Source organism: Aneurinibacillus sp. XH2 (genome assembly GCF_001439585.2).
Classification (GTDB): Bacteria; Bacillota; Bacilli; order Aneurinibacillales; family Aneurinibacillaceae; genus Aneurinibacillus; species Aneurinibacillus thermoaerophilus.
This window is the reverse complement of record NZ_CP014140.1, coordinates 576,200-691,542: the sequence shown is the minus strand read 5'-3', so window position 1 is coordinate 691,542 and position 115,343 is coordinate 576,200. Positions and strand designations below refer to the sequence as shown.

At 45.3% G+C, this 115,343-nt stretch carries 121 protein-coding genes, 1 tRNA gene, 2 pseudogenes, 2 riboswitches and 1 other annotated feature (2 of these 127 running past the window's edge); of the genes and pseudogenes, 24 read left to right on the top strand and 100 right to left on the bottom strand.

Annotated features, from left to right (window positions below; genetic code table 11):
* Positions 1-124, top strand: partial view of a L,D-transpeptidase gene (locus ACH33_RS03345; RefSeq protein ID WP_057897740.1) — the 3' portion only. Its footprint begins 353 nt before the window's first position; the window shows 124 of its 477 coding nt (coding positions 354-477); its start codon lies beyond the left edge, outside the window; its stop codon occupies positions 122-124.
* 49 nt (positions 125-173) lie between these two features.
* On the opposite strand, the gene ACH33_RS03340 is transcribed toward ACH33_RS03345, so the two are convergent.
* The 9 genes from ACH33_RS03340 to ACH33_RS03300 form a co-directional block, all read right to left on the bottom strand.
* Positions 174-722, bottom strand: coding sequence for a class I SAM-dependent methyltransferase (locus ACH33_RS03340; RefSeq protein ID WP_057897739.1), 549 nt, complete (start codon positions 720-722; stop codon positions 174-176).
* 67 nt (positions 723-789) lie between these two features.
* Positions 790-2,310, bottom strand: a complete 1,521-nt coding sequence (locus ACH33_RS03335; RefSeq protein WP_057897738.1) for a carboxypeptidase M32 — start codon at positions 2,308-2,310, stop codon at positions 790-792.
* An 87-nt stretch (positions 2,311-2,397) separates the two neighbouring features.
* Positions 2,398-4,356 (bottom strand): methyl-accepting chemotaxis protein, encoded by a 1,959-nt coding sequence (locus ACH33_RS03330; protein ID WP_057897737.1) that lies wholly within the window; start codon positions 4,354-4,356, stop codon positions 2,398-2,400.
* Positions 4,357-4,609: 253 nt separating this feature from the next.
* Positions 4,610-5,923, bottom strand: coding sequence for a phytoene desaturase family protein (locus ACH33_RS03325; protein WP_057897736.1), 1,314 nt, complete (start codon positions 5,921-5,923; stop codon positions 4,610-4,612).
* A gap of 226 nt (positions 5,924-6,149) precedes the next feature.
* Positions 6,150-7,454, bottom strand: a complete 1,305-nt coding sequence (locus tag ACH33_RS03320) for a pyrimidine-nucleoside phosphorylase (RefSeq protein ID WP_057897735.1) — start codon at positions 7,452-7,454, stop codon at positions 6,150-6,152.
* Positions 7,455-7,479: 25 nt separating this feature from the next.
* Positions 7,480-8,709, bottom strand: a complete 1,230-nt coding sequence (locus ACH33_RS03315) for a NupC/NupG family nucleoside CNT transporter (RefSeq protein WP_057897734.1) — start codon at positions 8,707-8,709, stop codon at positions 7,480-7,482.
* A gap of 398 nt (positions 8,710-9,107) precedes the next feature.
* Positions 9,108-9,851 carry a sporulation protein YunB gene (gene yunB, locus ACH33_RS03310; RefSeq protein WP_057897733.1) on the bottom strand — a complete coding sequence of 248 codons (744 nt, stop codon included), beginning with the start codon at positions 9,849-9,851 and terminating at the stop codon, positions 9,108-9,110.
* 190 nt (positions 9,852-10,041) lie between these two features.
* The gene (locus ACH33_RS03305; protein WP_057897732.1) at positions 10,042-10,662 is read right to left on the bottom strand and encodes an S-layer homology domain-containing protein; all 621 of its coding nucleotides are present in this window, start codon (positions 10,660-10,662) and stop codon (positions 10,042-10,044) included.
* Positions 10,663-10,942: 280 nt separating this feature from the next.
* Positions 10,943-11,407, bottom strand: coding sequence for a C40 family peptidase (locus tag ACH33_RS03300; protein ID WP_057897731.1), 465 nt, complete (start codon positions 11,405-11,407; stop codon positions 10,943-10,945).
* A 7-nt stretch (positions 11,408-11,414) separates the two neighbouring features.
* A riboswitch (cyclic di-AMP (ydaO/yuaA leader) is annotated at positions 11,415-11,546 on the bottom strand.
* 484 nt (positions 11,547-12,030) lie between these two features.
* Between ACH33_RS03300 and ACH33_RS03295 the strand changes: the two genes are divergently transcribed.
* Positions 12,031-13,224 carry an MFS transporter gene (locus tag ACH33_RS03295; RefSeq protein WP_057897730.1) on the top strand — a complete coding sequence of 398 codons (1,194 nt, stop codon included), beginning with the start codon at positions 12,031-12,033 and terminating at the stop codon, positions 13,222-13,224.
* 277 nt (positions 13,225-13,501) lie between these two features.
* Here ACH33_RS03295 and ACH33_RS03290 read toward each other — a convergent pair whose 3' ends face one another.
* From ACH33_RS03290 to ACH33_RS03250, 10 genes and pseudogenes are all read right to left on the bottom strand, one after another.
* Positions 13,502-14,899 carry an FAD-dependent thymidylate synthase gene (locus tag ACH33_RS03290; RefSeq protein ID WP_057897729.1) on the bottom strand — a complete coding sequence of 466 codons (1,398 nt, stop codon included), beginning with the start codon at positions 14,897-14,899 and terminating at the stop codon, positions 13,502-13,504.
* A 24-nt stretch (positions 14,900-14,923) separates the two neighbouring features.
* Complete coding sequence (locus ACH33_RS03285; RefSeq protein WP_057897728.1) at positions 14,924-16,015, bottom strand: HD-GYP domain-containing protein; 1,092 nt, start codon at positions 16,013-16,015, stop codon at positions 14,924-14,926.
* 112 nt (positions 16,016-16,127) lie between these two features.
* Complete coding sequence (locus ACH33_RS03280; protein ID WP_057897727.1) at positions 16,128-16,430, bottom strand: YunC family protein; 303 nt, start codon at positions 16,428-16,430, stop codon at positions 16,128-16,130.
* A gap of 73 nt (positions 16,431-16,503) precedes the next feature.
* The gene (locus tag ACH33_RS03275) at positions 16,504-16,761 is read right to left on the bottom strand and encodes a DUF6154 family protein (RefSeq protein WP_057897726.1); all 258 of its coding nucleotides are present in this window, start codon (positions 16,759-16,761) and stop codon (positions 16,504-16,506) included.
* 156 nt (positions 16,762-16,917) lie between these two features.
* Positions 16,918-18,360: a bifunctional metallophosphatase/5'-nucleotidase gene (locus tag ACH33_RS03270; RefSeq protein WP_057897725.1), complete on the bottom strand. Its 1,443-nt coding sequence runs from the start codon at positions 18,358-18,360 to the stop codon at positions 16,918-16,920.
* Positions 18,361-18,371: 11 nt separating this feature from the next.
* The gene (locus ACH33_RS03265; RefSeq protein WP_057897724.1) at positions 18,372-19,187 is read right to left on the bottom strand and encodes a sulfite exporter TauE/SafE family protein; all 816 of its coding nucleotides are present in this window, start codon (positions 19,185-19,187) and stop codon (positions 18,372-18,374) included.
* 385 nt (positions 19,188-19,572) lie between these two features.
* Positions 19,573-19,965 (bottom strand): hypothetical protein, encoded by a 393-nt coding sequence (locus ACH33_RS03260; protein WP_057897723.1) that lies wholly within the window; start codon positions 19,963-19,965, stop codon positions 19,573-19,575.
* Positions 19,966-20,346: 381 nt separating this feature from the next.
* Positions 20,347-20,501: pseudogene (locus ACH33_RS18515) on the bottom strand (small, acid-soluble spore protein, alpha/beta type).
* A gap of 629 nt (positions 20,502-21,130) precedes the next feature.
* A complete protein-coding gene (locus ACH33_RS19050) occupies positions 21,131-21,361 on the bottom strand; it encodes a hypothetical protein (RefSeq protein WP_139184966.1) in 231 nt (76 codons plus the stop codon).
* A gap of 6 nt (positions 21,362-21,367) precedes the next feature.
* Positions 21,368-21,700, bottom strand: a complete 333-nt coding sequence (locus ACH33_RS03250) for a hypothetical protein (RefSeq protein WP_057897721.1) — start codon at positions 21,698-21,700, stop codon at positions 21,368-21,370.
* Positions 21,701-21,938: 238 nt separating this feature from the next.
* On the opposite strand from ACH33_RS03250, the gene ACH33_RS03245 reads away from it, so the two are divergent.
* On the top strand, positions 21,939-22,403 hold the full coding sequence (locus ACH33_RS03245) for a LysR family transcriptional regulator substrate-binding protein (protein ID WP_257721584.1): 465 nt from the start codon (positions 21,939-21,941) through the stop codon (positions 22,401-22,403).
* A gap of 106 nt (positions 22,404-22,509) precedes the next feature.
* Here the strand turns inward: ACH33_RS03245 and ACH33_RS03240 are convergent, their stop codons facing one another.
* From ACH33_RS03240 to mobL (ACH33_RS03225), 4 genes are all read right to left on the bottom strand, one after another.
* A complete protein-coding gene (locus ACH33_RS03240; protein WP_057897719.1) occupies positions 22,510-23,706 on the bottom strand; it encodes an MFS transporter in 1,197 nt (398 codons plus the stop codon).
* Between the two features lie 14 nt (positions 23,707-23,720).
* Positions 23,721-24,185, bottom strand: coding sequence for a MarR family transcriptional regulator (locus ACH33_RS03235; protein ID WP_057897718.1), 465 nt, complete (start codon positions 24,183-24,185; stop codon positions 23,721-23,723).
* A gap of 301 nt (positions 24,186-24,486) precedes the next feature.
* On the bottom strand, positions 24,487-24,849 hold the full coding sequence (locus tag ACH33_RS19790; protein ID WP_429638001.1) for a DUF7695 domain-containing protein: 363 nt from the start codon (positions 24,847-24,849) through the stop codon (positions 24,487-24,489).
* 50 nt (positions 24,850-24,899) lie between these two features.
* Positions 24,900-25,502, bottom strand: coding sequence for a relaxase MobL (gene mobL, locus ACH33_RS03225; RefSeq protein ID WP_257721597.1), 603 nt, complete (start codon positions 25,500-25,502; stop codon positions 24,900-24,902).
* An 89-nt stretch (positions 25,503-25,591) separates the two neighbouring features.
* On the opposite strand from mobL (ACH33_RS03225), the gene ACH33_RS03220 reads away from it, so the two are divergent.
* On the top strand, positions 25,592-26,881 hold the full coding sequence (locus ACH33_RS03220; RefSeq protein ID WP_057897715.1) for an IS110 family RNA-guided transposase: 1,290 nt from the start codon (positions 25,592-25,594) through the stop codon (positions 26,879-26,881).
* 446 nt (positions 26,882-27,327) lie between these two features.
* Here ACH33_RS03220 and mobL (ACH33_RS03215) read toward each other — a convergent pair whose 3' ends face one another.
* The 8 genes from mobL (ACH33_RS03215) to ACH33_RS03180 all read right to left on the bottom strand — a co-directional run bounded on the left by mobL (ACH33_RS03215) (position 27,328) and on the right by ACH33_RS03180 (position 34,096).
* Positions 27,328-27,720: a relaxase MobL gene (gene mobL, locus ACH33_RS03215; protein WP_322787669.1), complete on the bottom strand. Its 393-nt coding sequence runs from the start codon at positions 27,718-27,720 to the stop codon at positions 27,328-27,330.
* A 90-nt stretch (positions 27,721-27,810) separates the two neighbouring features.
* Positions 27,811-28,206, bottom strand: coding sequence for a hypothetical protein (locus ACH33_RS20015; protein ID WP_236781959.1), 396 nt, complete (start codon positions 28,204-28,206; stop codon positions 27,811-27,813).
* Positions 28,181-29,581 carry a Fe-S cluster assembly protein SufB gene (gene sufB / locus ACH33_RS03205; protein WP_057897713.1) on the bottom strand — a complete coding sequence of 467 codons (1,401 nt, stop codon included), beginning with the start codon at positions 29,579-29,581 and terminating at the stop codon, positions 28,181-28,183. The genes ACH33_RS20015 and sufB overlap by 26 nt, the downstream gene beginning before the upstream one ends.
* Before the next feature lie 38 nt (positions 29,582-29,619).
* Entirely contained in the window at positions 29,620-30,060 is a 441-nt protein-coding gene (gene sufU, locus ACH33_RS03200; protein WP_057897712.1) for a Fe-S cluster assembly sulfur transfer protein SufU, read from the bottom strand.
* Positions 30,044-31,270: a cysteine desulfurase gene (locus ACH33_RS03195; protein ID WP_057897711.1), complete on the bottom strand. Its 1,227-nt coding sequence runs from the start codon at positions 31,268-31,270 to the stop codon at positions 30,044-30,046. The genes sufU and ACH33_RS03195 overlap by 17 nt, the downstream gene beginning before the upstream one ends.
* Positions 31,267-32,556 carry a Fe-S cluster assembly protein SufD gene (gene sufD / locus ACH33_RS03190; protein ID WP_057897710.1) on the bottom strand — a complete coding sequence of 430 codons (1,290 nt, stop codon included), beginning with the start codon at positions 32,554-32,556 and terminating at the stop codon, positions 31,267-31,269. The genes ACH33_RS03195 and sufD overlap by 4 nt, the downstream gene beginning before the upstream one ends.
* A gap of 19 nt (positions 32,557-32,575) precedes the next feature.
* Complete coding sequence (gene sufC, locus ACH33_RS03185; protein WP_057897709.1) at positions 32,576-33,364, bottom strand: Fe-S cluster assembly ATPase SufC; 789 nt, start codon at positions 33,362-33,364, stop codon at positions 32,576-32,578.
* Between the two features lie 273 nt (positions 33,365-33,637).
* Entirely contained in the window at positions 33,638-34,096 is a 459-nt protein-coding gene (locus ACH33_RS03180) for a hypothetical protein (RefSeq protein WP_162264994.1), read from the bottom strand.
* Positions 34,097-34,303: 207 nt separating this feature from the next.
* Here ACH33_RS03180 and ACH33_RS19045 point away from each other — a divergent pair, with 207 nt between their 5' ends.
* Entirely contained in the window at positions 34,304-34,582 is a 279-nt protein-coding gene (locus tag ACH33_RS19045; protein ID WP_139184975.1) for a hypothetical protein, read from the top strand.
* An 80-nt stretch (positions 34,583-34,662) separates the two neighbouring features.
* Here the strand turns inward: ACH33_RS19045 and ACH33_RS03175 are convergent, their stop codons facing one another.
* The 4 genes from ACH33_RS03175 to ACH33_RS03160 form a co-directional block, all read right to left on the bottom strand.
* On the bottom strand, positions 34,663-35,955 hold the full coding sequence (locus ACH33_RS03175; protein WP_162264993.1) for an anti-sigma factor domain-containing protein: 1,293 nt from the start codon (positions 35,953-35,955) through the stop codon (positions 34,663-34,665).
* Positions 35,879-36,667, bottom strand: a complete 789-nt coding sequence (gene sigI / locus ACH33_RS03170) for an RNA polymerase sigma-I factor (RefSeq protein WP_162264992.1) — start codon at positions 36,665-36,667, stop codon at positions 35,879-35,881. The genes ACH33_RS03175 and sigI overlap by 77 nt, the downstream gene beginning before the upstream one ends.
* Positions 36,668-36,927: 260 nt before the next feature.
* Entirely contained in the window at positions 36,928-37,353 is a 426-nt protein-coding gene (locus ACH33_RS03165; protein WP_057897705.1) for a hypothetical protein, read from the bottom strand.
* Positions 37,354-37,738: 385 nt separating this feature from the next.
* Positions 37,739-37,981 carry a DUF2553 family protein gene (locus ACH33_RS03160; protein ID WP_057897704.1) on the bottom strand — a complete coding sequence of 81 codons (243 nt, stop codon included), beginning with the start codon at positions 37,979-37,981 and terminating at the stop codon, positions 37,739-37,741.
* 355 nt (positions 37,982-38,336) lie between these two features.
* Here ACH33_RS03160 and ACH33_RS03155 point away from each other — a divergent pair.
* A pseudogene (locus ACH33_RS03155) lies at positions 38,337-38,941 on the top strand (MBL fold metallo-hydrolase); the annotation flags it as partial.
* Positions 38,942-39,149: 208 nt separating this feature from the next.
* On the opposite strand, the gene gcvH reads toward ACH33_RS03155, so the two are convergent.
* From gcvH to ACH33_RS03075, 16 genes are all read right to left on the bottom strand, one after another.
* On the bottom strand, positions 39,150-39,530 hold the full coding sequence (gene gcvH, locus ACH33_RS03150) for a glycine cleavage system protein GcvH (protein ID WP_057897703.1): 381 nt from the start codon (positions 39,528-39,530) through the stop codon (positions 39,150-39,152).
* 33 nt (positions 39,531-39,563) lie between these two features.
* Positions 39,564-40,019: a redoxin domain-containing protein gene (locus ACH33_RS03145; RefSeq protein ID WP_057897702.1), complete on the bottom strand. Its 456-nt coding sequence runs from the start codon at positions 40,017-40,019 to the stop codon at positions 39,564-39,566.
* A gap of 140 nt (positions 40,020-40,159) precedes the next feature.
* A complete protein-coding gene (locus ACH33_RS03140; RefSeq protein ID WP_057897701.1) occupies positions 40,160-40,708 on the bottom strand; it encodes a peroxiredoxin in 549 nt (182 codons plus the stop codon).
* A 192-nt stretch (positions 40,709-40,900) separates the two neighbouring features.
* On the bottom strand, positions 40,901-42,094 hold the full coding sequence (locus tag ACH33_RS03135) for an LL-diaminopimelate aminotransferase (RefSeq protein WP_057897700.1): 1,194 nt from the start codon (positions 42,092-42,094) through the stop codon (positions 40,901-40,903).
* 11 nt (positions 42,095-42,105) lie between these two features.
* Positions 42,106-42,465: an arsenate reductase family protein gene (locus ACH33_RS03130; RefSeq protein WP_057897699.1), complete on the bottom strand. Its 360-nt coding sequence runs from the start codon at positions 42,463-42,465 to the stop codon at positions 42,106-42,108.
* A gap of 72 nt (positions 42,466-42,537) precedes the next feature.
* On the bottom strand, positions 42,538-43,314 hold the full coding sequence (locus ACH33_RS03125; RefSeq protein ID WP_057900228.1) for an ABC transporter ATP-binding protein: 777 nt from the start codon (positions 43,312-43,314) through the stop codon (positions 42,538-42,540).
* Between the two features lie 27 nt (positions 43,315-43,341).
* Positions 43,342-44,409, bottom strand: a complete 1,068-nt coding sequence (locus tag ACH33_RS03120) for a FecCD family ABC transporter permease (protein WP_057897698.1) — start codon at positions 44,407-44,409, stop codon at positions 43,342-43,344.
* A gap of 6 nt (positions 44,410-44,415) precedes the next feature.
* Positions 44,416-45,369, bottom strand: coding sequence for an ABC transporter substrate-binding protein (locus tag ACH33_RS03115; protein ID WP_057897697.1), 954 nt, complete (start codon positions 45,367-45,369; stop codon positions 44,416-44,418).
* A gap of 112 nt (positions 45,370-45,481) precedes the next feature.
* Positions 45,482-46,705: a sensor domain-containing diguanylate cyclase gene (locus ACH33_RS03110; RefSeq protein WP_057897696.1), complete on the bottom strand. Its 1,224-nt coding sequence runs from the start codon at positions 46,703-46,705 to the stop codon at positions 45,482-45,484.
* Positions 46,706-46,807: 102 nt separating this feature from the next.
* The gene (locus ACH33_RS03105; RefSeq protein ID WP_057897695.1) at positions 46,808-47,599 is read right to left on the bottom strand and encodes a DUF2797 domain-containing protein; all 792 of its coding nucleotides are present in this window, start codon (positions 47,597-47,599) and stop codon (positions 46,808-46,810) included.
* A gap of 19 nt (positions 47,600-47,618) precedes the next feature.
* Positions 47,619-48,365, bottom strand: coding sequence for an amino acid ABC transporter ATP-binding protein (locus tag ACH33_RS03100; RefSeq protein ID WP_057897694.1), 747 nt, complete (start codon positions 48,363-48,365; stop codon positions 47,619-47,621).
* Between the two features lie 54 nt (positions 48,366-48,419).
* On the bottom strand, positions 48,420-49,613 hold the full coding sequence (locus ACH33_RS03095) for an MFS transporter (RefSeq protein ID WP_236781958.1): 1,194 nt from the start codon (positions 49,611-49,613) through the stop codon (positions 48,420-48,422).
* Positions 49,614-49,726: 113 nt separating this feature from the next.
* A complete protein-coding gene (locus tag ACH33_RS03090) occupies positions 49,727-50,845 on the bottom strand; it encodes a GerAB/ArcD/ProY family transporter (RefSeq protein WP_057897693.1) in 1,119 nt (372 codons plus the stop codon).
* Between the two features lie 15 nt (positions 50,846-50,860).
* Positions 50,861-51,097: a DUF3810 domain-containing protein gene (locus ACH33_RS03085; protein ID WP_162264991.1), complete on the bottom strand. Its 237-nt coding sequence runs from the start codon at positions 51,095-51,097 to the stop codon at positions 50,861-50,863.
* Positions 51,098-51,099: 2 nt separating this feature from the next.
* Entirely contained in the window at positions 51,100-52,299 is a 1,200-nt protein-coding gene (locus ACH33_RS03080) for a Ger(x)C family spore germination protein (RefSeq protein ID WP_057897691.1), read from the bottom strand.
* The gene (locus ACH33_RS03075; RefSeq protein WP_057897690.1) at positions 52,296-53,897 is read right to left on the bottom strand and encodes a spore germination protein; all 1,602 of its coding nucleotides are present in this window, start codon (positions 53,895-53,897) and stop codon (positions 52,296-52,298) included. The genes ACH33_RS03080 and ACH33_RS03075 overlap by 4 nt, the downstream gene beginning before the upstream one ends.
* A 143-nt stretch (positions 53,898-54,040) precedes the next feature.
* Positions 54,041-54,265, top strand: a binding site (T-box leader).
* A 98-nt stretch (positions 54,266-54,363) separates the two neighbouring features.
* Between ACH33_RS03075 and proB the strand changes: the two genes are divergently transcribed.
* From proB to ACH33_RS03040, 7 genes are all read left to right on the top strand, one after another.
* A complete protein-coding gene (proB, locus tag ACH33_RS03070; RefSeq protein ID WP_057897689.1) occupies positions 54,364-55,521 on the top strand; it encodes a glutamate 5-kinase in 1,158 nt (385 codons plus the stop codon).
* Positions 55,518-56,765 carry a glutamate-5-semialdehyde dehydrogenase gene (locus tag ACH33_RS03065; RefSeq protein ID WP_057897688.1) on the top strand — a complete coding sequence of 416 codons (1,248 nt, stop codon included), beginning with the start codon at positions 55,518-55,520 and terminating at the stop codon, positions 56,763-56,765. The genes proB and ACH33_RS03065 overlap by 4 nt, the downstream gene beginning before the upstream one ends.
* 13 nt (positions 56,766-56,778) lie before the next feature.
* On the top strand, positions 56,779-57,615 hold the full coding sequence (gene proC / locus ACH33_RS03060; protein WP_057897687.1) for a pyrroline-5-carboxylate reductase: 837 nt from the start codon (positions 56,779-56,781) through the stop codon (positions 57,613-57,615).
* Positions 57,616-57,650: 35 nt separating this feature from the next.
* Complete coding sequence (locus ACH33_RS03055; protein WP_057897686.1) at positions 57,651-58,463, top strand: isopentenyl transferase family protein; 813 nt, start codon at positions 57,651-57,653, stop codon at positions 58,461-58,463.
* A gap of 95 nt (positions 58,464-58,558) precedes the next feature.
* Positions 58,559-58,822: a hypothetical protein gene (locus ACH33_RS03050; protein WP_057900226.1), complete on the top strand. Its 264-nt coding sequence runs from the start codon at positions 58,559-58,561 to the stop codon at positions 58,820-58,822.
* Positions 58,823-58,834: 12 nt separating this feature from the next.
* Positions 58,835-59,185: a spore coat protein gene (locus ACH33_RS03045; protein ID WP_091260846.1), complete on the top strand. Its 351-nt coding sequence runs from the start codon at positions 58,835-58,837 to the stop codon at positions 59,183-59,185.
* A gap of 172 nt (positions 59,186-59,357) precedes the next feature.
* On the top strand, positions 59,358-59,696 hold the full coding sequence (locus ACH33_RS03040) for a YfhH family protein (RefSeq protein WP_057897684.1): 339 nt from the start codon (positions 59,358-59,360) through the stop codon (positions 59,694-59,696).
* On the opposite strand, the gene ACH33_RS03035 is transcribed toward ACH33_RS03040, so the two are convergent.
* Positions 59,693-60,238 carry a GNAT family N-acetyltransferase gene (locus ACH33_RS03035; RefSeq protein ID WP_057897683.1) on the bottom strand — a complete coding sequence of 182 codons (546 nt, stop codon included), beginning with the start codon at positions 60,236-60,238 and terminating at the stop codon, positions 59,693-59,695. The genes ACH33_RS03040 and ACH33_RS03035 overlap by 4 nt on opposite strands.
* 126 nt (positions 60,239-60,364) lie before the next feature.
* Here ACH33_RS03035 and ACH33_RS03030 point away from each other — a divergent pair, with 126 nt between their 5' ends.
* A complete protein-coding gene (locus ACH33_RS03030; protein WP_057897682.1) occupies positions 60,365-60,823 on the top strand; it encodes a cupredoxin domain-containing protein in 459 nt (152 codons plus the stop codon).
* A gap of 80 nt (positions 60,824-60,903) precedes the next feature.
* Here ACH33_RS03030 and ACH33_RS03025 read toward each other — a convergent pair whose 3' ends face one another.
* The 5 genes from ACH33_RS03025 to ACH33_RS03010 all read right to left on the bottom strand — a co-directional run bounded on the left by ACH33_RS03025 (position 60,904) and on the right by ACH33_RS03010 (position 63,840).
* Positions 60,904-61,272: a hypothetical protein gene (locus ACH33_RS03025; protein WP_057897681.1), complete on the bottom strand. Its 369-nt coding sequence runs from the start codon at positions 61,270-61,272 to the stop codon at positions 60,904-60,906.
* 233 nt (positions 61,273-61,505) lie between these two features.
* Positions 61,506-62,444, bottom strand: coding sequence for a 4-hydroxy-3-methylbut-2-enyl diphosphate reductase (locus ACH33_RS03020; protein ID WP_057897680.1), 939 nt, complete (start codon positions 62,442-62,444; stop codon positions 61,506-61,508).
* A gap of 59 nt (positions 62,445-62,503) precedes the next feature.
* On the bottom strand, positions 62,504-62,776 hold the full coding sequence (locus ACH33_RS03015; RefSeq protein WP_057897679.1) for a YciI family protein: 273 nt from the start codon (positions 62,774-62,776) through the stop codon (positions 62,504-62,506).
* A 93-nt stretch (positions 62,777-62,869) separates the two neighbouring features.
* Positions 62,870-63,037, bottom strand: coding sequence for a DUF2759 domain-containing protein (locus tag ACH33_RS19040; RefSeq protein WP_236781957.1), 168 nt, complete (start codon positions 63,035-63,037; stop codon positions 62,870-62,872).
* A 140-nt stretch (positions 63,038-63,177) separates the two neighbouring features.
* On the bottom strand, positions 63,178-63,840 hold the full coding sequence (locus ACH33_RS03010) for a YigZ family protein (protein WP_057897678.1): 663 nt from the start codon (positions 63,838-63,840) through the stop codon (positions 63,178-63,180).
* A gap of 151 nt (positions 63,841-63,991) precedes the next feature.
* On the opposite strand from ACH33_RS03010, the gene cls reads away from it, so the two are divergent.
* On the top strand, positions 63,992-65,518 hold the full coding sequence (gene cls / locus ACH33_RS03005) for a cardiolipin synthase (protein WP_082705864.1): 1,527 nt from the start codon (positions 63,992-63,994) through the stop codon (positions 65,516-65,518).
* A 44-nt stretch (positions 65,519-65,562) separates the two neighbouring features.
* Here the strand turns inward: cls and ACH33_RS03000 are convergent, their stop codons facing one another.
* From ACH33_RS03000 to pruA, 17 genes are all read right to left on the bottom strand, one after another.
* Entirely contained in the window at positions 65,563-65,874 is a 312-nt protein-coding gene (locus ACH33_RS03000; protein ID WP_057897677.1) for a helix-turn-helix domain-containing protein, read from the bottom strand.
* Positions 65,875-66,083: 209 nt separating this feature from the next.
* A complete protein-coding gene (locus ACH33_RS02995) occupies positions 66,084-66,821 on the bottom strand; it encodes a DUF4230 domain-containing protein (protein ID WP_057897676.1) in 738 nt (245 codons plus the stop codon).
* A gap of 320 nt (positions 66,822-67,141) precedes the next feature.
* On the bottom strand, positions 67,142-68,110 hold the full coding sequence (gene cbiB, locus ACH33_RS02990; RefSeq protein ID WP_412674554.1) for an adenosylcobinamide-phosphate synthase CbiB: 969 nt from the start codon (positions 68,108-68,110) through the stop codon (positions 67,142-67,144).
* Positions 68,111-68,112: 2 nt separating this feature from the next.
* Positions 68,113-68,820: an adenosylcobinamide amidohydrolase gene (locus tag ACH33_RS02985; protein ID WP_057897674.1), complete on the bottom strand. Its 708-nt coding sequence runs from the start codon at positions 68,818-68,820 to the stop codon at positions 68,113-68,115.
* Complete coding sequence (locus tag ACH33_RS02980) at positions 68,817-69,686, bottom strand: GHMP family kinase ATP-binding protein (protein WP_057897673.1); 870 nt, start codon at positions 69,684-69,686, stop codon at positions 68,817-68,819. The genes ACH33_RS02985 and ACH33_RS02980 overlap by 4 nt, the downstream gene beginning before the upstream one ends.
* Before the next feature lie 45 nt (positions 69,687-69,731).
* Positions 69,732-70,319, bottom strand: a complete 588-nt coding sequence (locus tag ACH33_RS02975) for a histidine phosphatase family protein (RefSeq protein WP_057897672.1) — start codon at positions 70,317-70,319, stop codon at positions 69,732-69,734.
* Complete coding sequence (cobS, locus tag ACH33_RS02970) at positions 70,316-71,059, bottom strand: adenosylcobinamide-GDP ribazoletransferase (protein WP_057897671.1); 744 nt, start codon at positions 71,057-71,059, stop codon at positions 70,316-70,318. Before cobS ends, ACH33_RS02975 begins: the two co-directional genes overlap by 4 nt.
* Positions 71,056-71,604 (bottom strand): bifunctional adenosylcobinamide kinase/adenosylcobinamide-phosphate guanylyltransferase, encoded by a 549-nt coding sequence (gene cobU, locus ACH33_RS02965; protein ID WP_057897670.1) that lies wholly within the window; start codon positions 71,602-71,604, stop codon positions 71,056-71,058. The genes cobS and cobU overlap by 4 nt, the downstream gene beginning before the upstream one ends.
* On the bottom strand, positions 71,601-72,707 hold the full coding sequence (gene cobD, locus ACH33_RS02960) for a threonine-phosphate decarboxylase CobD (protein ID WP_057897669.1): 1,107 nt from the start codon (positions 72,705-72,707) through the stop codon (positions 71,601-71,603). Before cobD ends, cobU begins: the two co-directional genes overlap by 4 nt.
* Positions 72,707-73,255, bottom strand: a complete 549-nt coding sequence (gene cobO / locus ACH33_RS02955; protein ID WP_057897668.1) for a cob(I)yrinic acid a,c-diamide adenosyltransferase — start codon at positions 73,253-73,255, stop codon at positions 72,707-72,709. The genes cobD and cobO overlap by 1 nt, the downstream gene beginning before the upstream one ends.
* Positions 73,255-73,896 (bottom strand): 5,6-dimethylbenzimidazole synthase, encoded by a 642-nt coding sequence (gene bluB / locus ACH33_RS02950; protein ID WP_057897667.1) that lies wholly within the window; start codon positions 73,894-73,896, stop codon positions 73,255-73,257. Before bluB ends, cobO begins: the two co-directional genes overlap by 1 nt.
* Before the next feature lie 21 nt (positions 73,897-73,917).
* Positions 73,918-74,565: a precorrin-2 dehydrogenase/sirohydrochlorin ferrochelatase family protein gene (locus ACH33_RS02945; RefSeq protein WP_057897666.1), complete on the bottom strand. Its 648-nt coding sequence runs from the start codon at positions 74,563-74,565 to the stop codon at positions 73,918-73,920.
* A 22-nt stretch (positions 74,566-74,587) separates the two neighbouring features.
* Positions 74,588-76,099 (bottom strand): cobyric acid synthase, encoded by a 1,512-nt coding sequence (locus ACH33_RS02940; protein ID WP_057897665.1) that lies wholly within the window; start codon positions 76,097-76,099, stop codon positions 74,588-74,590.
* Between the two features lie 13 nt (positions 76,100-76,112).
* Positions 76,113-77,594, bottom strand: a complete 1,482-nt coding sequence (locus ACH33_RS02935; protein WP_057897664.1) for an MDR family MFS transporter — start codon at positions 77,592-77,594, stop codon at positions 76,113-76,115.
* A 164-nt stretch (positions 77,595-77,758) separates the two neighbouring features.
* Positions 77,759-78,826, bottom strand: a complete 1,068-nt coding sequence (gene cobT, locus ACH33_RS02930; RefSeq protein ID WP_236781956.1) for a nicotinate-nucleotide--dimethylbenzimidazole phosphoribosyltransferase — start codon at positions 78,824-78,826, stop codon at positions 77,759-77,761.
* A gap of 147 nt (positions 78,827-78,973) precedes the next feature.
* Positions 78,974-79,148, bottom strand: a riboswitch (cobalamin riboswitch).
* Between the two features lie 26 nt (positions 79,149-79,174).
* Positions 79,175-80,368 carry an ornithine--oxo-acid transaminase gene (locus ACH33_RS02925; protein WP_057900223.1) on the bottom strand — a complete coding sequence of 398 codons (1,194 nt, stop codon included), beginning with the start codon at positions 80,366-80,368 and terminating at the stop codon, positions 79,175-79,177.
* 44 nt (positions 80,369-80,412) lie between these two features.
* Positions 80,413-81,963, bottom strand: a complete 1,551-nt coding sequence (pruA, locus tag ACH33_RS02920; protein ID WP_057897662.1) for an L-glutamate gamma-semialdehyde dehydrogenase — start codon at positions 81,961-81,963, stop codon at positions 80,413-80,415.
* Between the two features lie 277 nt (positions 81,964-82,240).
* Here pruA and ACH33_RS02915 point away from each other — a divergent pair, with 277 nt between their 5' ends.
* Positions 82,241-82,720, top strand: a complete 480-nt coding sequence (locus ACH33_RS02915; RefSeq protein WP_057897661.1) for a GAF domain-containing protein — start codon at positions 82,241-82,243, stop codon at positions 82,718-82,720.
* 37 nt (positions 82,721-82,757) lie between these two features.
* On the opposite strand, the gene ACH33_RS02910 is transcribed toward ACH33_RS02915, so the two are convergent.
* Together ACH33_RS02910 and ACH33_RS02905 are read right to left on the bottom strand one after the other, a co-directional pair.
* Positions 82,758-83,030 (bottom strand): hypothetical protein, encoded by a 273-nt coding sequence (locus tag ACH33_RS02910; RefSeq protein WP_057897660.1) that lies wholly within the window; start codon positions 83,028-83,030, stop codon positions 82,758-82,760.
* Between the two features lie 70 nt (positions 83,031-83,100).
* Positions 83,101-83,448 carry a carboxymuconolactone decarboxylase family protein gene (locus ACH33_RS02905; RefSeq protein ID WP_057897659.1) on the bottom strand — a complete coding sequence of 116 codons (348 nt, stop codon included), beginning with the start codon at positions 83,446-83,448 and terminating at the stop codon, positions 83,101-83,103.
* Between the two features lie 138 nt (positions 83,449-83,586).
* On the opposite strand from ACH33_RS02905, the gene ACH33_RS19035 reads away from it, so the two are divergent.
* Together ACH33_RS19035 and nhaC are read left to right on the top strand one after the other, a co-directional pair.
* Positions 83,587-83,724 (top strand): hypothetical protein, encoded by a 138-nt coding sequence (locus ACH33_RS19035; protein ID WP_156423993.1) that lies wholly within the window; start codon positions 83,587-83,589, stop codon positions 83,722-83,724.
* Positions 83,725-83,819: 95 nt separating this feature from the next.
* Complete coding sequence (nhaC, locus tag ACH33_RS02900) at positions 83,820-85,250, top strand: Na+/H+ antiporter NhaC (RefSeq protein WP_057900222.1); 1,431 nt, start codon at positions 83,820-83,822, stop codon at positions 85,248-85,250.
* 119 nt (positions 85,251-85,369) lie between these two features.
* Here the strand turns inward: nhaC and lldP are convergent, their stop codons facing one another.
* From lldP to ACH33_RS02875, 5 genes are all read right to left on the bottom strand, one after another.
* Positions 85,370-87,031: an L-lactate permease gene (gene lldP / locus ACH33_RS02895; RefSeq protein ID WP_057897658.1), complete on the bottom strand. Its 1,662-nt coding sequence runs from the start codon at positions 87,029-87,031 to the stop codon at positions 85,370-85,372.
* 155 nt (positions 87,032-87,186) lie between these two features.
* The gene (locus ACH33_RS02890) at positions 87,187-87,879 is read right to left on the bottom strand and encodes a FadR/GntR family transcriptional regulator (RefSeq protein ID WP_057897657.1); all 693 of its coding nucleotides are present in this window, start codon (positions 87,877-87,879) and stop codon (positions 87,187-87,189) included.
* 175 nt (positions 87,880-88,054) lie between these two features.
* A complete protein-coding gene (locus tag ACH33_RS02885) occupies positions 88,055-89,449 on the bottom strand; it encodes an amino acid permease (RefSeq protein ID WP_236781955.1) in 1,395 nt (464 codons plus the stop codon).
* A 508-nt stretch (positions 89,450-89,957) separates the two neighbouring features.
* Positions 89,958-90,434, bottom strand: a complete 477-nt coding sequence (locus ACH33_RS02880; protein WP_236781954.1) for a CcdC family protein — start codon at positions 90,432-90,434, stop codon at positions 89,958-89,960.
* 162 nt (positions 90,435-90,596) lie between these two features.
* Complete coding sequence (locus ACH33_RS02875; RefSeq protein ID WP_057897654.1) at positions 90,597-90,788, bottom strand: hypothetical protein; 192 nt, start codon at positions 90,786-90,788, stop codon at positions 90,597-90,599.
* 150 nt (positions 90,789-90,938) lie between these two features.
* On the opposite strand from ACH33_RS02875, the gene acnA reads away from it, so the two are divergent.
* Positions 90,939-93,680: an aconitate hydratase AcnA gene (gene acnA / locus ACH33_RS02870; protein WP_082705862.1), complete on the top strand. Its 2,742-nt coding sequence runs from the start codon at positions 90,939-90,941 to the stop codon at positions 93,678-93,680.
* Between the two features lie 46 nt (positions 93,681-93,726).
* On the opposite strand, the gene ACH33_RS02865 is transcribed toward acnA, so the two are convergent.
* From ACH33_RS02865 to ACH33_RS20440, 3 genes are all read right to left on the bottom strand, one after another.
* On the bottom strand, positions 93,727-93,909 hold the full coding sequence (locus ACH33_RS02865) for a PDDEXK family nuclease (protein ID WP_236781953.1): 183 nt from the start codon (positions 93,907-93,909) through the stop codon (positions 93,727-93,729).
* Positions 93,910-94,087: 178 nt separating this feature from the next.
* The gene (gene mnmA, locus ACH33_RS02860; protein WP_057897652.1) at positions 94,088-95,197 is read right to left on the bottom strand and encodes a tRNA 2-thiouridine(34) synthase MnmA; all 1,110 of its coding nucleotides are present in this window, start codon (positions 95,195-95,197) and stop codon (positions 94,088-94,090) included.
* A gap of 107 nt (positions 95,198-95,304) precedes the next feature.
* Complete coding sequence (locus ACH33_RS20440) at positions 95,305-96,105, bottom strand: N-acetylmuramoyl-L-alanine amidase (protein WP_091260797.1); 801 nt, start codon at positions 96,103-96,105, stop codon at positions 95,305-95,307.
* 588 nt (positions 96,106-96,693) lie between these two features.
* Here ACH33_RS20440 and ytvI point away from each other — a divergent pair.
* Positions 96,694-97,728, top strand: coding sequence for a sporulation integral membrane protein YtvI (gene ytvI, locus ACH33_RS02850; RefSeq protein ID WP_057897651.1), 1,035 nt, complete (start codon positions 96,694-96,696; stop codon positions 97,726-97,728).
* Between the two features lie 46 nt (positions 97,729-97,774).
* Here the strand turns inward: ytvI and ACH33_RS02845 are convergent, their stop codons facing one another.
* From ACH33_RS02845 to ACH33_RS02835, 3 genes are all read right to left on the bottom strand, one after another.
* Entirely contained in the window at positions 97,775-98,827 is a 1,053-nt protein-coding gene (locus tag ACH33_RS02845) for an ABC transporter substrate-binding protein (protein ID WP_057897650.1), read from the bottom strand.
* Positions 98,828-98,896: 69 nt separating this feature from the next.
* Complete coding sequence (locus ACH33_RS02840; RefSeq protein ID WP_057897649.1) at positions 98,897-100,261, bottom strand: FAD-binding oxidoreductase; 1,365 nt, start codon at positions 100,259-100,261, stop codon at positions 98,897-98,899.
* 23 nt (positions 100,262-100,284) lie between these two features.
* Positions 100,285-101,061 carry an ABC transporter ATP-binding protein gene (locus ACH33_RS02835; RefSeq protein WP_057897648.1) on the bottom strand — a complete coding sequence of 259 codons (777 nt, stop codon included), beginning with the start codon at positions 101,059-101,061 and terminating at the stop codon, positions 100,285-100,287.
* Between the two features lie 378 nt (positions 101,062-101,439).
* Between ACH33_RS02835 and ACH33_RS02830 the strand changes: the two genes are divergently transcribed.
* Entirely contained in the window at positions 101,440-102,027 is a 588-nt protein-coding gene (locus ACH33_RS02830; RefSeq protein ID WP_057897647.1) for a DUF502 domain-containing protein, read from the top strand.
* Positions 102,028-102,060: 33 nt separating this feature from the next.
* Here ACH33_RS02830 and ACH33_RS19030 read toward each other — a convergent pair whose 3' ends face one another.
* Complete coding sequence (locus ACH33_RS19030) at positions 102,061-102,201, bottom strand: hypothetical protein (RefSeq protein WP_156423992.1); 141 nt, start codon at positions 102,199-102,201, stop codon at positions 102,061-102,063.
* A gap of 219 nt (positions 102,202-102,420) precedes the next feature.
* On the opposite strand from ACH33_RS19030, the gene ACH33_RS19025 reads away from it, so the two are divergent.
* Positions 102,421-102,738 (top strand): hypothetical protein, encoded by a 318-nt coding sequence (locus tag ACH33_RS19025; protein ID WP_139184973.1) that lies wholly within the window; start codon positions 102,421-102,423, stop codon positions 102,736-102,738.
* Positions 102,739-102,855: 117 nt separating this feature from the next.
* On the opposite strand, the gene ACH33_RS02825 is transcribed toward ACH33_RS19025, so the two are convergent.
* A complete protein-coding gene (locus tag ACH33_RS02825; RefSeq protein WP_057897646.1) occupies positions 102,856-103,512 on the bottom strand; it encodes a class I SAM-dependent methyltransferase in 657 nt (218 codons plus the stop codon).
* 423 nt (positions 103,513-103,935) lie between these two features.
* Between ACH33_RS02825 and ACH33_RS20310 the strand changes: the two genes are divergently transcribed.
* Positions 103,936-104,148 carry an alpha/beta-type small acid-soluble spore protein gene (locus ACH33_RS20310; protein ID WP_408863351.1) on the top strand — a complete coding sequence of 71 codons (213 nt, stop codon included), beginning with the start codon at positions 103,936-103,938 and terminating at the stop codon, positions 104,146-104,148.
* Between the two features lie 197 nt (positions 104,149-104,345).
* On the opposite strand, the gene ACH33_RS02815 is transcribed toward ACH33_RS20310, so the two are convergent.
* The 11 genes from ACH33_RS02815 to ACH33_RS02765 all read right to left on the bottom strand — a co-directional run bounded on the left by ACH33_RS02815 (position 104,346) and on the right by ACH33_RS02765 (position 114,727).
* Positions 104,346-104,416: transfer RNA gene (locus ACH33_RS02815), tRNA-Thr, on the bottom strand.
* A 194-nt stretch (positions 104,417-104,610) separates the two neighbouring features.
* Complete coding sequence (ald, locus tag ACH33_RS02810) at positions 104,611-105,744, bottom strand: alanine dehydrogenase (protein ID WP_057897644.1); 1,134 nt, start codon at positions 105,742-105,744, stop codon at positions 104,611-104,613.
* A 244-nt stretch (positions 105,745-105,988) separates the two neighbouring features.
* Entirely contained in the window at positions 105,989-107,236 is a 1,248-nt protein-coding gene (locus tag ACH33_RS02805) for a PucR family transcriptional regulator (RefSeq protein ID WP_057897643.1), read from the bottom strand.
* 228 nt (positions 107,237-107,464) lie between these two features.
* Entirely contained in the window at positions 107,465-108,073 is a 609-nt protein-coding gene (locus tag ACH33_RS02800) for an SCO family protein (RefSeq protein WP_057897642.1), read from the bottom strand.
* 141 nt (positions 108,074-108,214) lie between these two features.
* Positions 108,215-108,841, bottom strand: coding sequence for a hypothetical protein (locus ACH33_RS02795; protein ID WP_057897641.1), 627 nt, complete (start codon positions 108,839-108,841; stop codon positions 108,215-108,217).
* 36 nt (positions 108,842-108,877) lie between these two features.
* Positions 108,878-109,813 carry a heme o synthase gene (gene cyoE, locus ACH33_RS02790; protein ID WP_057897640.1) on the bottom strand — a complete coding sequence of 312 codons (936 nt, stop codon included), beginning with the start codon at positions 109,811-109,813 and terminating at the stop codon, positions 108,878-108,880.
* Between the two features lie 38 nt (positions 109,814-109,851).
* On the bottom strand, positions 109,852-110,796 hold the full coding sequence (locus ACH33_RS02785; RefSeq protein WP_057897639.1) for a COX15/CtaA family protein: 945 nt from the start codon (positions 110,794-110,796) through the stop codon (positions 109,852-109,854).
* An 18-nt stretch (positions 110,797-110,814) separates the two neighbouring features.
* Positions 110,815-112,455, bottom strand: coding sequence for a cytochrome c oxidase subunit I (ctaD, locus tag ACH33_RS02780; protein ID WP_057897638.1), 1,641 nt, complete (start codon positions 112,453-112,455; stop codon positions 110,815-110,817).
* 15 nt (positions 112,456-112,470) lie between these two features.
* Positions 112,471-113,406, bottom strand: a complete 936-nt coding sequence (gene coxB / locus ACH33_RS02775; protein ID WP_057897637.1) for a cytochrome c oxidase subunit II — start codon at positions 113,404-113,406, stop codon at positions 112,471-112,473.
* A 339-nt stretch (positions 113,407-113,745) separates the two neighbouring features.
* Positions 113,746-114,381, bottom strand: coding sequence for an NUDIX hydrolase (locus tag ACH33_RS02770; protein WP_082705859.1), 636 nt, complete (start codon positions 114,379-114,381; stop codon positions 113,746-113,748).
* Between the two features lie 4 nt (positions 114,382-114,385).
* The gene (locus ACH33_RS02765; RefSeq protein ID WP_057897635.1) at positions 114,386-114,727 is read right to left on the bottom strand and encodes a toprim domain-containing protein; all 342 of its coding nucleotides are present in this window, start codon (positions 114,725-114,727) and stop codon (positions 114,386-114,388) included.
* A gap of 287 nt (positions 114,728-115,014) precedes the next feature.
* Here ACH33_RS02765 and ACH33_RS02760 point away from each other — a divergent pair, with 287 nt between their 5' ends.
* Positions 115,015-115,343, top strand: the 5' portion of a protein-coding gene (locus ACH33_RS02760; RefSeq protein ID WP_057897634.1) for a dipeptidase. The gene runs 1,048 nt beyond the window's last position; 329 of the gene's 1,377 nt are visible here — the first part of the coding sequence; its start codon is at positions 115,015-115,017; the stop codon falls past the right edge of the window.

Sequence of the window (115,343 nt, the reverse complement as noted above, 5' to 3'; positions counted from 1 at the left end):
TCCTGCTAGCATCGGCCATCATGTCAGCCAAGGCTGCATCCGCATGCAGAATAAGGATGTCGAATGGCTGTACAGCAACATTCCAATCGGAACCCGAGTCATTATCAAAAGTAATACGCCCTAGCCAAACTCCGAAAAAAATCTGCCCTGCCAGTAAACGCAGGGCAGATTTTTTACTGTTTGTGGCAGAAATATACAAAGGCTGGGAGAAAATTTAATGGTACATATTGAATGGAAATATGATTAAACTTTCGTTTTAAATGCTTGCGCATCTGCAACGAAAACTGGAACATGATGAAATCGCCGCCTGGCTTTAGATGGCTGTGAACCATATCCAGCAACTGTTCGATTTGTTGAGCCGAAAACCAAGAAACAGGCAAGGCCGATACAATACAATCAAGGTGCTCTATGTTTCGTTCCTGCATTACTTCAGGAAGATTAAAGGCATCCGTGTATATCCGCAGATGTGGAAATTGCTCCTGTAAATGCCGATTCAGGTTTTCCTCGTTTTCAAATACGAGCAGCGATTCAATGGACGGACATTTTCCATCCAGCGCCTTTGTCAGCACCCCTGTACCCGCGCCTAGTTCTGCAACGATCCGCGGCTTCCTTTCATTAATATGGCTCGTAATATGTTTCACGAGGAACGGGGAACTCGGAATAATGCTGGCCACTTGGAGAGGGGAGCGCAGAAAGCTTTTAAGAAAAAGAACTTTATCCATATTCTTTCTTCATCCTTTGCCCCAAATTTATTTATATCATAATGTAACAAAACGAAAAAAAGTTGAATTATGCAAGCTCATAGACATCTGTATACTTTTTCTCCAAATAAGCGATTAAATAAGTGGCATTGATTCCTTCGCCGGTCGCTTCTCTGATTATTTTTGCCGGAAGCAACATTTTACCGTGGCGGTGCACTTTCTCCTTCATCCAGCGCGTAATGATGCCAAACTCACCCTGGCGCACTGCTTCCCTGTAATCTGGAATATCCCGGGAAAGCGCTGCTTCCAATTGTGCCGCGTAAATATTGCCCAGTGAATAGGTAGGAAAATATCCGAAATCTCCCCCTGACCAGTGTACATCCTGTAGCACGCCTTGTGCGTCATTAGGAGGCGTAATGCCTAGGTAGTCGCTCATTTTTTCCGCCCATGCTCCAGGCAAGTCAGCCACCCGTAAATCACCGGTAATCAGCGCCTTCTCCAGTTCATAACGCAGCATAATATGTAAATTGTATGTCAACTCGTCGGCTTCAATCCGTATAAGCGACGGTTGTACCTGATTGACCGCTCGGTATACCGCATTCACAGAAACGCCGGCGAATGGCCCCGGGAACATGGCGGCCGCTTCCGAATAAAAGCAACTCCAAAACGCTTCGCTGCGCCCTATTATATTTTCCCAAAAACGGGATTGCGATTCATGGATACCCATGGATGCACCTTCCCAAAGCAATGTCCCGGCCAATTCAGGCGCAATGTTCTGCTCGTATATCGCATGTCCGACCTCGTGGATAGAACTATACAACGCCATTTGCAAGTCATGCTCGTAGATCTTCGTCGTGATCCGCACATCCCCAAGATTAAGTCCGGTCGAGAATGGATGGGCGCTTTCATCGAGCCGTCCAGCAGTAAAATCGTAACCGATTTTTTGCAATACAAACTTGCTGAACTCACGCTGAGCCTGGGCCGGGTAATGCTTCCGCAAGAAGGAAGTATCCGAAGGCTTGCCGTTCGCCTGAATTCTTTCCAACAATTCCACCGATTTTTTTCGCAAATCAGCAAACAACGGATCGATCATTTCAACTGTAACTCCCGGTTCATAACGATCCAGAAGCGTATTGTACCGATGACCTTCATATCCCCAAATATCAATGAATTGGTTTAGATGATCAATGATCTGCTCCAGATACGGCTGAAACGCCACAAAATCGTTGTTTCGCTTTGCTTCTTCCCAGATAGCCTGCGCCTTCGCCGTCAGCACCGTATACGCTTGAAACAAATCCGCCGGAATGCTTTTATTTTTGTCGTATTCCTTTTTTAGCTCTCGCACCATTGCCTGTGTTACCGGGTCCAATGCTTCATACGTATCTGTATCGGAAAGGTTATCCAGCATCTCGCCCATTTCCGGAGCAATGCCAAGTTTAAAAAGCTCTGTGGACAGCATCCCGATAACTTCCGCCCGTTGTTCTTTACCGCGCACAGGAGCGCACGTCATTACATCCCAACTCAATACTGCGACCGCTTCTTTATAGTCAGCCATCTTTCGCACATACGTGCGAAACTTGTTCGTCATCTCCGCCTTGTTCTGCGCCATAGTTATCCATTCCTCCCTGCCTGTTTTCTACTTATCATTATAGTAGGAAAAAGCCGTCAATCATATGACTGACGGCGTAAAAAACGGCTACAAAATAAATTTGCGAACCAGTCCATGCAATTCATCCGCCATTTTCGCCAATGAAGTAGAAGAAGCAGAAATCTCCTGCATAAACGCCAGCTGTTCTTCTGTTGCCGCGAACACGGTCTGAATGTCACCAGAGTTTGCGTCAATAATGCGTGACATCATTTCTACCGTAGCCGCAACCTCTTTGGTGCCGTTCGCCACTTCTTCCACCGCCGCCAGTACTTTCTGAAATTCGGTGGCCGATTCCGCAACAGACTTCTGGATTTGCGCAAATAATTGGCCAGCTTCATCTACAACCCGCATTCCATGTTCTACTTCTTGAGTGCCGGTGGTCATCGATTGGACAGCAGCTGCTGTTTCCTGTTGGATGGAATGAATAAGGGATGCAATTTTGCCGGCTGATTCCGTGGACTGCTCAGCCAATTTACGCACTTCATCAGCTACCACCGCAAATCCGCGGCCATGCTCACCAGCACGCGCCGCTTCAATGGCGGCATTCAACGCAAGCAAATTCGTTTGGTTTGAAAGCGTTGTAATCACTTCTATAATTTTCCCAATTTCTTGTGAACGCTGACTAAGTCCCTGCACCATTCCGGCTAAGCCCCGTACTGTCGCATCGATGGACTGCATCTGGCCCACTACCTGCTGAATCACCTGATTTCCTTTTATTGACATATCGTTTGCCTGAAGCGCCACAGCATTTACCGCTTGCACACGAGAAGCCATTTCCCGGGCATTCACAGACATTTCGTTAATCGTTCGTGCAGTTTTCTCTATCCCTTCCACCTGACGTTCTGAGCCGGCGGCTACTTCTTGCATCACCGAAGTAATTTGTTCGGTCGCCTGATTTGTCTGATCAGCGCTTGCGTTTAGTTGTTGGGATGAAGCGGCGAGCTGTTCTGATTTCTCGTGCGCTTCGCGGATCATTGCGGACAACGAATCCGCCATATAATTGAAGCTTTCGCCTAATTCGCCGAATTCATCGTTTGTATGTACCTGAATCCGTTCACGCAAATCCCCTTCGCTAATCCGATGAGCGATTTCTTTTATACTTCTCAGCGGTACCATAATAGAACGAATAACAAAGTAGCTTCGTAAAATTCCGTATAGTAGTGCAGCAATCAACACAATAAGCATAACAACGAAAATTGGGCTCGCTTCACTCTTCGCTTCATCCACACTTATCACACCGGCAAGTTTCCAACCTGTTAATTGATTCGTCGTAAAAAAGACATGGCTTTCCTGACCTTCCACCTCGTATTCAAAATCCCCGGAATGTGAAGCAAAAATAGGTTCAACCCCAGCAAAGTCAGCCTTTTCACCCGCTTTGTGTACCGGATGAGAAACAACTTTTTTCGCCTGATCCAGAATAAATGCGTAACCCTCTCTACCAATTTTAATCTGTTTAATATTGTCAGATAACGCTTTCAAATTTACATCTAGACCCACTACACCTCCTCCCTGTTGCAATGCAACAGAAATAGTGACGACGATATCCTTTGTTCCTGTATCTACATACGGTTCTGTAATAAACACTTTCCCGGGACTGTTCATTGCTTGCTTATACCAAATGCTGGTGCGGGGATCATATCCATCTGGAAGATCAAAAGGTGTAACTAGCATTTGTCCGTTTTTTAAGCCTACAAACGTGTGCAACATCTCAGGATGGAGCGACTGAAATGTTTTAATACTCTGCAACATTTGCGCTTGGTTTTCTCCAGATGTTCTCTCAAGCGTGGCGGCCAGATACTCAGCCTCCTTTATCGCAGGCTCTATCGTTCGGGTAATAAATTTATCCATTAATTCTATATTTTCTTTTGCACTGCGTACAATTTGTTCATTTACTTTCCGTTCTGCTGTCTTATAAGCGGTTATGCCAAGGACAAGCGTTGGAAGAAGCAAAAGGACGGCAAAAGCATAGATTAATTTGTTTTTAATTGTTTTTCGCACTTTTTTCATCACACTCTCCCCTATCTTCTATTTGGTAAATTCGTTTCATAATTTTATTTTTATCTAGGAATTAAGTTATCGGATTTTTTGTCTATAAATTTAGTCTTTTATAAGTTTTTTCTAACAAAGAAAAAAAGCCGCCTAAATAAGGCGGCAGAGAAAAAGGGGGAGAATATAGGGAGACACTTATTCCTATAACTACTTTTTATTCTTCCCCTTTTTACCCAGTTATAAACCTACCCCATTACGCTTTTTCGTTTTTTCATACGTAAGAATATTTTTGCAAGATGAGTTTGCTCGATTCATACGCACTGTGAAACGACAGTTCTGACAATTGCCCTTTGCCTTCGCACCAATCGCCCGCAAAGAATACATTTCGGTAATCCGGCAAATAAAGCGGCATCGGTTTCTGGGTCATCGTCCACTTAATCTCCTGCGCAGCGGCGCGCTTGGATACGCGTGGCACCACCAGCTGTTCACGCCAGCCGGCGAAGTGTTTATCATAAAGCGCTTCGATTTTTTCGTGATATTCCTGAATTTTTTCTTTATCTTTCAGATCTTCTTCTGTTAGGTATGCAATAGCCTGTAGTAATTGGCCGCCTTCCGGCACACATGTTTCGTCATAGTGTGAAATGTCGGTGATAAACATTTTATTCTTCTTATCGTAAATGTACGTGTATGGCACATCGATCCGCTTTGCTAAACCGACATCGTACACATATACATAACTCGGCTCATAGCTTGAGTATTGCTTAATAAAATGTTCGATTTTTGTACCTACTACAATTTTCTCCAGCTCTTTCGGCGGAATGCAAAACAGGAACTCATGGCCTCTGAACATCCCTTGTGTTGTCTGTACAGCTATCACGCGATCATTCTCTGCCTCCACCGCTTCCGCCTTTGCCTTCGTAATAATGGTACCACCATTTTCTTCGATAACGCGAACAAACTCATTAATAAGCGCTTGCCAGCCGCCGCCAATGTATGCAACTGGCTTGTTGGTTGTAAACAGGCGCTGATAATAATTAAAGAATACATCGGACGGAATTCGTTCCGGTTCCCGGGTAAAGAAGTTAGAGGAAGCAAGAGTTAACATCATATCCTTGACGTCAGGACTAATTTCTTTTTCCTCCATCCACTTTGCAATGGAGAGGTGCGGATGTCCTTTCTCCATATGCAGCATCGTTTTGAAAATTTCAAACGTGAATTTGATTTTACCCATGCTGTTCAATACGCAAGTGCTGAACAAACCTTGAATATTGGCAGGCACATCCGTTAATCTGTCACCGATGTCATATTTCGCCTTGTTGGGCTGAAAATCTCTCCAGTCGATGTGAATAGCTAACTCTTTCTCAAATTTGCGGAGCACGGAAGTATCGCGGCCATAAATCGCATGTGCACCAAAGTTAAACGCGAAGCCTTTAATTTTTAGCGTGACGGCCCTTCCACCAAGGTTACCGCGTTCTAATACAACAACTTTCTTTCCCTTCTTGGACAAATAAGCTGCGGCCGATAAGCCGGCCAATCCACCGCCTACAATAACAGCATCATAGTAGGTTGTTTCATGTGCTTCCATGTTGTTAACATCTCCCACTGTATGAGTTGATTTTACCCTAGATTGGTGTTGTTTTTATATTACCACCCAAGTACGTCATTTTACCTTCTTCAGATTAATTAGACAATAGCCTTTATATTATCAAATATGCTTTCGATGAAATAAAAAGCTGGAAATGTAAACACCCCAAAACCCGGTGGGCCCACAAAGAAGTCCTACGGTCTTTCCGCAGGACTTTTCCATATTTTTATGCACGGATTTCGTCGTAAATGAGCGGAGGAGCACTAACTGCATCTGGTGTAATTCTGTACGCATCCTCAATCATTCTCTTTACGTCGGCTATGTCTTCGCGATTGCTGTGAATCGCCACAAGCGGTTCACCTTTCTGTACGGTGTCGCCAACCTTTTTCCGCAGCACCGCGCCAACAGCCAAATCAATAGCTGAATCTTTGGTTGTACGACCTGCGCCGAGCAACATTGCTGCTGTGCCGATCCGGTCCGCCTGAATGGAAGCGATATAACCCTCTGCCGGCGCTGCCACTTCGAATACATATTTTGCTGTCGGCAATCTGGATGGATCATCGATAACTGAAGCATCTCCACCTTGAGCAGACAAAAATGTTTTAAACTTTTCAAGTGCCTGACCGTTCGCAATCGCTTCTTTTAATCTCTCTCTCGCTTCTTCCGGGCTTTGCGCTTTTCCTCCAAGATATACCATATAGCTGCCCAGCGTCAGGCAAAGCTCTTCCAAATCTTTTGGTCCATGGCCACGCAACGTATCAATTGCCTCTTTTACTTCCAGGGCATTGCCCACCGCATAACCTAACGGCTGGCTCATATCCGAAATGATCGCCATCGTCTGACGACCCACACGATTCCCGATATCCACCATCGCCCGCGCAAGTTCGCGCGCCTGTTCTAGCTCTTTCATAAGCGCACCGCTACCCGTCTTTACATCAAGGACGATAGCATCAGCGCCAGACGCGATTTTTTTGCTCATAATAGAACTTGCGATAAGCGAGAGCGAATTTACCGTCGCGGTAACATCACGCAATGCGTATAATTTTTTGTCCGCAGGAGTTAAGTTGCCGCTCTGTCCCACAACAGCGACTTTATTTTTGTTGACAAGCTCATTAAACTGTTGATTATCAATTTCTACATGAAATCCCGGAACTGATTCCAGCTTATCAATGGTGCCGCCAGTATGACCAAGACCACGCCCGGACATTTTGGCCACCGGCACGCCAAGCGAAGCTACCAGCGGGGCAAGAACAAGCGTCGTTGTATCCCCTACGCCGCCGGTGCTATGCTTATCCACCTTGATCCCCTCGATCGCTGACAAATCAATCTGATCGCCCGATTCCACCATCGCCATTGTTAAATGCGCTCGCTCCTCTTGTGTCATATCACGGAAGAAAATCACCATCGCTAGGGCAGACATCTGGTAATCAGGAATGTCGCCTTTCGTATAACCTTGAATAATAAAATCAATTTCCGCTTTGCTTAATTCTTTTCCGTCCCGCTTCTTTTCGATTAAATCAACCATCCTCATACGACAGACCTCCCTTTACTTTTCTTTACACAAGCATACCAGCCATTGCCGCACTTAACAGTGAAGCGAGCATACCGGCCGCCACGGCCCGCAGCCCGAGACGCGCAATATCCTGCCTCCGGTTCGGCGCTAGGCTTCCGAGCCCGCCCAAAAGGATCGCCATGGAGGACAGATTGGCAAAGCCGCAGAGCGCAAAACTGACAATCGCTACCGTTTTCGGTGTAAGATTCTTAATTTGCGGAGCGAAATCAGTATAGGCTACAAACTCGTTTAATACAAGCTTCTCACCAATAAAGCCTCCGGCCATGATCGCCTCAGACCATGGCACACCGACCGCAAATGCAAGAGGGGCAAAAATAAATCCGAGAATCTTCTGCAAAGATAATCCTTCGTAATGAAACCAGCCACCGATAATGCCCAATCCCCCGTTAATGAGAGCGATAAGCGCAATAAAAGCAAGCAGCATAGCTCCAATATTAAGCGCAAGGTGCAAACCGACGCTTGCGCCGCGCGCAGCAGCGTCAATAACGTTAACCGATTCCGAGTCCTCATCCATTTTGAACTCCAATTTGCTTCCCGGAGCGGTTTCCGGTATTTTCGTCTCCGGCACGAAAATTTTTGCAATCACAAGGCCGGCCGGTGCCGCCATAAAGCTGGCTGCCAGTAAATATTCCAATGGCACGCCAAGCAGCGAGTAGCCCACAAGCACAGAACCCGCCACCGAGGCCAGTCCACCGGTCATCACCGCAAACAATTCCGAATTGGTCATTGTCGCGATGTAGGGACGAACAACAAGCGGTGCCTCCGTCTGTCCGACAAAAATGTTTGCGGCAGCGGACATTGATTCCGCTTTACTCGTTCCAAGCAGCCACGACAACGCACCTCCGATAATTCGAATAATCAATTGCATAATGCCGAGATAATAAAGCACGGAAATCAGAGCGGAAAAAAAGATAACAACGGTTAATACCTGGAATGCAAATACGAAAGTAATTCCGGATTGGGGCGTATATAAACCGCCAAATAAGAATTTAACTCCTTCATTTGCGTAACCCGTAATTTCTGTAACGATCATCGTTAATTTTTCCAGCCACTTTTTCCCTGTTTCCCATTTCAGGACGATAAATGCAAATACTAGTTGAATCGCCAAACCACCCAGCACGGGCCTCAGTTTAATCGACTTTTTGTTATTAGAAAATAAGAATGCGATCCCGAGCACAACAAGAATCCCCAAGAGTCCCCATAACATGTTCACGCTATCCCACCTCTTCATTTATGTAATTTTATTGAATGAGCATTCATTCTTCTCAACATACTACATATGCTTTCTTTTGCCTAGTTTTCTATGCCAGCCTTGCCGCTTTCTCTTTATCCTTCCTTTTTATGCTGTCTGTTTATTCATCTTCTGTTTCCACTCTTACAACCAGCTGTGAAATCGCTTACATCCTTCTTTTCTATTTTACAATATATCACAATACTTTGTTCGATAGAATTATCTTAATTACCCATTTTATTCCTAATCATAAAGACAAAAAAAAATCCACTGCCGTTCTTGCAGTGGAAAAATAAGGGGGAGAAAGAGAGAGAGAAAAATTTTTAAAGCTAATAATTATATTATTCCCAAAAATGATTTTGGCTAAACCTATGCATCCACTATTTCTGAATTTCTATGCTATTGGTTTGTACAGGAGGCACGATACTGGGTGGTTGTACGCCCGGAATTTCGCTTCCTGTCGGCCGTCCTTTGCCGTCATAGTAAAATTGGGGCACATTTCCGACGATAAGCGCGTTTGAAACTGGGATTTCCATTTTTACAATCGCCGGCTGCGTTGCAAAAGGAATTACAATTTTTACCTTTGTCTGGATAATAATAACAACTGTAATCAATACCATGTTAATGCCTGCTTCTTTCATTCTCGGTTCCAATTCGACATGCACGCTTCCGAATGGTACAAGCGTAAGTGGCAAGTCGGGGCCTAGTTGTGCCAACAAATTGCTCTTCAGCGCCTGACCTAGCGGAAGTGTCTGCGGCACCTCTTCTAAGTTTTTCAACGCATGGGTCACATTTTCCATCGTGTCCAACGCAATACGCGTATATTCATTATGGTTAAAAATGGCGGCCTGGATTTTTCCCTCTTTATCTTCCTTTAGCTGCACAAGTTCTTTAAAGTTAACATCTTTAATTATTTTTTGACCGATAGCATCATGAATCACTTTGGTCGCTAGTTGCTCCGTCCGGATGCGGGCGATTTCACGAATGGCCGGCTCTATATTTTTCTCTATATAGTAGAATGTTTGAAAAGTAAGACCCAAAAAAATCAGGAGGGAAATTAAAAACATATATTTCGAAGGGATCGGGGAACGAACGTTTCTTCCGCGCCATCTCTTCCTTCCCATGTTTCCACCCCCTTGCTGCAATATATGCCCAAAGCCGGCAGTCTAGGACTAAAAGACATTCTATCCAGCACCGCTTTTACCAAAGTGGAGCGAACAGAATAGCTTCTTTGTGGAAAGCGGGAGCAAACAAAAAGCCTGAAAGCACCGCTTTCAGGCCGGAAGAAGTATAACGCCACAAAATATACCAATATTACTTTAGTTTACCATAGAGATATGCGCGCGCTTGTTCAATCAACACAGCCGCTTCTGCGCGTGTAATATATTTAGCTCCACGGAAGGTGTTATCCGTATATCCTTTCATCACTTTCTTGTCTACCAGAGCAGAGACGCTGCCGACCGCCCACACCGGTATTTGATTAAAATCATCAAGCTTTTGCGCGGTGTCGACTTTTGTCACATCCAGTTCTAGCAGACGTGCCATCATAACTGCCGCCTCAAAACGTGTAATGGGCTTATTCGGTGCAAACTTGCCCTGATATCCGGTGACATAACCTGCTTGATAAGCGGAAGCAACTTGCTGATAGAACCATTGATACTTATGCACATCGCTAAAATCAACAATTGCATTTTCATTGAACTTGCCAAACGCCTTGTTGGCCATTGTTACAAATTCTGCGCGGGACACTTGTTTGCCTGGTCTAAACGTTCCGTCTTTATAACCGGACACAATCCCTTCTGCTACTAATTTATCCACTGCGGGTTTCGCCCAGTAAAAGTTGTCGAAGTCTTTGAAGTTGGCCGCGGAAGCTACAGAAACCACACTTAGTGACAAACCCATAGCCAACGCTAGCTTGGTAAATTTTCGTTTCATGATGAAAACCCACCTTTCCCTTACTATTTTCATATAAATAAAGCCTGCTTACGCCGCTTTATTTCTACCAGTAATTTTTTATGTTATCACCATCCAATCTAACGTATCCTGATGGCCTTCGGAAGTTAGCAAACCAGTAAATATATGGTTCCCACTTAATTATTTTCTTCGAGCTAAATAACGTGTTTATGGGGGGCATCCGTAAAAAATTAAAAAACCCCCAACCGTCCTTATGGCAGTTAGGAGTTAATAGCAAGATGTATGTAAATAAATACTCCGCTTATTTCAAGATGCGCTTCGCGCCTACATAACGTTTTCCCCAGTAATATTTATCATTAATATCATTAATAGCAACACCACGGCCGCTGGAAGAATGAATAAATTTCCCGTCTCCAATATACATACCCGCATGTGTTACAGGAGCACGACGGGACGTCTTGAAAAATACCAAATCACCCGTACGTAACTGAGAACGAGAAACCGGTGTTCCTCTCTGATACATAGCAGCTGCCGTACGCGGCAAAGAAATCTTTTCTCTTTTGAAGAGATAATTCAAAAATCCGGAACAGTCAAAACCACTTTTGGTGGTTCCCCCCCACTTATAAGGCGTTCCTATTAAACTTTTTGCTATCTCCACAAGAGAATTTTCGGCTGCGGAAGCTGTACGGGTACCTATAGGCGCAAACAAAGCGCTAAGAGCGATTGTCCCAGAAATCGCAAATATCATAATTTTCTTTTTTTTCATAGCCTAGTTTTACTCCCTTCATGCCTACGAGGTTAGTTGACGGGTTAAGAGGAGAAGGTCTCTTTCCGCTTGCACGGATCCACCCCAAAAATAAATTGTCCCCCGTTCCACGTTACTGTGGATTCGGCAAGTAAAATTTTCTATATAATAGGCCACCTCTTATAATTAAGGAAATCTTTTTCTTTCTATCTCTTTCCACTAACAACGTTTACAGTTTATCGAATTATATCGAAAAAGAGAAGAATTAGAAGAAAAAGTTCACAATTTAGACACATTTTGTTGAATTTTTTTGCAACCTATCGAAATATATCTGTATATTAAGCTGATGTTTACTCGATATGAAAGGAAACGGGGCAAGCAACACGCTGCCACGGTCTATCCGGTATGCCTATCATGTTTGCGCCGTCTCTAGCATAGCAAAATGCGAAGGCTTTCTCTTCATGTTTTCCCCTCCCTTTCCCTCTCGCTCCTGCTCTTTCGATTCACTTTACGCAAACAAAAACCCCTGCTTCCTCTTGGTTAGAAGACACGTTTTCTGACAAAACCATATATATAATGAAAGGACATTCTATCGAGATTATCGTAAAATTACGGTAAAGCATTCTCAAAAAGGAGATGAGCATATGAAAGCTCCCTCGCGAACTGACGTTTCTCCCGCCCTTTGGACCCGGGATTTTATATTGACAACCGTATCGAACCTATTTCTGTTTACCAGCTTTCAAATGTTAATCCCAACGCTTCCTGTATATGTGGAGCAAAGCGGTGGCAACGAATTCTCTATTGGGCTTGTTATCGGGATTTTTACCGTATTCGCTCTGCTTGCTCGCCCGTTCGCCGGAAAAGCACTTGACACGCTCGGCAGGAGAAAAGTAATGGCTATCGGTCTGCTTATTTTCATTCTTTCGGTGGCAGGTTACTACTGGACAACAACCGTATTTCTTATTTTAAGTCTGCGAGTCATTCATGGCATCGGATGGGGAATTGCTACCACCTCCTTTGGAACGGTCGTCTCTGACATTATTCCGGCGCAACGACGTGGAGAAGGCATGGGATACTATGGCCTTTCTTCTACGCTGGCGATGGCGCTTGCACCGCTGTTTGGCATCTGGCTTGTAGAAAAAACCGGCTTCGGAATGCTGTTTTTTGTTTCTACATTGCTTGCTGTGATAAGCTTTCTGCTTTCCCAGATCATTCGCTATCCAGATGTTTCTGTTTTCGTTCCTTCTCCGGAGCCAAAACATCGTAACCGACTCGATGAATGGTTAGAGGTAAAGGCGCTATTTCCTTCATTTCTTGCAATAATGCTCGGGCTTACATATGGCGGGATTGTTACCTTTATTACGCTGTTCGGCAAAGAAGCAGGAATTACAAACGTAGGATGGTTCTTTCTGACTCACGCTCTCATGGTTATGATCGTCCGTCCTGTGGCGGGCAAACTGTTTGATCGGCGTGGACACGTATGGATCCTGCTGCCAGGGGCATTCTTCACAGCTGTAGGATTGCTGTTTTTATCTTATTCCAATAATTTGTTGTCACTTATTCTTGCTTCTGTATTCTACGGCATCGGGTTTGGCGCTATTCAGCCGACCTTACAGGCGTGGACGATTAACAGGGTGGCACCCAACCGGCGTGGCGCCGCCAACGGCACGTTCTTCTCCGGATTTGATCTGGGAATCGGCGCGGGTGCTATGCTGCTCGGCACCATAGCAACGGCAACCAGCTACGCGGTCATGTATCGTATTTCGATTGTATTCATGGGACTGTATCTTATAACATATTCGCTTTATCTGGCTAAGAGTGCAAAAAAAAGCGCCTAGGTTCTCATGTTAAGCAACTTATCCATTCACCTCTTCTTCCCGGGCTTGATTGATTTTTTGCGCGATTTTTCCTTTTGTACTGCAACAAAGCCGTTAAAAAGTGGAAAAGAGCACACAACTATCTTGTGTCTTAAGCGACCAAGATGTTTTGTGTGCTCCGCTTAGAGAACAGCTTTGCGATCGAGTTTACTTTTTAAGCAATTAAGCAACAGAAAGAAGGGAAAGTTCGTGAATAGCGAACGGACAAAACATGTAGCCCAACGCCCTAAGCGCTTTTTTATTTCTTCAAATGCCGATCCATCTCAAATCCAGGCAAAGAATGTTCCATATCATGGAAAATACGTTCAAGTTGAAAGGCCACGCTGCGAATTTCATCCTGTGCGTATTCTTCCTTACGCAGCGTCACGAAATGGGCCAGTCCGTACATGTTTGCATAAAACGGCAATCGGCGCGCGTTAGCGTTCAAGACAACATATGGCGCGATGCCAATTAAGCCGTTCTCCACCAATTCATTGTACAATCGGTGCGACTCTGCCCGCATAGTCAGCAATGTATTGATGATGCGCTCCGCTTCTGGCGTGCCGGATGCTTCCACTGCTTCTTGTGGAAGAATCAAGCCGTAACGCGTATCCGGAAGTTGAAGTGAAAAGTCGAACGCACGATGCCGGATAATCTGGTGATGACAGCCTTCGGAGCATGTCACCGCCACACGCTTACCAAATGCGCGCATGATGGCGGGAAGTTCGCTGAATCGGTTCATCTTTGCCAGATCGCCCAGCACCATATCATCCGAGCGTGTAAACGCAAGCGCTGCGGCGTCTTTCGTCACTTCCACAAACGGGCCGTTATACACCGGCAATGTTTCCGGTTCCTGCACACGACGCTGATAAAACTCTGCCATATAAGAGCAAAGATACGGCGTCGCTTCCGTATGGCTGATAAGCGAAGGCAGCACTTCGGTCGTATGCTTGCGAATTTTCTGCGCTATCTCCACCACTTCGCTGCTATACCCTTCATGTGATAGCATTTCCGCAATCGCGTCGGAAATAGCACGAGCATTGCCGGTGACAGCTACGTTTGATTTAGTGGCCAGAGGCAGCACATTGCGCGCATTTTCATACGCAAGCTTTTCTACAGCACTGTCTTTCATGCCAGGGTGTTTTGCTTTAAGCAAGGCAAAGAAAAGCGGAACAAGCTCTTCATATTTCCGAAAGCATTCTTTGCCAAAGGTGATATAGTGTTCCTTTAATTCTGGATGCTGATCCAATTCCCGCGGAACAACGAAGTCCTGCGGCTTCTGGTAGCGAAGGCTAAATTCCGTAAAAGATAGCCATTTCGCCGCCTGCACCGTTTCTAGAATTTCTGTAAACCAGCGAGATACACCTTCAATGCAGAATTGGGCAAAAGCATGCTCTTTAATGCTGGAATGACCGTAATCAACCCCCCACTTCTTCATGAAACCACCAGCATGTGCCGCCGATTCTTTAAACATCGAAATCATGTCAACATCCGGCAAATGCAGCATATCTTCTTTAATTAAATCGTACAAATTATCACGGAAGCTGCGCGGACTGCGGCTTACTTTCGCAAAAACAGTGCCGACAACTTCGGTCGGCACATTCTTAATCGCGTATACGTTATCTTCCGTACTTGTGACATAGTTCTCTAACTTCATATTTTGTTTCACCTCATCCTATAGCTACAAAATTGTATCACATTGCACAATCATCAGCGTTGATTCCCTAGCAAGATCAATCTCGTAGTATGGCTCCGCGCTGCTTCCATCCGGATTTTTAAGAATTCGTACAACCGGACGCCCCGGCAAATCCCGGTTATAATCTACCACAACGCCTGTAGCTCCGTTGCTCAGCGTCACTGCAAGCCCAACTGGGTAAATCGCTACTGTTTTGTGGAATGCTTCAACAACCTTCTTCTCGAACTGGGTTCCAGAACCTGTGTAAATTATCTCCATAGCCTTATGAGGAAGCATCGCACTGCGGTAGACTCTGTTGGCTGTCAAAGCGTCAAACACATCACATACGGCCAACAAGCGGGCATATTTATGAATGTTGTCCCCTTTTAACCCGCGCGGATAGCCTGTTCCATCCATCCGCTCATGATGCTGGTACGCGCAATGCGCGCTCAATAGCGGAATTCCCTGCTGATGGCGCAAATATTCAAATCCATATTCCGCATGTTTTTTCACCTGAAAAAATTCCTGATCCGTAAGCTTACCCGGTTTATACAAAATTTCGCGCGGAACCATTAGCTTTCCGATATCATGCAGCATTGCTCCCATACCGAGTTCGAGTAATTCTTTATCATTATAACCTAATTCTAACCCAACAGCAGTAGCGTAAATGGTTACATTTAAAGAATGGGCATAAACATAATGATCCTGTATGTACATATGACTCAAAAGTCCCATCGCCCTATGGTTATGCTTCAAATCACTAAGAATCGCTTCAAATGCGGTACGAAATGCGGCAAGTGTGCCGGGGGACAGGCGCGCCTTCCACTTCTGTTCCGCATGAATAATCTCATTAAATCCGCGATAAATCATTTTCGCCGCTATTTGCCTCGTTTCAGCCGAAACCGCTTCGTTCCTTTCAACATCCGCAGTTGCTTCATCGTGTATGTATAATGCATAAATTCCTTTTTGTTCTAACCTTTGAATCATACTGCCTGTCAGTATCATGTCGGTATTGAGCAATATAGTTCCCTGATCTGTGCAAATCGGCTGCGCCAATCTCATGCCTGGCCGGCAATGACGAATCGAGATTAATCTCATACTTCTTAACTCCCTATTACTATCTAGTCTCTTTTTCTCATTATACCTATCCAAAGGTAGGAAATATATTGTATAAATGACCTAAAAAAAGCTTTCCTATAGGAAAGCTTTTTTACATCATTGCAAGTATCGCGTCTTTTCCTTTCATTCCCGGAACAATTCCCTGTTCAGCCGCCGCCGTAGTCACCGATTCAAGGGGCGCCTCTAACAATTGCTCAATAGTCCTCACGTCCAGCGCGCGGCCCGCAATAATTCCCCTGCTTGCCAGTCGTTCATTCAACAGGGCAATATCAAGTGCGCCACACATAATATATCCTTTTTCTGTCGTTATGATTAACAAATTCGTTTTCGGAAGCTGGACGGAGACCGCTGTGACCTGATGGCCATTCAACAGCAAAGGCCTCATCTCAATCATAACATTTTTTTCCTCCTTGTGCCTTTTCCTTTCCCTTAATACAATATGTCATCAGCCCAAGGAGAGTGACTCATTAATGATATCTTTGCTGTCTCAACGGTTCTGGACGAACGTCTCCTACACCTTCCTCGGCCATTTTCATTCGCAGCATTTCCATTAAATAAAGGCCAAGCATCTGATAAATTTCTGTTTCCTGCATCTCCTGAATCCACTGCAACAATTCTTCTTTGCTCTGCCCGTGAAGAAGACTCATTACAATAGCCGGAACGTCTTCTTCCTCTCCTACCAGTTTGTCGCGATAAAGGTTGTAGATATTATCGACTAACTTCATGAATGAAACTACCCCTTTCCTATCTGTCCGCCGGTACAGGCAGTTCTTTTTCTATATGCACATGACTTCGTACTTGATAAACTGATACACTTTTGCCGTTCATTGTCGTAGTATAAATATGGAAACATCAAACAAGATGTATATAGTATTCCCTGTTTACTCAGCATACCAATGCCTGTTCAACGATTTTTCCAGCGCTTCTTTCGTACGTAATTGCTTCTCCAGAACATCGCGCAAAAACTCAGGGAGATAAAATTTCGTTCCCAATCCTTTTTGGAAAGTAGGAAAAACAATCCCAAAAGTAAACATATCAATTGTTCCAACAGAATACAACTGTTTTTTCCGTAACGGGCGTCCTTGTACCTCTACTCGAACGATTCTTCGGCCTACCGGTGCCAAAGGATTGTAGTAAATATCGGCCCCATCCACACACAAACATCCAAGCACTTTGCCTCGGAATCCAAATCCCTGGATTTGTTTTTTTATAATTTCCTCATTTAGGGACTCTTCCAATATGTCCAGCAATTGCTCGCCTGTCAGTTTCATCCGGCAAGGATTAATCGGATGCGGACAAAGTGAAAGAATATCCTTACGGGTTATATTTCCCTTCTCAAGGGAAAACAAAAGTGTACCTGAATTGACAATTCCGATTTCTGCATCGACCCAAGAACGCAGTCCAGCCGCAAGCAAATTCCCCAGCGGTGATTCTTCTTCCCATGATACAGGAAGATCGTATTCTAAACGAGCAACGACCTCTCCCATAACCTGCTCAGCATGCCTTCTGTGCCTATCAACAATCCGTTCCACTTTCCCGTCCGGTTTGTATAGGTGAGTGGGTAAACAACGGGCCTCAAGTTTACAAATCGTTTTTTTTAGCTTGTCATATGTAATCGTGACATGTCCTATATTCTGCCCGAACTTACCTGTCTGGCAAACAAGCGTATGGTTTATCCGTTCCCCTTCTGCAAGGTACGTATGTGTGTGGGCGCCCAGAATAACATCGATTCCATCAATATTACGGGCCATTTCCACGTCCCATTGATAGCCGACATGAGACAGCACAATAATGATATCAACATAAGGCCGAATGCTAGCCACCTGTTCGGCGACGACACGCGTGGGATCAAGCGTGATAAATCCTAATAGCTTATACACTTCGGGAAAAGAAGCGGTAACTCCAATCCAGCCAACCGTAAAATCACCGTACTTTGTAATCGTATAGGATCGTAAAAAAGGTGGAGGCTGTTTCGTTTTTGCATCCAGCAGGTTAGCACAGATGACAGAAAAAGCCGCGTTCCGATACAATTCATTAAACTTCGGTCTCGGAAATGTAAGTCCTTCATTGTTGCCGATGGTAACAAAATCATACCTGGTCTCATTCAATACGTCCACATTGACCTGTCCCCAGGTGGCTTCTGTTTGTAGCCGCATCCTGTCCATGTGGTCGCCCAAATCTACCGTAACGACGGGGTACCCTTGCTTTTGTAGTTCAAGCCGGAGCTGTTTCAAGCCTGTTGCGATGCGTGCCATCTCTTCAAAATGGCTGTGCAAATCATTCGTGTGCAATATATGCAAGGTGTTTTTTTTGTTTAGCCCCATACACTTCCCCCTTACACCAGTCCTTGCCAAAGCATGCGAACAGCGATCAGCAACAATACAAAACGAAGAATACGCTCAAGCCATTTTCCAGAAAGCTTGCGCGACAAGCGGCTTCCGAGATTTCCGCCAAGCCAGGCGCCAGGTGCGGTGGCAATAACTGCGCTCCATACAATATGTCCAAGCGTAATATGCGTTACGCTACCTACAAGCGAAGAAAGCAAAATGACAAACATGGATGTCGCCGCAGCCACATGAGGCGGAAAACGGAACAGCACAAGTAAAAACGGCACAAGCAATGCTCCCCCACCAATGCCAAATACACTGGATAGAATGCCGACCAAAAAAGCGATGCCGATAGCAAGAGGTTTAGAATATCCATATGTATATACATGACCACTTATATCCGTGTATGTTCTTGTTGTTTTCCAGTGCCCATTTTTGGGCCGCAGTTTCGAACGGTACGTTAAGATGAACAACATCAACAACATGAACAGTCCATAATATATGTTAAAAGATTCTTTATCAAAAAAAGCGGATAACCAGGCTCCAATAACAGCGCCAGGCGCGCTTCCGAAAAAAAACAAAAGAGCGCTTGAAAAATCAATCAGCTTCTGTTTAGCGTAGCTGATGCTGGAAGATAAAGCTGTAATAATAATTAGTATCAGCGAAGTGCCGATCGCTAGTTGCGGCGTAATCTCGGGTGCCCCCGGAACAAGTTCCGACAAATAAAACAATGCCGGTACAAGAATAATTCCTCCGCCAAGCCCAAGCAAACTTCCGAACGTACCCGCTACCACCCCGACTAGCGTCAAGACTAACCATCCCATTTCTCAATCCACTCCACTCTTCATTACCTTCTTCTACGTCTGTGCTTTTTATTATCATATCACATAAAAAACTCCCAAACGAATCGTTTGGGAGTTTTTCTTCACAACACTCACGCCGATTAACCGATCGAGCCTTCCATTTCGAATGGGATGCCACAAACCCGTATACTTCCGCTCCTGGAATCCCTTCTTTCAACGCATGAGCGGCTGCCTCCTGTCATCATAACGCATTCAGTTTCAATAATAAACTAACCGACACGCAGCCAGGCATCGCTGTTTCAAGGAACTATTTGCTCTAACATTTCATGTAATACACACGCTTCCCTTTTGTTACATATTAACATGTAGCAAGGATGGTAAAAAATATTTCTATTTCATTAAGAAATCACATTTTATAGAATCTATAACCAGGAAGTTTGGTATCCTTAGTATGGTAGACATAATCGGGGTTAACTTCAATGGTAAAACCTTCTCTCAAACTGCCTGTAATTGTTCCCTCAGTGATATATTTACCGATTGACCCTCCCGATTGTGGATATCCTGAAACTACAATCCAATCGCCACAATTTTTGCATTTAAAGAATGTACCTGTGAATATATAGTCTCCAGTATTCTCATCTTTAACAACTGCTGTTCCTTTGGCTGCCATTCTATGAATACCATCACCATATGGGCAATCTCCCTCCTCAGCATGAGCATGATAACCTTGCCCTAACAAAAACACAGAAAATATCACAGAAAAAACAAAGGTAGACAATAGAATTTTTTTCAATTTCATAATTACCACTTTCCTTCCTTTGAATTTTTAACATATAACTAATGGAAAGCTACGTAGCTATTCAATCTTAAATCAGGTACCTATCTATAAATTTAATATATTAAGAAAATAAGATCAAATATATTTTTACATATGATACAAAAAATGATCAATTTATAATAAATTGTAAATCTTTTATGTAAATACTATAAAAAAATCCACGTCACCCAAACAAACAGCAAGGTTCATAGCTATTTGCATGCTATTGTTTGTTTCCAGCTTCTTTTCTTTCAGATAAATAAAAAACCTCCCGGATTTTCCGAGAGGCTTATGACAAGTCCCAATACCTTGCGTATCACATACTATGCAATGTGGAGAGTTTTATTGTAGGTTTCTTCCATTTCATTGTTGCTCTGCCATTTGTACAAGACGCTTCGTAATCTCCCCACCTACAGAACCGTTTTGATGTGATGTTGTATCCGTCCCTAATACCACACCAAATTCAGCAGCGATTCATATTTCATTTGGTCTAGGGCGGCTCTTGCCTGTGGAGCCAGTAATTGTACGTGATGATTAAAAACGACGCATTAGCGCTGATGATTTCAATTTATCAAACACTATCATTAACGCTCAAACCACTCATAGAATATGACAATTACACATTTCATTCATCAAATAAAATCATAGAAAGTCAGTTCATTTAGGCACAAATTAGGCATAAGACTTCTTTGAAATCTAATTGTTTAAGTTAACGTTTTCTTATTTTAACTATCCAACTTAGTGTAGCCTATCCACCAATCTGTATTTTAAAAAAGAAAGAGGCTTTTAAAGAGACTCTTCCTTTTTCTAAGAACGTCGAAGGCATTTATATTTTTTTAAACCATAGTCGGAAAAATATTCTTAAATGCAAAAAATACAATTAATGTAACTGCTACCTGTCCCATAATAAGAGTTGCATACATTGCTCTTTTTTTCTTATCACTATTTTTTCTTTATTTTCAAAATACTTTGTTAATAAATATTCAGTTGCAAAACAAGTAAAGTTAGCTATAAATAAAAATAATAAAGTAATATATAAACTATTTTCGTAATTTTTAAAAGAAGTTGAAAATAGTATAATAGTTATCCCCAAAAACACATAAGAAAAAGAAAATTTTTTAAAGAAATTCACTATACCACTCCTTTATTAACAGAGTAAACTTGCTAAGTAATATACAGTAGCAATAATGAACGGGATACCAGCAGATAATCCGCCACTAATACCAAGTAAAGCATCTGTAGCTGCATAAGCTGCATAAGAGCCACTGTAAATTAATCCAATAGCACCTAATACATCACTACAAGAAATTGCTTTAGTTGATATTACATTTGGATCAGGATATTTTCCAGATTGTATATCTTCATATTGACCTTTCACTTCATTTTAAAAATCATTCATTACACCTTCGTCATTCTCATTAACCATTATATCATTATAGTTATCAATATTTTTCTGAAATTCATCAATATCCAATGGATAGTCCAATTCTTTAAGACCTTTATCTAACTTTTCAGGAGCAACTATTTCCATTAGTATATTACCGTTTTCATCTTCATCAGTTTTCAAGTAATCAATCGCGAGTACAGCCACTTGAAAATCTTTTTCATTCCATAATTCACCTACTTCTTTTGCGTGGACAGATACTTGTCCATTAATAGAAAGTGTGAAAACGAAAGCCATTAATAATAATCCAATTTTCTTAAAGTATTTTATCATGTTCTGATTCTCTTTTTTTCGTATTGTCCCTTGTCAAAATAATTGAACAAACTAAAAATCAAATTCAAAACTTTTAAAATATCTTATAAGAAGCACTTCTTGAATAGAAGATAGCATACAATTTTTGGATAGTCTATATAAAATCTATAAAAAATTTAATTTTATTAAAAATTATTAATATTAAATTTTAAATGTTAATTTTAAAGTTGTATCCATTCCCTAATTTATCTACCAATTTTTGCAGGAAGATAGGATGGATGCAATCCTAGTAGATACTGAATACAATGGAAAATACTTGCAAAAATTTGAATTATTTTCAGAAAGTTATTATGCAGTGTTTCCTTTGAATCACAGATTTAATAATCAAAAAACAGTGAGGCTTGAAGAACTATGTAAAGAGCCACTCATTATTCATCAAAGTCCTTGTGACACGAGGAAACATATTATTAAACAAATGGATTCCTTAGGTCAAAAACCAAACATTTTAAATGAATTAGATTTCAGTGACTTTATTCTCGGGTCTGTTTCATCTGGAATGGGGGTAACCATAGTACCTGAACTAATTGCCAACAATATCGGACATTTGAATTTATCAGCTTTACCAATCACTAATTTTGGGAGAAACAGAACTATATCACTACTTTCTAAAAATAAACGATTAGGTTTAAAGTTGCATCAAACCTTAACTAAAAATTACAATTAAGAACAAGAAAAGGGTTATATGGCTTTTTAACGGCACAGCATAACCCTCATATTATTATTTATTTGTGAGCGATTATAATTCATCCTACATATACAAATCCTATTGTCTATTCAGAACCTTCTTTAATTTTAACATTTTGGTTTTGATTAAGCACTAGTGAAAATGCTAAAAATAGGATTCCAAGAACAATGAATAAAGAAGTTGAATTTAGGAAATTAACTCCTACAATACCAGCCCCTATTGCCATGCCACAATATCGAACGAAATTAAATAAACCTAACGCTAATCCTCTTTCGTTTGTATATTGATTACTAATCATAGTTGAAAATAATGGTGATGAAAATCCTAATAAAACTCCATAAATAAATAAAACGATACTAAGTATAATGATATTTTTTTCAAGAATAATACCAAATAAAATAATAAGAATTGGCATTAGAAACAAAGTTACATGATATAATTTTTCTAAATCGAATTTTCTCTGTAACTTTTTAAATAGAACACTACCTAAGATCATACTTACCGTTAAAGGTAAATATAATAATCCAATAATCTGTAAAGAGACTTGATAATGGTCATGCAATAAAACAGGTAAATATGTCAGTATTGAAAAATAAATCAGGAAAGTCAAAAAACCAACTCCAATGACATTCATTCCTTTTTTATTTGACCACAAAATTTTATATCTTTGATACATATGACGTTCTTTTCTATCATCAACTGTTTGTTGACCATTCAGTGTTGGAAGTTGATACCCTAGAAAAATCAATAATATCATCGAAATAATGAATAAAAATAAGAATACACCCGAGTAACCATAGTATTGCCCGATGAAACCTCCTAATATTGGTGCAAGTGCTGGGGCTAACGTTAATAGGATTTGGTATGTTCCCATTGCATCCCCTCGTTCTTCCCCTTCAAATAAAATCGCAATCACATTCACTGCGATTAACGGGATCATCGCTGTACCAATCGCTTGAAACATTCGTGCGATAAAAAATACAACGAAATTTGTTGTGAATGCACAGAATAAAATAGAGATACTTGTTAATATGAGACTAAACACTAGTAGTTTCTTCTGGTTTTTTGTATCAATGAACGTTCCTAAAATTACTTGCATGATTGCAGTAATAAAAATAAAACCACTAACCGTTAAATTCACCCAAAAAATTGTAGTTTCGAAAGTGTCTCGGATGAGAGGTATCATGGGTGAATAAATGTTTTGGTTTAAGGAAGCAAAAAAAGCAGAGATACTTAATAAAAGAAGAATAATTTTATTTTTTCGTTGATTACTCTCACTCAATTTCCTCTCTCCTCCTACTTAAGAACTTCATCTTTCAAATGACTTGTAAGAGTATTTAAAAAGATAATAATTGTCTCAAGTTGTTCTTTCGTAAAAGAATTTAGAAGCGACAAGTATTGATCTTCAGCTTCTTTATGCAATCTATCATGAATTGAAGCCATTATTTCTCCTTTTTCAGTTAAAACATAAAAAATTTCCTTTTTGTTTCCCTCATTTTGTCTTTCATCAATAATACGATGCTCCAATAGTTTTTTGATTGCCTTAGTAACCGCTGGTTTAGATACATTAAGTTCCTTAGCCAAATTTGTATTATTCATTCCGTGTTCTTTAAGAAGTGCAACGATATGAAATTGCGTGAGTGTCCAAGAAACGCCAAACAATACATTTCTCTTATTGCTTGATTCAGCCTTTCTAATAGATTCCCTTGTAGTGATTAATTCTTGTAATGCTTTTAAAACTTTCTTTTTAGTACTTTCCATTTATACATCTCTCCTTTGTTAACTGGTTAACAATATCATAAAGGAGTTTTTTATTGATGTCAAGAAATCTAAAAAGGCTTCTGTATTATTCAGTTTTTATAATACAGATACTAATTTGACTATACCGAAGCATAAATCAGACAAAAAAATTGTCACAAAAGTTGTTGTGACAAGGATGTAAGTCAATTATCGGATTTAACCTCCTACTTCTAGTTGATACACTATATAAAAAAACTATAAAGCTTCGTAAATACAAGTAAATTAGATACTGTAACAATTAAGCAAGAGAGCAAGGTATATTTTACTCGCTTTCTTGCTTGAGTTCTTTTTTCAACAAAACTAATTCTGATAAATGACCTTTTAACTTTTCTTCAAAAAAAATAGCTTTATACAAATCTCCGCCATTTTTGATTTTTGATATTCCTTCAATAACTTCTTCTATTACTTCCATAACACCTTGCAACTCAAATTCTCGTTCTGAATATACATCAAATACCGACAGACTTGTATCAATATAATCATCTATCGTTAAATTCTTTTCACCTTTACGATCTGCTCCCCAACCCATACGCTGATATTCCGTACCACCATCTACAAAAATTGCACCGCATTGACAACTTTTAAAATCATGCGTATATTTTGATGAAATCACATCGTCACATATTTTTCAGCGAATTCGATTGACGATTACTTTAGCTACCATTTCTTTCCCTCCTACATCTCATGATTATATCCTTCTAACATTCTATCAAACTCTGCAATATGACGCTCATTTTGATAGTCATGATATGTCTTTCGCATTGTCTTGTTTAAAAGAAACATTGCTTGTCGTAGCTCACTCCCTTTTGTAAGTGGATTAAAATAATAATAATACTTTCCATTTCTGATTCCACTTGTTCTTTTTTTAGGACGCTCCACTTCTTTTTGATACTCTCTCATTTGTGTAAGCACTGCATTTCCCATACGCTCATAAAGTTCATCCAGCTTATTTTCTTTATAGGAAGAATCACTACCTTCGCCGTATAAACGCTTATTTACTGCTACTTGTTCGTCTAATAATGTTTCTAGTTCCTCCATCTCTTCCGCATGATATGTTTCCAAATACAGTGTAGAGAGTTGGTCAATATAAGGATGTGCCTTATTGACGGACTGGTAGCCATAAAACCATTCTTTCCTATCATTTGGCAATTTATCTATCGCTTTTAAAAATAAGTCTTGCATTTGTTTATGTTGACGTAAATCAAACACTTTTAATTCCTTTGCATTATCACGAATTAGTCCGTCAATCTTTTTAAAAGAAGCATTCCTGTAATGAATGAAAATGCGCTTGGATAAAAAAAGTACCTCCTGTTAACATACAGAGTGTCACCGGCCGTGACCTCGAAATAGCAGAGGAGGTACTCATCATGAATTATAGCCAAAACCAACGCATTTCTCAAATTACAGAATCGACCTTGATTGTAGGCGTAGATATCGCGAAGCACAAACACGTAGCACGCGCACAAAATGACCGTGGGCTTATGTACGGGAAAGCTTTTTCCTTTTTAAGCACGCGCCAGGGATTTGAAGCATTTTGTCACTGGATGAAAAGCTTGATGACAGAACACGAAAAAACAGAGGTCATTGTGGGAATGGAGCCAACGGGACATTATTGGATGACCTTAGCGGCTTTCTTACGAAGCCGCAGGATTCCGGTTGTGGTCGTCAATCCGATGCATGTGAAAAAGTCAAAAGAGCTGGATGATAATTCACCGACCAAGAACGATCCAAAAGATGCACGCGTGATTGCACAGCTCGTCAAAGATGGACGGTACTCTGCACCTTATTTCCCGACCGGTGTCTATGCCGAGCTACGGGAAGCTGTCAAAATACGAGACCACCTCTCAAACGAGCTTCAACGTATTCAAGCCAAGGTGCATAACTGGCTAGATCGCTATTTTCCAGAATTCTTAACGGTGTTTACAAGCTGGGAAGGCAAAGCGGCATTGGAGACGCTCAAACGTTTTCCACTGCCTCAAGATATCATCCAGATAGGCACATCCGGCATTTTGACCACATGGCAGGAAAGCATCGCAAGAGGCTTACGCCCGAGACGAGCCCACGAGCTTGTAGAACAGGCGAGACATTCTGTTGGCCTACGTGAAGGCACAAAGATGGCAAGGCTCGAACTGCGAACATTGCTTACAACCTACGAAGTAACGCAACAACAGCTTGAACAAGTGATGAAGGAAATCGAAGATTTACTAAACGACATTCCCGGTGTACAGCACATTCTTACGATTCCGGGTATGGGAATCGCCACGGTTGCCGGCTTTTTCGCAGAGGTTGGCGACTTGTCCAGATACCAGCACCCTCGTCAACTTCAAAAGCTGGCTGGTCTGAACCTTAAAGAAAACCGCTCAGGAAAGCACCGAGGGAAAACCCGAATTACCAAACGAGGACGACCACAGCTTCGCGCACTTCTCTACAAAGTGATCCGACCCTTGGTCGCCAAAAACCAGGCATTCAAGGCGCTGCATGTGTATGATACGACCCGACAGCAGAATCCGCTCCGCAAGCAGCAGTCGTTGATTGCCCTGTGCTGTCGTCTGCTTCGGATTATGTTTGTGCTGGCACGTAAAGAAGTCGATTTTGACATGAACAAGATGATGAAAGCTACGCCTTTATGTAGTCAGATCTTGCCTCTCACTGCATAAATCTTTTAGTTGTTTCTTTTTGGCATACGTTCTTATTCGATACCTTGATTAAAAACGAAGCACGGAGAAGCCGGAATGATTTTCACCATGCGGGCACTGACCCTGAAAAGGAGCATCTCTGGCCTCCACCTCATGGACAGGTTGAACGAAGGAAAGTAGGGACAGCAGATCCTGAGAGACATGGGAGGGTACACCACCATGAGTCTTGTGGAGATCCAATGTGCAACCATATTTTTCAAAAAGGCGATAGATCTCTGATAGGCTACGTCCTCCACTTCCAACATTTTTAAAAGTTTCAAATGTCTAACTGAGACTTCGTTTATAAAAATCAAGATATCATAAGAATACGTGAGTATTCGTAAGAAAAACTTTAATTCATAGAGGGAGGTGTACGATCTAAAATTTGATTCGCAACAGTTGAACGCATCGCTTTTAAACTGCTTTTTTTACGCTTTCCACGATATTGTAAAAGATGCAGTCCACACTGGAGAACGCATCTCCTCTTTTTCAATCATTGCAGCCATCGCTTTACGTACCACATCTTTCATTTTCACTTCATTTAACCAATGCGTTTTTGAATCATATAGCCCTTGTTCTTCTAACCAATCATTGTCAAAGCTAACTACATCTTGCCACATTGGAGAACCTTTTTGTTCGGCTTCACTATACAACTTCGCAATCTCTTTCTTACGATCCGTTGAAATATAATCATTGAATTCATCGAAAAGTTGTCCGTTCTTCTCTTCATCTCCCATGTAGTCCATGTAACGAAAATATACTCCTTCTTTTTTATTTTCCATTGATGATTTCTCTTTTATTTTTGCATCTTCACTGTTAATGACATACTATATTGTCCATAACTTGACGGCGTTTGTTGTCCGAGCTTTGACGGAAATCTTGTCCAAATCTTATTTGAAAGAAAGGGAGAATCATGACAATTCTCCCTCAACCACCCGTTTGACCATATGTTCATCTATGATGCGATGCCCGTTCTGTGCTCCATAAAGTAAACAGTGCGTGCACAGCTTGTTAATCAGCCTTGCGGCTCCTCCAGAAAAACGATGTATTTCATCGATCGCTCCATCAGAGAATATTTGCTGACTAACTCCGGCATATTGAAGATGCTTTGTTACATACTCGCCTACCTGCGCACGATCAAAGTGGCCCAGCCTGCATTGGATATCGATCCTCTGCCGAATTGCGGTAAAATACTGTAAACGAAGGCGATCCACAAATCGACGAATCGTGGTTGTTTTGCCTGTACCACAATCACCTGTTAATACCGCAAACAAATAATGGTTACCCGATACTACCTTCCATTTCAAACTGGATAAGACGGTTCATTTCTACCGCATATTCCATCGGCAGCTCTTTTGTGAACGGTTCAATGAAGCCCATGATGATCATCTGGGTTGCTTCGTCTTCTTTCAAACCACGGCTCATCAGATAGAAGAGTTGCTCTTCGCTCACTTTGGAAACGGTCGCTTCATGCTCTAACGTAATATTATTATTTAAAATTTCGTTGTACGGAATCGTATCAGAAGTGGAAAGTTTATCGAGAATGATCGTGTCACACTTTACGTTTGATTTAGAACCTTCGGATTTGCGTCCAAAGCTTGCAAGACCACGATATGTGACTTTACCTCCCTGCTTGCTGATACTCTTCGATACAATTGTCGAACTGCACTCTGGCGCCAAGTGAATCATCTTTGCGCCTGCATCCTGATGCTGCCCTTTACCCGCTACCGCAATAGAAATCACAACGCCTTTGGCACGCGGCCCTTTCATCACAACAGCCGGGTATTTCATTGTCAGCTTGCTTCCAATATTGCCATCAATCCACTCCATTGTTGCATCTTCTTCCGCAACCGCGCGCTTCGTAACGAGATTGTATACGTTATTGGACCAGTTCTGAATCGTTGTATAACGGCAACGTGCACCTTTCTTAACAATGATTTCAACGACTGCGCTATGCAACGAGTCGGTGCTGTAAATCGGTGCCGTACAGCCTTCCACATAGTGAACAAAGCTACCTTCATCCGCAATAATTAACGTACGCTCAAACTGACCCATGTTTTCGGAGTTAATGCGGAAGTACGCTTGCAGCGGTGTTTCACATTTTACGCCTTTTGGAACATAAATGAAGCTTCCGCCTGACCATACCGCGCTGTTCAGTGCCGCAAATTTATTGTCCGTCGGTGGAATCACCGTGCTAAAGTATTCTTTGACAATTTCCGGATATTCCCGCACAGCTGTATCCATATCACAGAAAATAACACCCATTTCTTCGAGCTCTTTCTGCATATTATGGTATACCACTTCAGATTCGTATTGTGCGGATACGCCAGCCAAAAATTTCTGTTCAGCTTCCGGGATACCAAGGCGATCGAATGTATTCTTGATTTCTTCCGGCACTTCGCTCCAGTCACGCCCTTTTTTCTCGGACGGCTTGACGTAATAGGTGATACTGTTAAAGTCGAGTTCCGTCAAATCTCCGCCCCACATCGGCATCGGCATACTTTCGAAGATTTCCAGAGCTTTCAAACGGAAATCCAGCATCCATTTCTCTTCACCTTTAATACGAGAAATCTCCTCAACGATTTCTCTTGTCAAACCTTTTTTTGCACGGAAAACTGAAATATCTTTATCATGAAACCCATATTTATATTCTGAGGACAGCTCAGGTGCTTTTTTACTCATTTCCATCTCCTCCTTGCTAAGACGTGTTACGCCTGCTTTTAATTTGGTTGCTCACGGAGTCCTTTTTCCATCGCTTTCCATGCAAGAGTCGCACACTTAATACGGGCTGGAAACTTGCTTACGCCTTGCAACGCTTCAATATCGCCTAAATCCGCGTCTTCGATCTCTTCTTCTGTAGCCTCACCTTTCATCATACGGGAGAAAAGGTCGGCCATTTTTAACGCTTCTTCGACTGTCAAACCTTTGATGGCTTCCGTCATCATCGAAGCGGAAGACATACTAATCGAACAACCTTCCCCGGTAAACCGGGCGTCAGTCACTTTTCCATCTTCTATTTTCATCTGCAATTGAATGCGGTCGCCGCAGGTCGGATTGTTCATATTAACCGTCAATGCACCATCTTCAAACTCACCACGGTTACGCGGTTTTTGGTAATGATCCATGATGACTCTACGGTACAAATCATCCAGAGAAGACATTGCCGAAATACTCCTTTGTTTTAATAAGTCCTTGTACCAATGCGTCTATATCCTCTTCCGTGTTGTAAAGGTAAAAGCTAGCACGCGCCGTGGACGAAACATTCAACCATTTCATAAGCGGCTGACAGCAATGGTGCCCCGCGCGAATCGCGATACCTTCCGCATCCAATACAGTAGCGATATCGTGCGGATGAGCCTCTTCCATCGTAAACGTAACAAGGCCGCTCCGCTGTTTCGGACCATAAATCTTCAACCCTTTAATTTCGCTTAACCGCTCCATCGCATAGTCCACCAGTTTTTTCTCGTGCTCACGAATTTCGTCTATTCCAATCGACTCAATGAAGTCAATCGCCGCGCCAAGACCAATGGCGCCTGCAATAATCGGTGTGCCGCCTTCGAATTTCCAAGGAAGTTCTTTCCATGTAGAATCATATAATTCTACAAAGTCGATCATTTCGCCGCCGTATTCTATCGGCTCCATTTTTTCTAAGAGATAACGCTTACCGTACAGAACGCCAATGCCTGTCGCACCCGCCATCTTATGACCGGAGAAAGCAAAGAAGTCACAATCCAAATCCTGTACGTCAACTTTCAAGTGTGGTGCCGCCTGTGCGCCGTCTACTACCATAACCCCGCCGTAACGATGCACGATTTTAGCGACTTCTTTTATTGGATTAATAGAACCAAGCACATTGGACACATATCCCATCGCTACAAGCTTCGTCTTTGGCGTAATCGTTTGTTCTGCGGCCTCCACGGTAATGGAGCCATCTTCCGCCAATGGAATAAACTTCAAGGTCGCACCGGTCTTCTTAGCTATTTGCTGCCACGGGATAAAATTACTGTGATGCTCTGCTTGCGTAATCACAATTTCATCGCCTTCACCGATAAAATTGCGGGCGTATCCCTGAGCAACAAAGTTTAAAGATGTGGTGGTGCCGCGTGTGAAAATAACTTCTGCTGTTTCTTTAGCATTAATAAATTTGCGTACTTTCTCGCGCGCTCCTTCGTATTTGTCCGTTGCAAGCGTTCCGAGGGTATGAACGCCGCGGTGAACGTTGGAGTTGTATTCGCGGTAATAGCGGTCAATCGCCTCAATAACTTGAATTGGCTTCTGTGAAGTCGCTGCACTATCAAGGTACACAAGTCGATGGCCGTTTACCTTTTGGTTGAGGATTGGAAAGAGCTTGCGAATTTCTTTCGCGTTCATGATGACAGCTTCCCTTCAATCATTGCACTTAAGCGTTTTTGCATACCCTCGATTGGCAAATGATCCAGTACCGGAGCTAGGAACCCGTTAATAATTAAGCGTTCTGCTTCCTGGCGCTTCACCCCGCGCGACATCATATAATATACCTGAAGCGGGCTTACCGGCCCAACAGATGCAGCGTGTCCCGCCATGACATCATCTTCATCGATCAACAAAATCGGATTTGCGTCTCCGCGCGCACGTTCACCGACCATCAGGATATTTTCCGCCTGTTCACCGTTTGCCTTCTGTGCGCCTTTCTTTATTTCCGTAATGCCGTTGAAAATCGCTGTCGCTTCATCCAACATAACTCCACGCGCAAGAATATTGCTTTCCGTATGAGTACCGACATGCACTACGCGGGATACAAAGTTTTCTTTCTGACCGCCGCTCGCCATCGCCACGGATTTTATGTCTGTAGAAGAACCGTTGCCTTTCAAAATCGTTGTCGTGTTGGCCACGGTATTTCCGTGATTCATATCTCCCAGCAACCATTCGATCCGCGCATCGTTCGCCGTAATTCCGCGGCGGTGTGTATAATCTGTTACCTGCTCTGCCAAAGAACGCAGAGAAGCATACTGTACTTTTGCGCCACCTTCCGCGAAGATTTCCACCATGCCATTGACAACAACCGGGCGGGTATAGTTTGCCCCTATTACGTTTTCAACAACCGTAACCTTGCTATTTACGTCAGCCACGATCAATGTATGTGGTAAAAGGGCTACATCTTCATCCGTACCCCACACAATAAGCTGTAGCGGTTCGTTAACTTCCACATTTTTCGGCACGTATACAAAAAATCCGCCACCCCACAGCGCCTGATGCAGCGCGGTTACTTTGTGCCTCTCAATGCCGCTCTGGAATAAGTATTTTTTCACGAGCTCACCATGTTGACGAGCAGCTTGCTCCAGTGGCATGAACAACACGCCCTGCTCTTTTAACGCAGCGCTCAGCTCCACATATACGACGCTGGAGTGCTTCTGCACCATGACATTCCCGTTGTCTGGCGCCAGTGCGTCTTTTGCTTCCTGCGGCAATTCATCTAGCGAAGCAAGTGCCGCTTCTTCTTTATAAGGAACGAACTCATCCATATTCCATTTGTCAATTTTCGTTTTCTCTAGCTTGGGCAGAGGCAATTGCTGATAACCATTAATCCCTTCCTGGCGAAGCCGCGTCAGCCATTCTGGCTCGCCCTGAAAACGAGCAATCGCTTCCTGGTCGAATCGCACATTCGTTTGTACGCTCATTACTATGCTTCCTCCTAACCTACGCTTCTGCGCCTACTGTTTCGTCCTTAATGCCAAGCTCCTCTTTAATCCAATCATATCCTTTTTCTTCAAGCTTGAGAGCCAATTCCGGTCCACCGGACTTCACAATCCGTCCCTGCATCATTACGTGAACGAAATCCGGTTTAATGTAATTCAGCAAACGCTGGTAGTGCGTAATCATCAATACGCCCATTTCCGATCCACGCAGTTCATTCACACCGCGAGCAACAATTTTCAGCGCGTCAATATCAAGGCCGGAGTCGATTTCGTCAAGAATAGCAATGCTCGGCTTCAGCATCATCATCTGAAGGATCTCGTTACGCTTCTTCTCACCGCCAGAAAAGCCTTCATTTACATAACGATGGGAGAAGGACTGATCCATCTCTAAAATTTCCATTTGCTTTTCCATTTGACGAATGAATTTAATGAGCGAAATTTCTTTACCTTCTTCCTGGCGCGCATTTAAAGCGCTACGCAAGAAGTCAGCGTTTGTTACACCGCTGATTTCACTCGGATACTGCATCGCGAGGAACAGCCCTTTACGTGCACGCTCATCAACCTCCATCTCCAGCACGTCTTCGCCATTCAATGTAATGGAACCACCAGTAACTTCGTACTTGGGATGTCCCATAATCGCGGAAGCTAGCGTCGATTTACCCGTACCGTTCGGGCCCATAATCGCGTGCACTTCACCGCCCTTAATTTCCAGGTTTAAGCCCTTTAGAATCTGTTTATCTTCGATTGCAACAGATAGATCTTTTATTTGCAAATGCGGTGTTCCTGCCATGAATTTTTCCCTCCAATTAGCTCTTATCGACTTCAAACATGACGTAAAATAGTCGCGTATAATAAACGATTTGTCTTCAATCTTCTTATATAATATAGTATATCATAGTTGGAAATCAAGGAAAGACCTATATACATACTTTTTAAACAAATTTGTTTAAAAAGTACCTTTATCTCTATTCCATTAGAGTATCCAATTTCCAAAGAATTTATTGGAAAAAAGAAAGCAACCCCACGATTTGCTGTATCGTTCTTTTTTCATTTTTTACAATTCTCAGGAGAAAAGGCCGGCTTTCCTAGCGCGTGAGGCAATAAATTCCGCTTTACGCGCGAATTGAAGTAACGGTTTTTCTCCAGCTCCTTTTATCGTTACATAAGCAGACTGCCCATTTCCCTCTTTTACCTGAATGGACACACTGTGACGCTGATAATGCACCTTGATAATATCGCCTGCATGAATGCTAACAAACGGAAATCCTTGCGAAGCAAACCCTATAAAAATGCTTTTGCTGTACACAATGATATCCATTTCTGTGGCGTGCACGTTATCATTATGGATAACTTCCTTTACTTTTCCTCGCCAGATAGGTACATCAAAATATTCCGGACCAATGACAGCCAGATCACTTTTATTTTCCTTTTTGCCTATTAGCGCATAAAACGCTAGGATAAACAGCAAAAAAGAAATTGACATCGCGGCGCTAATATAGAATAGAATCTCTTTCATACCCATTTCTTCCCTTCATAAAAGAACCTAAGAGCCTTCGCCTACAAGTGATATATTTCCAATCTTATCACTTTTCTTGCTTTCCACCATACGCGAACATGATTTTGAAACTTTCCTTTTGCTCCCTATAGCCATCTCCTGAAAATCCAGTGTTATTCATCAAAATTTTTTGTATAATATTAGTAACTAAAATCGTGAAAACGGGGTGATATAATGGAGTTTTTCTGCCCTCCATGTCGGAAAGTTATCGATGATTCCCATCCCCTTTGCGATCAGGCACAAGCATGGTTTTACGAAGCGAGCGGCAAAAGATTGTGGCGCATTCGCCGGTTAAATGAATACGCGTATCAGTACGTGACAGATGAAGAATATAGTCGTCTATGCGCCGAGAGGCCAATCATTCTTTCTGAGGCACGAAGTTGGGAGGACTTTGATTGCAGTTCTTATACGGGAATCGATTCACGCGGCGAACGTACCTCTATTTTTGATTGAATGACTAAAATGCATAGCGTTAAAAAAGAACCGGTGCCATGCGACACCGGTTCTTTGCCCAAATTTTTTGTTGTTTAACGCTAATCATTTTCCTCCGCTTTTTTTCCGGACGACGGCTTCTTATTTTCTTCCGATTCGTTAATTGGAGGACGCGCAAAGTTTTGCTTGTTCTTTTGCTTTTCGCGTTCTTCTTTATATTTTTCGTTTCGTTCTTTTTCTTCCTCTTTAATTGCGCGTCCTCCCTGCTGATATTGCTGTTGTAGTTGACCGTATTCAGAATAGTAGCGTTCATCTTCTTTCGTCCGATTTGCTTCTCTTTTCGTTTGCTGTTCGGCTTTCCGCTTCGTTTCGGCCGCAATGATTTTTGGCACGCCTTTTGTCTTATCCCTTTTTTCTTCTTCAGTCAATATATGCTGGCGTTTTCCAGCAGACGATTCTTCTTCCCGCTGAACGACTGTCGTCTCATGTTTTTTCTTTTCTTCTTTGGTGGCGTTAGCTTTATGGTTCGTCGCCATCCGTTGTTTTACATTTGAAGCAACGGGTTTGGTTACTTGAGCTGGTCGCCGCGCTTCCGGTTTTGCCGCCATTTTTTCCTTCGAATACTGAATGATGTTTGGAATATTTTCAAAGCCTCCGATAGCGGAAGATACTTCGCTAATGCTCAACGTCTGAATTTCCTTTTCACTAATCTTTTTATTTACTCGCTTCATGGAATCATAGAGCGTGTATTTTCCCGGGGAAATACCCAGCTTTTGCGCCTGCTTGCGCATTTCTTTCGTACTTTCCATTAAAGTGATGGTAAGCTCTCCCGCGCTGTTGCTGACAAGATGCGGTATTTCTTTTTTCATAAGCTGCAATAATTCCCGCGAAGCCTCCGGATTTTTCAACCCTACAGGTACAATAAGCACATCGTGGTTATTTTTTAAAAACCCGTGTACGCGCGCGTCCGTGAGAATATCTTTCGTTACTTCCAATAAAGGACGCTTTTCCCATTTAATATTCTTCAATATGCTTTCCGCATCCTGATTAAGTGCTGTGACGCTCGTTACTACATAGTTTTTATCAATTTCAAGTTCAAAGCTTGGATTAATATCAATGGAAACGGCCGCGTAAGCAGAAGCAAAAACCATATTCCATAACGGCAGTGCAGTAATGAATAAAAGCAAACAAGCCGCCGCTACATATGTCCAGCCCTTCCAGCTGCGCTTGGCCCGTTGCGATGCTTTTTCTGCTTTGACCGTGCGTGTAAATTCCACCTCATCCCCTTCTGTAAGAGGTTTGTCCACAGGAGGGATTTTACAAAACTCCCCGTCGGACGTCATGACAATAAGATACTGATTCTGTATCTCCAGTACGATGCCCTTCCTTTTCACGCGCAAGCTTCTCCTTTCCCTCTGTATCATCCACCTGAATGTAGGAGCGCAAATATTGATAGTTCTCAATAAAAATGAGTGTAATCGCCACAATATAATTTCGATTTCTTTCTACCGTCTTGCGTGAGAAAGAAATAAACTGCAGAAGATATTTGACAGGAATTTTCTTTTTCTCCAAAAATGCTTCGCGCAGCTTCTTGTTATCCGCGATCATCCGGGCGATGTGAATCATATTTTTTCGGGCATCTGCATGCCTTGGAGTGTATTCAGGAAGCTCTTCCAGCTCAATGTCGAATTCACGCAAACGTTCGCGATAATGCAAAATTTCTTCTCGCCGCATCTCCGCGTCCTGCTTTGCTTGATGCTGTTCAATCGCCGCCTGCACATCCCAGACATTATACTCGGGTGATTCGGGGTCTGCTGTCTCATCTAACGAAACAAATAAAGCCCGTTGCTTGTTTTTACGAATAAAATCTATGACACGCCTGCGTATCACAAGATCAGCAAACGAGAGAAAGCTGCTTCCTTTATCGCTTGAATACTGTGATATCGCTTCGTTAAACGCTTCAAGTCCAACGCTGAATTCTTCATCATGGGTTTGGTGAATATATCGCTTGCACACTTTTGATACCGTCGTTCCGATAAAAGGACGGTACTGCTGAAGCAATTCATTGCGCAACGCATCTTCGCCCTGGTGTATTCTTTCAATCATTTGATGAAGGTGTTCAGTCTCTTGCACCTGCAACAACTTTTCTCTTCGGCGCCACTTTCCTAGGAAAAGTGTAAGTAACAAAGACATTCACCTCGCTTCATATGTATTCGCGCCTTCTTGCTATTTTCAGGGGGGACGCACCCGTATTTATAAACTTATGACATATATAAACAAAAGAAAAGCCGCCTGTTTCTCTATTACAGCAGAGATTCTCCGGCGACCGAACATAAAATACTCTTTTTTTCAATCTCTAGCTTGAGCTAAGGCAGCGTTTTGTTGCTTTGTGCTTCCCAACGGATCAGGCGTTTGCTTAGTTTATTTAAACGACGCTTCAATTCATTGCTCCATTCTTCATCATCCAATTGTTTGGCAACAGACATCAAATCAAGCGCATTATCAATCTGACTGCGAAGAATATAAGAGATGTTGCCGTCGTCGATCGAAACGCAATTCTCAAAAATTCTCTCTACATGCTCTCCGGTCACATATTCGCGAAAGTCGACTTCGGGAGCTAAATCGGCCTGGGCGTATTCAGACAATATATCATACTCTTCCTCGATCTCAGGGTGAACATCAATACGATTGCATACAGGGCAGTACAAAATCGGGACGTTATGAATTTGCGTCTTAACATGACGCAAACTACCAAGTGCTCCAATCATACTGGCTCCACAACAAAAGCTCATCCGGACTCCTCCTTTATCATCTATAGCAGCTACGCAACAACGTACAACTTCTATTGTAATGGTGTATATTTTGTTTTCCCATGCGTAAAATAATGGAACTTCCCTGAAAAAACTGCCTGCATTGCAATGGCTGAATTTTCTCACCTTTTTTCTATTATTCTACCACAAAACCCTCTAACCTTACATGAGAAAAACTTGTAGGCGTTATCGATCCTTCTCTCTCCCCATGCCACATGCTCTACATGAGACGGGCAACGTTTGGCACACGCCTTGCCAGTGTTTCCTCGTTTACAAATGAAAAGATTCCTCATAAAAAGTAGATATGTCTGAAAGACTATAAAAAAAGGGGAGCGGAAATTTCCGCTCCGAGCTTAAACGCTTTCGCTTAACACCATCCCATGTCACAATTATCAACATAGCTGGAAGGATGGACAGTGTCCGCCGAGTCAATGCGAAAAATTCTTTGCTGCTCTACCATGTATCCGGCATTCATCGTACAGGAGGCCGCGTCAAACGGAATGTGTCCGATTTCTCGGCCATTCAGTGTCAGGACAATGCAATCCTCCGTCACTTCGCCACGCACTTGCTTCGTAACATCAATACGATTTACATCTGGCTGCTGTGACATCACAATCCCTCCCGATTTACACAAGAATACTTATAGTATGCCTAAGGAAGATATTTTTTACTCGTTTCTCAAACATAAGAAAAACTTGTGGGCGTTAACCGCTCGTTCTCCGTTCCATACGCTCCACAAGTTTTCGCAATGAATGGTTTGCTTTTTCAAAGCCCTCTAATTTTATACAAAAACATCCTTCTTCTTGTGCTCCTTTTGTACAGTGACAATGTCGTTTAAAAATTGAACGATTCAAGTTATATATCCCTCTAGTTTCCATTTCATGTATAATAAACAGGAAATTTCGATATTCGTTTATTTAAAATTCGGACAGTGTAGTCAAACGAACTGAAGTAAAAGTAGCATGAATGAATTAACCTTAGTTGATACAGGCTATACCAATTTTTTGCCTTTAATTGAAAAGGAGATTTTAAAAATTGGATATGACATGAAGAATTTAAAGAATATCATTATTACACACTGTGATGATGATCACATCGGTTCTTTATACGATTTCAAGGAAAAATATCCTTCAGTTACTATTATAGCTAGTGAAGTGGAAGCGAAATTCATTAGTGGTGAAGCGAAATCTGAGAGATTAGTTCAAGCTGAGGAAATGCTAAATAATATGCCTGAGGAAGAAAAAGAGTTTGGAAATTGGTTTATACAGCAATTAAAAATTTTAAGACATGTTTCAGTTGATGAAACAGTCCATGATGGCCAATGGATTTTACATAATAAATGCAAAATTGTTGCAACACCAGGGCATACATCAGGCCATATTTCATTATATTTTCCTGAATTAAGCAGTGTCATTACAGGAGATGCAGCAGTTAGAGAGGGGAATGAATTAGTGATAGCGAATCCACATTTTGTTTAGATATTGAGAAAGCAAATCAGTCTTTGAATCGTTTAAAAAACCTTAAAGCTAAAGATTATTATTGCTATCATGGTGGAAAATTAACATTATAATTGGGAAGCTATTATTCATTTTTCCACTTTCAAACTTAAACAACTTTATTCGTTCATTTTTGAAGCAATCATTCTTCCAAAACTTCACTTTTAAATAACTTTAAAAGCCTTCCGAACATTTGATGCTGGAAGGCTCCTGTATTTTAAAGATGAAGATGAAATGACTGTATTGTTTCTTTACACCTTTGACTTTCGACTCGGCAATTCTTTATTCCTTCACCATTTCTTCATAAGCCGCCGCATCCATCAGCTTATTCAACTCGCTTGTATCGGACATCTCAACAACAATTATCCACGCTTTTTCATACGGTGATTCATTCACGAGTTCCGGAGAATCTTCCAGTTCACCATTCACTTCTACCACTTTTCCGCTTACTGGCGCATACAGTTCAGATACAGTTTTTACGGACTCTACGCTGCCGAACGGCTCATCCTGTTTCACTTCATCGCCTACAGACGGAAGTTCGACAAACACGATATCTCCCAGTTCGGATTGCGCAAAATCAGTAATTCCTACGTACGCCTTATTTCCCTCGACGCGTACCCATTCATGCTCTTCGCTATACTTTAAATTCATCGGCAAATTCATCTCGATCGAATCCTCCCTGTTATTCTTTCCGGACTATTTCTCCGTTTCTTCTGGAGTGAGCACACGGTCCAAGCGCTTTTCAAGCATTTTTAGCCCTTTTTCGCCCGCCTGATAATGGCGCAACTTCAAATCTGCATCAAACAAATAGTACGCCGGCACATACTGATTTTTGTAGGCGTCAACCAGCTTATAGCTGTTATCAATCGCGACAGGATGTGTTAGCTGGTACTTCTTAATCGCTTCCTTCACAGGCTCAATTTCCATATCCTTTTCCGAACGTGGCATGTGGATACTAACGACGCGCAAGCCCTGTTCTGCGTAGCGATCGCGCCATTCGTTCAATTGTGGTAATGCTTCCTTGCATGTATGGCAGCTAATCGACCAATAATGAACAAGCACTGGCGCTCCTTTCAGGTCTTCCTTTTTCACTTCGCCATTAACCCATTCGGTAATCCCTTCAAATTCAGGCATTTCCTCACGCAGTTTCATGCAACGCGCCTCCTTAATATAATAATTTCTTCCACTTCTACCCCCCGTCCGGTCAATATGCGCGAAACGGAGAAAATTGTAAAAAAAGGACCTAACACTTTTGCAAAAGTTAGGTCCTTTTCCGTACAAGCGAACAACGATTACTTCGCTTCCAAGTGAGCTTGACCCGGACGCCAGTTTGCAGGGCACAAACCACCAGATTGGAAAGCTTGCAGCACGCGGAGTGTTTCGTCTACGCTGCGTCCAACATCCAAGTTATGAATTGCGGAATACATCAATGTGCCTTCCGGATCGATGATGAATAGACCGCGCAACGCAACACCCTTCTCTTCAATAAGCACACCATAGTCACGGGATACTTTATGAGTAATATCGGAAGCGATCGGGAAGTTCAGTTTGCCCAGACCGTTTTCTTCACGCGGCGTGTTAATCCATGCACGGTGAGAGAACTTGCTGTCTGTGCTGACTGCCAGCAGTTCCGTATCCAGTTCTTTGAATTGCTCATATGCGTCGCTCATTGCAGTGATTTCCGTCGGGCATACAAAAGTAAAGTCCAGCGGATAGAAGAACATTACCAGCCATTTGCCTTTGTAGTCAGACAGCTTTGCAGTCCCGAAGTTCTCACCGTCACCCAGAGCTGTTTCCATTTCAAAATCTGGAGCTGGTAAACCTACTAAGCGTTCTGCCATATGTAACTACCTCCTAATATTTATTCTAATCCGGGCAAGCCCGGAATAGTAAATGTTACCTTATCTCTTTACATAATAGCAAGCCAAATGATAATAGTCAATACAAGATTGTAATTATTCTAATTAAGATAGTTCAACTTTTTTCAAAATGAGCCTTATGATGGTCAGCACACATCATATAACATACACCGTTTAGGAAGAAAGTATTCCTGATTTCTTAATACGCAGAATCACTTCCTTTAAAACGTCAACAGGTTTTACCAGCGCAATGCGAACATACCCTTCCCCTTCAGCACCGAACGCATTGCCAGGAATCACCACGACCCCCGCCTTTTCCAACAAGGCAAAAGCAAACGTCTCGGAAGTCCACCCGTCAGGAACACGCGCCCAGACAAACATGGTCGCCTGCGGCTTCGGTATTGTCCATCCGTTGTCCCGAAGTCCGTCCAGCAGCACATCACGCCGTTTCTTATAAATGGCAGCATTGTAGTTTTTTCCTGGATTTGCAATATCGTACTCCATCGCCGCTACTGCCGCTTCCTGTACGGCGAGAAACACCCCATAATCAATATTGGACTTAATGATGGCAAGCGGGCGAATAATATCCCTGTTACCTACAAGATAACCAACACGGCAACCAGCCATATTAAAGCTTTTGGACAGGGAGTTAAATTCGACTCCCACCTCTTTCGCTCCCGGCGTCATTAGGAAGCTCGGTGGACGGTATCCGTCAAACGCAAGCTCCGAATACGCCAAATCGTGCGCAACGATTAACTGGTTTTCCTTAGCAAACGAAACGACTTCTGCAAAAAATCCATCTTTTGCGATAGCGGTCACCGGATTGTTCGGATAATTGAGCACCATCAGTTTAGCGCGCTTTTTCACATCATCCGGAATTTTCGAAAAATCAGGTAGAAAATCGTTCTCTTCACGCAATGGCATCGGATAAATCTCGCCGCCCGCAAGCGCTACACTTGCAAAATAAATCGGATAGCCTGGGTCCGGAACCAATACGATATCTCCTGGGTCGACCCATGCCTGAGCCAAATGAGCCAGCCCATCCTGTGAGCCCATAAGCGATAGCACTTCATGTTCAGGGTCCAATTCTACGCTGAAACGATGCTGATACCAACGCACAACCGTTTTCCGAAATGCAGGTGAGCCCTCCGAAGTCGGATAACCATAATTCCCCACATTCTGTACCGCGTGGGTTAACGCTTCGATAACAAAGGGAGGTGGCGGCTGATCGGGACTGCCAATACCAAGGTCAATAACCCGAACACCGCGCGCCTCTACCTCTTTTTTGCGCCGGTTCATTTCCGTGAAGATAGCCGACGTCAGCCCCTGAAGACGGCGCGAAGGCCGAATAGTAAGCAACCTTTCCATACGCGCCTCCCTTATTTCCACGCTTGCTCCATTTCGTCTTCTTTAAATCCGACCGTCACTTTACCATTTCCAATGATAAGCGGACGCTTGATAAGCTTCCCATCAGAGGCGAGCAAATCCAGCATTTCTTCTTCTGACATATCCTTTAATCGGTCTTTTAGGCCCCGTTCACGATAAGATTGCCCGCTTGTATTAAAGAATTTCCTGAGATCGAGTCCGCTCTGCTGCCAATATGTACGAAGCTGCTCCTTGGTCGGTGGCTCATCCACAATCGGAATTTCGCGGTATGTGATCCCGTTTTCGTCCATCCATTTTTTCGCTTTACGGCATGTGCCACATTTATTATATAAGTAAGCTGTAACTTCCGTCATCCTGATCCTCCTTTTTCTATAGCATAGCATAAGAAAAACCATGTGCGGAAGGTGCTAGAAACAAATTGCAGGTCAACTGGATCTTTCCAGCAAAATCTGAGGAAGGTGCAAATTCGGGTGAGTAATAACCAATGGTTTCACGCCATATACACCTGCCAGCAAATTGGCTTCTATTATCTCTTCCACACCGCCATATTGCGTAATTTTTCCGTTCTCCATAAGCAGCAGGCAGTCACAGTACTGGGCGGCCAAATTTAAATCGTGCAGCACAAGCACCGCGGTGCCTCCCGTTTCTTGCCGCCATTCGCGTACCACATCCAAAATTCCAATCTGATGGCCAATATCAAGATACGTCGTCGGCTCATCCAAAAGCAAAACTTCTGGCTCTTGCGCCAGCGCGCAGGCAATAGCGGCGCGCTGGCGTTCTCCGCCGCTCAACTTTTCAAGCGGCTGATCAGCCAGCCCCGTAAGTCCTGTTCGCATGAGCGCACGCTGTATAGCTTCCGCATCTCGTGCTACATTGCTCCGGAACAAGCGATGATACGGGTATCTTCCCATCGCGACCGCTTCCCTGACGGTAATCGGCAGCGGGGGAAATCCTTCCTGGCTTACGACCGCCATTTTGCGTGCCAGCATCTTAGGAGAGTAGGCGGAGATCTCCCTGCCATCCACTGTTACCATTCCTGAAGAGGGGACAAGCAGGCGCGATATTACTTTTATCAACGTCGATTTGCCCGAGCCGTTCGGCCCGATAATGCCCAATATTTTACCTTTCTCAACGCAGAAATGAATATCGTGCAAAATTTCGTGCTGTCCGATCCGCAGGCTTATATCGCACACTTCGATCATGTTCACCTATGCTTGCCTCCTTGTGCTTCATTCATGATACCACAAACCACGCCGTCGCTTACGCAACAAATACCCGAAGAAAGGCGCGCCCAAAAATGCGGTAATAACACCGATCGGAAGCTCTTGCGGCTCCATAATCGTCCGCGCCGCCGTATCGGCAATCATTAATAAAATCGCGCCCGCAATCGCTGATACCGGCAAAAGCACCCGATGATCCGAACCAACGAGCGATCGCATAATGTGCGGCACTACCAATCCAACAAAACCAATAACGCCGGAAACCGCTACCGCCGCTCCTGCGGTAAGGGAGGCCGCAAGCAATACGATAAGACGTGTTCGCTCTACATTCATCCCCAAATGGTGCGCTTTTTGTTCACCGAGCGTCAGTAAATTCAACTCTCTCGCAAAAAGGAAAATTACGAGCGCCCCGCCTAGGACATACGGAACAATCACCATGCCAGAAGACCAATCGCTTAATGTCAAGCTTCCCATTAACCAGTACAAAATTGTTTGCATCTTTTCTCCAGACATCGACATAACTAGAGATAGACCTGCGCCAAGAAACGCCTGCACCACCACGCCCGCTAGCAGAAGTGTTTCCGGTTGGACTTTTCCACCGATATAAGCAAGACGATACACTACCAACAATGTACCCACACCGCAAATAAAGGCAATAAGCGGCAGTGTCCACCGGCCGGCAAACAAAAGCTCCTGCCCGAATAAAATAAAAGAAGCTGCTCCGAGCGAAGCGCCGGAAGACACTCCCAGCACATAAGGATCGGCAAGCGGATTGCGCAAAACACCTTGGTAAGCAACACCGGATACTGCAAGCGCCGCCCCGACCAAAACGCCCACCAAAATGCGGGGCATCCGAATATTCCATACGATAATCTCCGCCGAATTTGACCACTCTTTTGTAAATTCCGGCATAAACGGTACGTGCGAAAGAATAATTTTCCAAACCGTGCTGAAAGATAATCTAGCGCTGCCTAGCGAAACGCTGGCCACCATCACAACAAGAAGCACAAGAAGAAGGGGAAGCAGCCACAATCCTAGCTTCTTCCCCCAGCCCAATTGACCTTCTTTCAATTGCATCATTCCTTATTTATGAAATAGTTCCGGGTGCAAATATTGCGCAATCTCTTTTAGCCCTTGCGTAATACGTGGTGCCGGTCGATTTACTACGTCCGAATCAAGCGAATACACCTGGCCGTTTCGTACCGCTTTTACTTGCTGCCATTTCGGCCGTTGCTTGATTTTAACGGACGCGTCCTTGTTATAGTAACCGTATGTGTTTAGAATTACATCCGGGTTACGCTGTAGCACTTTCTCCTCCGATAGTTGCTTCCAGCCATCCAAATCAGCCGCAATATTGTTGCCCCCGGCCATCGTCACCATATCGTGCATAAATGTGCCTTTTCCTGCCGTAAATAAAGAAGGATCAACCTCAATCCAGACATTCGGGCGCTTGTCTACGGGAATGTTTTTTACTTTTTCCTGAACTTCCCGCACATCATCTTTCATGCGCTTAATGACCTCAGCTGCTTTCACCTCATTGCCGGTGACTTTTCCTATCATTTCAATGGAATCATAAATCTCGTCAAATGTTTTCGCCCCCATTACTACGACTGGAAGACCGGTTTTGCGAAGCGCCTCAATCGCTTCCCCATTTCCTGTATCTGCCAGGATAAGATCTGGCTCCAGCGATACGACTTTCTCAATGTTGACTTTCAGGTCTCCAACTTTTTCTTTTGTCTTTACTTCTTCCGGATAATTATCATAATTAGATACACCTACCACTTTATCGCCCGCGCCTACGGCATAAGCGATTTCGGTAGCGCTCGGCATAACGGACACAATCCGTTCCGGTTTCTTTTCTAGTTTGACTTCCGTCCCTGTTTTGTCTGTAATACTCAGTGGAAACGCTCCCGCCTGCGCTTGCTGTTTCTTCTGTCCGGCAGAATCATTGCCTGAACTGTCGGACGCATTGTTACCACATGCGGCCAGCACAACCAGCAACATAATAGCTATCATGATCGATACACATTTTTTCATCTGCTTCTCCGCACCCCTTTCTGTACATCTATCCCTATTTATTTGTTCCTTACCATAGGTGATTATAGGCGGTTGTATCCCTTTTTACAAGGTGGTCGATATTCTCTCCGGATTACCGCTCATATAGCGTAACCGCATTTCGCAGCTTCTTGGATACATATAATGCCTGATCGGCGTGTTTCTTCAATTCTTCCGCATTTTTGGCAGACACAGGGTATGTATCAATACCAATACTAAGCGAAGCAGGTATCTTCATCTTGTTAATAACAGGAGGATACAGCCGTAAATGCTGCTGCATGGCCTTCGCTTTTTTCCGCGCTGTTTCTCCGTCTGCGCCTAACGCCAGCACAATAAATTCATCTCCTGCATACCGATATGCTTCTTCGCGTGGACCAAGACAATAGTTGATGGATTCAGCTACACGATGCAACAGCAAATCCCCAGCATGGTGACCGTACGTATCATTTATTTCTTTCAAATTATCTGAATCAATCATTAGCAGGGAAAGCGGCTCACCGCGCAGATTCGCCTGACGAATTTTATCATGCAAATCAACCTGAAACGCGCGACGGTTTTTTAAGCCGGTAAGTTCATCCTTAATAGCAAGCTCCATCATTCGTTCATATAATTCTGTATTTTCAATCGCACTGGCCACCTGTGTACCAATAATACGCAAAAGCTCCTCATGCTCTTTTTTATAAGCGAACTCGCGATAGCTTTGCGCCGTAATGACCCCTTTCATCTTTCCTCGCAAAACCATCGGCACAAAAATGAGGGTTTTTGTATCCTGAGCGGGATTTCCCCAACAAATTTCCTCCTTTCTCTCCTGTTTTGCCCCTGCATGAATATGAATAGAACGGCCCGTTTTCAGCACTTCGGAAACAATCCCCTGACCGAACGGAATCGTCCAACTTTCATAGCGAATACCGTTATCGATAGCAAACGGAATGTAAATATTTTCTTCCCCCTTGCGGTAAAAAGCGATGAAGAATGCGTCCACATCCATTACGCGAGATACCAGCTCAAACGCTTTTTGATAAATTCTCTCTTTGTCAAACGTCTGGGTAAATGTCTGTTGCAAATCATGTAGAATTTTTAGATGCTCTGACATCCAGCTTAAATTTTCAAGCTTTCCCTGTACCCTGGCCAACCGCTCAATCATCCTGTAGTGTAACTCTTTCACCTCTTCCGGCACATTCGCGTCTTCAACCTTTCCCTTCATTCTAGAAAAATCTGCATGAGTCACTGTTTCTTCCTGCAACCATTGTAAAAGTTCGGCGTAATCATCAAGCATCCACACATGAAACAAAAGCGCACGCTGCTTTTCTTCTTCCATGGTTCTCTCCCCACTATCTCCTAGATTAAGCATGCTAGACAAACAAAGAAAGAAGCAGACGGCTTTTCTATCTGCCTCCTGCTCCTCCTTCTTATCTCAAGACTATCCGCTTATTTCCACCTGATATCCATAGTATTTACGTATATTTAACACACCATTCTCAAAAAGCAAATACTGTCCTTTCATTCCAATTAGCCGATCTTCGATTACAGGTTGCTTGTCTAGGTTATATGGTTTTACCTTCTGGACCTGTTCCAAAATTGGATATATAAAGTTCATCCATTCATCTTCTTCAATCATGTACTGTTTGTACTCTTCCGGAAAATATTCATATATTTTCTCGCGCAACCCAATCAGATCAACCGGCTCCACTTCACCTTTCAGCATTTTGCGCCAATCGGTTTTATCTGCCAGATACTGTGTAAGATATGCTTCCAATTCGCCTGCGATTTTCCGCGTAGGCACCTCAGCGATTGCGATCGCCTGCACCGCTCCCTGATCTACCCAACGTTTCTTTTCATTATTTTTTCTGGTCAATCCTACTTTAACGCCGCTGCTCACAGCCAGATAGACGTAATGGGGAACCATGCAGTGCGCCACTCCCCACTCAGAATCTCGACACGTTCCCAAGTGGTAATGGCACTCATGCGGTTTTACGATACACAAATCATTTTCCGGCAACTTGACAAAGCAGGGATAGCAATATCCGTTATTGTACGTCTTCTTTATGCTTCGTCCGCAATGTACACACTTTATATTGTCCAGAAACTCAACACGGATGCTTCTGCCGATCCATCCGTTCATCAGCACTTTCGCTTCATTAAGCTTCAATATATACTGTACTGGATTTTCATATTTGTGAACAAATCCTTGCAAAAAACCTGTATGTTTCACAATATTTGTCTGTTCGATATTAATGTGCCTCCTCGGAAATATCGATGACTTTGCGCAGAAACGCACGCGTGCGTTCATTCTTCGGATTCGTAAATACGTCTTCCGGCTTGCCCTCTTCTATAATAACACCCTGATCCATAAAGATGACACGATCGCACACATCGCGTGCAAACCCCATTTCATGGGTAACCACTACCATCGTCATCCCTTCTTGGGCCAGCTCTTTCATAACCGCCAGCACCTCGCCTACCAATTCAGGGTCAAGTGCCGAAGTCGGCTCATCAAACAACATCACTTTTGGATTCATCGCCAGTGCCCTTGCAATCGCTACACGCTGCATTTGCCCCCCTGACAATTTCTCCGGATAAACCTCTGCTTTGTCACGCAGGCCGACTTTTTCAAGAAGATGCAACGCTTTTTCACGCGCTTTGTCAGGATTTTCTTTCAACACTTTCAACGGGGCAAGCATCACATTTTCCAGTACAGTTTTATGCGGAAACAGGTTAAAGCGTTGGAATACCATGCCCACTTCTATGCGCACCCGGTTCATATCAACTTTCGGATCGGACAAATCATGCCCGTTAACGATAATCTGGCCGCTCGTTAATTCTTCCAATCCGTTCAAGCAGCGCAAAAACGTACTTTTCCCCGAACCGGACGGGCCAATCACGCTGACGACTTCCTTCTCATTAATGACGCAGTCGATGCCTTTCAATACTTCCAATGAACCATAATATTTATGCAAATCTTTAACTTGAATAATCATGCTCCCGTCCCCTTTCCAACTGCCCTCCATCCTTTTTATTTTAAGAAAAAAAGGCTAATTTGTAAAACGGATTAACGATGTTTTTTCTTCCTGTTTGGTTCTCTGGAAAAAGAATCCTAAACCTATGAAAAGCAAGAACATACTACCAAGAAAATAAAACATGCTGCCCGGAGACACATATTGAATGCCGAGCCCGCCCAGATTCGGGCCAATAATGCTTCCTACGCTAAAATTAATGGAAGCGATGACGTTGGCTGCTGGCAGATACGCTTTCGGCACAAGGTCAGCCACATAAGCAAGGCCAAGGGAATAAAATGAACCGACCAGACCTCCTGCCGCAATAAACGCAAACAATATGCCCCATACATTATTGCCGAATAGCGGAACAGACAAAAAGGCCAGCCCACCTGCGAATCCGGCCAGCATAAGCACTTGCTTTCGCCCTTTGCGGTCGCTCCATAATCCGAGCGGAATCTGCAAAATCAAGCTTCCAATACCGAAAGCAGGCAAAAGCACTGACACCCAGCTTTCGCTGATCCCCATCCGCAGCCCATACACCGGAAAGTTGCTGTTCATGGACGATTCCATATACCCATAAAGAAGAGCCGGAAAAAGCGCGAACCAAGCGATTCGTATTGCCCCGATATAACGGCTTTTGGCAGGTGCATTCTTTTCTTCCCGTACCGGATATTCGTGCGGCATCTTGAGCAAAAGCAAAAGCGCAAGACCAAAACAGCCGCCGATCACAGCGAAAGGCACCCACACACCGAATGACATCAGATTGATGCCCAAAGGTCCGATACTAAATCCAATCGCATACGCCATTCCGTAAATAGAAATATTGCGCCCTCGTTTCTCAGCCGGGCTTGTAGATGTAATCCACAGCTGTGACGAATAATGCAGCGCACTGTCTCCCATTCCGACCAACATACGCAACGCAAACCAAAAGACAAGATTTTTCCAGAGGGGAAATAATAGCGTCGCCGCCATAACAAGCATAATTCCCAGTATGATGACCCTTTTATAGCCGAATTTACGCACTGGCTTTTCAATAACCAGCATGATAAGGAACATCCCGATATACAAGGCAACGGCATTCAAACCGTTCATGCCGGATGATACTCCTGATTTTTCCAAAAGAATCGTTAGGAGTGGAAGCAGTAACCCTTGGCTCAAGCCAGCAATGAGCACTACAAAGATTAAAAGCAAAAAACGGTATGATGACGAAGCGGTTCGCACTTTCTTCACTCCCCTTCCTAAAAATAATAATGCTTGTCGGCAAACGGCTCCATGCGCATTTGTACCAACAAGCTTACAATCCAACATCTATTGTACTGTACAAAAAGAAAAAAGGCGACGAATTAATTCGACGCCTTTCCTTCTTCCAAACTATCCACATGATTAGCAGGCCCCTGCTTTCGTCGACGCAACCAGCTAACGACAAGGAGCAATGCAGGCAAAAGCAACATAAAAATAGGGGCAGTCACCACGCGAATATCATTATGATACAAAGTAACATCATTTACATCATTAATAAAAATTTGTGATAGGCCAATAATCAGAAAACAGAGTGGCAACACAAGCGGATTGACACTTTTCGCTCCGGTAAGATGTGCCACTCCATGGACGAGCGTATAGAAAATAACGATAAATCTCATCAATATCATCATGATAAAGATTCCAAGGAGCAAAATATCAATCCGCTCGATAAACTCCCCAATCTTAACAAAGCGAATCGCTGTAATGTACGGATATGTGTTAGCCTGCGCTGTTCCCGGTCCAAGCACCCCAACGGTGATAATGATCTTATAGGCAATGTAGAGACCGCCCAGCACAAGCGCAATGACCGGAGAAAAAAATCGCTTATTCGATCTTTTCGTGTAAGGAAGAATACTCATGAAAAAAATAATCTCTCCAAGCGGAAGAACGTAATGCAGATACGATGCATACAAAATCTCGCCCGGTGGATGATCCAAAAACGGTAGCACATTCTCCAGCCTAAACTGACCGATCAGCAGCATATTGATAAAAACAAGCAAGATGAAATAAAAAGGAAACGCCATCTCTACGAATCGGCCAATTCCTTCTATTCCTTGGTATACCGCATACGCTGCTACGATAACCATGCTAATAATGTATACACCAACCGGCAATTCAGGAGTTAATGTCGATACGACGAATTCGGCGACACTTCGAGACAGAATGGAGCAAACCTCCACTGCAAAACAGATATACAACAAACTTACCAATTTTCCCGGCCATTTCCCGAGGATGTCTTCCGCGTATTCAAACAGTATCTTTCCAGGATGCCGCTTTTGCAGTTGTGCAAGCAAATAAAAGGTAAGGATGCTGGGCAAAATGGCAAACAAACTGGCAATTGCCCCATCCTGGCCCGCCATTATGGGGTTCTCCGAGCTTGTCATATAAATGACAATCAGGATAAACAATTGACTGGAAGAAATTCGACCTTTTTCATACATATTTTTCACCGCCTTTTACATCTCAATGCCAAAAATTGCAGGGAACACTCTGTGAGCAATCGGTCCAGTGATACTGTGTAAATAGCGAATAGGATAGCCAACGCCCCAGTTGAACATAAAGACTAACACAAAATAACTAGCTATAACGCTGAGCACCACAAAAACAAACAAATCTTTCCATTCTTTATCTTTGCTGAACTGCCTTACTTTAACCACGAAATATACGACAAACAAAAGACAAGCCAGAATCAAGATCATGACTGTTCACCTTTTTTTACCTGATTAATTAGCCCGGTACGGAACGTATTCCATGTAATGGATACATGAACAGGAATATTCGGATAAATAGTATCCCACTCCTTTCGATGCTCATGCCAGTACCGTTTATGCTGACGGTGAATCAAACTATTAAATTCAAAAATGTCGACCTTTTTCTCTTTCTGCATTTTATGAAGCAGAGTGCGAATGTCACGTTGTATTCTTTCTTCCAATCGTTTTTTCAGCTTGGCCACCGTCACCTCCTTGTTAAAATCGGGTGAAGCGCCCGACTCTAAAACGGTAGCATCCAAGCTTAATTGCACATCAATTTTGGGAACTCCATTTGTTATGCTGCTTTTTTTCCTGTCTTTTATCTTAATCTGTACCGCGGTACTTCGTCTGTTGCTCCCCGCTTCGTTTAGCGGAACAGAAAAGACTATTTCCGGCTCCTGCTGTATCGTTTTATTAAGAAAATGAAGCGTCCGAACCTCCTCTCTGGATAAATCCGTTACCAGTGTTTGATTACGAATTACGGAAGCGCCGGTAATCGCTATAATTTGTTTTTCCTTATCTTTGGAAAGATACTTGTGAACACGACCGGTGACAAATCCTTCGTACGGACTCGCATAGCTGTTAATGAGTTCACGTAGCATCACAACTGCCGTTCGGCCCCATTCCGCCTGATTGTTAATAATTCCGACCAGTTCCTCTCCCATTGTACTCTCGCCATTTGGCTCTGCTGTTACGATATCCTCCGCCGTTCCATTGGCGACAAGAATCCAGCTGGAATAACGAATTTCCCGATTTCGCGCAAAGAAATCCACCACTTCTTTCAGTACTTTCTGTTTTACTAACGTCTCCCCTAATATGATGACCTTACTGTGAAACCAGACAAGCTTTCCGGATGTTTGAGCACGCAAGTTTTTTGAAGCTTCCATAATGGTGTCTCCTGTTGCTCTTGCCGTATATGCGCTCTCTGGCGAAATGGCGACATTTTTTTCCTTCGCCGGTTTAAGAGACTGGATAGACAGAATAAATTTTTTATGCTTCGGATCATAATCTACCCCCGTGATCATTACGACATTTAACTGGTTTAATTCCCGGACAGCAATGCCGCCCGCTACTGTGCCACATCCCTGAAGAAAGGGGACGAACAAAAGGAAAAAGAAAGCAAATGAAAGCAGTTTTTTCTTCATTCATGCGTTCCCCCTTCCTGCTCCGGAGGATTAGAAGCTACATCCATTCTCTTCAGGTCCTTTTTCTGCAAATAATTTGGCCGCGATTTTCGTAGTGAAAATGGCAAAACGAGCAGTTCGCTTATCCATGACCTAGGATGCGCCGGGGCAACCGGGGACATATACGGTACGCCAAACGTACGCAGCGAACACATGTGAATACCGAGCGCGACAAGCGCAATCGAAATGCCGTATATCCCCAGGCTCGCTGCAACAATCATCATCGGGAAACGCAGCAGGCGGGTAACCATAGCCAGATTAAAAGCAGGAATAGTAAAAGAAGCAATCCCTGTAAAAGCTACGACAATGACCATTGCCTGTGAAATGATCCCCGCTTCTACGGCCGCCTGCCCTACAACAAGCGCGCCTACTATACTGACCGCCGAACCGACCGGACGCGGCAGGCGCACACCCGCTTCCCGCAGTATCTCGAACGAAATCTCCATAATTAACGCTTCAATTAACGCCGGAAACGGCACACCGACTCTAGCTGAAATAACCGTTAATAAAAGCGGGGTGGGGATAAGCTCCTGATGAAATGTAGTAATAGCAACATAAAGGGACGGGCCTAGTAGCGCGGTAAGAAACGTAATGATCCGCAATAGACGAACCGCGCTGGGAAAGTAAAAACGCTGATAGTAATCCTCGCTAGCCTGCAAGAAATCATAGAAAACAGCCGGTATCAGCAGCACAAATGGCGTACCATCAACAATGACGGCTACCCGTCCTTCCGCCAGTCCCGATACTACTTTATCCGGTCGTTCAGTGGAAAGAATTTGTGGAAACGGCGAGTAGACACTATCCTGAATTAACTCTTCGAGCTCGGCGCTCTCCAGAAGAACATCCAGATCGATTTCTTTCAATCGTTTCCGCAACGTATTAAGGACATCTTCTTCTACAAGATCGCAAATATACATAAAGCAGACCACTGTTCGGCTACGATGGCCGATTTTAATCACTTCCGACTTCAAATCCGGCGTGCGTAACCGCTTGCGAATCAACCCTGTATTATCCTGTAGCTTCTCGGTAAAACCTTCGCGCGGGCCCCGCACCAGCTGTTCAGCCTCTGGTTCGGAAACAGAACGGGTTGGGAGGTTCGGCGTAACCACCGCGACCGCATACGGCATATAATCGACATGAACGACAGCACAGCCGGCGGTAATCATCTCAATCATCGTTTTTAAATTATCAACCGGCATCAATTTTTTTGCCGTAATCACCTGATCTTCCACATGACCGAGAAACGACTCCGGGCCCATTTCTAACAATGGCCGGATCACATGCTGGTCAAGAATCATTTCATTGACCAAGTCATCCAGAAAAAATACTGCCCCTTCCGGCATTCTTGCGTCATTTTTTGCGTTTGGAAATGTTAATAGATGCGTGACAAACACGTCCACATCTTTAAATATCGCTTGCAGCCGCGCGGCATTCACCGCTGTCATCGGATCAATGCCAATCTCTTCGAGCCTCTTCTGTTCTTTCACATCTTCTTTTGCCTGTCCCTGCGCAATTTCTTCTAACGTTTTTGCTTTTTTCGGCTTTTTAAATTTCCCCATTTTTGTCACCCGTTTCTTTGCAGAATCTTTAGGTAGGTTGTGTAGAAACAGGGAAAATATACAGTCTGCATTTTTTTTCATATCACTTGACAATTGTGTAAAGGGTCTGCGATAATAAATTTCAAATCCAATGGTATAAAGATACGAACGTGTTGATGGGGATTAGTAGGGCATACGCCTGCGTTCAGAGAGCAAATCATACCGCTGCAAGATTTGCCGTACGGCCTGCCTGAACCCACCCCGGAGCGCCAGGGATGAACCTGGCCAGGGTCCTCTCCCTGTTACCAAAGAGGTAAGCGGGCATGCGGCCAATGCCGCATCGCCAATAAAGGTGGTACCGCGGAAGCAATTTGCCTTTCGTCCTTTTGCAAAGGAACGAAAGGCATTTTTTTGTTAGATGGTCATGCAATGTCTGCGTGTTTTTCTTGTGATGAAGTATTTCTGAGAATAAAGGTGGAGTACAAGGATGGATGCCAAAAGAAAACATCGTGTTGTTGTGAAAATCGGAAGCAGCTCACTGACAAACCCGACAGGCGGATTGTCCCGTCAAAAGCTGGAAGAGCATGTCTCCGCACTAGCGGCGCTGCGCCGGGCGGGTCACGAGGTCATTCTCGTATCGTCCGGAGCTGTTGCGACCGGATTTACGCAGCTTGGGTATCCATCACGACCTGTTACGCTGGAAGGCAAACAGGCGGCTGCAGCGGTCGGCCAGGGACTATTAATCCAGGCATATAATGATTCATTGCGGACATACGGGCTTTCAGGGGCGCAAATTTTGCTTACGCGCGACGATTTTTCCAAACGTCATCGCTACCAAAACACCCATAATGCATTGAACGAGTTACTGAAACGAGGGATTCTCCCGATTATTAATGAAAATGACTGCGTAGCCGTCGATGAGCTTACATTCGGGGACAATGATATGCTTTCCGCGCTTGTGGCCGGCTTTTTGCGAGCGGATGATTTAATCATTTTGACTGATACGGACGGATTGTATGACGCTGACCCGCGCACAAATCCGCAGGCGAAAAAATTTACGCTCATTGAAGAGATTACTCCCGAGATTGAGGCCATTGCCGGAGGAACCGGCAGCCGCGTCGGCACTGGAGGCATGCGTTCGAAAATTAACGCTGCGAAATTTGCGCTTTCGCTAGGTATCCATGTTTTTATCGGTACAGGCAAAGGCGCAGGCAAACTGCTTGACATCTTGGCAGGAAAAGGGGAAGGCACATATTTTCGCAACGACATGAGAGCGCCTCTTAAAGCGCGTAAACAATGGATCGCTTTTCACGCAGAAAGCGACGGACGCATCGTAATTGATAAGGGAGCAGCCCGGGCGTTGCTCTACGAAGGAAAAAGCCTGCTACCTTCCGGAATTGTTAGGGTATGCGGGGATTTTTCAGCCGGCCAAGTCGTGGAAGTAACCGATTTATCCGGCCGCTTGCTCGGGAAAGGGGAAGTCAACTACTCTGCGGCACAACTTGAACAGGTAAAAGGTGAATCCACTGCTGTTTGTCGCGAACAACTGGGCGTTCTCCGCGTAGAAGCAGTACACCGGGATAACTGGGTGACGTTATATATCAATGAGAATAAAGAGGAACATAAGGAGGAGATTATGCAATGACACTGCTCGACAAGGCAAAACTGGCAAAACAGGCGGCAGCGCAAATGGTTACGCTGACCACCGAAGAAAAAAATCAGGCGTTGCTCGCAATGGCAGACGCGCTTGAAAACAACATGGCGCGCATTCTTGCAGCGAATGAAAAAGATATAGCGTCCGCCAAAGAAGCAGGCGTAACAGGCGCACTTATCGATCGCCTAATGTTGACGGAAATCCGCGTCCACGACATGTCAGAAGGACTGCGTCAAGTTGTCGAGTTGCCAGATCCTATCGGCGAAGTGATGGATTCGTGGGAAAGGCCGAATGGTTTGCGTATTACTAAAGTGCGCGTGCCGCTCGGTGTCATTGGCATGATTTATGAAGCACGTCCGAATGTAACCGTGGACGCAACCGGACTTTGCCTGAAATCCGGCAATGCGGTCATTCTGCGGGGCAGTTCTTCCGCACTTCATTCTAATCGGATACTCGTCACCATCCTGCGTGAAGCACTCCTGAGCACTCGCGTTCCGCAAGAGGCGGTACAATTGCTTGAAGAAGGCACACGCGAAGAAGTGAATCAGATGCTGAAAATGAACGATTATCTCGATGTTCTCATTCCGCGCGGTGGCGCGGGCCTTATCCGCTCGGTCGTAGAAAACGCCTCGGTTCCGGTGCTGGAAACAGGCGCAGGCAACTGTCATATATACGTTGACGAATCGGCAAAACCCGATATGACGCATGCCATCGTAATAAATGCAAAAACGCAGCGCCCGGCCGTATGCAACGCCGCCGAAACGCTGCTTGTTCACGAAGCTTGGGCCAAGAAACACCTCCCGGCTTTGTTGAGCGCACTAAAAGAGAAAAACGTCGAGCTCCGCGGCTGCGAACGCGTACGCGAATTGGCAAAGAATGTGGAGATCATTCCAGCAACGGAAGAAGATTGGCGCACGGAATATCTGGATTACACGATGGCAATCACCGTGGTTGAATCGGTCGACAGCGCCATTGAACATATTAACCGATACAGCACAAAGCACTCGGAAGCAATTATAACCGAATCGGAAGCAAGCGCGCGTAAGTTCCTCACTCGTGTGGATTCCGCCGCGGTTTACCATAATGCCTCCACCCGTTTTACAGATGGATTTGAGTTCGGCTTCGGGGCGGAAATCGGCATCAGCACACAGAAACTGCATGCACGCGGACCAATGGGCCTGCCGGCTCTTACTTCTTCCAAGTATGTCATCTATGGCACGGGACAAATTCGATAAAGGGGAGAATGCAATGTCTAGCCTTAAGGATAAAACCATTTGCTTTCTTGGCGCTGGATCTATGGCGGAAGCAATGATTTCAGGATTGGTAAACAAAAATCTCCTTCCTTCCAAGCAGATCTGTGCACTAAACCGCAGCAATAGCACCCGCATCCGGGAATTAGCGACGCGCTATGGAATTTCTATATTAAGAAAAGAAGAAGCGATTAGAACAGCGGATATTATCATCCTCGCTGTCAAACCGAAAGATATTGACGCAGCGATCGCAGAGATTCAATCATTCACCCGGCCGAAACAACTTTTTATTTCTGTACTGGCCGGCATCTCCACGGATTATATTTCGCACCTGCTTGGCCACCAAGCCCCGGTTATCCGAACAATGCCAAATACTTCAGCGGCGGTCGGTTTGTCCGCTACAGCGATCGCTTCCGGCGCGTTCGCTACGGAAAAGGATATGGAACTTGCCATGCAAATTTTTCAAGCGATCGGTATTGTAGAAACAGTAAAAGAAAAAGACCTGCACGCCGTAACCGGTCTTTCCGGAAGCGGTCCAGCTTATGTATACTATTTGGTAGAAGCAATGGAAGCGGCCGGACGTGAAATCGGCCTTGCACCGGAAGTAGCCCGCCGCCTGATTCTGCAGACGATCATCGGCGCAGCGCATATGCTCCGCGACCGCCAAGAAGAACCGGCACTGTTACGCAAACAAGTGACCAGTCCGAATGGTACGACCGCAGCAGGGATTGCCGTGCTCGAAGAACGCGGCTTCCAGGAAGCGATGCTTGCCTGCATCAAACGCGCGGCCGAACGCTCAGCTGAAATGGGAAAACAATCAGTGTCTGCCTCCTAACAGTTGCTTCGAATTCGGCAAAGGAGACACGTAGTATGGATGTTTACGCATTGTACGGCCCAAGCGGAACAGGAAAAAGCTCAAGCGCCCTCGAGCTGGCGCATAAACATAAAATCAGTGCCATTATTGATGATGGCCTGCTTATTTATAAAGGGCGCAAAGTTGCAGGCACATCTGCCAAATACGAGCGCACAACGGTGCAGGCCGTCAAACGAGCGATTTTTTTCTATAAAGACCACGCGCAGGAAGTGCGAAAAGCGATCCATGAATACGAAATCGAGCGGATTCTCTTGCTCGGCACCTCACGCAAAATGGTAAACCGAATCGCGGACGCGCTTGAACTAGGGCCAATTTCCAAATATATCGCCATTGAAGATATCCGCTCTTCCAGCGAAATTAAGGCAGCGCTTTATACCCGGCGCACCGCCGGCAAACACGTCATCCCAATTCCTTACATTCAGGTGGAACAAGATTTCTTCCGCCGCCTGATCGCGCGCGGTAAAAAATTTTTTTCCGCCAAAAAAGAAGTAATAGGAGAAACGACAATCGTACAGCCGGATTTCGGTGGTGGACGCGTCCATGTCACGGAACATGTTTTGCGTAAGCTGATCACATTAAGTTGCCGCGATATGCAGGAAGTAACAAACATGACCAAAATTCATGTCATGCTAAACGATCTGCCTTTCGTCTCACTGGAAGTTCACCTAAACGTGCCGCGCGGAACTCCCTTAAGACAGGTGGCGCAGGAAATACACCACCGCATCTATGATGCTTACGTCCGGCATCTGAACCTCGAACTTGACACCATCAATATCACGATTGGCAAACTTACAATGCCCGACGCGTGAATGCGTCGGTTTTTTTTGTGCAAAATATGCATGTATAAATCCATATAATGAAAGGAGTTTATTCCGTGCAACAACAGCAACAAACACCCGGACAAATGCAGCAGGCAATAATGATGACACCGCCAGCAGTCATGACGACAAAAGACGTACTCTATGTCAAAGATCAAATGAGCTGGCTGCTTGTCGCTATGAAAAAGTGTAGTCACTATGCGCAAGAATGTGCCGATCCACAAATCAAGCAAATCATTGACCGCGCAGGCCAAATGCATCAACGCCATTACAATACGCTGCTTCAGCACTGCCAGAACAACAATAATAGCGCTATGGGCAATATACCGACCAATATGTCTGCACAATGATTAAGGAGGGATATTATGCAAAATAACCAAATCGCAAATCCGACCGCACCATTGCAAGGCGGCCAAATACAGCAAAGCCCGCAAATGACTGACCGCGACCGTCTAAACGATATCCTTGCAACTCAAAAATATCTGACCGACAATTTTAACATTGCGGTGCGCGAAGCAAGCCATGATGCACTGCACCGCGATATACTGACTTGCCTGACTGAAACGCACCAGTGCGCGCGTGATATTTTCAACCTGATGTTCCAGCAAGGTTGGTATAAGCTTGAAGCGGAAGAGCAACAGAAACTGGATCAGACATACCAACAGTTTAACGGTTATACCTCCCAATTCCCGTACACAGGACAAACTCAATGAGAAAAAGCTCGCGGGCTTATCCCCGCGAGCTTTTCTTTTCCAGATAAGCGGTTAACGATCCGAGTCTTACCTGCCAATACAGGTTTCAAACTTTTTATTAAGGGACTTGTGATATACTACTAATCAAGTATAAAAAACAGGTGAACCATAGGTAGAAAGAGGTTATAAACGCATGAAACGTTACAGCGAAATGACAAGAGAGGAATTGCAGGCGGAAATGCAGCGCCTGCGCGCGGAAAGTATGCGAAAATACCAGGCCGGATACATTTCTGAAGCATCGGTGCTCGAATCTAAATTTTTCATGGCCCGCTCTTATCTGCTTAACCCGGATCATTTTATGAGCGGACAGGAGTATGGGGTTATCGGATACGATGAACCGTTTTTTGTACGCTACTTAAACGGTGTAATGGCATGGGGGCATTTCCGCTCATCCACCGAAGAGCGTGCGTTCCCAATCGGCCGTCTCGAAGAATTAACACCGTTCTGCGGAAGCGGAAGCTGCGGTTGTTAATCCCGTCGCCATTCGTTTTTTAACAGGCTATAAATATAGTGATCAACATAACGGTTATACAGCCACTCTCCCTGGCGGATTCTGCCTTCTCTTATAAAGCCGAGCCGCTCCGGTATGGCGCGGCTCTTCCGATTTTCCACCGCACAACGAATTTCCACCCGATTTAATCCCAATTCGTCAAATGCGTATGTAATTAATCTTTTCACAGCAGCGGTCATAATGCCCTGACCTTCCATCCCTTCCGCAAGCCAGTACCCGATGCTTGTATGATGATTCATCCAATCAATGTGGTGCAGATTGATGACACCGATAATTCTGCCCTCGTATCGAATCATATAAGTCACACCATTTTTCATTTGCTGGAGTTGCCTGCTTGCCGCAATAAAAGCCTCTGTGTCAGACACGCTTTGATTTGCGTCTACCCAGCCGAGAAACCTTCGCAAATGTTCCCGATTGGCATCTACCAGCGCGTATAATTCGGCCGCGTCCTTATGTTCAATTTCCCTCAGTGTAATACGCTCATTCACCTTTAGTTCCATCATCCATCTACCTCCCCTTTATTTTAAAGCAAGTATATCCTATTTTTCCAATGGTTTCATGAAGGAAATGTTACCATTCTCCCCATACTATTGTTAGCTGTCCATCTTCCTTTATAAGGAGAAAATATTATGCATCGATATATGTTTCATATGATTTGCACACTTCTAACGCTGACGTTCATCATTCATGCATTTCTTTCCATCCCGAACGTAAAAACACAAAGCCGATCAATAATCGAACAAATGCTGACACCTGCCAATCTTCCCGCAACAACCGGTCATAAAAAGCATCCAGACGGTAAGATAAATCCGCGTGGGACGCAAACGATCATTATTAGTAAAAATGGCTTTGTACCTAACCGGATTGTATGTAAGCAAGGCGATACTGTTTCTTTTATCATCTATAACCTAGATGATAAAACGCATAATATTGTGTTGGCAAATTATCATATCTTCTCTCCTGATTTACGCAAAGGGGAGACAGCCAAAATCGAGTTTACTGCCGTCAAAAAAGGCACGTTTGCTTTCATCTCAAACGTGCCCGGTTATCCGGAAATAGGATATAGAGGCATACTGGAAGTCAAATGAAGAAACCTCGCAGAGCTGTTGATGAACGAAAATTTAGGATGGTTCACTTCAATAATAAAGTGAAAAGCGATATCTTCTCCTCAATCATTTACTATTGCAACTCTTTCCACAGCCCAGATACCGGTCGATCCCTGGCGCACAGGCTGGTACAATTCAATCAGAAACAGACAAGGCCCGTGCTGTGCCTGTACAAGTGCATAATTCAATCCTAAACTGTAATCCATATAATATCTCTGGAAACGAAAAACATCTGTGGGAGCAAACCCTAGCTTCTCAATTCCTATCTGGCGCGCCGTTTGTACCGGGTTCAAGCGCCAAGGGTTCTCTCCGTTATCGGCTAACTGTTGAATCATAAGAAGGTCTTCTGAAATTGATACCTGCCCTTGCTTCACTCCCATACACGGATCCTGCTGCTGTTGCCGCCTTCCAAACAAACGTATCTTTCTCATTCCTACATCACCTTTTTTGACCAGTGTATGCGGAAAAAGCGGCAGAGTGTGTATCACGCTCCATTTCCAAACCGGGTCCGGATTTTCACTTTACAACTAAAACAAGCCGCTGATGCACATCGGTTCCCGCTTCAATAAAGCTCTCTTCATCCGTTCCAATTCCTTTCCGCGAATTTCATAAAAAATAGAGAAGGCAAACCTACACAGGTTTGCCTCACAGATTTGCCTCTTCATTATCGTTTGTACGCCGGCAGGATTTTCTTCATATTAACCGTCCGCTTTTTCTCCCATGTTTCCGGCTTTGTTTCATCATACTGCTCCAAAAACGCGATGACTTCCTTGGTTAGCGGCGTCGGTGTAGAAGCACCTGACGTCACTGCTACCTTCTTCTTGCCTTTGAGCCATTCAAGGTTAAGTTCGCCCAAATCAGCGATACGGTATGCGGGCACACCCGCAATCTCTTCTGCTACCTGCGCCAGCCGATTCGAATTATTGCTGCGCGGATCACCAACAACAATAAGCAAATCAGCTTCACCCGCCTGTTCAGCTACCGCTTCCTGACGTACCTGTGTCGCCAAGCAAATCTCGTTATGAACTTCACAGTGCGGATACTTTTGAATGACTTTGTTCATGATATGCTTAATATCCCACTGACTCATCGTCGTCTGATTGGTAACAATTAACTTCTCAGACGGCACGTCAAGCTTGTCGATATCTTCTTCTCTCTCGATTAGATGAACACGGCCAGGCGCAACACCCAATGCTCCTTCCGGCTCTGGGTGTCCTTTCTTACCGATATAAATAACATGGTAACCTTGTGCGACTTTTTCCCGGATTAAATCGTGCGTCTTCGTCACATCCGGGCAGGTCGCGTCCACCACGGTTAACCCTTTTTCTCGGGCGCGCTCCTTCACTTGAGGCGATACACCGTGTGCGGTGAAAATTACCGTACCTTTATCTATTCTCTCAAGCATCTCCATCCGGTTTGGACCGTCCAAAGTGATGATGCCTTGCTCTTCAAACGCCTTCACCACATGGCTGTTATGCACGATCATGCCAAGAATATAAATCGGTCTTGGAAAATCAAAGTTTTGCGCCGTTTTCTGCGCCAGTACCATGGCATCCACGACGCCGTAGCAATAGCCGCGGGGCGAGATTTTGATAACTTCCATGTTGTGTTGCCTCCCCACTCTCGATTCAGGTAGCTTCCTATAATAGCTGCCGTCTTTTATTATAACTCAAGCGGCAGCGCCAGCGCACCCCATTCCCGCAATTCCAGCGAGCGAGCACCTTCGACGACAACCGGATCATTCTTCGCAAGTTCCATCGCTTCTTCGTATGTATCCGCAATATAAATCACCATGCCGCCCTTCCCATCAGTAAACGGGCCTGCGGCCATTATTTTCCCTTCATGGTACAATTTATTGATATACGCGAGGTGGGCCGGACGGTATTGAGCATTCTTTTCCTGATCGATAATGGGCAAAAATGCGACATATTTCATTTTGATTATCCCCTTTTCCTCATAAAATTCCATGCAAAAAAGGGGCGTCCGCTCGTCCAACCCCTTTTTCAAGCTTGTCTTTAAGCTTACATCTTAAGGCACCGCAAATCCAGTCGCCACAATTAAAACGTCGGCAAAAATGCAAACTGCCAACGCGATCGCCGTAAATACCATCCCAAACTTATTTTTCTGCTTCGTTACGTTCCGAAGACCCCACGCAACAAAAAATGTAAAGATGAACATAAGAATGTTCATCAACATGCCCCTCAACTCCTCCCATATAAAGCTGAAGTTATTATTCCCCAAACACTTTTTATTTTACCAAAGTTAAACAATGACTGGCAAATAAAGTTTTCGTATTTTCACTCAATTCTTCCGGAGAAAGCGGGCAAGAAGCGCCGCTATTCGTCGTCTTCTTCAGGTTCTGTTTCCTGATCGATTTCAATATACACAAGATCGCCTGGCTTCCATTCCGCCTGGCCGTTTGTAAGGTTTGTGATCAATTGTTTGAGCGGTTCTTCTTCCCCTTCCTCTTCACCTACCGTCACTATCACTTTATCAAGATACTGAATGCCGACGATTTGAAAACCGCGCGCATTCAATTCATTTTCCACTTTGCCAAGAAACGTATAATCAAATGAAAAGTGATGCTCACGCGTTAAAATACGCTCCACGACACCAGCCGCATGCACGCCAGCGCTTGCCGATTTACCATATGCGCGGATAAGTCCTCCAGCACCGAGCTTAATGCCGCCGAAGTATCGAGTCACAACAATAGCTGTATCCTTCAGCCCTTTTTTCTTAATCACTTCCAAAATCGGTTTGCCTGCCGTGCCGCTTGGTTCCCCATCATCATCCATTTTCTGATGCTGGTCATGCTCACCCACAATATATGCCGAGCAATTATGCGTAGCATCCCAGTGTTTTTTCTTGATTTCCTGAATAAAAGCAATCGCTTCTTCCTGCGTCTCTACCCGCCGTACGTAGCTAATAAAGCGGGAACGGTTTATCTCAATCTCAGTCTGGCCGCCTTCCGGCTTTACCGTTAAATACCGCTGCAACATCCAACTACAACTTCCTTTCCGGTTTATCCATTTTCTATCCGTAGGACGGTATATTTTTGGTAAAGAAGAATCGGGTCAAACATAGACCCATTTTGATTTTAGAGGATATAATAAGATAAATACATAATATCACAGATAAGGTTGGTGTACGATGACGTGGATTTTGTTTAGCGCCGTAATACCGGCACCTCTTCTGCTTGTCGCTGCCCCAGAAGAAGCGGGAGTTTCTTTCTGGCGGACGATTGAGCCTTATCTTACCTTTTTATTTTCATTGTCCGTATTCTTAATTGCATGCGTAATCGTGCTGGAAAACCGCAATCCTTCCCGCACCGTGGCTTGGCTTATTGTTTTGAACTTTCTTCCAGTTGTCGGTTTTATTTTTTATATTTTACTGGGCAGGAACGTACGCAAGCGCAAATTATTCCGTAATAAGTTCATTAGCAACGCGGAAGTCCTCAAAAAACTGGAAACCGTCCCAGCAGGTATGCTGGATGAAAACGATTTCTGGGACTATCCGCACCTTGCTTCCAAACGTCGGCTCCTTAATTTAATGATGAATGTCGCCGAATCACCATTTACATTAAATAACCGAAGCAAGATTCTTACCAATGGCGATGAGACGTTCCGCCAGATGATTCAGGATATGTCTGAGGCGAAAGACCATATTCATTTCCAATTTTATATTATCCGGCATGATACAACAGGTCAGCAATTCAAACAAGTACTTATAGACAAGGCACGTGAAGGGGTCAAGGTAAGAGTCATTTATGACGGGGTCGGCAGCGTGCACTTGGATAAAAAATATATCGCCGAACTCAGGGAAGCAGGCGTGGAAGTCGTCACGTTCTTCCCGGTTATCCTGCCCTTTCTCAGCAACAAGCTCAACTACCGTAACCACCGTAAAATTATCGTGATCGACGGAAAAATTGGATTTGTAGGCGGCCTGAACATCGGGGACGAATATCTCGGTAAAGATACCCGTTTTGGCTTCTGGCGCGATTCTCACGTACGCCTTGAAGGAGAATCGGTGTATCTGCTACAAAACATCTTCCTGAAAGATTGGTTCTTTGTCACGAATGAAAATATTAACGACGACCGCTATTTTCCACCGCTTACGGAATCACCGGGCGAAGAGTTGATCCAGATCGCCGCGAGTGGCCCCGATTCAGACTGGGAGTCAATCTGGCAGATGTATTTTTCCATTATCGCAACAGCACAAGAAAAAATCTACATTACATCGCCCTATTTTATCCCGGACGATTCTATTAGTATGGCGCTTAAAACAGCAGCGTTAAGCGGTCTTGATGTTCGCATTCTCCTGCCGAGTCGACCGGATCATCATACGGTATTTTGGGCTTCACGCTCGTATTTCCAGGAACTTTTGGAAGCGGGAGTGCGTTTCTACTTGTACCAGCCCGGGTTTGTACATGCCAAAATCCTGCTCGTCGATGGCGTAGTCGCTTCCATCGGAACGGCAAATATGGATATTCGCAGTTTTCAGCATAATTTTGAAGTTAATGCTATCATTTATAATAGCAATTCCGTCTATAAGCTGGAGGAAGACTTCCTTAGAGATCTGGTGGACAGCAAAGAGCTTACGCTCGCAGAATACAACCAACGCCCCTGGCACCACCGTGTGCTTGAATCGGTGGCGCGGCTTCTGTCGCCACTTTTATAAACACGGAAAAGAGCGGGTGATTTGCCCGCTCTTTTTTGCGCTTTTTATCGTGCAAGCGAATAGTCGCCCATCTTATCCTGCTGTATATTTTCTATTGGCAAAATTTCGTACCGATTCTTATTCTGGTATTTATGAATTTTAATAAGCTTCTTTTCTTCTAAACTCTTAATTTTTCTTTCTACCGTGTTCTTGTTCATATTGCACATCGCGGCAATTTTACGGATGGACGGCATCCATTTGCCTTCACTTCGCTGTACGATTTGCAACAGGAACACATAAATCATAAACTCAAACGGATCAAGGCCCAACGAGAATAAATCATTTGGCGAATGAAACATCTCATTTATTATATCCATCGTTCCACCTCTCTTTACCCGCATTTGCTATCTTTATTATTTCTGATTTGTATTCGTGATTTCAAGTTTTTTAATATTTCTATATACATTTTCTTGCTTCTTCACTCTTCCCTCAAACCACGAAAGATAGCAATATATCAGGCTATATTTATATATAAAGTGCCAGAGAGACGTATTCTTCAACAATCTATGATTTATGAAACATACCTTTATTTAAACGCTACATTCACCTGATAGCCCACCGGCTTGTAAATCTGCTGCAACACGCGCACCGCTCTGTCTTCTGCCGTTCGCAGCACGCCGCTACCTACCGCCTCCTGACGAAGTTTATCCTGTGCCCGAATCAAGAATTCCCGCTGCTCTTCGGGCGTCATCTTTTCCCGGAAAATCCCTTCATCCGTAAATACTTTCACCTTATTGATGTCAATATTTGGAGCCTGTAGAAAATCCGCCCGCGGCAAAGTGATCGTAATCTGTTTGTTCGTCTCGTCAATTCTGATGTCGGACGGTGTAACCTTTTTCAAATCGATGCCAACCAATATCTTAGCCGGGACGTCAATGTGGAAAAAGCGCTTTGTACCCGGAAGTTCTATGTTATAAAACCGATAAGCGTCCTCTCCTTCCAGGGTCGTCATCATCACCACTTCCGCCGTAGTTAAATATGATAGCTCCTGAATTTCCTGCACTACCGTTTGGCTAGTAACCCGCGAAGCGCCAAACATCCCGCTTCCCGCCCAAATGCCGCTTCCGATAATTATACAACCGAGAACAAAAAAAGCTACGATCTTCTTCCACTTATTCAGCCACTGCAACAAAGGGAACTTCAGACGGAAGCGCCCCTTTTGCTCAGGCTCTTTCTCCGCATATGGCAACCGATAGACAGTTGCCCCCCCACGCTCATTGACTGAATCGCGCGTCCGCTGTAAAATTTCGTCCTTGTTGTTCACCGCTTCTTCCTCCCAATATAGATACAACTTATGATAGAGTCTACACCAAACTCAATGCTTAACTTGAAAAGTAAAACAAGAGTATCCGCATCTTGATTCCCCCATGCGCACAATATAATCAATCTTGTCAAGGATATGTTTTAGTGTTGGGCTGAATGCCAAAAGCGATGTATATAAAACCTCTTCTATAAATAATTGGACGTCAAAACAACGAAAAAGTCGCTGAATAAAACAGGCGACTTTTTGTGTATGATCATAGTACGAATAAATTGTCATATGGTTTCTATAATACTATACATCGTCGAAAAAAGAAGGGGCTGCTATATACTATACAACAACGCGACGAACAGTATGCTACCCAGACAAGCAAGCAAAAAGAAAAACGCTGTCCAATGCATGATGGCGACCGTTTCTTTTATATCTTCCGGAGCAATCGGACGTTCAGGATCACCCATTTTCGCCCGATGCGAAGGAACACCCTGGTAATAGTTTGTTCCTCCGAGCTGAATGCCGAGCGCACCGGCAACACCCGCTTCCGTAAAACCGCTATTCAAACTCGGGTGGAGCCTCGCATCACGCAAAATGACGACCGCGCACTTCCGCCAGTTCAGGCGCAGCACCCAACTAACCAATATAAGCGTAAGAGCTGCGAGCCGGGCCGGGATATAATTGGCGATATCGTCGAAACGAGCCGACGCCCACCCGAGATTGTAGTATTTTTCGTTTTTATATCCAACCATCGAATCAAGTGTATTGGCCGCACGGTACGCCATGGCGAGCGGTGCTCCTCCAATAGCAGCGTAAAATAACGGGGACAAAATGGCGTCCACAATATTTTCAGCCACTGTTTCCACCGCTCCTCGCGAAATCTCCCGCTCGTTTAAGGAATGTGTGTCCCGTCCTACCACCATTGCAAGCGCCTTTCGCGCTTCCTTGATTTTATCTTCTTTCAGCAAGCGATAAATTCCCATTCCTGCTTCCGCCAGCCCTTTGGTGGCGATCGTCGTCGAAATCAACCATGCCTCCACCGCCCACGCCAGCCATGGATGAACCAAGCGTAGCAATTCAAGCAGCATCCAGATGAGCAAAAAGCTACCGCCGACAAGCACAACCGGAAACAAAACACCCGCCTGCTTCAACTGTTCTTCCCGTGGAAACAGACGACGGATATAATTTTCCAGCCAAACAATTACGCGGCCCATATATACGACCGGATGAGTCAACCAACGCGGATCGCCAACAATGCGGTCGATAATATAGGCGGCAAGCAGAACTAACGCACGCGCCAGCATCAAGGTTCCTCCTGTGTTGCAATCGCTTCGTATACAGCCTGATACACAAGCCGACCCACGGTATTACCTATCGTTGTCGCCGTACCGGCAAACTGATGCGGCGCCCCGTACCGTATATTCTGACTTACAGCAAACACGACCGAATCGGTCGTTGTTCCGGTCGCAATATTCCCTTGCTCATCGATTATACCCAAATCCTGCAAAGCGGCTGCTTTGGCTTCCGTAGCCGTAATAATGCTGTTTACCATGGCGGCAGACGTCAAATGCGCGTCCAACAGTAAAAAAATATTAATCGTGCCGCACTGATAGGCGGAAAACGTGCGGCGTGCTTTCCCCGCACGCGCACCGTTACTTGTTCCTGCCGTAGCACAGCAAATCATCCGGAAACGGTCTCCTTCTTCTTCCGTCACCGCGGCATGGGTCAACTTGGCTGCGGTCTGCAAGCCGATTGTCGATTCCGGGGGATACCCCCACGCCACCAATTGGTTCTGCGTCATCTGCGCCGGATCTTCACAGCGATATGTAAGCGGTACTTTCCAGTTTACAAAATGGGTGGCCTTTGACAGCCCTCCCCCCCAGAGCGCACTGCTCAGCACAGTGAGCGGTTCAAAAGATCGCAAAAGAATATGATCTTCCTTATATTCAAGCGAAATATCAGTCCATATGGAAGATACGTACGATACGGAAGAACGAAACGGCTGGCTCATACCACAATCCCCTTCTGGCTTCTTGCGACGGAAAACGTATAAACGGTACGGGGCCAGCCTTTCATTTTCTTCTGCAACATATCTACCTTTCTTTCGCACGAGGAAGAACTCGCATCCAGCAGAATTCCAGCAAGTGTTCCGCTGTGTGCCACCACTACGCCAAGGCCGCCCGCTTCACGGCAAAGCGCTTTCAATTCTTCAAAGTCCGGATGCGCGAGACGTTTTTGGTGCATTTCTGCGCTGCGCGTCGCCACATATCCGATAAGCTCGCTATCCCCCTCACGAAAAGCTTCCTGAAGTTTCTGCAAAAGCCTATCATATTCTTTTTCTTCCTGGCACGTATATACAGCCAAGCGCTTGTTAAACGATACAGTATCCACCTTCCCACCGCGGTCCACGCCAATAATCCGCAGCGGAGGAAGATATCCCAAGCTCGTAATCACCCGGCCATGATGATGTTGATAGGCAACCACTTCGTCGTACATAATCCCATCAGTCGGTTCAATTTGCACAAGTAATGAAGAAATATGCTGAGGCAAAAGACACAGCTTATATGCTTTGGATACCGCCCGACAAGCCGCTACCATATCAGCCGTACTTGTGGCGAATCCTTTGCTCTCAGGCAGCGTTTTCTCCAATAACAATGTTCCATGAAGCGAAATCTTGCATTCATTCATCAAGCGCCGCAAAACGCGATATACTTTGACTTTTTGCGGCGAAGTCATCAACTCACCTGAAGTAGCCGGATAAAATGTTGCGTTTACATAGCTTTCAATCGGCAAGGAAACGAGAAAAGGGACGCCTTCTCTCTGTCCCTGCAGCAACTCGCCAAATGTGTGACATGCTGTGCCTGTAATAGCTTTCATGATTTTCTCCTCTTTTCCCATCCGTCTATCTTTTCTGTTTTCTTTCTATAATGATCGTGCAATCCAGGTTTGTCCACACTTCTCAGCGATAAAAAATTCGCCGGGGCCGAGATTTTTCACAGACCAGAAACAAGCCGGGGTTTCCATGATCCAAGTGGCAAGAAACCAGCGAATCGGACCACCATGGCTTACCAGCACCGCGATTTCCCTCGGATGCATCCGCTCTTGTAAGGCTAACAGCCAGCGATCTACCCGTTTTCCGAGCTCCTGTAAACTTTCACCTTCAGGAGGTGTAATAGTATACGGATCATTATACCATTCTTTAGCCAATTGTTTATCCCTTTGCATAATCTCTTCGTACGTCTTCCGATCCCACTTTCCAAAATCTAATTCGCGCAATTCTTTAGCAACAAATGGATAGAGACCGTGAACGCGCGCGATAACCTCGGCCGTTTCCCGGCACCGTAGCAAATCGCTCGTATAAATAAAATCAATTCGTTCCCCGCTGAGCCTCTCGGCCACAACTTCCGCCTGCCTTCGTCCGCGCGCGGTCAGCGGAGCATCGTAATGGCCAAGATAACGACGCTCCCGATTTTCCTGCGTTTCGCCATGCCGTACCCAAATCCATCTCATGCGCAAAACCTCCCGGCGATGACAATGCATACGAGAGTCACCGCTTCCGCCCATTCCACCTGGGCTCCGTAGCAATCGCCCGTAAGACCTCCAAGCCTTCGCGCCACCATGCGCAAAAACAGCCAGTCACATACTGCCACAACAAAAGACACGAGCAATCCGGCTATGCCATACAACGCGAAAGCAAAACCGACAGCCAGTAGAAAACCAGAGGCGACCCGCCATTCGGTAAGCCCACCGCGCAGGCCTGTACCCAATCCTTTTTCAGTTATGTACGGCCAGAACCAAATGGCGGCCGTAAGCCCAGTACGCGCCAACAACGGCGGAAGAATCAACCAGACAAGTAACCCCGAAGCGATAATCTCATAAAGCGCCGCCACCTTCACCATAAATAAAAGAATCGCGGCTGTCACTCCCATCGCACCGACGCGGCTGTCTTTCATAATAGCAAAAACCCTTTCTCTGTCACGGTAACTACCTAACCCGTCCGCCAGATCCATCCATCCGTCCAAATGCAAAGCGCCTGTGCTATAGACCCAGCCGACCAATACGATGACAGCGGCCACTGGGACGGGCAATAGCCAGAAAGCAACAAACGCCGCTCCGCACAACAATATTCCCAAAAGCAAGCCAACCGCCGGATAAAACGCGACGCTACGCTGCCAATCTTTCATATCATCCGTCAGTCTCGGAACCGGAATGCGCGTCAAAAAAGCGACTGCATGAAAAAAAGCGTTCATATCCGCTCCCCCTTAATCTTGCACGGAATACCGGATATAACAGCGTATACCTCGTCCGCTTCCGCAGCAATCCGCTGATTGGCCCAACCCAGCATATCTTGAAACCACCGGCCTAACCGCGACATTGCCACACCTCCCAGACCGGCTTCACTCGAGACAACGATCATCGTTCCCTGGTATTGACGCACACCAGAAAGCCAGCGCTCAATCTTCCCTTTGATTTCTTCTGTCGCAGCCCCATCACGCCAGCGCCCCTCCGGAAACGTAAGCAGCAAATTGCTGAGCCATGTGGATACACAATCGAAAAGCACGACCTCATAACCGCTATACTCAGAAACAAAAGCATCGGCGTCATACGGATGTTCGGCCACTTCCCATGAAGCAGGTCGACGTTCACGGTGCAAGGCAATCCGCTGTTCCATTTCTTTGTCGGTGGCAACGCCTGTCGCAACGTATAGTACGGACACATCCTTCTCTTTAGCCAGCTGCTCCGCGAACGCACTTTTGCCAGAGCGAACGCCTCCGGTAACAAACACGATGCTCAAAATCCTCTCCCCCTTTTATCCAGAACTTCTGTAAGTGCCGCAAGCAACCGAGCATTGTCTTTGCGATCACGCACGGCAACTCGGAAATCATGCGGCGTCAGTCCCGGATACATCGCACAGCTGCGAATGAGGATGCCGCGCTGGCCCAACTTTTGCTGCAATACCTGCGCCGTCATCGTTTCAGGCAAACGAACCAACAGAAAATTTGCTTGCCCTGGCCACACATAAAAACCAAACCGCTTCGCAAGATTTTCGCTTAGATACTGGCGCTCTCTAGCAATAAGCGCGCGCGTTTCACTTTCATATGCGCCTGTCCGACAGCACGCTTCACCCGCAGCTAGCGCCAAACGGTTCACGCTCCAAGGAACTTGCTTCTCCCGCATCCGCTGAATAACCGCAGGATGGGCAACTGCAAATCCCAGGCGCAAACCAGGAATCGCGTAAAACTTGGTCAGCGACCGCAGCAAGATGACATGCGGATACGCCTGTAGTTCCGGGAGAAGCGTGGGTTGGGCCCCTTCAGGCAAGAAGTCAATAAACGCTTCATCGAGCGCCAGATAGGTTCCACTTTCTTCTGCCCAGATCGCTAACTGATGCAGCTCTTCTTTTCCATACATCAGTCCTGTCGGATTGTTTGGATGCCCGATAAATAGCACATCCACCGCCTTCAGCAACGAACGTAAATCCTCCAGTGAAGGCAAAAAACCCTGTTCCTCCCTGCCAGTGCAACCGATAACCGAAGCGCCAAACCGGCGGGCCAACTGCTCATACTCAACAAACGAAGGATAAATCACACCGACTGTCTTCGGTGCAAGCGAAAGCAGCAGAAGCGCCATGCATTCGGCTGCCCCATTGCCTGCGAGCAACATTTCTTCCGTCACTTGATACTTTTCCGCAAGCGCTCGCATGAACAAGCGATGCGCCGGATCAGGATAATGAACAATATTTTGCATCTCACGCTCCACTGCTTCCAATACGACGGGCGGGGGGCCAAGCGGGTTAATATTGGCACTAAAGTCCAGCAACTTCTCCGGAGTTACTCCAAACAAAGCGGAGGCTGTCAGCAAATCGCCGCCGTGCCCAAACTGTTCAAGGTACGCCATCAAAACTCAATCCCCTGTACGGCCGGAATCCCTTCATCATAGTAATGCTTGATCGGCTTCATTTCAGTGACTAAATCGGCTTTGTCTAGCACTTCTGGTTTCGCGTTCCGGCCGGTAATCACCATGTGCATGCCGTACGGCCGCTTCTCCATAAGTTCCAGAACTTCTGCAAGCGGCAATACATCATCAATAGGAAACGTATGAATAGCGAGCGCGTTATTTAACTCGTCCAAGATCACGACATCATATTTGCCGTTCATCACTTTTTCTTTCGTGAACGCCCAGGCTGATTTTAACGCTTCCCGGTGTTCTTCAGGTGTCTTTAGCCACGTAAAGCCAACGCCTTTCTGATACATCTCAATACCGAGCTTGTCAAATATAATTTTCTCGCCATATGTTCGCTCCGGCGATTTGATAAACTGAATCACCAGTACCCGTTTGCCGCGTCCCGCCGCCCGAACCGCCAAGCCGAGCGCCGCTGTTGTCTTCCCTTTCCCATCTCCCGTATAAACAAGCACAAGTCCGCGTTTTTTATCCGGTTGAGCCATTACGTATTCCCCCATTGATTGTGATAGATTAACGTATCAAGATCTAGTCTTTTCTCCCATTTCTCTGTTTCCAAAATGGGAGCTTCCGGATACTGTTCTGTATAGCCCAGCGATAGAAGTGCCACCGGTTCTATGTGCGGTGGAATGCCAAGAATATCACGAACATCATTTTTTTTGTAGAAGCTTACCCAGCCCATTGCGATCCCTTCGGCGCATGAAGCAAGCCACATGTTCTGAATGGCACACGCCGTGGACATGATGTCCGTCTCCGGAATGGAATTGCGACCAAGTACATGGGAGCCACCTCGCGTCGGATCACACGTAACACAGATGGTAAGCGGCGCTTCCTGTAACCCCTCCACTTTCAGCTTAAGAAATTTCTCAGCCCGCTCCCCTTCATAATGAATAGCAAGGGCTTTCCGTTCTTTTTCCACCGCCCAAGCCAGACGCGCTTTCACTGTGGGAGACGTAATCAGGATATAATTCCACGGCTGCATAAAGCCAACGGACGGCCCGTGGTGCGCCGCCTCCAAAATTCGTCGCACCGCGTCTTCCGGTAAAGGATCCGGTAGAAACGAGCGAACGTCACGGCGTGTTTCGATCACTTTATATACGGCCTTTTTCTCCTGCTCTGTAAACATACTCTCTCCCCTTCCCTTTCTTCAAACCTTCCGACTTTCTATTGCCATAATTTCTTTAAATCTACGCCAGAGAGCAGCCGCATCTCCTTCCCTTGCATCGCGCAGGAATTGTTCATCCAAAAGCCGTTTGAACAATCGCTGACGCACGGACGGTTGCTCTACTTGTTGCAAAATAACCGCACGGCTCTCAGCAAGAAAATCGGTATACAGTTCATACGCTTCATCGTATGTTTCCGTCAACTCCCCAATGATTTTGGACGCGAGCCCTGGACTTGCCCCTTCTGTAGCTGCGGCCAGAAGTAAACGTCCACGCCTTAGCTGCGCCGGTACAGTAAACATGCTCAAATCAGGTCTGTCTGCGATCGTAATCAGCTGTCCCGGCCCCAGCGCCCTATATACAGCCAGATTAATCTCCGGCTGGTTTGTCGCGGCGAATACAAGGAATGCACCCGCAATATCAGAAGGCTCAAATGTTTTCGCACACCAGACAATGCGCCCGGATTCCGCCAGCTCTTTTAGGGTCCAAGTTACTGTAGGACTTACCACCGTTACGGCAGCGGCCGCCTCAAGCAGAGCCAGCACTTTGCGCTCCGCTACGTTGCCGCCGCCCACAATAACGCACGGTTTGTCCTTTAGTTTCAATAATACAGGATATGAACGGTCGGCCATCCGCCACACCTCCTTGTTCCACTTATTTGACCGGAAGCGAAAGATTCATGATTTCGTACAATTTTTTCATATCCAGATGTTGACGCACAAGCGCAGCCAGCGCCGCATAGCTCCCCTCCCTTCGCTCCGATTCGGTTTGCACTTCGGTGTCGACCAGCTTCATGCCTTTGCGCATCCGAATGTCGTTAAGCCATGCCCTTGTAAACGCGCGGTTGTGAAACACACCGTGTAAATATGTCCCCCACACCCTTTCGTCATCGCTAATCGCACCATCCATATGCCCGTCCGCAATTTGCAACAAAGGCCGTCCTCCCGCTTCCCTTTCTGTCCGACCGAGATGGATTTCATATCCTTCTACCGTCTGACCGGAGGCGAAAGATGCGCCTGCAACGTTTCCATGAACACGTACCGTTCGTTTTCCCGCGCGGAATGTCGTATGAATCGGCAAAAGCCCAAGCCCTTCGCTTTCCAGATGGTTCGACTCCACTCCGTCCGGATCAAGCAGCTTTTTGCCAAGCATTTGATACCCGCCGCAAATTCCGACTACATGGGTTCCGCTTTGTGCTGCTTCGCAGATTAAATCAGCAAGTCCTGTTTGCTTAAGCCAGAGCAAGTCATCCGTCGTATTTTTTGTTCCTGGCAAAATCACAATGTCCGGGTGATTCCATTCCGCCGCTGAACCAATCAAACGCACTCTCACTCCCGGTTCATCATATAGCGGATCAAGATCTGTGAAATTAGAAATGCGCGGCAAACGGATAAATGCCACATCAAGCGATTCGCCGGTTTCATCCCGCTTTTTCAGCTTTAAATTCGACAGCGCAAGCGAATCTTCCGCTTCAATACCTGTATCGGCGTACGGAATCACGCCAAGCACCGGAATACCCGTATATTCCTCCAGCCAATCCAATCCAGGTTTCAATAGAGAGAATTTTCCGCGAAATTTATTGATGATAAACCCTTTTACCCGCGCCCGTTCCGATTCATCCAGTAGCGCAAGCGTGCCGACCAGCGAAGCGAACACACCGCCCCGATCGATATCCGCCACCAACAAAACCGGCGCATCGGCCAGTTCCGCTACTTTCATATTGGCAATATCTCGATCTTTCAAATTAATTTCCGCCGGGCTGCCTGCACCTTCGATAACAAGCACCTCATATTCCGCTGCAAGCCGGTCAAGCGATTCGCGCAGAATAGGCAGCGCCCTGGGCACATAATCTTCCCGATACGCAGCTGCGCCCATGTCCGCGTAGTGCTCGCCCCGTACGATCACTTCGGCAATCATGTCTTTCTTGGGCTTCAGAAGAATCGGATTCATGTCAGCCGTCGCTTCGATCCGGCACGCTTCCGCCTGCACGCCCTGCGCCCGTCCAATCTCTTTGCCATCGCGCGTAATGTAAGAATTTAAAGCCATATTTTGTGATTTAAAAGGCGCCACTTTCCAGCCGTCCTCATAAAAGATGCGGCAAAGCGCGGTGCATAACACGCTTTTGCCAACATCAGATGAAGTTCCCTGCAGCATGATCGCTTTCATCTACGATTCCTCCTTATGATTGCGTACGAACAGAGTCAGGTTCAGGATTTTTGCGCGGCAACCAGAACCCGACAAGCAAGGAAGCCACCGCTAATACACACAACACAACAAACACATGGTGCAGCCCATACGCCAACCCTTCCCGCATGATGTCAAGCATCTGCGCCGGAATCATCTGCACTGCTTCCGGATTAAACAATTGGTTCATATCCGTCCCGGCCGCTAACCCGTGCCCTTTCGTATAGCGATCCAGCGCCGCATTAAACAATGTGCCGAACACCGCGATGCCAAACGTTTGTCCGAGCGTGCGGACGAACGAATTGGAGGCAGTGGCCGCACCACGTAAACTCCAATTCACTGAAGATTGAACAACAACGGTAAACACGGTAACCGAAAGGCCAAATCCAAGTCCTGCAAAAAACATAATCGCGATAAGCGCAAACTGTGACGTATCCATCCCGACGGACGCAAGCCAGAGCGAAGCAAAGATAAGGATGGCAAGTCCCAGCAATGACGTATTGCGTGTACCGATACGAAGCATCAAACGTCCGCTCAAGATCGCACCCAGCGGCCAACCGATGGACATCGGAGTTAATGCCAATCCTGAACTGGTTGCTCCTTCTCCATATACACCTTGAATCCACATCGGTAAATAGGCGTTTATCGCAATCAACACGGCGCTAATAATGAAAGAGACCAGATTGGAAACGGAAATACTGCGGATGGTCAACAGTTGCAGCGGCAGCATCGGTTCCGGCGACCTGATCTCAATCCACACGAATACAGCCAGGAACAAGGCCGCGGTCATAAATAGAACAAAAATAACCGAAGACGTCCAGGCATACTGCTGCCCGCCGGTCAAGAATGCGTACAACAACGCTGACATCCCGATGGTAAACGTAACTGCGCCCGCATAGTCGATATGTTGTTTCTTTTTCTCGAACGATTCATGCAAATATAGCCACAACATAATAACAGCCACAATGCCAAACGGCACATTAATAAAGAAAATCCAGTGCCACGATAAAACATCAACGAAAAATCCGCCCACCAGCGGCCCAACAATGCCGGAAATTCCCCAAATTGAGCTAAACCATCCCTGAATTTTGGCTCGCTCTTCAAATGAATAAATATCACCGATAATCGTGAACGTCACCGGCAGTACCGCCCCGGCTCCAATCCCCTGAATAGCGCGGAATAAAATCAGTTGCTCCATCGACTGCGCCAATCCACATAGCATCGAACCAAGTAAAAAGAAGGCGGTACCAATCGTAAAAATAACTTTGCGCCCGAATAAATCTGCCAGCTTGCCGTAAATCGGAGTTGTAACGGACGTTGTCAGCAAATATACCGCAAACACCCAACTCGTAAGCGTAATCCCCCCTAAATCACTTACGATTCTAGGTATCGCAGTACTGACGATCGTCACTTCAATAGCGGCCAGAAATGTTGCAACCAACATTGCGATTGTTACATTTCTTCTGTTTGTTTTCATATGTTCTCTCCTTCACCTTTGCTTTTACCCCCGCTATTGAAGGCGAGGGATTCTGCCTAGGTAGTATAAAGCTTCCAGCATAAAAGTCAATCGTCCGACTTACTGATACGTTCATTCTCCTGGATAAAACCCCCGCTGTGGAGGACAGCGGGGGTTGTTGATTCTTATAAGCCTAAATCAGCAAACGTTGCCATTTCATTCAACATAGCAAGCGATGCTTCCAGCAATGGGAACAAAAGCACTGCACCTGAGCCTTCGCCTAAACGCATGCGCAAATATAACGCTGGAGTCAGTTCCAAATATTCAAGCGCCGCCCGATGGGCTGGTTCTTCTGATAGATGCGATGCGAATAGATACGGGAGCACAGCCGGGCATATTTCATACGCAATCAGTGCGGCTGCGCCCGCGATCACCCCATCGACAAGAACAGCCATTCGATTGGCTGCAGCCCCTAAAGTCAATCCCACCAATCCGGCAATTTCCAGCCCGCCGACCCGCGCCAGCACATCAATCGGCTCCAGTTTGGCACGCCAATTCTTTTCAATTCCATTTATATGAAGTGCCCGCTCAATAATAGCCTCCTTGACCTTCCGCTTCTCTTCATCAATGCCTGTCCCTTTGCCTGTCAGCTCAGTTACAGAACGGCCGGTTACGGCAGCTGTCAAAGCAGTGCTCGGGGTTGTATTTCCGATTCCCATATCGCCTAAGGCCACCGCCTGATACCCCTCTCTGGCCAGTTCCACAGCGATCCGGATGCCGACTTCAATGGCGGCTACGGCTTCCTCCCGGCTCATTGCTGCCCCCTGCGCCATGTTGTTCGTGCCTGCCCTTACTTTTTCTGCTCTCACGCCCGGAGATGTTTTCGCCTTGCTTCCAACATCGACGACGATCACCTCCGCTCCCATCCGGCGCGAGAACACATTAATCGCAGCACCTCCCCGCGCAAAGTTATCCATCATCAATCCGGTTACCTCCGGCGGAAACGCGCTCACTCCTTCTTCGACCACACCATGATCGCCGCACATGACTACCACCGCTTTTTTACGCAACGTCGGCGCTTCTGTCCGTTGAATGCCAGCCAAGCGGATCACCATTTCCTCCAAGACTCCCAAACTTCCTGGCGGTTTGGTTAAGTTATCCACTTTTTTTTGCACCGCTCCCATCATCTGTTCATCCGGCTGGACGATACGACTCAATATGTCCGCGAGCGTAATCTTGGTTGTTTGTTTCACCTTCTCATCCCCATCCTTTTCTCTACCGTTTCAAGAAAATGGTAAGGACGCAGGAAAACAAAGCGCTGGTCACCATGATGAATAAAAAAGCCCAGGTCAAAGAAGACCTGGACTTGCCACATCCGGTTCAATGCTACCTGTTCCTCGAGTAGTCCGCTGCAATAGGCAGGTCTCCTGGCTCCCGGATCAATACCATGTGCCAACAGCCTTCCCAGACGAATCGCCCAGTGACTGTCAGCGGCTCCCCGGCTACAGTGGCGGGCCCGCGTGTTTTCTTCCCTATTCTCCCCGAAAATGGGGCACCTATTGCGTCCTATACACATTTACAAACAGCATACACCGGTTTGTTTATTTTTTCAATACTTGATAGATTCTCGCGATTGCCCAATCCAAATCCTCTTTAGAAATAATGAGCGGAGGCGCAAAGCGAATCGTTGTTTCATGCGTTTCTTTACACAGCAGACCAAGATCTTTCAACGCTTCGCAATATGGACGGGCTTTCTCTGTCAGCTCTACGCCAATAAACAGACCACGGCCGCGTACTTCTTTGATGATTGGATTTTCAATTTGCAATAATTTCTCTTTAAAGTATTCGCCCATTTCCAGCGAACGCTGCACAAGGTTTTCTTCTTCCAATACTTCAAGCGCTGCGATGGCCACGGCGCAGCCCAGCGGATTTCCGCCAAACGTGGAGCCGTGAGAACCCGGTTCGAAGACGCCGAGAATTTCTTTATCCGCAGCCACAGCAGAAATCGGGAACACACCGCCGCCAAGCGCTTTCCCCATAATATACATGTCCGGCTTTACATCTTCCCATTCGCAAGCGAACAGTTTACCTGTACGACCAAATCCGGTTTGAATTTCGTCTGCTACAAAAAGTACGTTATTTTGCTTACAAATTTCACGTGCTTGCTTTAGGAAACCTTCTGGCGGCATCACGATACCCGCTTCGCCTTGAATCGGCTCCGTAAGGAATGCGGCCGTATTAGGCGTAATCGCTTGTTTTAATGCCTCGATGTCACCGTACGGAATGATTTTGAAGCCTGGCGTAAACGGCCCGAATCCACGCTTATAGCTTTCATCGGAAGAGAAAGACGTAATGGTCGTCGTACGACCATGGAAGTTGCCTTCACATACAATAATTTCCGCCTTGTTTTCCGGGATTTTCTTTACATCGTATGCCCAGCGGCGCACTGCTTTAATTGCTGTTTCTACCGCTTCCGCGCCTGTATTCATCGGCAGAATCATGTCTTTTCCGGTCAGCTTGGAAAGCTTTTCGTAGAACTCGCCCAGTTTGTCATTATGAAATGCACGGGAAGTAAGCGTAACTTTATCCGCCTGTTCCTTGAGCGCCTGAATAATTTTCGGATGACGATGGCCTTGGTTGAGCGCCGAATAAGCGCTCAACATATCCATATATTTGTTGCCTTCCGGATCTTCTACCCATACGCCTTCCGCTTTAGAAATAACGATCGGTAGCGGATGATAGTTATTAGCACCGTATTTCTCGGTTTTTTCGATAATGCTTTGTGTTTTGCTCATAGAAGTCGCACCGTTCATGGTTATTCTCCCCTCTATAATAAAAATTACAATACTTCAGAAATAAGCTTCGGCTGCGTGAACTGCAACAGGTAGTCCGGGCCGCCCGCCTTGGAATCCGTACCGGACATATTGAAGCCACCGAACGGATGCACGCCAACGATCGCGCCTGTGCATTTACGGTTAATGTACAGGTTGCCCACATGGAACTCAGCACGCGCCCGCGCCATATGTTCACGGTTGCGGGTGAACACCGAACCCGTCAGACCGTATTCCGTATTGTTCGCCACTTCCAGCGCATGGTCGAAGTCGCGCACTTTTGTGAACGCCACAAACGGGCCGAAAATTTCTTCCTGCATGATCCGCGCGTTCGGAGCCACATCCGCGAAGATGGTCGGCTCGATGAAGTACCCTTCATCCCCCGCCGGCTTGCCGCCCAGCACCAGCCGGCCTTCTTGCTTGCCAATTTCCACGTATTCCATCACTTTGTTGAACGCTTTCTCATCGATCACCGGGCCCGTGTAATTGGATGCATCGCGGACATCGCCCACCTTCAGACCTTTCGTGATTTCCACCACACGGTTTAACACGGTCTCATATACATCCTCATGCACAATCGCACGCGAGCATGCGGAACACTTCTGGCCAGAAAAACCAAATGCAGACGCCACAATGTTTTGTGCCGCCAGCTCCAGGTCGGCGTCTTTGTCGACGATGATGGCGTCTTTTCCGCCCATTTCGGCAACAAGGCGCTTCATCCAGATTTGACCCGGCTTCACTTTAGACGAACGTTCATGAATGCGCAGGCCCACCGCGCGAGAACCCGTAAAGCTAATGAAGCGTGTTTTCGGGTGGTCAACCAGGTAATCACCAATCACTTCCGGACGGCCTGGCAGGAAGTTGACCACGCCCGCCGGAAGACCGGCTTCCACCAGCAGTTCATAAAACTTATAAGCAATCACAGGCGTTTGGCTGGCCGGCTTCAGGATCACGGTATTTCCTGTTACAATCGCGGACGTTGTCATTCCTACCACAATCGCCAGCGCAAAGTTCCACGGCGGAATAATAAAGCCAACGCCAAGCGGAATGTAGTCCAGATGGTTGTCTTCGCCCGGAAGATGGACGAGCGTCTGACGGCCACGGTCTTGCAGTTCGATCATTTGTCGGCCATAGTATTCCATAAAATCGATCGCTTCCGCTGTATCAGCGTCCGCCTCCGCGCGGCTTTTGCCGGCTTCGAGCATCAACCAGGCGGAGAATTCATGCTTTCTGCGGCGCAGGATGGCTGCGGCTTTGAAAAGATACCCCGCACGTTCTTCGGCCGGAACGCGAGACCATGTTTTGAACGTTTCCCATGCTGCGTTCATCGCTTTATCGGCCAGCGCCTGATCGGCAGCGGCTACGCGGCCAATTACCTCATGTTTGGCGGACGGGTTTATCGATACGATTTTGTCTTCGGTCATGATTTCCTCGCCGCCGATCACGAGCGGATAGTCGCGGCCAAGCTCAGCCGATACTTTCTCCAGCGCTTTGTTAATCGCTTTCATATTCTGTTCATCAGCGAAATTGGTAAACGGTTCAGGACGATATGGAATCATCGGAACAACCTCCTGTTAACATTCATTTTCTATATCATTAATTACGTATTTATGCAATTTACATGCCAAATTCATGAAAGCGTAGTTCCACTCATTTTGTAATAAAATCCTATCAGCCATTATTAAAAATATTTTGCAGCAAAATAAATTAGCACTATATACGCAAAATATTTTTGCGATTTTATTTATCTTCATCAATTTGAATTTGTCAAAAAACTACCTGTCATGTATCATGAAAAAACAAAACCATCATAAATGTAAAGAAAGGGCGAAAGAGATGTTTAAAACAGGAAAGTATGAAGCATCCCGCGAACAAAATTACGAGCTAGTCGGCAAGCAACTTAAAGCGCTCATCGAAAATGAACCCAACCGTATCGCTAATCTGGCGAACGCGGCCGCCCTATTGAATCAGTTTCTCAAGCGTATTAACTGGGTCGGTTTTTATTTATATGAGGAAAATGAACTTGTGTTAGGGCCTTTTCAAGGGCTGCCGGCCTGCGTACGCATCCCGCTCGGCAAAGGCGTATGCGGCACAGCCGCCAGCGAACGCCAAACGCTATGCGTAGAAGACGTAAATAAATTTCCGGGTCACATCGCTTGCGACGCCGCCTCCCAGTCTGAAATTGTTGTACCAATGATCAAGGACGGCCAATTAATCGGCGTTCTCGATATCGACAGTCCGGAGAAAAACCGCTTTGACGAAATCGATCAACGAGGACTCGAAGCGTTTGTTCGAATTCTTTGCGAACATCTGTAATAAAAATAGCCGCCGGATGTAACCCGGACGGCTGTTTTTATTTTTCCTCTCTCTCGGCAATACACCGTTTCATCCATTCGATATTTTGTTGAAGAGATGCTATACGCTCGTCCTTTGTCCTTTCTTCTTCGCCATCCGGAGTCTTCGCTTTATCCGCTTCGTACAATCCCGGCATTTCCGCGCCCCGACCCAAGCGACGCTGCGCTTCATACGATTCAGCAATTTGTGGAGTATCAAGCGGATCCCACGCTTTTACATCCCCCAGCGTTCCTTCTTTCTTTATTTCTTCCCCTTTATTATCCTGAGCCATATGCCGTGCCTCCTTCATCGCTTCTCTGATTATCCTTTACCATCTATCTCCAGATCATAAAAAAGTTTTCTTACTGCATTTGATCTTTAAACACCGCGAGCGCACGTCGCACAAGAGAAAGCTGGGAAAACGCCGCCCCTCCCCTTAGCGCAGCGGTTACCTGAAGCGCCTCGTAAATTTCCTGTTCCGTCGCGCCTTTATGCAGTGCCTCCATTGTATGATACAAAATACAATATTCATCTTGAGAAGCTAGGCTAACCCCTAGCGCAATCAATTGCTTCTCCTTCTGTGAAAGGCTTCCTTCCGCAAACGACACCCCTGTGAATTCATTATAAGCTTGCGTAAACTCCGGGCTCATCTGCTGAAAAACGCCAACGCTTTCCTTATAATCACGAATCGCCTGCAAGCACTGATTCATTTCGCTTCACTCCATCCGTCTGTTTTTCATCAAACACCCCATAGTATGCTCCAATTAGATTTTTCTTATTGCGAATATGCATACAACCAACTTTCCTTTCCATTTAATAACAAAAAGCAAAATTTTCAACAAATTCATATGATATTTTTTGCAATTGCAAAATTAATTAGCACTATCTATATATCTGACTTGATGGTTTACGATTTATTTTGCGGTAAGAAAAAAGGAAGCGGAGATAAGAAAAAAGAAGATGACAAAACAAAAAGAAAAATATAAAAGGGCATCTATAATATGGCACTAATTTTGCAACAATAGAATAAATAAACAACAAAATGAAAAGTTAAACAAAGGGGGGCTTCAATTTGAACAATATTCAACAACGGGACATTCCATTCGGACTAGCTATTATTCCTCTGCTCGTTATGATTGGCTCTATGGCTGTAACCATTATCAAGTTTGAAGGCAGTCCTCATATTCCGCTTATTTTGGGTGCTGTTGTATCCGCTTTTATCGCATGGCGTCTTGGACATAAATGGGAAGAAATTGAAAGCGGTATCTATCACGGTATTCGTCTTGCACTTCCTGCAATCGTTATTATCATAATGGTAGGTGTCATTATCGGCGCATGGATTGGCGGTGGCGTGGTGGCAACTATGGTATATTACGGACTAAAATTAATTACACCGTCCTTCTTCCTTGTGTCTATTACACTCATTACGGCGATCGTTTCTTTAGCTATCGGAAGTTCCTGGTCTACGATGGGAACGATCGGGGTTGCAGGCATGGGAATTGGTATTAGCATGGGGATTCCGGCCCCAATGGTGGCGGGTGCTATTATCTCAGGCTCTTATTTCGGCGATAAAATGTCGCCACTGTCGGATACTACGAACCTCGCATCCGGTATTTCCGGTTCCAACTTGTTCGAACATATTCGCCATATGCTCTATTCGACGATTCCTGGCTTACTTATCGCACTTATCGCTTACTGGTTTCTAGGGCGCCAGTTTGCTTCCACTTCTATGAACAGTCAGGAAATTATAAGCATCATGTCTGAACTACAAAACCAGTTCGTCATTAGCCCATGGCTGCTTTTCATCCCACTGGTCGTTATTCTGCTCGTCGCCCGCAGAGTCCCGGCGCTTCCAGCCCTTATCGTCGGCATCATTCTCGGTTTCTTTGCCCACATTTTCGTGCAGGGTGGTAGCGTTAACGAAGCGGTTAACACACTGTATAAAGGATTTACCATTAAGTCTGAAAATAAATTAATCAACGAACTGTTCAACCGCGGCGGCATCGAAGCGATGATGTACACCGTATCACTTACGATCGTGGCCATGATGTTTGGTGGCGTACTCGAAAAAACAGGCATGCTAAAATCAATTGTCGACAAAATTCTACTTATCGCGAAAACAGGAAAACAATTGGTCGTAACCACCGTTCTTTCTTCTTTCTTCACGAACATAGTAGCGGCAGAACAGTATATTTCGCTTGTCGTGCCAGGCCGTATGTATGCGAAAGTATACCGTGAGAAAAAGCTGCATCCGAAAAACCTGTCGCGCGCGCTCGAAGACGGTGGTACGCTGACATCACCCTTTGTACCATGGAATACATGTGGAGTATTTATCCTTTCCACATTAGGCGTTCACTCGTTCGCTTACGCTCCATATGCAATTATTAACTATGTAGTTCCGATTATTTCTATAATTTTTGCAATAACTGGCTTTACCATCGTAAAATTAACCGACACCGAAGCCAAAAAAATGGAGCGGTTTGAACAGGAAGAACAGGTCGAAAACGTGTAAACAAAACATAAAAAACGGGTTAGACTGGGAGGGAGCCCCGGTCTAACCCTAGACTATTGACAAATGCATTTCCTTCGTCCCCTCTATATATGCGCATCAAAAGAAGACATACCTGATGATTACGGAAGCATCCAGGTCAGATAGTAGGCTTGGACATAAGTAATCACTCCTATAATCACGACAAACAACAAACTATGTTTAACCGTAAAGCGGAACAAATCAGACTCTTTCCCAACTAATCCTACCGCGGCGCATGCGACCGCGATCGACTGCGGTGAAATCATCTTTCCTGTTACACCGCCCGTTGTATTCGCCGCCACCAAAAGCGTCTCATTCACGCCGATTTGCTGCGCGGTTACATTCTGCAAACTACAGAATAACGCATTACTGGACGTGTCAGAACCAGTAAGGAATACTCCAAGCCAGCCAAGAAATGGCGAGAAGAACGGGAACACGCTGCCCGTGGTCGCCAATACGAGGGCAAGCGTGGAAGAGAGCCCGGAATAATTGGCAACAAATGCAAATGCTAGCACCATACCAATAGAGAAAATCGGCTTCTTTAACTCGGACAGTGTTTCTTTAAACGTGGCCCATCCTTCGCTCGGCTTCATCCTCAGCACAAACATTGTAATCAGGGCTGCAAATAAAATGGATGTGCCGGTTGCCGACAAAATATCGAATTTGAACACCGCTTCATATGGTACCGACTTCGTTACAATCGGTTCAGCCTTAATGACCAACTTATCTAAATAAGGTACGTTTATTTTGAATACTAAAGCTTCCAACGGGCCGCCTTTGCCGAATAAATCTTTAAACGGTTTTAAACTCCAGACGGTTACCATAATCGTCAAAATAATGAACGGGGACCACGCTTTAAATATTTGACCGGATGTGTACCCCTTTTCAACACTCGTCGCCGCAAATTCGTCAGCAGCTATGCCTGCTTTATCAAAACGAAAAACACGTTTGGGCTGCCATACTTTTAAAAACAGCGAAAGCGATACAAGGCTCACCAGAGCGGAAGTGATGTCCGGAAGTTCCGGACCGATAAAATTTGCCGTGAAATATTGAGTAATTGCAAATGAACCTCCCGCCACAAGTATGGCTGGCCACGTTTCACGCACACCGCGCAAACCATCCATAATGATAACGATCCAAAACGGAACAATAACAGATAAGAACGGTAACTGCCGGCCCGCTACCTGACCGATTTGAAAAGCGTCAATACTCGTCACCTGGCCGGCAACTGTAATCGGAATCCCCATCGCGCCAAACGCTACTGGCGCCGTATTGGCAATCAAGCATAATCCTGCGGCATACAAGGGATTAAACCCAAGCCCAACGAGCAACGCAGCGGTAATTGCTACAGGCGCTCCAAATCCAGCCGCCCCTTCCAAAAATGCGCCGAACGAAAACCCGACAAGCAACATTTGTAAGCGCTGGTCTTTCGTAATTGAAAGAACCGATGCCCGAATGATATCAAATTGTCCGGTCTTTACGGTTAATTTGTACAAAAAGACAGCGGTTACAATTATCCATGCGATAGGCCATAACCCGTAAGCAAAACCATATCCTGCGGCAGCCAACGCCATAGAAACTGGCATCTTGTAAACCACAATTGCAATAACAAGGGAAATCAGCACGGTAAGCACGCCCACAGTATGTCCCTTCATGCGGAAGACAGACAATGCAAGGAAGAAAAATACGATCGGAATAACTGCCACGACCGCTGACAATCCGAGACTTCCCAGCGGCGCATACACTTGTGTCCATGTCTGCATTCGTTACACCTCTTCTACCCTTAATTTTGTTTTTATATGGTCAGCCTTGGCGGCTTGTACCTATTTATATATCTTTCTATATTAATCAGGTGATCTGATAGGTAAGGGTGAAAAATACATCATATCATCTGACTTTATTCTTTAGAAGAAAAGAGCTATTCCAGCATCTTTTCCTCCACTCCTCGCAGATGATACAGCATCACTTCGGCCGCCTCAGCACTGTTTTGCGCCCGTATCGCTTCATAAATTCTTGCGTGTTCCTTGTATAGCTTTTCTGGAACACCGTTGGTGCGATACAATTCCAAACGACTTGCGTACAGCGAACGCTCTATCGCCTCAGAAATCGACATCATGATAGTAGAAAGCGTCTGATTGTGCGAGGCCTGAACTACCGCATAGTGAAACTTCCAATCCGCCGCATCTCCGAGTATTCCCTGCGCGAGCGCCTGCTCCATCTCAGCTAGCGCTTCCTCGATTCGCTTAAGATCTTCCTTCGTCCGACGTTCCGCTGCCAGCCGCGCAGTACCGCTCTCGATGATTTTACGCACTTCTAAAAGTTCAATAATTTCCTGCTTTGTCGCCGGTCTCAGCGCTTCAAACGCAGAGATAACTTCTTCGGGATCATGACGGGTAACGAATGTTCCTTCACCCTGCTTCATTGTAATTAAGCCAAGGGTCTTGAGCGAACTCAGGGCTTCTCTTACTGTGGATTGCCCAACACCGAGCGTTTCCCCCAGCTCCCTGAGCGATGGGAGTTTGGCCCCCGGTTCATACTTACCAGAGATAATTTGTTCTTTAAGATAGTCAGCAACCTCTTCATACGTTTTACGTACTTTAAATTTTGACAACGCTTACAAGCCACACCCTTTCCCATCAGGTCATCTGATATGTGATAACGATCAAATCGTACTATACTTTTCAGTCTTTTGTCAATATTCGATTTAGAACATAAAAAGGAAGCAGGGGCAAATTCGTTTCTGCTTCCTAATTCTTAGTATTGATTATCAAAAATGCTTCCAATGTTTACATGGAAACCACATCTTTATCTTCATACACTTTCATATCCACATCATTTTTCTGCAGTTTTTTCTTTACGCATAGATTGTAATAAAGATAGCAAAGGAGCATAAAAGGAATACCGCAATATAACGCCATACGCTGTTCAGGAATAAAAATAAGACTAAGCAGCGCAATCGCATTAAGAGAAAACGCCAAGATAGGAACTATCGGATAAAGTGGCGTTCGAAATTTCAGATCGCGAATATCCCCGCCAGCTTGAAGAAAACGCTTTCTGAAGATGAACTGTGAAGCAGCGATTGCCATCCAAGCCAGAATGGCCGTCATTCCGGAAATAGAAAGAAGCCAGTTATACACAGTTCCTTCCGCGAATACGCTTGTCAAAAGCGACAAGCCCGCAACCCCTAAGCTTATGATCAGCGCGTTCAACGGAATTCCTTTAGCTGTCACTCTTGCTAACGCCGGACTTGCCATACCGTTCCGCGACAAAGCCCAAAGCATCCGCGTCGTCGTATACAATCCAGAATTCGCTACAGACAACAAGGCTGTTAAAACGACAAAATTCATCAGATCAGCCGCATACGGAATTCCGATCTTGTCAAAAACAACCACGAATGGACTTTCAACAACGCCCGCCTCTTTCCATGGAATAAGCCCCGCAAGTACAACGATTGCCGCTACGAAGAAAACAATCGTACGCCATACCGTATTTCTAATCGCTTTTGGAATCGTTTTATCTGGACTTTCACTTTCGCCGGAGGCAATCCCGATTAATTCTGTTCCCTGAAACGAGAAGTTGACAGTTACCATGGTTAACAATACAGCTAATACCCCGTGCGGAAACAGTCCACCGTCACTAAAGAAGTTGCTAAACATAGGAGCCGTTTCGCTTCCTTTCATATCAATCAAACCAAACATAGCGGCTCCACCAAGAATGATAAACATGAGAATCGCTACCACTTTAATACCGGCAAACCAAAATTCCGTTTCCGCAAAACTCCGTGCAGAAAACGCATTCAATAAAAACAACATCGTACCAAATACTACACACCAGACCCATACTGAAACATCCGGAAACCACCTTTTCATCAAAATGCCTGAGGACGTAAGCTCAAGTCCAACTGTTGTCGCCCAGCCCAGCCAATACATCCATCCGATCGTGAACCCGGTTCCAGGCCCAATAAAACGAGTAGCATAATCCTGGAACGAACCCGCTACAGGCATTGCTACCGCAAGTTCTCCTAAACATAACATAACCAAATACATAACAAAACCGCCAACCAGATAAGCCAACACGGCTCCCCCCGGTCCTGCCTGGTTAAGGGTAAAACCTGAGCCGAGAAACAATCCCGTTCCGATAACGCCGCCAAGGGCTATCATAAATAAATGTCTGCTTTTCATTGAACGCTGTAATTGATTGTTTTCGTGATTAAAGCTCGCCATACTGCTCCTCGCTTTCTTTGTTGCTTACCTTTTATATGGCCCATATAAAAAGCAAAAGACATACCACTTTTTTTCGCCCTTTCTCTATCTAAACAGAAAATGACTTAAAAACAAATCCAACTGAATAACTATTCACAATAAAAATTAAGAAAAAATATTTTCGGAAAATACAAAATTATATTATACTTATTACTTCTTTGCTTTTTCAAAATGAAGCTCACAAATGATACCGATGGAATTTTTATGTTATTCACAAATTATTCATTTTCTATTTTTATCCAAATGTTTTTTCTCTGAAAATGGGTATGAACCGTGCGCAAAAATATTTTTCATTTTGTGCAAAATATTTTCAAAGTCGAAAAATTATTTTGCATGTCCATGTCGATTTATCAAGTCAACTGTGATGGTTAATCAACACCCTTGCTTTTCTCCAACATAAAAAACCGCTTACGAATCAAGCGGCTTTTTATGTTAAGATACTATCTTCATCCAATGTCCGTTGTAACCTCAAATATTCAAAGCACATTGCGATACGCCACGGAACAATCATACCGAATGCTAGAATGAAGAATAGGCCGGCTGTTTCCGTTACACTTATATACATACCAACATATGACTTCAGCGCCAGCCGCAGCGCAACCAACCCGAAAAGAATAAAAATAAACGCTTTGGAACGCTTCAGATAAATGTCATTACCAACTACCTCAAATCGTGATGTCATAATTAACGGGTATGACAACAGCGTTCCCACGAAAAACGCAAGCAACGCATAGCTTATATGCACATGCATGGGCGGATACAAAAACATTGTGAAACCTGTGCTCATAAAAAAGGGCGGTAAAATGATTTTCCTAAGCGAAGCCGGCTTTTTCGACACTCTCATACGAATCATAAACACCACCGTTGCCATAAGCAATCCTATAGCTGTACTTATAATCGTCATACTCACAGGTATCATCCCTTTCCAAGTAATTCCTCACCCACTGCATAGTATATTGCTTACCTTTTTTTATTATACAAAACTAATTAGGTAAATTAAATGTTATATTTACCTAATCATAAAGCAAGCTGCAACCTTCCGGATTGCAGCTTTTCTTCCTGCCTTCTATTCATAGCTCTGTTCGTTCTGTTCAGATTGGTCAACATCGACCAAATTATTGCGCTGAACTGGCGTTTCGAACGTCAATGTTTCATCCACGACTCCGCCACCTTCATCCATCATACGATCCATACCTTCAGCTACGTCCTCCAGAAACGACATGTCCTTTTTCTCGCGCGGATCGATATGTTGCTTCATTTTACATCCTCCTCAAAGAAGTTTATCCTACAGTTTTTAGGATAGAAAAATCGATCCTGTTTATACATCTCCTTGTCCCTCATATCTCAAAGTGAATGGCGCATACTAAAAGAAGCGTAAAAATCTGGATAAAAAAGGAGGACGCTGCTTATGACTACCAGCCAGACGCTGCGCGAAATGTGCCGCGCACGCCTTGACAGCGGCCAGTACTATTATCGTTTACAAACGCTTGAAGAAAAAGGAATAGGAAATGTTTCAGCGCTGCCATTTTCCATCAAAGTTCTGCTGGAATCAGCGCTCCGCACAATGGACAACAGGGCCATTACAGAAGAACACATAAGACGTATCGCCAATTGGAATCCTGCGCCCAAACCGGAAGAAATGTTTGAAATTCCTTTTATACCAGCGCGCGTCATTCTACAAGACTTCACAGGCGTTCCTGCTGTAGTGGACTTAGCTTCCATGAGAGATGCGGTCTCCCGTCTAGGGCTTGCTCCGGAAAAAATCAATCCGCTCATCCCTGTTGACCTCGTAATTGACCACTCTGTGCAAGTGGATCAGGCAGGCTCCAATACTGCGCTCAATTTCAATATGCAAAAAGAATTCGAGCGCAACCATGAGCGCTACAAATTCCTGCGCTGGGCTACCCAAGCATTTACGAACTTCCGGGCTGTCCCCCCGTCTGTCGGCATCGTTCATCAGGTAAATCTGGAATATCTAGCTTCCGTTGTCACGCAGAAAGAAAAGGAAAACGGCGTGGAAGCATTCCCGGACTCACTGGTGGGAACCGACTCACACACCACAATGATTAACGGGCTTGGGGTTCTTGGCTGGGGTGTCGGAGGCATCGAAGCAGAAGCGGCAATGCTCGGCCAACCGCTTTACTTCCTTCTGCCTCAGGTTGTCGGCTTCGAGCTAACAGGAAAACTGCCGGAAGGAGCAACCGCTACCGACCTAGCGCTTACCGTAACCAACATCCTCCGCAAAAAAGGAGTTGTCGGTAAATTCGTCGAGTTTTTTGGTAGCGGCTTAAGCTCCATGACGCTGGAAGACAGGGCAACGATCGCTAACATGGCTCCAGAATACGGAGCTACGGTGGGTTACTTCCCGATCGACGAGCAGACGCTGCAATATCTGCGCACAACCGGACGTTCCGAGGAACAAATCACTTTAGTGGAGAACTATACGAAAGCCCAGGGACTATTTCGGACAAATAACATGCAAAACCCAGCCTATTCAGAAGTGATCTCGCTCGATTTAAGCACTGTAGTGCCTACGCTGGCCGGGCCAAAACGCCCGCAAGATCGTATTGATCTAACGAATATGAAAGAAGAATTTCACAAAGTGCTACGCCAGCCTATTAAAGAAGGCGGTTTCGGCCTGTCCAACGAAAAAATCGAACAAGAAGTCATGGTTACGTATCCGGATGGTACCAAAGCTCCGCTCCGAACCGGTTCCGTTGTTATCGCAGCCATTACGAGCTGTACCAACACGTCCAATCCTTCCGTGATGATCGGCGCTGGACTTCTAGCAAAGAAAGCGGTGGAAAAAGGATTGCGCCGCAATCCGAATGTCAAAGCCAGCCTCGCTCCTGGTTCGCGTGTCGTAACCCAGTATCTCGACGATGCTGGGCTCACTCCATATCTTGACCAGCTTGGCTTCAATACGGTCGGCTACGGATGCACCACCTGCATCGGCAACAGTGGTCCGCTCATTCCAGAGGTGGCCAAAGCCATTGCCGAAAACGACATGACTGTTACATCCGTACTTAGCGGAAACCGGAATTTTGAAGGCCGGATTCATCCGCTCGTTAAAGCAAACTATCTGGCCTCACCTCCGCTTGTCGTCGCCTATGCGTTGGCCGGCACATTCGACATTGATTTATATAACGATCCGATTGGACATAACGACAGCGGGGAGCCTGTATACTTGCGCGATATTTGGCCAAGTGAAGAAGAAGTACGACAAATTATGTCTTCCATTATCACGCCGGAGATGTACCGTGAAAAATATAACAACGTGCATGCGTTCAACAAGCAATGGAACGAAATCCCCGTCTCTACCGATCAGATTTATAACTGGGACAAAGACTCTACGTACATCCAGTCACCGCCTTTCTTTACAGACTTCTCGCTTGAAGTCCCCGATATTAAACCGATTGCGGGCGCTCGCCTGCTGGCGCTGCTTGGAGACTCAGTGACAACCGACCATATTTCTCCAGCCGGTGCCATCAAGCCAGATAGCCCGGCAGGACAATACCTGCAAGAAAAAGGCGTGGAAGTACGTGATTTCAACTCGTACGGCTCACGGCGCGGAAATCATGAGGTAATGATGCGGGGAACGTTCGCCAACATCCGCATCCGCAACCAGCTCGCTCCGGGAACCGAAGGCGGAGTTACTACGTACTTCCCGACAGGTGAAGTGATGTCCATTTATGACGCAGCGATGAAATACCAAGCCGATGGCACGCCGCTTATAATTATCGCAGGCCAAGAATACGGAACAGGAAGTTCACGAGACTGGGCTGCCAAAGGTACGCTGTTGCTCGGCGTGAAAGCTGTCATCGCTGAAAGCTTTGAGCGGATTCACCGCACCAACCTCGTTTGTATGGGCGTACTACCGCTTCAATTCCCGGAAGGTAAGGGAGCAAGCGAATTGGGCATTACCGGAGAAGAAACGTTTGCGATTCCGAACCTGAATAATAACATCAAACCAAGACAGACAATTGAAATACAAGCGACCCGCCCGGACGGCAGCACATTTACGTTTAGCTGTATGATGCGTCTTGATACGGAAGTGGAAATTGATTATTATAAGCATCATGGTATTCTCCAGATGGTGTTGCGCAAGCTGATTGGCGGCACGGAAGACACTGTGCCTTCCCCATCTTGAGGATCGCTTATTAACATCGTCCTAACAAAAACAATTTCCAAATCTACTAGCTAAAAAAACGAGTGCGAACGCTGCACTCGTTTTTCTCTGCTGACTTATCACGTAAATAGTTCCCAAACTCCACAAGCAACTCACGTGATATCCACTGATGTTTTGTCAAAGGTGCTAGACTCATCGCATAAGGTACACCATCAATTAACTCCCACTTTTTATCATCCGACCAATTCAAATAATCATGATAGGTGTATTTATGTTCTAGATCATGCATCGGCAAACTTATATTCGCTCACCTGCCACTACTTTTCTTTTATTGTAACATATTGGAATTTACTGTGAAAAATCTTCGAGTCAAACGCAAAGAAGCTGTACGGCATTTCGCGCTGTACAGCTTCTTTTTTCTACCTATGTTATACTTCGTTATTTCTAATCACTTTATCGATCGTCGCGCCGCCCAGGCAAGTATCCCCATCATAGAAGACAACCGCCTGTCCCGGCGTAATCGCACGCTGCGGCTCATCAAAAATAACTTCACAGCAATTGTTCGGCTTCAGGTGCACAGTTACGCCTTGATCTGGCTGACGATAGCGGAATTTCGCCGTGCAGCGGAACGTTTCCGGCTTCTGGCGGTCACTCACCCAGTGAACGTCTGTCGCTTCCAGACCGTCGCTGTACAGCATTTCGTGGTCGCCGCCCTGTGCTACGTACAAAATATTGTTCTTTACGTCCTTATCCACGACAAACCAGGGTTCCCCCGTTCCAGAGCCTCCACCGATGCCTAACCCCTGACGTTGGCCAAGCGTATAATACATCAGCCCGTCGTGATAGCCTTTCAGCTCACCGTCCACGGAACGAATTTCACCCGGATTTGCTGGAAGATAGGAACTAAGGAACTCTTTAAAATTACGCTCGCCGATAAAGCAAATACCTGTGCTGTCCTTCTTCTTCGCCGTCACCAGTCCCGCTTTTAGAGCAATTTCACGTACTTCCGTTTTATGCATAGCCCCAAGCGGAAACATCGTTTTCGACAACTGAGCCTGTCCAAGCTGATTCAGAAAATAGGTCTGGTCTTTCTTCGGATCCACACCGCGCAGCAAACGGTACTCCCCGTCATGATAGTCCACACGTGCATAGTGGCCGGTCGCCACATAATCCGCACCTAAGTCCATCGCGTGCTCAAGAAATGCTTTGAATTTAATTTCTTTGTTGCACATTACGTCCGGGTTCGGCGTACGGCCTTTTTTGTACTCATCTAGAAAATACGTGAAAACCTTATCCCAGTATTCTTTCTCAAAATTTACAGTGTAGTACGGAATACCGATTTGCCCGCAAACCCGGCGCACGTCTTCATAGTCCTCTTCTGCTGTGCAATAACCGAATTCATCGGTATCGTCCCAGTTTTTCATGAAGATGCCAATGACATCATATCCCTGCTGTTTAAGCAGCAAGGCGGCGACAGAAGAATCTACGCCACCTGACATCCCCACAACAACCCTGGTGTTTTCAGGTGATTTGTTCATCTATGATCAACTTCCTTATCATTTTGATTCATAAGCAAAAAGATCGTTTGCTCCAGTGTCTATTATGATAACAAATTCACCTTTCCAAAAACAACACAAAGAAAAAGTTACCTACCCAGTTGCTTCAATACATATTCTATCGCATGATTCAACGCGACCGCCGCTTCAAGCCTCGTCATTTTATCAAATGGACGAAAATTTCCCTGGCCATCTCCACGCATAATGCCGCGTTCAAACAGCTTATCGACGCTGGCCGCAGCCCACTCCATGCCAGGCGTAATGTCTTTATAGTACTTGCTGATCACCTGCGGTTGATTAGGGGACGGATTGTCAACGAGCGGTGATGAGAAAATCCCCATTGCCTTGGCCGCGCCGCGCGCAATCGCTTCCGCTATGCTGTCAATAAAAGTTCGGTTCCTTAATAACGTCGCGTCTTCATCCCGGTCGATAAACCCACATTCCAGAAGAATCGCCGGCATATTGGTAAGACGCAACACGGCAAAATTGGCCGTTTTCTTTCCTCTGTCTGGCAGACCTGCTTTTTCAAACGCTTCCGCCACTTCACGGTGCATGATATTTTGGCGCCTTCCTGCTTCTTCGTCAGCCATCCCCGTCATCACATAGCTTTCAAACCCGGAACCGCCACCCGCATTAATATGAATCGAAACAAAATAGGCTGCCTGTGCGTTATTAGCAAACTCGGCCCGCGCGTTTAGATCAGCGTGTTTATCCGTGCTAAACGTTCTGTCTCCGGCTCTGGTAAGCCGCACATCGGCTCCGTACTGGCGAAGAAAATAAGATGCGCGCTGTGCGATAGCCAGCGTTACATCTTTTTCTTGCAACCCGTTTCCAACTGCCCCTGGATCCAGTCCTCCATGCCCCGGATCAATCACAATCACTTTGGCCATATAATTCCCCTTTCTTTACTGTCTTCGCTCCTTATCGCCTCACCTTTTATGGTTCAAGGAACGAACTATACCATTTTTTAAAAGCTAAAATCCTTCTCCATATATAGTATGTGGATAAACTATAAACGAAATAGGTATATAAACAACCTTTTACTTAAACAACGGGCTATGGAGACCCTCTATTTCCAATTCAAAAGAAAGCTTCATGCAAAAATGTCTTCCTATTTCTTTATCCTATCCTGTAAAGGCTTTCAGGGAATAGCAATTATAACAGCATTCCAACTTTTTGCCTTCACTGTTTTTAGGATCTAAAAACGATACGCGTACTTTACGCCCTTTAAACAATTGGATAGAATTGCTACAATTATTATGGAATTCCGTATACTTAGCACGGTTTCGCTTCCCGCTCTCGGCAGCATAAGATTTGACGCCTCTGCTCTTTTTTGAGAAAGTTGATGACAGCAAGTCTCTGTTTGAGGGACAAACTGTTAACAATACGGAACTTTCCAATGCCAGACTAAGCATGATTGAAGATAAAGGAGCCGAAAATTGCAAACCTAAAAAATTACATGAAGTGGAGTAGAAAAGATGGCGACCATTCGCAAAACTTTTTTCTGGATTTTGATTCTTGCTATCGCAGTGTTTCTGATTCCTTATGCGCTACCATTCATCCTCGCGCTATTCACCGCGATTTTTCTAGAACCAATTGTTAAGTTTTTTATGCGTTCGCTAAACGCAAATCGACTGATTGCCGTTACACTGACGTTTCTGTTGTTTTTTGCGATATTCGGACTGGGTGGATACCGTCTGGGCTCCATCCTTGTGGTACAAACCGTAGAATTGGCGGGGAAACTTCCTGAGCTCTCCTCTAAAGTGATGGAATTTCTGGAGCATTATATGTGGAAATGGGAAGCATATGCTATCTCCCTTCCGTTTGATACCACTAATACCATTCAGGATGTGATACAGGCGCTAAAAACGTCGGCGACAAATGCCGCAACTGCCATCACAAAAGTGGTGCTGAGCGGCGTGGCTGCCATTCCCGGCTTTTTCATCGTGGCCATTATTTATCTCGTGGCACTGTTTTTAATCAGTCTTGACCTTCCTCGCCTGCACCGCAATTTCTTGAATTTATTTACCGACTCGGCACGAGAAAAAGTCGAGCTGGTGATGAACCAGTTATTCCGCGCAACGGTCGGCTTTTTGCGCGCACAGGTCATTTTAAGCCTGCTCACATACATACTCGCGCTTATCGGATTAATGATTCTGGGCGTAAAATACGCGCTCCTGCTTTCGCTTATTATTGTCATCGTGGATCTTTTGCCGATCCTCGGTACCGGTTCTTTCTTAGTACCATGGGCGATATACAGCTTTGCAGTCGGCAATTCGCGCCTTGCCATCGGCCTGGTTATTCTGTTCGTGGCCATTACGATCATCCGCCGGATCATCGAGCCAAAAGTTCTGGGTTCAAGTTTAGGTATCAGCGCCTTGGCGGCGCTTATCAGCCTATACGTCGGATTCCAACTGCTTGGCTTCATCGGGCTCATCCTCGGCCCCGCCCTCATCATTGTCTTTGAATCGCTGCGCAAAGCCGGGTTCCTTAAGTTTAAAATCGATTTTTAAAAAGCAAAAGCGCCTGCCGGACACAGGCGCCTTTGCTTTCTTTTTATTACTTCTCCGTTTTTTCAAAATAAACAGGATTATACTTCTCGATAATCGGCTTGATTTTTTCAAGATCGATACCTTCGTTGGCCGCCGCTTCTTTATTGATGCCAAGCTTCAATTCTTTCGGGAAACCGACAGGCAAATCGCCCGCTTTGGCTTCACCTTTCAATACTTTCACCGCCATCAAACCCGTTTGGTAACCAAGGTCTTTATAATCGGCGCCGAAGCCGGCAAATCCGCCATTGCGCACGGAATCCATTTCACCGGTAAATAGCGGAATTTTATGCTTCTCGGCTACCTGGACAATCGTTTTTAACGCGGCGACCGCCGTATTGTCTTTCGGCACATAAATAACGTCCGCTTTGCCAACCAGCGATTCTGCCGCCTGTTTTACTTCCGTCGTATTGCTCGCATTTACTTCCACAGCCTGCATTCCATTTTTCGTTAGCGCTTTTTTTGCATTCTCCACGTTTACAACGGAGTTAGCCTCGCCAGAATTATAAATAATGCCTACTTTTTTAGCATCCGGCTTCAGTTCCTTAATAAGTTGGATAAGTTTATGAATCGTCTCGGGATGAGTATCGGAATAGCCAGTTATGTTTTTGCCCGGCTTCTCCAAACTATCCACCAATTTGGCGCTTAGCGGATCAGTAATGGCCGTGAAAAATACCGGGATGTCCGTGCCCTGCGTCGCTTTGACCATTGCCTGTGCGCTCGGTGTAGAAATCGCCAGAATAGCATCTTTTTTATCGGCCGCAAACTTCTGCGCAATGGAGGCTACGGTGCTCGGATCGCCCTGCGCGGATTGATAATCAATGTCCGCATCCGCAAACCCGTTTTCTTTCAATGCTTTAATGAATCCTTCCCGCGCCGCATCCAGCGCCGGATGCTCAATCACCTGGGTAATCCCAATTTTGACCTTTTCTTTTGCCGGGCTGGCTGTCTCTCCACCGGATTCAGACTGCTGCTTATCCGACGACGCCGGTGCGCCACACGCGGCCAATGCGAAACATACAAGTAGCATCCATACTCCCAGCGCGTGTACTCTCTGTTTCATACCTAGGCTCCCCCTTTTTGATTTTTTTATATTTTTAGATAATTTATTATACACTAACTCTGTATTACTTTAAAATACGAAAATCTTGCCTGGATTTAAAATGTTATTCGGGTCAAGTGCACGCTTTACCGCATACATAACATCCAGCGCATTTCCGTGCTCCATTCGCTGATATTTCGCCTTGCCAAGTCCTACGCCGTGCTCGCCTGTGCAGGTACCACCGCGACTTAGTGCATAGCGCACAATCTCGGCGTTAACCGCTTCCGCCTGCTGCATTTCCTCTGGTTGATCCGGATCTATCATTAGCAAGGAATGAAAATTTCCGTCGCCTACATGGCCGACAATACCGCCTACCATCCCTGTTTTCTCCAGCAACCCGCGCGCGTGTTCAATCGCGCCCGCCAGTTCGGATAGGGGCAGACATACATCCGTTGTTATCGCCTTTTTACCCGGATATCCATGAAGAAACGCATATGCGAGATGATGACGCGCTTCCCAGAGCGCCGCCTGCCTGAGCGAATCCGTCTCAAACACAAAGCCCCCGCACCCATTTTCCTCCGCCAATTCTCTTGCAAACGCCAGATCGTGTTTCAATCCAGCCTCATTACCATGAAATTCAAAGAAAAGCGTCGCGCATTCCGGATAGTCGGTTCCTTTGTACATGTTCACCTGCCGCACCGATTGTCCGTCCACTAACTCCATACGCGCCACAGGAATCGCCGCTCCCATGATGGCGCACGCTGTCCTCACCGCGTCGCCGACGGTTGGAAAACTGGCCCTCGCCGTCACCGACATTTCCGGAATACCATATAGACGAAGCGTAATCTCTGTGAATACGCCCAACGTTCCTTCAGAACCAACAAACAGCCCATTCAAATGGTAACCGGAAGACGATTTAGCAGCCATGCTACCGGTACGTATCATTGTGCCATCAGCCAGCACTACTTCCATATCGCGCACTTGATCTCTCATAATACCGTATCGTACCGCTGTTGTTCCGCTTGCGTTGGTAGCGGCCATGCCGCCGATCGTCGCATCCGCCCCCGGGTCAACAGAAAAGAACAGCCCGTATTTCTTCAGTTCCTTATTTAACTGCATCCTAGTTACCCCCGGTTGTACGCGAACGAGAAAATCTTGTGGCCGTACTTCAACAATCTTATTCATCATTTGAAAACTAAGCGAAATCCCACCCTGCTGTGGAATAACCTGCCCTTCTAATCCCGAACCGATCCCGAACGGCACGACCGGTACCCGGTTCTCATTGGCCCATTTCAAAATGCGGCTTACTTCTTCTGTCGTCTTCGGAAAAATCACCGCGTCAGGCAACTTGGGCGTATGATAGGATTCATCCTTGCTATGCTGCGCGAGCATCGTCGGATTGGCAGTGACTCTCTCCGGCTCTACTATCTCTTTTAACGCTTCTACAATATTCACTTCATTCTCTCCTTTTTTCTAGTTTACGCCATCTGCATCCAGGCTCTCTCGTTGCGCCATGTCACATCAACTTTCGTGCCAAAGAAACGGGATAAGTTTTCAGACGTCATCAAACTTTCGGTTCTGCCCGCTCCATATACTTGTCCTTCTTTCAATAACAGCACATGCTGGAACACCGGAACAATTTCTTCGATATGATGAGAAACATAAATCATCGTTGGTCCCCCCGGTCGGCTGCCCATTTCCTGTACCCGATCCAATAATTGCTCACGCGCAAAAATATCCAGTCCCGTGGCAGGTTCATCAAGAATCAACAGAGCCGGAGATGCCATCAGCGCCCGCGCGATTAACACGCGCTGCTTCTCCCCTTGAGATAAACTCTCGTACACGCGTTTCTCCATACCACGGCACCCCATCTGTTCGAGCAAATGATACGCCTTCTCATAGTCTTCTTCTTGTGGCTTTTCATATAAAAGCCCCATAGAAGCTACTTTACCACTCAATACGATATTTTCTACCGTTTCGTTTTTATATAACTTTTCCTGCATAGAAGAGCTGACCCAGCCAATCAACTGACGAAGTTTACGCAAATCGTATTCACCGAACTTTTTGCCGAGCACGCGAATCTCGCCTTTAGTCGGCCACATGTAGCCGTTGATAATGTTCAGCAAAGAAGTCTTTCCGGAACCGTTTAATCCCATGATGACCCAGTGCTCTCCAGGTTTTACCGACCATGTAATATCTCTCAATATGTATTTATTTTCCCGCTTCCAACTCACATTTTTAATCTCGATAACCATTTCTTGTCTCCTTTCTGTATACATCACTTTTGCTTTTTTGGATCTTCTTTTGTGTCACTTATCATCATCTCATCATCTATTATAACTAAACAATAGCCCCAAATGGTGAGAATTGTCGGAATTCAAATGCACATTTTATTTCACGGTAAAACATGATATGCTAAGGCAAAAATAGAAAAAAAAGGGGGGGAGACGTGTGTCTGACCAACCAGACCAACCAGCACGGCTGAAGTGTTCTGTCTGCGGATTTTCACTGCAATGGTGGCTCGGCAAGTGGAAATGTATAAATTGCGGACAATGGAATGGCTGTTGAGGAAACCCAGCCAGCAAGCCCGCAGGTCTGTGGAAAGAAGAATCATAAAAAGGAGCGTACCCCATATGAAACAAATCATCAAATGGTTCTTAAATGGACTGCTTATCGTGGCGCCAATCGGCGTGACGCTTTATCTTCTAGTTTATCTTTTCAAATTGGTAGACAGCCTGGGGAAGCGGATTCTGCTTTCCATGAATTTGCCTTCGATTACCGGATTAGGAATTATTATTACGCTTGTCCTTATTGTGCTTATCGGATGTTTAAGCCAGCTCTGGTTAAGCCGTAAGCTACTTGCATGGACAGAACGATTGATCACGCGTTTTCCAGGGCTGAAGACAATATACAGCATGGTTAAAGATACAATAGAATCTCTCATCGGGGAAAAACGTTCTTTTTCGCAGGTTGTGCTCATCACACACGAAGACGGCGGAAAGCGAATCGGATTCCTTACCGCCGAAAACGTAACTGCTTTTCATTTACATACATCTTATGTGGCGGTATATGTGCCGCACGCCCTCCAAATAAGCGGCGAACTCCGACTCTACCCGCGCGATCGAATCGAATGTATAGATACTTCGGTGGAAGAAGCCATGCGCTTCTGCCTAACTGCCGGCGTCACTGCAAAAAAAGAGGGAGGAAAGCTTCGCGATTAAACCCGCGCACCTTTTCTTCCTTTTTCTTTTTGGTCAGTGTGTTTCAATACTCTGCTCTGCCGTAGGGCCTTTTCGTTCTTTGTCCGTGCTGCTGAAGCTGTTGACCGCCAGATTGACAGCGATAAACAAGATAATAACAAGCCAGAACCACCAACGTCTCCAAAAAGGCTTCACCACCGAATGTCACCTCTCACGAAAAATTCAATCATCTATAGCCTAACAAATTTTTTAGAAAAAACAAAATAGAAGTAAACTCCTGTTCAATGATAAAAAATGTAAGACTCTTCACCTATCCTCCTTTTCAAGAAAACACTACGTAAAACCGTTTTATGTTACTGCGAAAAAAGGTAATGTAAAAATAAAAACACATATTATAAAAGGGGGAAAAATGTTATGTCTCGTGTGGATCGTATAGAAAGAAAAGTATCCGCAAGAACATCTATCAGCCTTAGCTTGTTTTTTTGCTCTTTGGTTTTATCACTTGTCTCATTTTTTTCTTCTTTTACCTCATATATTAAGCTGCTGGTGATTTTGCAATGGCTCACCACGCTCACCGGACTAACGCTGGCCGCGACAACGGTCAGACCCGCCAAAAAACATCTGGCGCATAATTCGTTTTTCCTACAACTATCAATTACGACCATTATGCTTGGGTGCTTCGACCTTCTCTGGATTAGCTTTATGTCCTATATCCTGTCTATTCTGAGATGAGAAGAAAAAACTCGCGGGCAAACACCTCGCGAGCTTTTCCTCTCCACTAAAACAAATTCCCCTTAACAGGAGGAAATTTCAGTCTATTAACAAATATACCTCTTCCTCAGCAGAGGGTTATTTTTTTCCTATCATCAACCAAACATATCGGTTCAACTGCCGAGCAGAAAAACGTAAACCTACATCTTCAAAAGCTTCCTTTACCGTGGATAACAACGGATAATATTCTGTTTGCAAATCATTCAATAACGTAAGCGCTCCTTGACTTCTTACTCGTTCATGAATAGCGTCTCTAGCCTCTTCATCCGCATATGCCGTATCCGCAAATACAATCATACCTTTCTCTGTCAAGCGATCGGCTAGTTCTTGGATCGCCCGCGCTTTTTGAGCATCCGTCAAATGATGGAACGCATATGTACTGACAATACCATCTACCTTTCCGATCTCTTCCGGAATGGAAAGAAAATGGCCGTCAGCAACGGTAAAATGCGGCAGCTTTCGCGCTGCAATCCTTCGCATATCCGGCGAAGGATCTACTCCATACACATCCCACTCTTTTTCGAGAAGATGTGCCGTTAAATTCCCTGTTCCGACTCCGATTTCCAGTACGCGACTTCCAGCCGGAAGGTTAAGTTCCTCGACCACTGTCCGCAAAATCTGCTCATATCCTTGAAAGACCTCAGCATATTCATCCTTTTTTTCAAATACCGTTTTGTCATACTGATCTGCCCATTGTTCAAACACATGGTTGAACTGTACTTCACACTCTTTCATCGCTTCCGACTCCCTTTTTTAATTTACTATATGCTTCATTAAGCAAAAAGTCAATTATTCCAATTAATTTAATCTATTTAATTCATCATTTTTAAATAAGGAAGAGCCTGTTTAGCTAAAACTTCCCTATTTCTTTTCCCTTTCCTTAACACATGCCCTCTTAGCCGATATCCCTATCTTTCTGTTCCCACATACCCATTCATGTATGTTCTCCCAGTACCGCTGTAATTTAAAACGTATATATCGCTTTAAATCAATAAAGCAACATATATTTTCCTTCTGAAGTGCAAGCAGGAAAAATTACCGATGTGCTAATCGCATAATATCACTTCGATGCGGAATTTTAAGACTAGGAATCACCAAAATTAACCTCAGGAGGCGATACATATGCAAAAAACTCAAGTAGCACCGGAAGCTCCTTTCATCACAAGAGCCCAAAAAAGCGACAATACGAATCAGCCGGTTGCTCCGCAAGCCAGAGCGGCGCTGGAACAGATGAAGCATGAAATCGTCGCCAAGCTTGGTATCACGCTTGGACCAGATGCTACTGCCCGCCAAAATGGCTACGTCGGTGGAGAAATTACCAAGCGTCTTGTGCGGATAGCGGAGCAACAGCTTAGCAAGGGCATCCATTAAACGTTCACATAAGTGAAAGTTACGCGATTCTTTGCTTGGAGCCGGATCTCATCTCTTCGCTAAAATAAAGAAGCGTTCTCACTTTGTTGGAGTAACATACGAAGGCACACTATTGGCACACAAGCACAAAAAAAGACTGTCCTTTTGGACAGTCTTCATCTTTTGCAACCCCAGTAACATCGAGGGTTTCAAATTGATGCCCCCACGCGGAATCGAACCACGAACTGACCATTACGAGTGGCCTGTTATACCGTTTAACTATAGGGGCAAATTCACTTTCTTCTATGCATGCAACCTTTATTGGCTGAGCATATCAACAAAGCTTTATTAAATTATCAACACAAATCATTTTATAAAAAAGGCATCCAGCAGTCAAGCATTTTTTATCAAAATTAGCAGTAAAGGAAGCAAACAGAAAAAGGGCAACCACCCGGTTGCCTTTTTCATGTTTGCTTTTTTTGATTAAACGGCTACGGTTCCGTTGTTCAGTACTTCATTTACATCCACATACGTATAACCAAGCGCTTCAGCTACCGCTTTGTATGTTACTTTGCCGTCCACCACATTAATGCCGCGAGCAAGGGCGCGGTTTTCCAATGCCGCTTTCACATATCCTTTATCCGCGATTTGCAGCGCATACGGTACCGTTACGTTAGTCAGCGCCATCGTGGAAGTTCGTGCTACAGCACCAGGCATATTCGCTACTGCGTAATGTACCACTCCATGCTTTACATATGTCGGATCGCTGTGTGTTGTCACACGATCGATGGTTTCGATAGACCCACCTTGGTCGATCGCTACGTCAACGATTACAGATCCCGGTTCCATCGCTTTCACCATGTCTTCCGTTACCAGACGCGGAGCGCGTGCGCCCGGAATAAGAACCGCGCCAATAAGCAAGTCCGCTTCTTTTACCGCTTTTGCAATATTATAACGGTTGGACATTAACGTCTGCACACGCCCCTGGAAAATTTCATCCAGATAACGCAGACGATCCGCATTAATGTCTAGCAATGTTACTTTCGCACCCATACCAAGGGCAATTTTCGCCGCATTCGTGCCTACAGTACCGCCGCCAACAATCGTTACGCGTCCGGCCTCCACACCTGGTACACCTGCCAGCAGTACGCCTTTGCCACCGTGGGATTTCTCTAGGAATTGCGCCCCAATTTGCACAGCCATACGTCCGGCCACTTCGCTCATCGGCGTCAGCAAAGGCAGCGCGCCATTATCCAGTTGAATGGTTTCGTATGCAATTGCCGTTACTTTCTTTTCAACCAGCGCCTTGGTCAGCTCCGGCTCCGGGGCAAGGTGTAAATAAGTGAAAAGTACAAGGCCTTCGCGGAAATACGGATACTCTTCCGGCAGCGGCTCCTTTACTTTCATAACCATGTCAGCGGCCCACGCTTCTTTAGCGGTCGCAACAATTTTCGCACCTTCTTTTACATATTCCTCGTCTGTGAAACCGCTACCAAGACCGGCATTCTTTTCAATTAGCACTTCATGTCCCGCGTGCACAAACGCTGCCACCCCGGCAGGAGTAATAGCTACCCTGTTCTCGTTATTTTTTATCTCTTTTGGTACGCCAATAATCATGTTGATAAACCTCCTCTTTATTGGTAAAAAAACGGCTACCTATGCTTTTAGGCTATGTGTTCGTGCATGTTTATCTGTTTCTTTCATTTTATGCTTTTTTTATGAATTTTTCTTTGTCTTAAAGCTTAAAATCATTCGTTTTTATTTGTGGATTTCCACAAATGATTTTTCATTAACGTGAATCCCCTTATTTATAGACTATCCAGCTATCAAAAAAGAATCCCTCAAAATTGAAGGATTCTTTTTAGGGATTATACTTTCTAAGCTTTACATCAAGAAATAGCATAATATGATCGTTTGGATCGTCTAAGTCAATGCCGCCCACCTCACCAATCCGTTTCAGCCGGTATCCGAGCGTGTTAGGATGAATGTGCAATTGGTTAGCCGTCTGATTTACTTTCCCTGAATTATCAAGAAACGCTTCCAATGTCTCCAGAAGATTGCTCTGATTTTCCTGATCGTATTTAAGCAGACGCTCCAGCTTCGGGTTTCGGTACTTCATCTCCCGGTTCCACTGCTTTAGCTTGGGAAACAAACGGTATATACCGAGTTCATGATATCCTTCCACCGCCTCTAACTCGTCGGGTAAGGCTTTTTTTATCTGCATCACTTCAAGCGCCTGCTGATAGCTAATCCATATTTCTCCCGGGTCTTTCACCGGCTCGCCATAAGCTGCGATCATATTTTCGCCACCGAAACGGCGCGTTAATCTTTTTCGCAGTTGATGAATAAATGCTTTGCTTGCGTTTTCCGCCTGATCCTGCTCCCATTCGTCCAATCCGGCCAATACAATTAACTGGCGGCCATCAAATGTCCATAGCGGCAAATAGCGGAATGAAAAAAAATCCCTCAGATTAGCAAGCAAATATGCCAGTTCTTTTTGCACATCGCTCCATACTTCATCCGAACAACGCGCTTCCCATACGAGCACAACAAGAACAGAAGGAAGAGTAAGCCGAAGCTGGGCCGCCATTTTTTCGATATCGACCGCTTCGCCGCTATTCGCGCCACGCGAAAGCAGTTGCCAGAAAAATTGGTTTCGTTTCTCTTCCTGCTTGGCGTGTCGATCCTTCCTATGCAACAGGCGGGGCAAAGCGAGACGAGCCGCCCTCTTCAGCACAGCAAAGTCTTTTTCTTCAAGCGGACGTACCGCTTCCTGCACCCAGATATACCCGAATACTTCATGACCGCGCCGGATAGAAATAGCTACTCGGTTATCAAGCCCCACTTCCCGGACGGCTGGCACACGTACCGGCTCATCACTATGCATTAACGCCTGAATAATGCCGTCTTTCCAAAAACGAATCAGCACTTCTTCCGGCACTTTACGTTTCATAATGGTTTGAATGCGCACCGGATCTATGGCGCCTCCGTGCGTACTGTATGCGACCACATGATGATTCATGTCTTCGATCGTAATCGGATTGCCAACACGTTCCGTAATCATATCGGCCAGTTCCATTAAATCCGAAAATTCTTCAAACGGCTCCATCCTTTTCCCCCTTCTCCCTATTTATCATCATAAAACATATGTGTACATAAGAAAACACACAGGCATGCTGCTTGTCCTTTTTCTGCTCAGAAGAAAGTACATATCGTTTTATTATGGTAAAGAAATGTATGATCCTTAATATTTTCTGCAACCGTCAAATGCCCCGTTCCGTTTTTCTGAAGAAATGCGCAAAAAAACCTCCTATCGCCTGATAAGAGGTTTTTGCTTTTAATCCTCAAGCAAATTGTTAATATCTTTGACAATCTGTTCGTTATCCATACTGCTACCCATTTTGTAAATGGCACGAATGTTCTTATTGCCATCAAGCAGAAACAATTCATTGGAATGTACAAAGATGCCATTGCCCTGATCTTCGGCGAATATTTTAAAACCATCAAGCACCCGTTTAGTCTGCTCCGGCGTTCCACGCAGAAACAACCAGCCGTCAGGCTTAATGTTCCGTATCGCCGTATACTGTTGCAAAACTTGTTCTGTATCCCGCTTCGGATCGAACGTAATTGTCATCAACAATACTTTATCCTGGAGGACTCCCTGTTCCTTCAGCTTTTGCTGCACCCGAATTAAATTAAAGTTCGTTGCCTGACACACATCCGGACAATGAGTATAGTGGAAAGAAACAAGGCGCACTTTGCCATCGGAATCACGCAATGAGACCCGATTTCCATACATGTCTGACATGGTGAAGGAAGGCGCCCGGTCAAGAACCGGGAGTTTGTTTGAACCCCACCATATTTGATAGACAATAATGAGAAGAATCGTCACAACGAGCGCCCCTGTCAGCACGATAAACCAATGGCGCCTCAAAGCTGAAGACATGGCTCCTCAACTCCTTCTCCCCTATCTTACTCTCTGGTCGTCAATTTCGAGAGGTACATGAAGCCAAAGAATAAGGCGATCGGAAACAACATATATCCTAACGCGTACAAAATCATGCCCATGTGAATCCCCCTCCCGTCATTACTTGCCAAACTGTGATAGCTTGATACCGCACCACTCGGCAAACTGGCCAATCTCGATTAAATCACACTGGATGAAAACGAAAAGTCCCATAATTACCGTATACATCCAGACAGCTGTCGCACCCGGAATAAAACGGTTCAAAGACTTTTCCTGGTTCCGCATCTTGAAGTAAAACGCACGGAGATAGAGCACGATGCAGATAAGAACAAGGATTTCCATTATCGATTGCACAATCAAATGCGCCGTCCAAGCTGCCGGACCAAGCGCCCGGTAGCTCTGGATGAGGGACCAGTCAATTACGCAGTAGCCGATCGCTGCAATTGTCGCAAGAGCATAAAGGATAAACGCTACCCCATCCTTGCGATTTTTGTAGCTAATACCTGCAACAAGCGTCAACACTCCCAATGCCAACAGCAGAAGAACGTTATAATTAACAAGATCCTGTACGCCTGTCGGCAACGTAATATTAAAAACGTCCGGCGACCACCCTCGAAGGTATACATTCGATACAATAAATACGGCGAACATGAACGTAAAGGAAATCAACCCGAGCCATATACCTAACAGGCCATTATCTTTTATGCCCTTTTTTGGTATCTGCTCTTCCTGAGAATGCACAGCCATGCTCATACCTCCTTCACCCCGCTTAGTAAAGTGGAATTACACGCGGTCAATCAAAATAAATACCGTAAACATTACCAAATACACCAGCGAGTAAATAAACGATTTACGAGCGAATTTAATATCATCCTTTGTAAAAAATCCCATCATATTTACGATAACATAGCCGATGCCAAGCACAGTCATACCAATCAGATAAACCATACCGACCTCGCCCAGCGCATAAAGCATAACGGAGACGAGCACAAGAAAAGCTGTATAACGAAGAATATAGCGTTTTGTCACCGCGAACCCGTGGACAGCCGGCAGCATTTGAAATCCTGCAACGCGATATTCATCGGCACGGCGCATCGCCAAGGCTAAGAAGTGCGGACACTGCCAGATAAATAGAATTCCGAACAACATCCAGGCTGTCAGGTCAATCATACCGGAGATCGCCGCATAGCCCATCATCGGAGGCATCGCTCCGGACACGCTGCCTATGAGCGTATTTAATGTCGTTGTGCGCTTTGTCCACATCGTGTACACCACAACATAGAAAAATAGGCCCACAAGACCGAGCACAGCGGTCAACGTATTAACCAGCAACAGAACAATTGAACCGAGAATGCCGAAAATAATGCCCATCATAAGAACGGATTGCGGATTCAAACGCCCATCCGGCAGCGCCCTCTTTTTCGTGCGCTCCATAAACTGGTCAAGATCGCGGTCAATAAAATTATTTAAACATGTTCCAGACATAATGATAAGCGCCGAGCCTAGCATGGCCATTAGCATTGTACCTAAAGGCAGAGGGCCATCAGCAGCAAGCCAAACCCCCACAAAAAAAGTCATTAAATTTGAAACGACAATGCCGGGCTTCGTCACCGATACATAATCGCGCCATTCACCTTTTACTCCAGACGTAACGCTTGATTCGATGGAGCGATTCGCCGGATTTTCACATACGTTTTTTTCAGAAATAGGGGTACCCATTTCAAAACCTCCCTGAATATAGTCACGTTAGCCAATAACTAGGACAAATTTTTTACTGCCACGTTACCGCGAACAACACTTTCTTTTTGATTGTCGCGATCAAGCAGATCGACGCCCAATTTGGCCTGAACCATCATAAATACGCATGAAGCCATCATCAATACACCAAGTGCCAGATGAATGACATCGGAGATAACCGCTAATTTCATCGCCATCGTCAAATATCCAGCGGCTACCTGCAACACAAGTAATGCGGCCAGAACCAGCGCCTGTCCGGTCAAGGCTTTCCGCAAACGCGCATGAAAGAACAACCAGACGGTTATGATAACTACAAGCGCTGTAGCAAATACATGCACATACATAAGAGCAGCGGCAATTTGCGGTGTGGAGATCACCTCATTAAGCAGTGTGACTTCGCCTTTTACCCAGACGGCTCCAGCGTCGCTGTGCTTAATAAACGCGCCCAGCACAAACTCGGCGTACACGGCAATCGTTGCTATCAGGGTTGGTTTGAACAGGGATTGAATTTGCTTGTTCTGATGAAATGCGCCCTGCTTTCTGCGATGATGTGCCAGCGTCACACCTGTAAGAGCGACAAACGTCGCGAACAGGAGCGTGGCGACGCTCGTATCCATCGTCGTGAAGCCGGGCGGCAGTTTTTCTAAGACATTAATGCCGCCCAACACAGCAGCCATCATCAGCAGCACGAAAGAAAGAATGACCAGTTTCATCGCAATGGGGCTTTCCTTCCGTTTGCGCCACCCTGCGTACAAATTTGCAAGCACTAAGAGCCCCACACCAGTGGATAGCATGCGATGCGTATATTCTATGATGATTTTCCCCTCTAACGGCGGGATAATGTGTCCGTTGCACAACGGCCAGTCGGAACACGCCAGCCCGGCGTCGAATCCTACAACAAGAGCTCCAGCAATTAGCAGCAGGAAGATGGCGATTGTCGTTACGAAAGGTAAGCGATATCCCATTGTTACATCCCTCTTCTCCTACGCTCCAAACGATTTCTTGGACGTATATTTTTCCTCCACTTCACCAAATTCATACGGCGCAGCGGTTACATAAGGCATTTCAATAAAGTTGTGTTCCGGTGGCGGCGAAGATACCGTCCACTCGAGTGTTTGTGCCCCCCACGGATTGGCGGGAGCTTTTGCTCCAATTCTAAGAGATACAATAATTGTAACCACCATCATAATTGCTGCTATACCAATAAGATACGAACCGAATGTCGCTATTTGGTTGGCCACCTGCATTCCGGCTGCCGGGTCATACTGGAAAACACGACGCGGCATACCCATCATGCCGATATAGTGCATCGGGAAAAATGTCAGGTTTGTGCCGATAAAATAGAGCCAGAATACAGTTTTACCAAGCTTCTCGTTGTACATACGGCCGGTTATCTTCGGGAACCAGTAGAAGATACCGCCGAGCACCGCCATCATACTTCCTCCAAACAATACGTAATGGAAATGAGCCACAACAAAATATGAGTCGTGCATGTGTATATCAATCGGTACCGCTGCGAGGTAAATACCGCTCAGTCCGCCGATAGTGAACAGTCCCATGAAGCCAAGGGTCACAAATAGCATCGGCGTAGTGAATACGTTCGATCCCCGCCACAATGTTGCAAGCCAGTTGAAAATTTTAATTGCTGACGGAACCGCGATAATCATCGAAGTTACCATGAATGGCACCCCGGTTGCCAGCGGCATGCCGGCTACAAACATGTGGTGCGCCCAAACCAAAAAGCCGAGGAATCCGATCGCAATGGAAGAGTAGGCGATCGCATGATAACCGAAAATCGGCTTGCGCGCAAATACTGGAATAATCTCCGATACGATTCCCATCGCCGGAAGTACCATAATGTACACGGCCGGATGGGAGTAGAACCAGAATAGGTGCTGATACAGCATCGGATCACCTCCGGCCGCCGCATCGTAGAAATGCGTGCCGAAATGGCGGTCAAACAACAGCGTCGTGATAGCCCCAGCAAGCGCAGGCGTACCAAACAGCTGAATAAATGCCGTAACGAGCGAAGACCATACATACAAAGGCAGACGGTTAAATGTCATGCCCGGTGCCCGCATATTAAACACTGTAACAATAATGTTTATCGCACCAAGAATAGAGGAAAGCCCTAAAATATGGACACCCGTTACCCAGATATCAAGCCCCAGTCCTGGAGATTCGATACTATATGGCGGATACGCGGTCCAACCGATATCTGGCATTCCGAAATAAAAACTGCTGAGGAAAACCACGCCACCTAGCACATAGAGCCAGAAGGCCAGGTTGTTCATCCGCGGAAACGCCATATCGTGCGCACCTACCATAATCGGTATCAGGTAGTTACCAAACGCAGCTGTAAGCATCGGAATCATAAACAAAAAAATCATGATAGAGCCGTGCATGGTGAACATCTGGTTGAATGTATCAGCCTGCGGCACCACATCCGGCATCCCGGGCGTCAATAGCTCTGTCCGGATAACGAGAGCGGCTGCTCCCCCGAGGAAGAAGAAAAGTAAGCCCACAACGCCGTACATAATTCCGATTTTCTTATGGTCAACAGTAAGCAACCAATCTCTGACAAACGACGGTTTTCTCGCTGCGGCAGTGGCAGTAGCACCCATACGATTCACTCCTCCCTATTTCAAGGTTTTAATGTATTCAGCAATTGCCTTCGCTTCTTCTTCTGTTACCTGCTGCGACGGCATTGGTGCAGAATAACCTTGCGGAGTTTTCGCTGCAGGGTTCATAATAGATTCGATGATATATTTCTCATCATATTTTACCGTGCTTCCGTCAGACAGCTTTATGTCTTTACCAAACATACCGCCCCATCCCGGGCCGACAAGCTTCGTTTGGTCAACAGCATGACAGCTTAAACAGCCTTTCTGCTCAGCCAGCGCTTTGCCTTCGCCGCCCGAGCCGCCTGCGGAGCCACCGCCGGCTTTACCGCCGGATTGCACAAACTTATTAAATTCATCGGCACTTACCACATGAAGTTTTGCAAGCATCATTGAGTGCATTGTTCCGCAATACTCGGCGCATACGATAGGGTATTCGCCTTTTTCCGTTGGACCAGACCAGAACTGAGTTTGGCGTCCAGGTACCGCGTCCTGCTTTATCCGCATCGCCGGAATCCAAAAGCTGTGCAAAATATCTCCGGATGTAATCTTGAATAGGACGTTTTTATCTTCCGGAATGACGAGATTGTTTGTCGTCTTGAACCCTTCCGGGTACTCAAAGTCCCATCTCCATTTGTAACCGGTGACATTAATGGTGTATACATCTTTCGGTGGAGTCTGAATTGCGTAAGTCATCTTAGAACTAAACACGCCAATAGCAACAAGAATCAACGCTGGAACCAAAGTCCAAATGATTTCCATTTTCGTGTTCCCGTGCAACGCAACTCCCTGTTTGTCCGGTCGTTTCCTTCGGTAACGAACAAGGAAGATGAACAAAAGCATTTCAACCAGGACAAAGATGAAGACGGCAATAGATGTGATAAACCAGAACAAGGAATCTACCTGCTTTGCCATGTCATTAATGGCCGGGGGAAACAACCAACTGAAGTCCACACAATACACTCCTTTCTTTACTATCATTTGCCCTTCATACAAATGAAATTTTTAGTATCAGAAAAGGCGTTCACATGGTAAATACCATCTAAATCGTATCAAGTTTTGACCCGTTTGTATAGTGTTTTGAGAATATGCGGAGCTCGGTAAATTTATGTATGAAAGCAGGGAAAAACCTTGATAGAAGTGAAAAAAGTAAAGACGTGGTTTTGTCTTTACTTTTACCCAAATTTCATATATTTGACACATTTTTCAGCAGTTTGATAATTTTATTTTACGACAACGACGAATGAGTTCCAAACCGTCAATATTCTTGCGTTTTGGGTCTGATCACCGCTACTATTTCACAATGGTAATAAACTCATAAAGAATTCTTGCCGTCAGCCCCCATATGATTCTCCCGTCATATTGATAAAAAAATTCAGGCAGACGACTGCTGCGCCATTTGTAGTTTTTACCCTGGGGAATAAGTTCAAAAGGAAAATTTTCCTCCGGTTTTACCGCCAGGTGAATATAGTGTACATCCGGTTCTTTTTCCAAGAAGAAATCAAGTGGAACATAGAATATTTCTTCTACTTCATTCTTATTCGGCGAAATTTTCCGATAGTCATGAATTTTACCGATAAATGAATAAATGGACGAAGAATACGGGGGAATGAGAATACCAAGCGTCTCAATAACCTGGATATCTTCTCGCACAAGCCCCAGCTCTTCGCATGTCTCCCGAACAGCGGCATCTTGTTCGCTTACATCGCCATCCTCAATTTTTCCGCCCGGAAAGCAAATCTCCCCGGGCTGGCGTTTTAGCGTTCGGGCGCGAACTTCGAATAGTACGTGCAGCTTTCCATCTTTTTCGACCAGCGGAATCATCACCGCCGCGCGCATCAGCGGAGCGAAACCAAATAGATTAAATGAACGCTGGCTTATCCGGCTCTGAATTTGTTCGATCATCCGCGTTTCCACCACTCCTTCCATACTTTCATAAGATAACAGTTTTGTTGATTTCTATATGGGCGTCCCATAATATTTTCGCAAGGTACTCGTATGGGGTACGCGCAATTTCAGTATAGCTTCTGCGAGTGTATAAATGATACGCATTCGGAAACTCGTTCCTGAGCTGGGAGCGCAATTTCCTTCCGGAAGAGTCTTCGTCTACAAAAATGTAGATGTCGGCATCGCCCGCCTGGTGATAGATATCCTCCAATTTCTTGCTGCTTAACGTGCCGTGTGTACAAATAATTTCCACAGGTTCTGCGATGATTTTCTCCAGACGTTTCTTATCCGTCTTCCCTTCCACGATAATAACCTTATTTACGATCAATGCTCATCACCTCGCAGCGATTATGCCGGCTTATTTTGTTTTTCACTCTATACCTTTATTATATGGCTATTTCGTCCGTTAGTAAAAACGAAAGCTTTCTCCACCCATTTCGGAAATTCCTTCCATTTATCACGTGAATATGGTTCTCTTCTTCTCCTTTGTCTATAGATTCTGTGTTTCGCGAAACCTCATGCTTTGAAAAATTGCTCCCTGTGTACTAAGCTAAAGATACAGATCTTTGCCAGAGTTACAGACTGTATTCTATACACAGAAAGGATGAATAAAAAATGAATCAGTCATACCGCACTTATCTGGAAAAAAACAGGGATGCACATCTGAGCGAATTAAGGGAATTCTTAAGCATACCAAGCATTAGCGCGCTGTCGGCCCACAAATCTGATATCAAACGAACCGCCGAATGGCTTGTTAATGCATTGCAGGCGGCGGGGCTTGAAAACGTGCAAATAATTTCGACCGAAGGCAATCCGATCGTATATGCCGACTGGATGCATGCCGAAAACGATGTCACCGCACTTATTTACGGCCATTATGATGTACAGCCAGTTGATCCGCTTGAATTATGGCAGACACCGCCATTCGAACCGGACATCCGGGA

What these genes read in the sequence shown, in the direction of transcription:
- ACH33_RS03340 (WP_057897739.1), bottom strand. Translation starts at nt 722, where the DNA reads ATGGATAAAGTTCTTTTTCTTAAAAGCTTTCTGCGCTCCCCTCTCCAA.
- ACH33_RS03335 (WP_057897738.1), bottom strand. Translation starts at nt 2,310, where the DNA reads ATGGCGCAGAACAAGGCGGAGATGACGAACAAGTTTCGCACGTATGTG.
- ACH33_RS03330 (WP_057897737.1), bottom strand. Translation starts at nt 4,356, where the DNA reads ATGAAAAAAGTGCGAAAAACAATTAAAAACAAATTAATCTATGCTTTT.
- ACH33_RS03325 (WP_057897736.1), bottom strand. Translation starts at nt 5,923, where the DNA reads ATGGAAGCACATGAAACAACCTACTATGATGCTGTTATTGTAGGCGGT.
- ACH33_RS03320 (WP_057897735.1), bottom strand. Translation starts at nt 7,454, where the DNA reads ATGAGGATGGTTGATTTAATCGAAAAGAAGCGGGACGGAAAAGAATTA.
- yunB (WP_057897733.1), bottom strand. Translation starts at nt 9,851, where the DNA reads ATGGGAAGGAAGAGATGGCGCGGAAGAAACGTTCGTTCCCCGATCCCT.
- ACH33_RS03305 (WP_057897732.1), bottom strand. Translation starts at nt 10,662, where the DNA reads ATGAAACGAAAATTTACCAAGCTAGCGTTGGCTATGGGTTTGTCACTA.
- ACH33_RS03300 (WP_057897731.1), bottom strand. Translation starts at nt 11,407, where the DNA reads ATGAAAAAAAAGAAAATTATGATATTTGCGATTTCTGGGACAATCGCT.
- ACH33_RS03295 (WP_057897730.1), top strand. Translation starts at nt 12,031, where the DNA reads ATGAAAGCTCCCTCGCGAACTGACGTTTCTCCCGCCCTTTGGACCCGG.
- ACH33_RS03290 (WP_057897729.1), bottom strand. Translation starts at nt 14,899, where the DNA reads ATGAAGTTAGAGAACTATGTCACAAGTACGGAAGATAACGTATACGCG.
- ACH33_RS03285 (WP_057897728.1), bottom strand. Translation starts at nt 16,015, where the DNA reads ATGAGATTAATCTCGATTCGTCATTGCCGGCCAGGCATGAGATTGGCG.
- ACH33_RS03280 (WP_057897727.1), bottom strand. Translation starts at nt 16,430, where the DNA reads ATGATTGAGATGAGGCCTTTGCTGTTGAATGGCCATCAGGTCACAGCG.
- ACH33_RS03275 (WP_057897726.1), bottom strand. Translation starts at nt 16,761, where the DNA reads ATGAAGTTAGTCGATAATATCTACAACCTTTATCGCGACAAACTGGTA.
- ACH33_RS03270 (WP_057897725.1), bottom strand. Translation starts at nt 18,360, where the DNA reads ATGGGGCTAAACAAAAAAAACACCTTGCATATATTGCACACGAATGAT.
- ACH33_RS03265 (WP_057897724.1), bottom strand. Translation starts at nt 19,187, where the DNA reads ATGGGATGGTTAGTCTTGACGCTAGTCGGGGTGGTAGCGGGTACGTTC.
- ACH33_RS03260 (WP_057897723.1), bottom strand. Translation starts at nt 19,965, where the DNA reads ATGAAATTGAAAAAAATTCTATTGTCTACCTTTGTTTTTTCTGTGATA.
- ACH33_RS03250 (WP_057897721.1), bottom strand. Translation starts at nt 21,700, where the DNA reads ATGATAAAATACTTTAAGAAAATTGGATTATTATTAATGGCTTTCGTT.
- ACH33_RS03235 (WP_057897718.1), bottom strand. Translation starts at nt 24,185, where the DNA reads ATGGAAAGTACTAAAAAGAAAGTTTTAAAAGCATTACAAGAATTAATC.
- ACH33_RS03220 (WP_057897715.1), top strand. Translation starts at nt 25,592, where the DNA reads ATGAATTATAGCCAAAACCAACGCATTTCTCAAATTACAGAATCGACC.
- sufB (WP_057897713.1), bottom strand. Translation starts at nt 29,581, where the DNA reads ATGAGTAAAAAAGCACCTGAGCTGTCCTCAGAATATAAATATGGGTTT.
- sufU (WP_057897712.1), bottom strand. Translation starts at nt 30,060, where the DNA reads ATGTCTTCTCTGGATGATTTGTACCGTAGAGTCATCATGGATCATTAC.
- ACH33_RS03195 (WP_057897711.1), bottom strand. Translation starts at nt 31,270, where the DNA reads ATGAACGCGAAAGAAATTCGCAAGCTCTTTCCAATCCTCAACCAAAAG.
- sufD (WP_057897710.1), bottom strand. Translation starts at nt 32,556, where the DNA reads ATGAGCGTACAAACGAATGTGCGATTCGACCAGGAAGCGATTGCTCGT.
- sufC (WP_057897709.1), bottom strand. Translation starts at nt 33,364, where the DNA reads ATGGCAGGAACACCGCATTTGCAAATAAAAGATCTATCTGTTGCAATC.
- ACH33_RS03180 (WP_162264994.1), bottom strand. Translation starts at nt 34,096, where the DNA reads ATGGGTATGAAAGAGATTCTATTCTATATTAGCGCCGCGATGTCAATT.
- ACH33_RS19045 (WP_139184975.1), top strand. Translation starts at nt 34,304, where the DNA reads ATGGAGTTTTTCTGCCCTCCATGTCGGAAAGTTATCGATGATTCCCAT.
- sigI (WP_162264992.1), bottom strand. Translation starts at nt 36,667, where the DNA reads ATGATTGAAAGAATACACCAGGGCGAAGATGCGTTGCGCAATGAATTG.
- ACH33_RS03165 (WP_057897705.1), bottom strand. Translation starts at nt 37,353, where the DNA reads ATGAGCTTTTGTTGTGGAGCCAGTATGATTGGAGCACTTGGTAGTTTG.
- ACH33_RS03160 (WP_057897704.1), bottom strand. Translation starts at nt 37,981, where the DNA reads ATGTCACAGCAGCCAGATGTAAATCGTATTGATGTTACGAAGCAAGTG.
- gcvH (WP_057897703.1), bottom strand. Translation starts at nt 39,530, where the DNA reads ATGAATTTGCCGATGAATTTAAAGTATAGCGAAGAGCATGAATGGGTA.
- ACH33_RS03145 (WP_057897702.1), bottom strand. Translation starts at nt 40,019, where the DNA reads ATGAAACTGCGTGAGGAAATGCCTGAATTTGAAGGGATTACCGAATGG.
- ACH33_RS03140 (WP_057897701.1), bottom strand. Translation starts at nt 40,708, where the DNA reads ATGGCAGAACGCTTAGTAGGTTTACCAGCTCCAGATTTTGAAATGGAA.
- ACH33_RS03135 (WP_057897700.1), bottom strand. Translation starts at nt 42,094, where the DNA reads ATGGAAAGGTTGCTTACTATTCGGCCTTCGCGCCGTCTTCAGGGGCTG.
- ACH33_RS03130 (WP_057897699.1), bottom strand. Translation starts at nt 42,465, where the DNA reads ATGACGGAAGTTACAGCTTACTTATATAATAAATGTGGCACATGCCGT.
- ACH33_RS03125 (WP_057900228.1), bottom strand. Translation starts at nt 43,314, where the DNA reads ATGATCGAAGTGTGCGATATAAGCCTGCGGATCGGACAGCACGAAATT.
- ACH33_RS03120 (WP_057897698.1), bottom strand. Translation starts at nt 44,409, where the DNA reads ATGCAATTGAAAGAAGGTCAATTGGGCTGGGGGAAGAAGCTAGGATTG.
- ACH33_RS03115 (WP_057897697.1), bottom strand. Translation starts at nt 45,369, where the DNA reads ATGAAAAAATGTGTATCGATCATGATAGCTATTATGTTGCTGGTTGTG.
- ACH33_RS03110 (WP_057897696.1), bottom strand. Translation starts at nt 46,705, where the DNA reads ATGGAAGAAGAAAAGCAGCGTGCGCTTTTGTTTCATGTGTGGATGCTT.
- ACH33_RS03100 (WP_057897694.1), bottom strand. Translation starts at nt 48,365, where the DNA reads ATGATTATTCAAGTTAAAGATTTGCATAAATATTATGGTTCATTGGAA.
- ACH33_RS03090 (WP_057897693.1), bottom strand. Translation starts at nt 50,845, where the DNA reads ATGTATGAAAAAGGTCGAATTTCTTCCAGTCAATTGTTTATCCTGATT.
- ACH33_RS03080 (WP_057897691.1), bottom strand. Translation starts at nt 52,299, where the DNA reads ATGAAGAAAAAACTGCTTTCATTTGCTTTCTTTTTCCTTTTGTTCGTC.
- ACH33_RS03075 (WP_057897690.1), bottom strand. Translation starts at nt 53,897, where the DNA reads ATGGGGAAATTTAAAAAGCCGAAAAAAGCAAAAACGTTAGAAGAAATT.
- proB (WP_057897689.1), top strand. Translation starts at nt 54,364, where the DNA reads ATGGATGCCAAAAGAAAACATCGTGTTGTTGTGAAAATCGGAAGCAGC.
- ACH33_RS03065 (WP_057897688.1), top strand. Translation starts at nt 55,518, where the DNA reads ATGACACTGCTCGACAAGGCAAAACTGGCAAAACAGGCGGCAGCGCAA.
- proC (WP_057897687.1), top strand. Translation starts at nt 56,779, where the DNA reads ATGTCTAGCCTTAAGGATAAAACCATTTGCTTTCTTGGCGCTGGATCT.
- ACH33_RS03055 (WP_057897686.1), top strand. Translation starts at nt 57,651, where the DNA reads ATGGATGTTTACGCATTGTACGGCCCAAGCGGAACAGGAAAAAGCTCA.
- ACH33_RS03050 (WP_057900226.1), top strand. Translation starts at nt 58,559, where the DNA reads ATGCAGCAGGCAATAATGATGACACCGCCAGCAGTCATGACGACAAAA.
- ACH33_RS03040 (WP_057897684.1), top strand. Translation starts at nt 59,358, where the DNA reads ATGAAACGTTACAGCGAAATGACAAGAGAGGAATTGCAGGCGGAAATG.
- ACH33_RS03035 (WP_057897683.1), bottom strand. Translation starts at nt 60,238, where the DNA reads ATGATGGAACTAAAGGTGAATGAGCGTATTACACTGAGGGAAATTGAA.
- ACH33_RS03030 (WP_057897682.1), top strand. Translation starts at nt 60,365, where the DNA reads ATGCATCGATATATGTTTCATATGATTTGCACACTTCTAACGCTGACG.
- ACH33_RS03025 (WP_057897681.1), bottom strand. Translation starts at nt 61,272, where the DNA reads ATGAGAAAGATACGTTTGTTTGGAAGGCGGCAACAGCAGCAGGATCCG.
- ACH33_RS03020 (WP_057897680.1), bottom strand. Translation starts at nt 62,444, where the DNA reads ATGGAAGTTATCAAAATCTCGCCCCGCGGCTATTGCTACGGCGTCGTG.
- ACH33_RS03015 (WP_057897679.1), bottom strand. Translation starts at nt 62,776, where the DNA reads ATGAAATATGTCGCATTTTTGCCCATTATCGATCAGGAAAAGAATGCT.
- ACH33_RS19040 (WP_236781957.1), bottom strand. Translation starts at nt 63,037, where the DNA reads ATGTTGATGAACATTCTTATGTTCATCTTTACATTTTTTGTTGCGTGG.
- ACH33_RS03010 (WP_057897678.1), bottom strand. Translation starts at nt 63,840, where the DNA reads ATGTTGCAGCGGTATTTAACGGTAAAGCCGGAAGGCGGCCAGACTGAG.
- cls (WP_082705864.1), top strand. Translation starts at nt 63,992, where the DNA reads ATGACGTGGATTTTGTTTAGCGCCGTAATACCGGCACCTCTTCTGCTT.
- ACH33_RS03000 (WP_057897677.1), bottom strand. Translation starts at nt 65,874, where the DNA reads ATGGATATAATAAATGAGATGTTTCATTCGCCAAATGATTTATTCTCG.
- ACH33_RS02985 (WP_057897674.1), bottom strand. Translation starts at nt 68,820, where the DNA reads ATGAGCCAGCCGTTTCGTTCTTCCGTATCGTACGTATCTTCCATATGG.
- ACH33_RS02980 (WP_057897673.1), bottom strand. Translation starts at nt 69,686, where the DNA reads ATGAAAGCTATTACAGGCACAGCATGTCACACATTTGGCGAGTTGCTG.
- ACH33_RS02975 (WP_057897672.1), bottom strand. Translation starts at nt 70,319, where the DNA reads ATGAGATGGATTTGGGTACGGCATGGCGAAACGCAGGAAAATCGGGAG.
- cobS (WP_057897671.1), bottom strand. Translation starts at nt 71,059, where the DNA reads ATGAACGCTTTTTTTCATGCAGTCGCTTTTTTGACGCGCATTCCGGTT.
- cobD (WP_057897669.1), bottom strand. Translation starts at nt 72,707, where the DNA reads ATGGCGTACCTTGAACAGTTTGGGCACGGCGGCGATTTGCTGACAGCC.
- cobO (WP_057897668.1), bottom strand. Translation starts at nt 73,255, where the DNA reads ATGGCTCAACCGGATAAAAAACGCGGACTTGTGCTTGTTTATACGGGA.
- bluB (WP_057897667.1), bottom strand. Translation starts at nt 73,896, where the DNA reads ATGTTTACAGAGCAGGAGAAAAAGGCCGTATATAAAGTGATCGAAACA.
- ACH33_RS02945 (WP_057897666.1), bottom strand. Translation starts at nt 74,565, where the DNA reads ATGGCCGACCGTTCATATCCTGTATTATTGAAACTAAAGGACAAACCG.
- ACH33_RS02940 (WP_057897665.1), bottom strand. Translation starts at nt 76,099, where the DNA reads ATGAAAGCGATCATGCTGCAGGGAACTTCATCTGATGTTGGCAAAAGC.
- ACH33_RS02935 (WP_057897664.1), bottom strand. Translation starts at nt 77,594, where the DNA reads ATGAAAACAAACAGAAGAAATGTAACAATCGCAATGTTGGTTGCAACA.
- ACH33_RS02925 (WP_057900223.1), bottom strand. Translation starts at nt 80,368, where the DNA reads ATGAGCAAAACACAAAGCATTATCGAAAAAACCGAGAAATACGGTGCT.
- pruA (WP_057897662.1), bottom strand. Translation starts at nt 81,963, where the DNA reads ATGATTCCATATCGTCCTGAACCGTTTACCAATTTCGCTGATGAACAG.
- ACH33_RS02915 (WP_057897661.1), top strand. Translation starts at nt 82,241, where the DNA reads ATGTTTAAAACAGGAAAGTATGAAGCATCCCGCGAACAAAATTACGAG.
- ACH33_RS02910 (WP_057897660.1), bottom strand. Translation starts at nt 83,030, where the DNA reads ATGGCTCAGGATAATAAAGGGGAAGAAATAAAGAAAGAAGGAACGCTG.
- ACH33_RS02905 (WP_057897659.1), bottom strand. Translation starts at nt 83,448, where the DNA reads ATGAATCAGTGCTTGCAGGCGATTCGTGATTATAAGGAAAGCGTTGGC.
- ACH33_RS19035 (WP_156423993.1), top strand. Translation starts at nt 83,587, where the DNA reads ATGATATTTTTTGCAATTGCAAAATTAATTAGCACTATCTATATATCT.
- lldP (WP_057897658.1), bottom strand. Translation starts at nt 87,031, where the DNA reads ATGCAGACATGGACACAAGTGTATGCGCCGCTGGGAAGTCTCGGATTG.
- ACH33_RS02885 (WP_236781955.1), bottom strand. Translation starts at nt 89,449, where the DNA reads ATGAAAAGCAGACATTTATTTATGATAGCCCTTGGCGGCGTTATCGGA.
- ACH33_RS02880 (WP_236781954.1), bottom strand. Translation starts at nt 90,434, where the DNA reads ATGACGATTATAAGTACAGCTATAGGATTGCTTATGGCAACGGTGGTG.
- ACH33_RS02875 (WP_057897654.1), bottom strand. Translation starts at nt 90,788, where the DNA reads ATGAAGCAACATATCGATCCGCGCGAGAAAAAGGACATGTCGTTTCTG.
- acnA (WP_082705862.1), top strand. Translation starts at nt 90,939, where the DNA reads ATGACTACCAGCCAGACGCTGCGCGAAATGTGCCGCGCACGCCTTGAC.
- mnmA (WP_057897652.1), bottom strand. Translation starts at nt 95,197, where the DNA reads ATGAACAAATCACCTGAAAACACCAGGGTTGTTGTGGGGATGTCAGGT.
- ACH33_RS20440 (WP_091260797.1), bottom strand. Translation starts at nt 96,105, where the DNA reads ATGGCCAAAGTGATTGTGATTGATCCGGGGCATGGAGGACTGGATCCA.
- ytvI (WP_057897651.1), top strand. Translation starts at nt 96,694, where the DNA reads ATGGCGACCATTCGCAAAACTTTTTTCTGGATTTTGATTCTTGCTATC.
- ACH33_RS02845 (WP_057897650.1), bottom strand. Translation starts at nt 98,827, where the DNA reads ATGAAACAGAGAGTACACGCGCTGGGAGTATGGATGCTACTTGTATGT.
- ACH33_RS02835 (WP_057897648.1), bottom strand. Translation starts at nt 101,061, where the DNA reads ATGGTTATCGAGATTAAAAATGTGAGTTGGAAGCGGGAAAATAAATAC.
- ACH33_RS02830 (WP_057897647.1), top strand. Translation starts at nt 101,440, where the DNA reads ATGAAACAAATCATCAAATGGTTCTTAAATGGACTGCTTATCGTGGCG.
- ACH33_RS19025 (WP_139184973.1), top strand. Translation starts at nt 102,421, where the DNA reads ATGTCTCGTGTGGATCGTATAGAAAGAAAAGTATCCGCAAGAACATCT.
- ACH33_RS02825 (WP_057897646.1), bottom strand. Translation starts at nt 103,512, where the DNA reads ATGAAAGAGTGTGAAGTACAGTTCAACCATGTGTTTGAACAATGGGCA.
- ald (WP_057897644.1), bottom strand. Translation starts at nt 105,744, where the DNA reads ATGATTATTGGCGTACCAAAAGAGATAAAAAATAACGAGAACAGGGTA.
- ACH33_RS02805 (WP_057897643.1), bottom strand. Translation starts at nt 107,236, where the DNA reads ATGGAGCCGTTTGAAGAATTTTCGGATTTAATGGAACTGGCCGATATG.
- ACH33_RS02800 (WP_057897642.1), bottom strand. Translation starts at nt 108,073, where the DNA reads ATGTCTTCAGCTTTGAGGCGCCATTGGTTTATCGTGCTGACAGGGGCG.
- ACH33_RS02795 (WP_057897641.1), bottom strand. Translation starts at nt 108,841, where the DNA reads ATGGCTGTGCATTCTCAGGAAGAGCAGATACCAAAAAAGGGCATAAAA.
- cyoE (WP_057897640.1), bottom strand. Translation starts at nt 109,813, where the DNA reads ATGGGTACCCCTATTTCTGAAAAAAACGTATGTGAAAATCCGGCGAAT.
- ACH33_RS02785 (WP_057897639.1), bottom strand. Translation starts at nt 110,796, where the DNA reads ATGGGATATCGCTTACCTTTCGTAACGACAATCGCCATCTTCCTGCTG.
- ctaD (WP_057897638.1), bottom strand. Translation starts at nt 112,455, where the DNA reads ATGGGTGCTACTGCCACTGCCGCAGCGAGAAAACCGTCGTTTGTCAGA.
- ACH33_RS02770 (WP_082705859.1), bottom strand. Translation starts at nt 114,381, where the DNA reads ATGGAAGGAGTGGTGGAAACGCGGATGATCGAACAAATTCAGAGCCGG.